The following is a 111,086-nucleotide window of genomic DNA, read 5'->3' on the forward strand; positions in this document are numbered from 1 at the left end:
GAACAGCATCCGCTGGATCGCCGACACCGGTGAGGGCGGCCTGTACGCCCCCGGCCAGCTGAACTGGTACGAGTCGTCGGCGGGCATGTTCTACCCGAACGGCTACCACCTGGTGGCCGCGCTCGTGTACTCGATCAGCGGCAACTCCGTGGTCGAGGTGCTGAACTCGCACACGATCTTCATCCCGGCGATCGTCGCCCTGTCCATGGTCGCGGTCGTCCGCCGGTTCAACGGGCGGGCGGTCGTCGCGGGCCTGTCGGCGCTGCTGATCGTCTCGACGGCCGCGTTCTACGACAACCTGTGGCGCGGCCCGCTGCTGCCGTTCGAGACGGGCCTCGCGCTGACCCCGCTCGCGGTGATCCTGGTGGCCGACCTGCTGGACACGGAGGGGTCGTGGCGCGTGAGGCTGCGCCCCGCCCTCGTGCTGGCACTCGGCATGGCCGGGCTCATCTGCGTCCACTCCTCGACCGCGTTCGGCATGGTGTTCTTCGTGCTGCCGATGCTGGTCATGCGCTGGGTGCGGGAGCCGAAGCGGATCGCCCGCGAGGTCGGGACGCTGGTCGTGGTCGGCGTGGTGGTCGGTGCGCTCGCGATCGTCGAGCTGCTCGGCATGCTCGGCAGTGGTCAGGGCGTGTCCGACGTGGACTGGCCGGCCAGCGAGACCGCGAGCCAGGCCGTCGGCGACGTGCTGATGTGGGGCCACGCGCAGCAGTTCCCGCAGTGGTGGCTCGGCGTCGCGCTGGTCATCGGGCTCGTGACCTACCGCAGGCTCGGCGACCTGCGCTGGCTCGGCGCGGTGGCGGCCATCTTCGGGCTCCTGTTCGTCGTCGCGGCCGCCTACGACACCTCGTGGTCGCTCAGCCTCACCAGGCCGTGGTGGAACGACCGGTGGCGGCTCATCGCGCTGACCGCGATCCCGCTGTGCGTGATCGCCGCCCACGGCCTCGCGGAGGCCCAGCGGGTGGTCGCGGGCTGGGCGGTGCGGTTGCCGAAGCTGCCTGCCGCCCGACTGGCGGCCGCCGGTGTCGTCGTGCTGGTCGCGGCGCTGCTGACCAGCGGTTTCTACGTGAACCGCAACGAGCAGCGGATGAGCATCAACACCAAGGGACAGGCGGTCACCGCTGCCAAGCTCGCCGGTTACGAGGAGCTGGGCAAGATCGTGCCCGCCGGCGAGCGGGTGCTCAACGACCGGGGCGACGGCTCGGTGTGGATGTACGCGGTCGCGGGTGTCCTCCCGGTCGCGGGCCACTACGACGCCACGCTGACCGGCCCGGAGGCCAACCTGCTGGCGAACCGGTTCAACAAGTACGAGACCGACCCGAAGGTGCGCGAGGCCGTGCGCAACCTGCACGTCGGGTACGTCATCCTCGGCCGGGGGTTCCTCCGACCGGGTGTCACACGTCAGCCCGGCCTGCGTGACCTGGACCGGCTCGACGTGCTCGAGAAGGTCTACCAGAACAGCGACGTGGTGATTTACAAGATCAAGACAGCGTCGGACGCCTGAGGCCCACCGAATGGCACCCCGACCCGCACCTGCGGTTACGATCGGATTTTCGGCCACCAGCTCCATGCCGCTGACCAACCATCCTCTTTGAATAGGACATCGCATGGCTTCCCTGGATTCCACCGAGGGCGAGGAGTACACCAACCGGCTCAACCGGCTGCAGACGACCTCGTGGAAGCGTGTCCTGGACGTTCAGGCGCCCTACCGCTGGAACCTGCGCCGGCTGTTCGGTGACCGCAAGGTGCTCGAGGTCGGCTGCGGCATCGGCCGCTGCCTGTCCCACCTCGCCCCGCGCGGCGTCGGTGTCGACCACAACAAGCACTCGATCGACGAGTGCCGCAGCCTCGGGCTGACCGCGTTCACCACCGACGAGTTCTTCGAGAGCGAGTACGCGAAGCCGAACCGGTTCGACGGCATGCTGGCCGCGCACCTGGTGGAGCACATGCCCCGCGAGGACGCGGTCAAGATCCTCTCGGGTTACCTGGACTTCCTGACCCCCGACGCGCGCCTGGTGCTGATCTGCCCCCAGGAGCGCGGGTACGCGAGCGACAGCACCCACATCGCGTTCTCCGACTTCGACGCGCTGACCGACGTGGCCTACCAGCTCGGCTTCGGCAAGACCAAGCGGCAGTCCTTCCCCCTTCCCCGGTTCGCCGGCAAGGCGTTCACCTACAACGAGTTCGTGCTGGTCGCCGACCGCACGGCGTAGTCCGTTTCCTGGAGGAGCAGAACCGTGGCCGAGCAGGCGACAGCCAGCACACCTGACGCCGATCGCGTGCTCTGGCGCGTGATCCTGCCGAAGGAGAGCGACCCGCTCGACGTCCGGCCGTTGTACATCGACGAGCCCGACAACGTGAACTGCCATTTCACCTCCCGCCGCCAGGTCCAGGTGCCGCCGTCGGCACGGGTCTCGTTCGCGTCGTACTTCAACGCGTTCCCGGCGAGCTATTGGAAGCGTTGGACGACGATCGAGCAGGTCACCCTGCACGTCCGCGCGCGTGGTGCGGGCCGCATCGAGATCTACCGCTCGAAGCCCAACGGCGACCTCGTCCACCTCCAGGGCACCCCGGTGCACGCGGAGGACGGCTGGCAGACCCTCGAGTTCGACGTGTCCCTGAAGCCGTTCGAGGACGGCGGCTGGCTGTGGTTCGACGTGTTCACCGAGAACGCCGAGCTGGAGATCTCGGACGCCTGCTGGCTGTCCGCCGAGCCGCTGCGCAAGCAGAAGATGGCGATCGGCACGACGACGTTCAGCCGCCTCGACGACTGTGTCGCCGCGCTGCTGACGCTCGGTGAGGACGAGGCGGTCCTCGACGTCGTCCACAAGATCTACGTCGCCGACCAGGGCCCCCGCAAGATGCGGGAGCACGAGCGGTACGACGAGCTGGTCGCGGCCCTCGGCGACCGGCTCGAGGTCATCGAGCAGGGCAACCTCGGCGGCGCGGGCGGCTTCACGCGGGCGTTCTACGAGACGCTGGAGCACACGTCTCCCGGCACGGTCGACCAGATCCTGCTGATGGACGACGACATCGCGATCGAGACCGACTCCATCCTGCGGTCCAACATGTTCGCGCGTGCCGCGGCCAAGCCGGTGATCGTCGGTTCGCAGATGTTGAACCTGCAGGCGAAGTCGCGCCTGCACACGATGGGTGAGGTCGTGGACCTCGCGTCGTGTGTCTGGCGTGCCGCGCCCGGCGCGAAGGTGGACCACGACTTCGGGGCGCACTCGCTGCGGGACAGCCCCGAGCTGCACAAGCGCATCGACGCGACCTACAACGGGTGGTGGATGTGCCTGTTCCCGCGCGAGGTCGTGGAGAAGAACGGGCTGCCGCTGCCGCTGTTCATCAAGTGTGACGACGCGGAGTACTCGCTGCGCGCGGGCAGCGTCGACATGCCGACGGTGACGCTGCCCGGTTCGGCCGTGTGGCACGAGCCGTGGACGGACAAGAACGACACCAAGGACTGGACCGTCTACTTCCACATGCGCAACCGGCTGATCATGGCCGCGCTGCACTCGCCGTACGACCTGCGCAAGACCCTGCTGCTGCAGGGTGCGCGGGTGGCCGTGCGGCGGTTGTTCTCGATGGAGTACTCGACCGCCGCGCTGGAGAACAAGGCGATCGAGGACTTCATGGCAGGCCCCGACCGGCTGTTCGACTCGCTGGTCAACGGGTTGTCGGAGGTCCAGAAGCTGCGCAAGAAGTACACCGACGCGCAGTTCGCCCCGTCCGCGCGCGAGTTCCCGCCGCCGTCGTTCGACATGGTGAAGGCGGAGCAGATGCTGCACCCGCCGGTGAACCCGGCGAAGATCGCACTTCGGGCGGGCAAGGCGCTGGTGCACAACCTCCGGTCGCCCGACCCGAACGCGGTCGCGCGACCCCAGGTCAACATCTCGGCCAACAGTGCCCTGTGGTTCCTGCTCGGCAACCTCGACAGCGCGACCGTGTCGAACGCGGACGGCTCCGGGGTGGCGTTCCGCAGGCGTGACCCGAAGGTCTTCCGTGAGCTGGCCACCCGCACCGCGGCCAACTACCGCAGGCTGATCGCCGAGTGGCCCCGGTTGGCGGAGCAGTACCGGGCCGCCGTGCCGGAGCTGACCTCGGTGGAGGCCTGGCGCAAGGTCTTCTCCAGCTGACCTCTGTCCGTCCCGTGGCGGCGCGTCCTGTTCGCAGGGCGCGCCGTCGGCGTGTTCTCGCAGGTCACAGCGTTGCCTGCGTCGAGCATGAGAAAGGCCACCGGTACGAGACCGGTGGCCTTTCTCTAGCGTTAGGCGAGATCAGAGGGCGCGGACGCCAGTGGCCTGCGGGCCCTTCTGGCCCTGGCCGATCTCGAACTCCACGCGCTGGTTCTCGTCCAGGCTGCGGAAGCCTGAGCCCGTGATCTCCGAGTAGTGGACGAAGACGTCATCGCCGCCGCCGTCCGGTGCGATGAAGCCGAAGCCCTTCTCGGAGTTGAACCACTTCACAGTTCCCTGTGCCACTACATATCTCCTGATACTGCTGTGCAAGCCGCCGCGGTTGCGACAACCCGTTGGCCGGTTCAGACGGCGACTCAACCTGGAGCTAACCCGCGCGCCCGCAATCGTTCGCGAGCGTGATCGAACACGAACTCAAAACGACCGAGGACAGTGAACCATACGGAGTTGGCTCGTCGCACCTGAGCGGACCTTGCGAATGGAACCTTGTTCGTAACAGCCGCTCGGAGCGGTCCGAAGGGGTTGCGGGCGATCACATGCTGGGAGACGCTCGTAACGTGAGTGAGCTCGCTAGCGACCAGCCCCAATCCTCCATCGCTCTCAACCTCGATGAGGCGGGGGTCTCGGTCGATCTTCCCCGTCCCGCCCACCGCGAGGACCAGGTGTACGGCGTCCCGTACCGCCCGGTCGAGTTTCGCGACGACGACCTGCCGACCGCCCTCGAGCGTTCGGCCGCATGGCTGCGGCGAACCCAGGAGTGGCTCGGCGAACCTGTCGACGTCATCGCGATCCACCTCGACTACGACGACACCGGCGACTCTCCCTACTACGACGTGAAGCTGCTCTGCAACGAAGAGGACCTCGCGGGCGCGCCGATAGCGCTGCGCGAGGCCAAGGCCAAGTAAGCGGGATCGCCGATGGTGAACGGTCAGCCACGCAGTGTCGCGTGGCTGACCAGACTCGCCCTGCGCGACCACACGTCAGGCCATCCGCCACGCCAGGTCAGCACCGCCACTGCGGCGGTCTTCAGCTCCACCGGCTCGTTCGTCAGCACCCGCACCAGGTCGGACAGCCCCGGGTTGTGCCCGATGACCGCGGTCCTCGCCACGTCGTCCGGCACCTCGTCCAGCACCGACATCAGGTCCTGGTAGGCGGCGGCGTACACCCGCTCGTCGAACCGCGTCGTGGCCGCGGCAAGGCCCGACAGCGCCAGCGTCTCCCTGGTGCGCACGGCGGTGGAGCAGACCACCAGATCGAGGTCGCCCACGTTGGCGGCCACCCACGGGCCGATCAGCGGCGCCTCCCGACGGCCCCGGGGCGCCAGCGGGCGTTCCTCGTCGACCAGGTCGTGTTGCCAGTCCGACTTCGCATGTCGCACGACGACGAGGATCCGGTCCATCTCGTCAGGATGGCACGACTGTCAGGAGAACCAGCGTTCCAGCACCTGCGCCACGCCGTCCTCCGAGTTCGGCGCCGTCACCTCGTCGGCGACGGCCAGCAGGTCGGCGTGTGCGTTGGCCATGGCGACGCCGTGGCCCGCCCAGGCCAGCATCGGCAGGTCGTTGGGCATGTCCCCGAACGCGACGACCTTCTCGGCAGGCACGTCCAGCTTCTCGCACACCCACGCGAGCCCGGACGCCTTGGTCACACCGGCCGGCGAGATCTCGATCAGGCCGCTGTTCGACGAGTACGTGATCTCCAGATCCGTGCCCACCAGCACGTCCCGCACGGCCTCGGCCATCGTCCTGCTGTCCATGCCGCCGTGGCGCAGCAGCAGCTTGGTAGCGGGCAGGCCGAGCACCTCGGCGCGTGACGCGACGTCCGGCTCACCCGTCTCGCCGCTCGGGTTGCCCCACGGGTTGTGGAACCCCGCCTCGATCGCGAAGGGGTGCCGCTGCTCACGCCCGAGCGCCGTCCGCTCCGACGCCACCCGCACCTCGGGTAGCACGGCGGTGACCGCGTTGACGACGTCGTTCAGCACCAGTGCGGGCAGCTCGCGCACCATCAGCACCTCGTCGGCGCCGATGTCGTACACGGACCCGCCGTTCGCGCACACCGCGTAACCGGACAGACCGGCCGAGGCGGCCACCCTCGGGATCCACCGGGGTGGGCGGCCACTGGCGAGGACGAACGGCACACCCTCCGCGAGCACGCGGGCGATCACCCTGGCAGTGCGTTCGGTGATCCGCTCGAGCGGATCCAGCAGGGTGCCGTCGACGTCGGAGGCAACGAGCTCGGGTCTCTCCACAACCCCATCTTCCCTGGCGTCGATCGGCTACGGTGCGTTTCGTGAGCTACCCACCACAGGGTCATGGTCCGGCGGGTCACCAGCCGTACGGGCCGCCTCCACCCGGCTACCCACCGTACGGTTACGGGCGGCCGAGCACAGCTCTCGCCTACGTCACCGCGATCCTCTTCGTCGTGTGCGGTGCACTCGCGCTCACGCTCGCGATCGTCGGCTGGGACGGCACCTCCGACAGCCCGACGATGCTCCTGGGCCTGGTCGGCGCGGCCTTCACCGACGACCTCACCGGCAACGTCGACTTCGCCATCTCCGCGACGATGACGGCCGCGTGCACGACGATCACGTTCGCGCTGGTCCTCCTCGCCAGGCTCGAGTTCGTCCGCTGGATCCTGGCGGTCGTCGGTGCCCTGGTCACGGCCTACTACGTCTACGCGGTCATCTGGGTGCTTTCCCACGACGGCGGCGAGTACATCGCCATGGTGGCGGTGTCGTTGCTCCTGTGGCTGGTGGCGACCGTTCTCGCGGTCCTGCCCGCGACCGGCCGCGCCATGCGCCGCAAGCAGTCCCACGGGCCGCCGCCGTCCATGGGCCCACCCGGCTATCCGCCGCGGTACTAGCTACGGTCGTGTCGTGCGTTTCGGCATCGTGATACTTCCCGAGTACCGCTGGCCACTGGCCGAGCAGAGGTGGCGTGCGGCCGAGTCCTACGGCTTCGACCACGCCTGGACCTACGACCACGTCGGCTGGCGTTCACTGGTGGACGGCCCGTGGTTCGACGCCGTGCCGACGCTGACCGCGGCGGCGATGGTGACCAGGCGGATCCGGCTCGGCACGCTGGTCGCGTCGCCGAACTTCCGCCACCCCGTGCCCTTCGCCCGCAGCCTGCTCGCCCTGGACGACATCTCCGGCGGGCGGCTGACCTTCGGGGTCGGCGCGGGCGGTACCGGCGGGTACGACAACGTCGTCCTGGGCGGCGAGCCGCTCACGCCGAGGTCACGGGTCGACCGGTTCGGCGAGTTCGTCGAGCAGCTCGACTCGCTGCTGACCAACGAGCGCACGAGCATCGCGGGCGACTACTACACGTCCGTCGACGCCCGCTCCGCGCCCGGCTGCGCACAGCGCCCGCGTGTGCCGTTCGTCGTGGCCGCCAACGGGCCGAGGTCGATGCGGGTGGCCGTGCGGTTCGGCCAGGGCTGGGTCACGACGGGCAGGGGCGGCGACACGCTCGACGAGTGGTGGGCGGCCGTCGGGGATCTCGCCAAGAGGTTCGCCGAGACTCCCGGCAGTGACGGCCTCGACCGCTACCTGAGCCTCGACGCGGCACCCGTGTACTCACTGTCCAGCGTGGAGGCCTTCCACGACTTCGCGGGCCGCGCCGAGGAGCTGGGGTTCACCGACGTGGTGACCCACTGGCCGAGGGACGAGGGCGTCTACGCGGGACGGATGAGCACCCTGGAGAGCGTGGTGACCGACGTTCTGCCACGGTTTCGGGCCGGATGACCGGTTTCCCCGGTGAACAGGCGAAGAACTTTCGAGAAGTGACCCAGCACACGGGAACGAGCGCGGGTGTCCAGGCGTCAGTAAGGGCGAGGCGAAAGCCGGAGGGAAATGCAGGGGGAGCGCCAGGGGATGAGGGCCCTCGTACCAAGGGGGAAAGGTACGAGGGTCTTCGGCGTTTCAGGGGCCTGCTCGGGGTAACTCAGCCCGCATGGACACCGTGCGCGCACTTCTCGACAAGGCGGGCCGCACGTACGCGGAGGAGGCCGGCATCCGGCTCGCCGACAAACCGGCCCCGCTCTACCAGCTCCTCGTGCTGAGCACGCTCCTGTCGACCCGGATCAAGGCGGACCTCGCCGTCGCGGCCGCCCGCGAGCTGAAGAAGCGGTACCCGACCCCGCGCAGGATGCTCGACGCGAGCTGGCAGGACCGGGTCGACGCGCTCGGCCGCGGCCACTACGTCCGCTACGACGAGAGCACCGCGACCGCGCTCGGTGACGGTGCCCGGCTGCTGCTCGACGACTACAGGGGCGACCTGCGCCGCGCCCGTGGTGACGACCTCGCCACGCACCTGCGCCGGTTCCCCCGGCTGGGCCCGGTCGGCGTCGAGATCTTCTGTCGCGAGGCGCAGGCTGTCTGGCCGGAACTGCGTCCCCACCTGGACAGGAAGACCCTCGACGGTGCGAGGACCGTCGGCCTGCCCGCCGACGGGAAGAAGCTCGCGAAGCTGGCAGGCAACGACGTGCACCGGCTCGCCGCCGCGCTCGTCCGGGTCAGCCTCGACCGGGAGCTGGCGAAGGCCGTGCGCACAGCGTGACGAGGCGGGACCGGAGCCCGACCACCGGCGCCACGCCGGTAGCCTGATTTCCCGTGAGCGCCCCAGCAAACCACTCTGACAACTACTCCGGCTACGACCTTGTCATCGTCGGCTCGGGCTTCTTCGGCCTCACGGTCGCCGAGCGGGTCGCGACCCAGCTGAACAAGCGGGTCCTCGTGCTGGAGCGCCGGTCGCACCTCGGCGGCAACGCGTACTCCGAGCCCGAGCCGGAGACCGGGATCGAGGTGCACAAGTACGGTGCGCACCTCTTCCACACCTCCAACAAGCGTGTCTGGGACTACGTCAACCAGTTCACCGAGTTCACGAACTACCAGCACCGGGTGTTCGCCAAGTACCAGGGGCAGGTCTACTCCTTCCCGATGAACCTGGGCCTGATCAACCAGTTCTTCGGCAAGTCCCACACCCCGGACGAGGCGCGTGAGCTGATCGCCAAGCAGTCCGCGGAGTTCCGGACCGAGGACGCGCAGAACCTCGAGGAGAAGGCGATCTCGCTGATCGGCCGGCCCCTCTACGAGGCGTTCGTCCGCGGGTACACGGCCAAGCAGTGGGAGAACGACCCGAAGGACCTCGGCGCCAACATCATCACGCGCCTGCCGGTCCGCTACACGTTCGACAACCGGTACTTCAACGACACCTACGAGGGCCTGCCCGTCGACGGCTACACGGCGTGGCTCTCGAAGATGGCCTCGCACCACAACATCGAGGTGCGGCTGAACATCGACTACTTCGATGTCCGCGACCAGATCCCGGCAGGCACGCCGACCGTGTACACGGGCCCGCTCGACCGGTACTTCGACTACGAGGCGGGCAAGTTCACCTGGCGGACGGTCGACTTCGAGTCCGAGGTCCTGAACACCGGTGACTACCAGGGCGCCTCGGTCGTCAACGCCAACGACGAGGACGTGCCCTACACCCGGATCATCGAGTTCCGGCACTTCCACCCGGAGCGCAAGCACTACCCGACGGACAAGACCGTCATCTTCCGGGAGTTCTCCCGCTTCGCCAAGGACGACGACGAGCCGTACTACCCGATCAACACCCCGGAGAACCGCGAGAAGCTCGAGCGCTACCGCGAGCTGGCCACCAAGGAGGCCAAGGAGCGGAACGTGATCTTCGGCGGCAGGCTCGGCACGTACAAGTACCTCGACATGCACATGGCCATCGGGTCGGCGCTGTCGGTGTTCGACAACAAGGTGGCACCCCACCTGACCGACGGCGCGCCGCTCGACGGCTCCCTGGAAGCCTGATGACGACGGCTGCTCCGGCCCGGCCCCGGGTCGAGGAACCGCCGGCGCCGGGGCAGCCGTCGGTCGAGGTCAGGATGCTGGCGCAGATACAGCGCCGGATCGGCCGCCCGCCGGTGGTGCGGGCGGCGCGGGGCATGTCCCACTTCGGCGAGCACGCCATCGGCTGGCTCGCCATCGGTCTCGTCGGTGCCGCGGTGGACCGCATGCGCCGCCGCGACTGGCTGACCGGGGCGGCAGGTGTCGCGGCCGCCCACGGTGCGTCCATCGCGGTGAAGCGGGTCGTCCGGCGAAGGCGCCCGATGGACGAGTCGGTCGAGGTGCTGGTCAAGACCCCGAGCAGGCTGTCGTTCCCCTCCTCGCACGCCACCTCGACGACCGCCGCCGCGGTCGTCTACTCCGGCCTGACCGGGCGTAACCTGGTGCCGGCGCTGGTGCCGCCGATGCTCGTGTCGCGGCTGGTGCTGGGGGTCCACTACCCGAGCGACGTGATGGCCGGTGCCGCACTGGGTGCCGTCGTCGGTGGTGTCGTCCGGCGCGTGTTGAAAAGGAAGCGGACGAGTTGAGCAGTACGGCGGAGAGCGACGCCGCAGGGGACACCGCGGTGCCTCCCGCCGGTGACGCCGCCAGGGGCGGCTTCGTCAGCGGGCTGATCCGCACGGCGCGGCCGAGGCAGTGGGTCAAGAACGTCCTGGTGCTGGCGGCGCCCTTCGCCGCGTACGCCGCCGACCCGGTCTTCCGCATGGACGTGGTCACCGACGCCGCGGTGGCGTTCGTGGCGTTCTGCCTGGTCGCGTCGGCCGTGTACCTGATCAACGACGCGATCGACGTCGAGGCCGACCGGGCCCACCCGACCAAGCGCAACCGGCCCATCGCGGCCGGGATCGTGCCGGTGCGGGTGGCCTACGGCATGTCGATCGCGTTGTTCGCGGCGTCGTTCGCGGTGTCGCTGGTGTCGAGCTGGCGCCTGCTGATCGTGATCGGCGTGTACGCGGCCGTCCAGATCGGCTACTGCCTCGGGCTCAAGCACCAGCCGGTGATCGACCTGTGCATCGTCGCGTCGGGCTTCCTGTTGCGGGCGATCGCGGGCGGTGCGGCGGCCGGGCTGCCCCTGTCGCAGTGGTTCCTGCTGGTCACGGCGTTCGGCTCGCTGTTCATGGTGGCGGGCAAGCGGTACGCGGAGATCGTCCTGTTCGAACGGACGGGCGCGAAGATCCGGGCGTCGCTGTCGAAGTACTCGGCCAGCTACCTGCGCTTCGTCTGGGCCACGTCCGCGGCCATCATGATCATGGCCTACTCGCTCTGGGCGTTCGAGATCCGCCAGCGCACCGGGACGAACTCGGTGTGGGCGGCCATCTCCATCGTGCCGATGGTGGTGGCGGTCCTGCGGTACGCGGTCGACGTGGACGGCGGCAACGCGGGGGAGCCGGAGGACATCGCCCTGCGGGACCGCGTCCTCCAGGTGCTGGGTGCGTCCTGGGTTGTGTGCGTGGCCCTTTCCGCGTTCCTGTAATCACCGAATTGGTCGATTCGTTCGGGAACGATCTCCGTCCCGGGTCCGTCTGATGGCCGTCACGTGTGGACGCGAACCGTCGGAGGCGTAATGACGGCTGAGTTCGACCAGCTGGTGGCCGAGTTCGAGCAGTTCCAGGCCCAGATCCAGAACATGGACGACAGGTTCGAGCATCTGGCGGGAATGCAGTCCGAACTGGCCACCCTCGAGGTCACTGCCAGTACGCCCGACCACTCGATCACGGTCGTCGCCGGGCCGGGCGGCTCGGTGCGCGACATCCGCATCACCGAGGACGCGTTCCGGCTCGGGCCGGAGCAGCTCAGCAGCGAGCTGATGGCGACGCTGCGGGAGGCGGTGGCCGACGCGGCACGGCAGCAGGCCGGGATCGTCGAGGAGTTCGCAGGCGGCCCCGTGCTCGACCAGGTGCTGGAGACCCAGTCCGAGCTCACCGGCGTCCCGGTCGCGGAGCTTCGGGAGAAGGTCCACCGGCCCGGCGACTCCTACCTGCGTGACTTCTCCGAGGAGGAGGATTGACATGGGCGACTTCAACGTCGACCTCGGCGGGCTCGACGGCTACTCCGGCACCCTCAACGACGACAAGGACCTCGTCAGCGAGGTCAGCGGTCTCGTGGCACAGTCGGACGTCGGTGACCAGTCCTGGGGCATCGTGGGCCTGTTCGTGAAGTCCAGGTACACCGAGATGCTCGGGGACCTCAACGACCTGCTGGGCGACATGTCCGACGGTCTGCAGGCGGGCGCCGACAAGGTGGCCGAGTGCGCCGCGGCCTACCGCGAGATCGAGACCGCCATCGCGAAGATCTTCGACGACGGGACCGCCGCGCTGAAAGGAAACCCCTGATGGCCGAGACACACACCGGAGAGCTGTCCGGCATCACCATCAGCGAGGAGATGGGTTACGGCGAGAAGGTCGCCCGCGGCCTGCCGGTCGTCGGCGGCGCGGTCAGCGCGGGCCTCGCCATGAGCGCGGGCGACTGGCGTGGCGCGACCGTCGGTGCCGCCGCCTTCGTCCAGTCCTGCAAGGACACCGTCACCGGCATCGCCACCGACCCGCTCGGCTGGCTCATCGGGCAGGGCCTCAACTTCCTCATCACCGTGGTCCAGCCGCTGCAGGACCTGATCCACTTCGTCAGCGGCGACGGCCCCGCGCTGGCGAACGCGGCGGGAAACTTCAACAAGATCGGTCAGGGCCTCGCCGAGTACGGCGAGAAGTTCGTGCAGACCATGCAGGAGCAGCTCAAGGACTGGTCCGGCGACGCAAAGGCCGCCGCCCAGGCCCGCCTCGAGCGCTTCGCCACCGGCATCGGGGGCACGGCGGGCCAGTCCGGCGACATCGCGCAGCTGCTGCAGGTCTCCAGCATGGTCATGACGGTCATCGAGGAGTTCATCAAGGCGCTGCTGACCGAGTTCGTCGAGTGGCTGGTCCTCATCTGGATCCCGGCCATCGCGGCGGCAGCGCCGACGTTCGGCGGGTCGATCGCGACGGCGTGGACCGGCACCTTCGCCAAGGGCGCCACCACGACCGCGAAGGCCACCAAGCAGGTCAGCAAGCTGCAGAAGGTCCTCAACATGCTGAAGGACCTCCTGGCGAAGCTGCAGACCCTGATGGGCAAGACGAAGGACTTCTTCAAGCAGGCGGGCACGGCGAGCAGGACGCTCGGCGAGACCGTGCGCATGCAGTCGAAGCTCGGCGCCCGCGAGCGCGGCGGCAAGCTGCTCGACGACTTCGACGCCGTGAGGACCTTCCCGGGGCGGCTCGGCGAGGTGGGCAGCGGCAGCCTCAAGAGCCAGTACGCCGACCCGAGCAAGGTCGCCCGCAACGGCAACAACGCCTGGAAGGTCGGCGAGTACGGCAGCACCGGCGACGACGAGTCGGTCGAGGACTCCTCGGAGGACCTGACGATCTAGTGGACATCGTCGAGACCTGGGACTGGCGGGCGTGGAGCCTGGCGGTCCTGGTCGTCGTGGTGGCCGGGGTGTTCGCCTACCGCAGGCTCGCCGCGCTCGCGTTCCGGTACCTGCTCCTCGGACGCGTCGCCCGTGCGCACGGCTGGCAGGTCGAACTGGCCGGCGCCGACGGCCGCGCGGCGTTCGACGAGCAGGAGCGGCGGCGGCGCAGGCAGGCGTGGGCGCTGCTGCGCCGCGGGAGGATCCGCGAGGGCTACCGGAGCGGCGTGTTCGGCAGCACCCAGTCCGGCGCGTGGCACCCGGAGCTGACCATCACCGGCACGTGGCGCGGCAGGCGCTTCACCGCGTCGCAGCTCCGCCGCTACGAGCTGACCAGCGGTGAGCACACCCGCCGCAGGGTCCGCAGGCGGGCGTCGCTCACGCTGGAGGGCCGGCACGTGGAGCTGGGCCCGCGCCTGCGCCGCGGCCGCCTCATCGCCGCGCTGGACCATGCGAGTGACGAGGCAGACCGGCTCGGCGGCTAGACGCTCTGGTCGCTCTCGTCGCGCAGCGTGTAGTAGGTCGTCCGGAACGGCTGCAGCAGTGCACGCATGTACAGCGGGCCCTCGGACGGCAACACCATCCGCCGCTCCTTCGGCAGGTCCACGCCACGCTCGTAGTACTGCTTCGCGACCTTCGACCACTCCGGGTCGAGCAGCTCCATCGTCACGCCGGACGACTCGGTGAAGCGGTAGACGGCCACGCGGCGCGGCGGGTCCGTCGCGTTGGTGTACAGCGCGACCTGCGTCGGCGTGTGTTCCGAGGTCCTCGGGTCGGTCACGGCAGCGGTCCTCTCACGGGGTTCCACCAGGCGTCGATGATCGGTCCTGGCCAGGACTCACCGGTGATCATGCCGCGTCGCTGGATCTCCTCCAACCGCGCCACCGACAGGTCGACGGCGGTGTCACTCAGACCGCTCTGCTGGAGCATCTGCCGCATGTCGTTGGGGTCGACCCGGCGCACGGCGTCGACCACGTCCGGGTCGAGCGGCTGGTTCAGGTGGTCACGCACGAAGTCCGAGCGGATGCCGTCGCGGGTGCCGTCCGGGAACGAGTAGCCGTGGTCGATGGCGACCACGCTGCCGTCCGGGCCGGTCAGGTAGTTGCCGCCGTGCCGGTCGGTGTTGCCCGTGACGTAGTCCAGCACCGCCATCTGCTGTTGCTGCTGGCGCGGGTACTGGTCGGCGTCGAGCCCTTGCGACGAGCCCTCGGCGAACCGTTGCAGCGAGCCGGGGCCGTGCGGGCCGTCGACCATGGCGGTCGTCGGCACCCGGTCGAAGCCGAGCATCTGGTCGACGCGCGACGCGGCGACCTCACGTTTGCCCAGGTCACCGGTGATGTCCTGGCGGATGCCGTTGGTGTCCTCGCCGGACACGGGCTTGTAGACGGCGTGGCTGCCGTCGTCCAGTTCGGCCTTGAAGGCCTCGTTCACGTTGCCCCCGGGGCCGATGTTGGACAGGTTCGTGATCTGCCTGTTCTGCAGATCCTGCTCGCTTCGGCTCGGCTGCCAGCCACCAGGGGTGTTCGCGTCCGGCCGTGTCCCGTCCGGCGGGTTGAGGCGGTCGGCGATGCTCGGCGGGTTGTTCGGGACGGTCGGGTCCGTGCGGGTCGCGGGCGTGTCCGGCCGCGTCGTCCCCGCGGGCACGGTCGATCCGGCGGGCACGGTCGAACCCGCCGGTACCGTCGTGCCGGCCGGTGTGGTGGACGACGGGGTGGTCGTCGCGGACCCGCGGTTGGTGTTCGGGACCGTCGTGGCGTCGTAGGCCTTGTCGAGGTTGACCTTGTTGGTCTCCTCGCCCTGGCGGTAGGTGGCCGCGGTCGCGTCGGTGCCCGCCTTGGCGTTGTCGACCGCCTTCCTGGTCGTCTGTACGTGCTGCTGGGCGGTCTTCAGGTGGCTCTGGGCGGCACCGGTGAACGAGCTGCCGACGATGCCCATGCTCTGCGGGCCGACGTTGATGTTCCCGACCGTCGTGCCGACCGCGTCGACCTTGCTCCCGGTCGAGTCGAGCCGCGTCTTCATGGTGTCGAGCGAGTCGAGGTTGACCGTCGTGCCGTCCCCGCCGCCGAGTGGCCGGGTCGTCCCGTCCGGCCTGGTCGTCGTCGCGTCGGGACGGGTGGTGGACGTGTCCGGTCTGGTCGTGTTCGGCCGGGTGCTGCCGCTGGAGCTGCTGCCCGAATGCCTGGGTCGTGGTGTCATGTCGGCTCCGCTACGCCAGGTACGGCAGGTCGGGCGGACGGCGGTGGTCCGGAGGCGACTGGTCGGGCGTGCTGTAGGGCTTCGCGGCCTGGTAACCGCCGAAGGCCAGGTCACCGGCCGTCGAGAAGCGGTCGAGGCCCTCGGCGAGCTTGGACATCGAGTGGGCGAGCTTGCTCAGCCTGCCCGCCTGGCGGCCGAGCCCGCTGATCAGCTTGCTGATCTTGCCGCTGATCCGCGCCGCGGTCGCCGCCGCCCGCGCGCCCGCCACGCCGCAGAACGCGGCGATCGAGCCGCCGAACGTGAACGCGGCCGAGGCTGCCGCGATCAGGGCGTAGCGGACCAGCTCGGTGATCAGCGACGCGATGATGTCGAACACGATGCCGCGCAGCGTCGTGACGAGCATGCCGGAGATGCCGACGACCGCCGCGGTGCCGTCCAGCGTCATGCCGAGGGACTGCAGCTCCCCGGCCATCTGGTCCAGGCTCTGGGTGTACGCGTCGCCGGACTTGCCCTGCCACTCCGCCACCGTCGACAGGTCCTGGCGGTGCTCCTCGGCGATGGTCTTCATCTCCGCCGCCGCCTGCTTCAGCGCGTCGACGTTCGCGTTGATCTCGTCCGGGTTGCCGAGCAGGGCGTCCAGCGGCTCGCGCAGGAACGACACGTGCTCCAGCAGCCACCCGACCCCCGCACTGACGATGAAGCCGAACGGGTCGACCGCCGCGCCGATGGTGTCGATCACGGCCCCGGTCGCGCTCAGCGCGACGTCGACGACCTTCTCACCCTCGGACTCCGAGTCGCTCGTGATCGAGTCGACCAGCCCCGCGTACGTGTCGACGATGCCGGCACCGGACGTCGCCGTGGTCATGCGCCCCTCCTACCCCCGACCGTCAGCGGCTGAAGAGATCATCGTCGCCGAAGTCGTCGTCCTCGTCCTGGGATGGACGGCCCGGGCGGCGCGGCGGTTCCACCCGACCGGGAGTCGATCCGAGCTGCGGTGGCGCAGGCGTGGGTGAGCCGGGCTGGGGAGTCGGCTCGTCGAACGAGTAGCCCGGGCGCTCCGGCTCCTCGTCCACCTCCTCTTCCTCCGGGAGGTAGCCCGTGATCATGTGGAGTGCCTCGGAGTCCGGGCTCCCGAGCGGCGCGAACGCCTCGGCGACGTTGACCGCCGCCGCGCGCTGGGCCCTGCGGGCGAGCGCCATGATCTTGCCGGCCAGCTCGGCGCCGGAGCCGCGCCAGGCGGACTCGTCGATGCGCAGGTTCGTCAGCGAGCCGTTGGGTGCGACAGTCACGCTCAGGGAGCCGTCCGGGGACTCCTCCGTCGCGCCGGAGTGCTCGAGGTCGCGCTGGAACGCCTCGGTCTTGGCCTTCACTTCCGCGATGGTGGCGTTGAAGTTGGCAAGCCACTCGTCGGGAGTCGGGATCGCCGTCACAGCCCGAGCATAGAGAACCGGGGGCTTCCGATCACCGTAATCGTGCGAGTACTGTCCGTGTTGGCTTGCGGTTCTGCAAGTTGCAGGAAAGCGCCGGCGTGGCCCACGTGACGCCGGCTCGGCGGGCCGTCCACCGGAGCGCGGCGACTGACGGTGGACGGCCCCCACCCTCGGCTCAGATCGGCAGCCACCGGAAGATGGCGCGCGGGATGTGCCGCAGCACCGACAGCATCAGCCGCAGCGGCGCCGGTGCCCACACCAGCTCCTTGCGCTTGGCCACACCGGCGATGGCCAGGTCGGCGACGACCTCGGGCGTCGTGGACAGCGGCGCGGGCTTCATGCCCTCGGTCATCCGCGTGTGCACGAACCCCGGCCGCACGACCGTGACCGAGATGCCCTCGCCACGCAGTGCCTCACCCAGGCCGAGGTAGAAGCCGTCCATGCCGGCCTTCGTCGACCCGTACATGAAGTTCGACCGCCGGACCCGCTCGCCCGCGACCGACGACAGTGCCACGACCCTGCCGTGTCCCTGCCGCCGCAGCCGCTCCGCGAGCGCGACGCCGACCGACACCGCGGCGGTGTAGTTGACCTGTGCCAGCTCGACGGCCTTCGCGTGGTCCTGCCAGACCGCCTCGGCGTCGCCGAGCAGGCCGAACGCCACGACCGTCACGTCGAGGTCGCCGTCACCGAAGGCCTTGTCCAGGACGGCCGGGTGCGACGCGGTGTCGAGTGCGTCGAACTCGACCGTGGACACGGTCGCGCCGAGGGCCCGCAGGTCCTCGACCGCCTTGTCCAACCGTGCCGACTGCCGTGCCGCGAGGACGACCCGCAGCGGCCTGCGCGCGGCGTACTTCCCGGCGATCGCGAGCCCGATCTCGGACGTGCCGCCGAGCAGCAGCAGCGACTGGGGGTTTCCGACTGCATCGATCACAACGACAACCTTCTCGACATGTCTGAGGCGAAGACGCCTTGGGGGTCAACCGACGCGCGGACCTTGCGCCACTCGTCGACACGCGGGTAGCCACGCTTGATCACCTCGGGCGTCGCGCGGGACTCCTTCGCGAGGTAGTGCCGCCCGCCCGCGCCGAGGACCAGCTCGTCCAGCTCCTCGCACAGCTCGTGCACACCCCTGCCGATCGGCAGGTCGACGCACAGCGTCCAGCCGGGCATCGGGAACGACAGCGGCGCCCGGTTGCCGGGACCGAACCGCTTGAGCACGTTCAGCGCGCTGACCTGGCCCGTCTCGGTCATCCGGCGGACGGTGTGCCGGATGACGTCCTCGGCGCCGAACGGCACCACGTACTGGTACTGCAGGAACCCGTGCGGCCCGTACCCCCGGTTCCACTCGCCCACGATGTCCAGCGGGTGCAGGAACTGGGTGATGTTCTGGACGGCACCCTTCCTGGTGGGCGACTTGCGGTACCAGAGCTCGCTGAAGATGCGGCCGGTCAGCTTGTTGAGCATGCCGGGCGGGAAGACGTCTGGGACGGTCAGGAGCTGCGGCGCGTCGAACCGGAGGGGGTGTCGGCGCTTCTTCTCCGGCAGGTCGTCGACGTGGGCGTGGTTGGCGCGGGTGAGGATGCCCCGGCCGAGGTGCGGGCCGGTGGTCACCGCGTCGAACCAGGAGACGGACTCGACGTAGGCGTCGTCGTCCACGCTCTGGCGGGCCATCAGCTCGTCGAGCGTGCCGAGCTGCTCGGTGTCCACCAGGAAGTAGGCCGTCTCGACGTGGTTCACGTGCAGCGTGGCCCGCAGGACGATGCCGGTGAGACCCATGCCGCCGACCGTGGCCCAGAACAGCTCGGCGTCCGGCCCGTCCGGCGTGAGCGTCGCGACCTCGCCGTCGGCGGTGAGCAGGTCGATGGCGAGCACGTGGTTGCCGAAGCTGCCCTCGACGTGGTGTGCCTTGCCGTGGATGTCGCTGCCGATGGCGCCGCCGACCGTGACCTGGCGCGTGCCGGGCAGGACGGGCAGCCACAGCCCGAACGGCAGGAGCGCACGCATGAGCGTGTCGAGCGAGACCCCCGCGTCGACCTCGACGACCCCGGCCTCGGCGTCCACGGTGTGGATGCGGTCCAGAGCGGTCATGTCGACGACCACGCCGCCCGCGTTCTGCGCCGGGTCCCCGTAGCTGCGGCCCAGCCCCCGGGCGATGACCCCGCGAGGGCCCGCGGTCCGGACGGCCTCGGCGATGGCGCGGACGTCGGCCGTGCGCACCACCCGCGCCGACGTGGGCGCGGTCCGCCCCCAGCCGGTGAGCTTCTCTGGCTTCACCGCACCGAGGGTATCCGGGCCGTCGCGGGCTCCTACACTGGCTCCGTGACCTCGGCCGCCTCCGTCGAACCGAAGCTCGGACTGGTACAGCAGCTGGCCAGGTTCGTGCTCATCGGCGGCTTCTGCGCGCTGGTCGACTTCGGCGTGTACCAGGGTTTGCTCGCGCTGGGCCTGTGGATCCACCTCGCCAAGGCGCTGAGCTTCGTCGCGGGCACCACGACGGCGTTCTTCCTCAACCGCCGCTTCACCTTCGCCGCGGGCAACACCGGCGGCGCGCGGCAGCTCGGCGGCTTCGTCCTCCTCTACACGGTGACGTTCTTCGTCAACGTGGGCACGAACGCGCTGATGCTGGCGCTGAGCCTGCCCATCATCGTGGCGTGGGTGGTTGCCCAGGGCGTCGCGACGGCCATCAACTTCGTCATGCTGCGGACGGTCGTCTTCAGGGCCGGTTGAGGGCCTTCTCGAACCAGTGGTGGGCGTAGTACTCGTCGTTGAACGGCTCGACCTCCCGGTAGCCCGAAACAGGCGGCCAGGCAGTGCCGGGCGTGCGGGTGGTCGGGGTCGGTGGGCGCCACGGCAACCAGACCGGCCGTGAGCAGGCGGTCGACCTCGCCCATGGCCTCGACCAGCCTCGTCCGCTGCTTCGCGTTCAGCGGCGCCAGGAACGACCCCGCGATGTCGTCCGACCGCTCGTCGAGAACCGCCCGCTCGGCCCGTCCCCGGTCGGTGAGACGGGCGATCCGCACCCGCCTGTCCCGCTCGCTGGGTTCGACCGTCACGAGGCCGGCCGCCTCGAGGGTGCGCAGGAGGCGGCTCAGACAGCCGGAGTCGAGGTCGAGCCGGGCGCGGAGTGGCTAGGTCGCGAAGCCGTGCCTCCGGGGCTGGGCGTTGCCGTAGATCCGGGCGTTCGGGGGCAGCTCGTCGAGGTGGGCCGTCGCGACGTGGGCGAAGTTCACCGCGACCGTCGACCCGTCGGCGAGGGCCACGGCCTCGACCGTGGCCGACTGCATGAGCCCGGCCAGCTTCTCGCCGAGCTGGCCGGCGGCGTCGTCCGACAGCGCGAACACCGCCGGCTCGCCGCTGCCGGTCAGGTGGAGCACCAGAGCGCGTTTGGAATCAGCCATGCGTACAGACCAGCACCACCGGTGGGAGCCGGCAACCCAGGTTCGCCTCCAGCGGATCCGCTAGAAGCGGAAGAAGCGCTCCCGCTGACCCTGCCGCACCAGCTTCAGCCACTGCAGGAACGCCTTCGGGTCCTTCTTGGTGCCGATGAAGTACAGGCCGAAGCGCACGATCTCCAGCATGCCGATCTTGCGCAGCCCGGGCTGGGAGAGCAGGTACCCGCGGTTGCGGTACGTGTAGTACCGCTTGACCTCGTTCTCCGGGTCCTGTGCGTGCAGCCGCCCGCCCAGCATCGGCTTGAACTCGTCCGAGCCGTCCGGGTGCAGGTACGCGACCTTCAGCGAGGTGCCGAACGGCAGGCCGGAACGCACGAGGCGCCGGTGGATCTCGACCTCGTCGCCCCGGAAGAACAGGCGGTAGTCCGGCACGCCGATGACGTCGAGCGTCGCCGCCCGGAACAGCGCGCCGTTGAACAGCGACGCGATGCCGGGCAGGAAGTCCGTGCCCAGCTCCGAGGCGTTGCGCTTCCACGTCAGCCCCCGGCGCAGCGGGAACGCCAGCTTCGCCGGGGTGTCGATGTTCGTCACGACCGGCGAGATCTCCGCCAGGTTGCGCGACTCCGCCTCACCGAGCAGGACCTCGAGCACGTTCTCGTCCGCGGGCCTGCCGTCGTCGTCCGCACACCAGATCCACTCGGCGCCCATCGACAGCGCGGTCAGCATGCCGAGCGCGAAGCCGCCCGCGCCGCCCAGGTTCCGGCGCGAGGCCAGGTACGTGGACGGGACGGGGCAGCTCTCGACGATGTCGGCGACCGGCTCGTCCGGGCCGTTGTCCACGACCACGAGGTGGTCCGGCAGCCTGGTCTGCGCGCCGATCATCTTCAGTGAGTCGGCGAGCAGCTCCCTGCGGTGGCGCGTGACCACCACGGCGACGACCGCGCCGGACGGCAACTGCCCATCGACCTTCATCAGACCTCGCCGCCGTTGGTGGTCAGTGCCGGCTCGGCACCCAGACGCGCGAGGGTCTCGGCGTCCATGCCCGCGAACGGGTCCTTGCCCTTGTAGGCGGTGATGACCTCGCGCAGCGAACCGTGCATCTTCACGTGACCCTCGTCCATCCAGATGGCCGTGTTACACAGCTCGAACAATAGGTCGTCCTGGTGCGAGGCGAACACCAACATGCCGGAGCGCTTCACGAGATCCACGAGTCGGGTCCTGGCCTTCGCCAGGAACGCCGCGTCGACCGCGCCGATGCCCTCGTCCAGCAGCAGGATCTCCGGGTCGATCGACGTCACGACACCGAGCGCGAGGCGCACCCGCATGCCGGTCGAATAGGTGCGCAGCGGCATCTGCAGGTAGTCGCCGAGCTCGGTGAACTCCGCGATGTCGTCGACCCGCTTCTCCATCTGCTTGCGGGTCATGCCGAGGAACAGGCCGCGGATCATGATGTTCTCGAGACCGGAGATCTCCGGGTCCATGCCGACGCCGAGGTCGAACACGGGCGCGACCTTGCCGAGGGTCCGTGCCGCACCGCGGGTCGGCTCGTAGATGCCCGCCAGCAGACGCAGCAGTGTCGACTTGCCCGCGCCGTTGTGGCCGACCAGGCCCACGCGGTCGCCTTCCTTCAGGGACAGCGTGATGTCGCGCAGCCCCTCGATGATCGGCACCTTCTGGTCGGTGCCGATCTTGCCGCCGACCTTGCCGAGTACGAGCTTCTTGAGGGAACGGGACTTCGCGTCGAAGATCGGGAAGTCGACGGAGGCGTTCCAGACGTCAATGCTCACCATGTCGTTTCTCGCCTCACTCAGACCCAGTAGGAGACTCGGGCACGGTAGTTACGCATAGCCACGAAGGCCAGCGCCCACCCCACAACGGTAAACCCGCCGACGACCACCCAGTGATGCCAGCTCTGGGTGTTGCCGATCAGCGGCGCACGAAGGATCTGCAGGTAGTGGAACAGCGGGTTCAGCTCGGCGATCAGGATCTTCCAGTCGCTGCCGCCCCCACCGGAGATCCTGGTGGTCAGGATGTCGGGGGTCCACACGATCGGCGTCATGAAGAACACCAGTGACACCAGGCTGTTGATGACCGGTGGGACGTCCCGGTACCGCGTCGAGATGATGCCGAAGAGGATCGCCACCCAGCCGCCGTTGATCGCGAGCAACGCGAACGCGGGGATGGCGAGCAGGATGCTCCAGCCGATGCCCGGCTGCGGGTCGCCGCCGGAGGTGATCAGGTAGCCGGACTTGGTCAGGTCGCTCCAGAAGATGACGACGATGACCACGTACACAAGAAGGTTGTGCGCGAACATGAGTGTGAGGCGCCACACCAGCCGCAGCGCGTAGACCGTCAGCGGCGCGGGCAGGTGCTTGATCAGGCCCTCGTTGCCGATGAACGTGTCCGTGCCCTCGATGAGGCAGCCGGACATGAAGTTCCAGACGATGAACCCGACCGTGACGTACGGGAGGAACGTCGGGATGTTCGCCGTGAACAGCTGCGAGTACAGCAGGCCGAGACCGATCGCGGTGATGGCCATCGACAGCGTGATCCACAGTGGTCCGATGACCGACCTGCGGTAGCGCTGTTTGATGTCCTGCCAGCCGAGATGGCCCCACAGCTCCCGCTGTCTCGCGCCCTCGACGATGTCCGTCCACGCACGCGACCAGCTACGGCTGGACGAGGGTGGGGGTGCCTGCTCCTGCTCGGCAGTGCTCGTTACTGACACGGCTGTCGAGCGTACCGGCGGCTACCGCGACCCCCGCAGGGGCCGTGTTCGCACAAGCATCCTGTTCCGTGAGGACCATTCGTTTCTGTTTGTCCGCCTGGTAGCTTCTCCGCTCATGGTCGACGTCGCCCCTGTGCAGAGTGTCATGCGCTCTCTCGTTGACGTCTATGCCGAACACCCGGAACCACGCTCGGTAGCCGTGGTCGGCAACATGCCGATGGCGCCGGACGAGGAGCGCGCCAAGGCAGTCGATGCCTGTGACCTGGTCTTCAGGGTGAACGGGTTCGTCACGGACGATCCTGGTGCGCCACCGACGGTCGGCACGCGCTGTCACGTGGTGGTGTTCAACCGGGCACTGCGTGCCACCAAGTACGTCTTCGAGAACTACCGACGGCGCCTGTACCTCATGGTCGAGCCGGGTCGCCTGCACTGGGAGCCGGACATCCTGCCCGCGTGGTGGCCGGAGGACCTCGGTCTGGTGCCGGTCAACAACGCCGAGGTGACACTGCCGCTGTCGGACGCTCTCGGGCTCCCGACGCGTCAGGACTCGACGTGGGCGACCACCGGCACGATGGCGGCGTGGATCGCGCGGACCTGCTACCCGGACGCCGAACTGCTGCTCACCGGGTACTCGTTCATCGACGACCCCAACCAGACCTCGTGGATGCATGCCGCCGGCGACTCGTGCATCGTCGGCCCAGAGCACCAGATCGCCGCCGAGGGGCGACTGCTCGACTCGTGGACCAAGACCGGCCGGACCAGGCTGCTCCGCTGACTTCGCCGAGGGAATGACATTGGGTAACAACGGACTTCGCAACCTCTGGGGTGCGCGTCAGCTCGCGTCCGACCGGATCAAGCGTCTGATCGACTACCGCATCAACGAGCGGATTCCCCTCGAGCGGCTCGAGCACTACTACGGGAAGATCGACCGCCTCGCTGACGAGCACCACGAGTCGGTCGGGGACCTGCGCGGTCGCCTCGACGACCTGCAGCGGCGTTTCGACGAGGTGGAGCGCCTGCAGCGCTGGACGGCCAACGAGCTCGAGCGGATCGTGCCGCAGGTGGCCGCGCAGGAGTCGCAGCTCGAGTCGCTGCGGGAGAAGATCAGTGCCGCACCGGGTGGCGACGAGGCCCAGGCCGCCGAGTCGCGGACGCTGATCGACGAGATCCGCCGCGAGCACGCGCAGGTGCGTGTGCGCCTGACGGCGGTGGCTCAGTACGAAGACCGGCTCAGGAAGCTCGAAGATCGCTCTGAGTAGCCGTTAGGGTTCCGAAGTCACCTTCCGTTGCCATTCTTCACAGTTTAACGTTCAAGTGGCAAATGTTGAGCTGTGTAGTTATGGGATCAACTCTGTCGCTGGTTACTCCATTCGAGGACCCTGAATCCTGTATGCAGGCGCGATTGGGGTCGGGACATGGTCGATGTGCAGTGGTGGCGATCCACCTATGACAACCGGGTACACGCCTTCGGCAACGAGGAGGCGGGGCGTGACTTCGGAGAGGCGCTCTGCGAGCACAGCGTGCCCAACAGCAGGATCGAGTGCACGGACGACGGCGAGCGTTGCCTGGCGTGCATGCTGATCTTCGGTGACCTGCTGGCCGACACGTACGGTGACTCCGTCTGGCGGGCTTCCTGACCTTCCGCGTCCGGGCGCGGGGGGTACGTTGCCCGTATGCGTGAAGTTCGTATCGGTAAGCACACAGTGGGCGCCGGTCACCGGCCCTTCGTCATCGCGGAGATGTCCGGGAACCACAACGGGTCCCTCGACCGCGCGTTGGCGATCGTCGACGCAGTGGCCGCCTCCGGGGCGCAGGCGCTGAAGCTGCAGACCTACCGTGCGGACACGATCACCATCGACGTGGACGCGCCGGCGTTCCGCATCTCGTCCGACCACTCGCTGTGGGGCGGCGAGAACCTCTACTCCCTGTATGAGAAGGCACACACGCCCTGGGAGTGGCACGCGCCGATCTTCGAGCGAGCCGCCTCCGCCGGTCTGACCGTCTTCTCCAGCCCGTTCGACAGCACCGCGATCGACCTGCTCGAGAGCCTCGACGCGCCTGCCTACAAGATCGCCTCCGCGGAGATCGTGGACCTCCCGCTGATCGAACTCGCCGCGCGGACGGGGAAGCCGCTGGTGATCTCGACCGGGATGGCCGACGTCGCCGAGATCCACGCGGCGGTCGCGACGGCCAGGGCGACGGGCAACGACCAGCTCGTGGTGCTCGGGTGCACGGCGTCCTACCCGGCCTCGCCCGAGGACAGCAACCTGCGGGGGATTCCGTTGATCGCCGACGCCTTCGACGTCGTACCCGGGCTTTCCGACCACACCATGGGTATCGGTGTTCCGGTGGCCGCCGTTGCACTCGGCGCCTGTGTGATCGAGAAACACGTCACCCTGTCCCGAGGTGACGGCGGGGTGGACAGCGAGTTCTCGCTGGAGCCCGCCGAGCTGACCGCCCTCGTCACCGAGACCGAGCGGGCGTGGCGGGCGCTCGGGTCGCCGAGGATCGGGCCGAAGGACAGCGAACGGGAGGTCCTCCGGCTGCGGCGGTCCCTCTACGTCGTGGCGGACGTCGCCGAGGGCGACGAGGTGACCGTCGAGAACGTCCGGTCCATCCGGCCGTCGGGTGGTCTGCCGCCGGTGGCGCTGTCGACGGTGCTCGGGCGGCGGTTCCGGGCGGACGCCGTCAAGGGGACCCCGCTGACCTGGGATCTCGTGTAACCGCACCCGATCGTGGGGTAGTTGTCCACAGGTTTAGCAGTGGCAAACGCTTGGCAACACACAGGTTGTCCACAAGGCGGTCAGTTATCCACAGGCTTGTCCACAGGTACTCCCGCGAGCCGGCCGCGCGCATATGTTGGCTCCATGAACCACGCATTCGCCGCCTCCCACGCATCGACCGCCGCCCTCGCCTCCCGGGGAGGGTCGAGGCACGGGAGGTCGGCCAGATCCAGCCACGGGTGGTCGACCCGCGCGTCGTCCCAGTCGAGGAGGCCGACCGTGCCGTCCTCCTGTATCCGGATGTTCGCCGCGCACGGGTCGCCGTGGACGACCGTCTTCGGGCCGTCGAGGGCCGCCCACGCGGCGCGGCACGCGGCCACGGCCTCCCGTGGCATCGAGGTCAGGTCCACGTCGCCACCGCGGTCGGTGGTCAGCAGGTCGCAGGTGCCCGGGCCGTCCGGGCGGGGTGGCCAGGTGGCCATGAGCGAGTGAAGGCGCCGTAGCTCCGCGGCCACCGACGGCCAGTCGGCCTCCTCGGGTTCGCGGCCCGGGAGCCACTCCTGCACGACGATCCCGTGCACGTGGCGGCGTCCGTCGTGGGTTCTGACGACTTCGGGCACGAGAAAACCGTTGAGAGAGAGGTGGTCCAGCAGCTCGAGTTCCCACTCGAGGGAGGGCGCAGAGCGACGCGAGCGTCTGACGACCCGGTCACCCGCGCGGTAGACCTCGTTGCGGTGGCCGCCGCCGAGGCGTTCCGTGACCGGCGGGGCACCCCACGGCCGGAGGTCCACCTAGAACGCGCGGACGAGGTCGATCACGCGGTCGACGTCGTCGTCGGACAGGTCCGGGAACAGGGGGAGCGACAGCTCCTCGGCGTAGAACTGTTCCGCGTTCGGGCACATGCCGCGCCGGTAGCCGAGGTCCTCGAACACCGGGTGCCAGTAGACGGGGACGTAGTTCACCTGCACGCCGATTCCGTTGGCACGCAAGTGTTCGTACAGGTCGCGGCGGCGGTTGTCCAGTACTCGCAACGGGTACAGGTGCCACATCGGGTCGGCGCCCGGCAGGGTCACCGGCGTGCGCACACCGTCCACATCGGACAGTGCGGTGGTGTAGCGCGCGTGGATCTCGGCGCGGCGCGCCCTGAACGCGTCGAGGCGGCGGAGCTGGCTGGAACCCAGGGCGCACAACACGTCCGGCAGCCGGTAGTTCAGGCCGAACTCGTGGACCTCCTGGTGCCAGCCGCCCTCGTCCGGGTGGCGTTGGCGTGCCTTGTCGCGGACCAGGCCGTGGTTGCGGAACTCCGCCGCGCGCCGCGCCAGGTCCGGGACGGGGGAGGCGACCGCGCCGCCCTCGGCCGTCGTCAGGTTCTTGGTGGGGAAGAAGGAGAAGGTGGTGATGTCGGCCAGCGAGCCGACCGGACGGCCCTGCCAGGTGCCGCCGATGGAGTGGGCCGCGTCGTCGAGCAGCAGCGCGCCGCCGTCGTGGGCGATCTTGACCAGCTCGTCGTGCGGTGCGGGGTGACCCGCGTAGTCCACGGCCGACACCACGCGGGTGCGCGACGTCATGGCGGCCGCCGCGGCGTCGGGCAGGAGGTTGCCGGTCTCGGGCGACACGTCCGCGAAGACGACCTTCGCGCCGCGCAGTGCGGCGGTCGCGGCGGTGGCCACGAAGGTCATGGGTGCGCAGACGACCTCGTCGCCGCTGCCGATGCCCGTCGCGGCGTAGGCGACGTGGAGTGCCGCGGTGCCCGACGTGACGGCGACCGTGGGAGTGCCGCCGGCCAGTGCCGACAGGTCCTCCTCGAACCGGCGCACGGCAGGGCCCGTGGTGAGCCAGTCGCCGCGCAGGACGGCCGCGACGGCCTCGACGTCCTCGTCGGTCACCGACTGGCGGCCGTAGGGCAGCGTCGGACGGGTCGGTTCGTTCCGCAGCTCCCGAACGTCACCCATACTGGGCCACCAGGCTGCTCAGCTCCTCGTCGGAGAGCCACAGGTCGTTGGTGTCCGACCGGTAGGCGAAGCCCTCCGGCACCGGCTTGCCGCCTGCGGGCGGCTCGTAGCCCCAGCCCGCGATGTGCGGCATGACGACGTACCGGTCGTCGAGGAGGAGCGTCCTGCGCGCGTCGTCCGGGGCGATCATCTCCTCGTGGAGCTTCTCGCCCGGGCGGACGCCGACCTCCTTCATGGGGCTGTTCGGCGCGATCACCCTGGCCAGGTCGACGAGCCGCATGCTCGGGATGCGCGGCACGTACAGCTCGCCGCCGTGCATCCGGTCGAAGGAGTTGACCACGAACTCGACGGCCTGCGGGAGCGTGATCCAGAAGCGGGTCATGCGCAGGTCGGTGATCGGCAGGGCCTCGCCGCGTTCGGCGAGTGACCGGAAGAACGGGATGACGCTGCCGCGTGAGCCCATGACGTTGCCGTAGCGCACCACGGAGAACCTGGTGGGATGGCCCGCCGCGTAGTGGTTGCCGGAGATGAACAGCCGGTCGGCGCACAGCTTCGTCGCGCCGTACAGGTTGATCGGGCTGGAGGCCTTGTCCGTCGAGAGGGCAACGACCTTCTTGACCTGGCAGTCGATGGCCGCCTCGATCACGTTCTGTGAGCCCGTGACGTTCGTCTGCACGAACTCGAAGGGGTTGTACTCGGCCGTGTCCACCTGCTTGAGCGCCGCCGCGTGCACCACGTAGTCGACGTCGTGCATCGCGCGCTCGAGCCGCCTGCGGTCCCGCACGTCACCGATGAACCAGCGCAGCCGGGGGTCGTCGCCGAACAGTTGGCGTGCCTCGTACTGCTTCAGCTCGTCGCGGGAGAGCACCACGAGTCTGCGCGGGTCGAGGTGTTCCAGGGCGTAGGCGATGAAGGCCTTGCCGAAGGATCCCGTGCCGCCCGTGAGCAGGATGCTGGCCCCTTCGAGCAGCGCCATGGTGTTACCTCCGCGGTCCGGTGCGTCGCCAGTGCGCCATCATGGCACCCGTGCGAGTCAACGCGGTCATCCAGGCACGGTTGTCCTCCACCCGGCTGCAGGGCAAGGTGCTGCGGCCCCTGGGTGACAGGTCGGTGCTGAGCTGGGTGATCCGTGCGGCCGCTGCCACTCACAACGTCGACAGGGTGATCCTCGCGACGTCCACGTCCGACGACGACGACCTGGTGGCCGAGGAGGCGGCGCGCTGCGGTGCCGAGGTGGTGCGCGGGCCGCTCGACGACGTACTGGCCCGCTACCTGATGGCCGTGGACGCCCACCCGTGCGACGCGGTGGTCCGCCTCACCGCCGACTGCCCGCTGCACGACCCGGCCCTGATCGCGCAGGTGGTGGGCATGTGGCGGGCGGACCCGACCATCGACTACGCGTCGAACATCCTGGTCCGGCACTACCCCAGGGGTCTGGACACGGAGCTGGTCCGCACCTCGGTACTGGCGGAGCAGGGCGGGATCCCCACCGGACCGCACCGCGAACACGTGACGCCCAACATCTACACGAACCCGGACACCTACCGCTGCGCGGGCGTGGTGTCGGCAGTGGACAACTCGGACCTGCGCATCACGCTGGACACGGCGGAGGACGCGTCCCTCCTGGACGCGGTGGTGGCCGAGCTGGGCACCGAGATCCCGACGTGGGAGACGGTGGTCGCGCTGCTGCGTGCACGCCCGGACATCGCGGCGTTGAACAAGTCGGTGTCGCAGAAGCCCCTGCCGTGACCTCGCTGCTGCTGAGAGCCGACGCCGCCCCGACGACGGGCGTCGGACACCTGTCGCGCTGCGTGGCGCTGGCGACGGCGGCCCGGGAGCGGGGCTGGGACGTCGCACTGTGCGGCAGCTTCACCGCGGGCGAGTGGCTGATCGGCGACCTTGAGGTGGTCCCGGCACTGGAACCGGCGGACGTCGTCCTCATCGACCACTACGGCCTGGGGCAGCTGACGCTCCCGTCGCTGGTGGTGTCCATGGAGGACGGCACCTACGGCCGCCGCAGGGCGGACATCGTCGTGGACGCGAACATCTACACCAGCCCGCGCCCCGACGACGGCTCGCCGGTGGTCCTGAGAGGACCGGCCTACGCCCCGCTCCGGCGGGAGATCCGCGCCGCCCGCGCCGCGCGCCGAGGCAGCTCGACCCCGCCGAGGGTCGTCGTGGTGATGGGTGGCGGCGCGGCCCCGTCGTCGGTGGCCGCGGCGGTCACGGCCATCCGGGAGACAGGCGTCCCGGCGGACGTGGTGGCGATCTCCTCGGTCCCGGTCTCCGGTGTCGACGTCGTCCCACCCACCCCGGACCTGCCGACCCTGTTCGCCGAGGCGGACCTGGTGGTGAGCGCGGCGGGTGTGACGCTGCTCGAGCTGTGTTGCGTCGGTGTCCCGGCCGCACTGGTCCAGATCGCGGACAACCAGGCAGCGGGCTACGAGGCGGCGACGACACAGGGCCTCGCCGCCGGACTGGGCACGGACCCCCGCGAACACGTGGCGACCCTGAAAACGCTGCTGCTGCGCGAGGACCGACGAAAGGCGCTGGCGGACAGGGCAACGGCCACTGTGGATGGCCAGGGCGCGGACCGGGTGATCACCGCGATCGAAACCCGCCTGCACGAAAGTCCCACTCGTGCACCAGGGGGCCCCTCGATTTCCAGTCTATCGGTGGGGGCCGACATCTCTGTTCGGTCCGCGACCGTCGGTGACTCGGCCGATCTCCTCGTCTGGCGCAACGATCCCGAGACCCGCGCATGGTCCCGAACCACCGACCTCGTCGCCACCGAGGACCACGAGGCGTGGCTCGCGCGGGTACTCGACGACCCCGACCGCCACCTGCTGATCGCCGTGCACGGCACGGATCCCGTTGGCACGGTCAGGTTCGACCGTGACGGTGAGCACTGGGAGGTGAGCATCACAGTCGCACCCCGGGCGCGTGGCAGGAAGCTCGCCGTCCCGATGCTGCTCGCCGCGGAGCGCACCGTCCACGGTGGTCTCCGCGCCTGTGTCCACCGGGACAACAGGGCCTCGACGGCGCTGTTCGAGCGGGCGGGGTACCGGCACGACCGCACCGACGGCCAGTGGGTCTGGTTCGCCAAGTCGGTGTGATGCTCGCCGTACGGTGGCGGTCCCGCTCACGTGCGACGATTCGGGCATGCCAGCGCGGTTCACAGACCTCTGCCTCGACGCGAACGACCACCAGGCACTCGCGGACTGGTGGTGCGGGGCCATGGGCTACGTGCGACGCGACGTGCACGAGCCGTCGGAGGACGGCTGGACCCGCCCGCACGACTGGCCGGTGCCGATCGTCGACCCGGCAGGCCGGGGCCCGTTGATCTGGGTCAATCCCGTGCCGGAGAAGAAAACCGTCGAGAACCGGATGCACGTCGACGTCGTCGGGGACCTCGACGAGCTGCTCGGGCTCGGCGCCACCGTCGTGCGGCGCAAGGATGACGAGATCGACCGGGACCAGCTCGCCGACCCAGAGGGCAACGAGTTCTGCGTCTTCGTCCCGCTGTGACCGGGCTCGAGATCGGGATCGTCGTCGTCGCCGGGTTCCTCGCCGGGGGCATCAACACCGTCGTCGGGTCGGGGACGCTCATCACGTTCCCCGTCCTGCTCGCCATCGGGTACCCGCCGGTGGTCGCGAACGTGTCCAACAGCCTGGGTCTCGTCCTCGGCTCGGTCAGCGGGGCCATCGGCTACCGGCGCGAGCTGAAGGGCCAGGGCGGCAGGCTCGTCCGGTTCGGGGCCGTCGCCGTGCTCGGCGGTGTGACAGGAGCGCTGCTACTACTCGTTCTGCCCGCGGACGCGTTCGAGGCGGTCGTGCCCGTGCTGATCGTCGTCGCGCTCGTGCTCGTCATCCTGCAACCGCGCATCTCACGCAGGCTCGCCGAGCGCGGTGCGGACCGGCACCCGCACGGCGGCGTACCGCTGCTGGTCGGCGTGTTCGGGACCGCCGTCTACGGCGGCTACTTCGGTGCCGCGCAGGGTGTGATCCTCGTCGCGCTCATGGGGATCCTCATGGACGAGCCCCTGCAACGGCTCAACGCGGTCAAGAACGTCTTCGTCGCGATCGCGAACCTCGTGTCCGGAGTGGTCTTCGTGTTCGTCGCCGACGTGGACTGGCTGGTCGTGGGCCTGCTCGCGGGCGGGTCCGTCCTCGGTGGCGTCGTCGGTGCCCGGATCGGACGACGACTGCGGCCGATCTGGCTCCGGGCGACCATCGTGGTGGTCGGATGCGTGGCGATCGTCCAGCTGTTGGTCACGTGATTACTCCGATCGGCTGGGAACCGTTGACTGGCGTTCACCTCGACGTGATTGGGTAGTGAGATGTCTGCAGCCACCCGTACCGAGCCTGTCCAGCTGGCCGACGGTCGTGCGCTCCGCATGACCCTCGCCGAGCCACACGGCGTGATCAGAGGCGGGATCGTGGTCCTCCACGAGGAACGCGGCATCACCGAGACCATGCGGGCGCTGGTCTCCGGGCTCGCGGACGAGGGCTGGCTGACCGTCGCCCCGCACATCTACGACGGCGACTCCACCGAGACCGACGCCGACACGGCGCGCGACCGCGCGAGCACGCTGTCCGGCGACTCGGTGCTCGCACACACCGACATCGCGTTCGGCTGGTTGGCACAGCACGGGATCGAGGCCGACCGCATCGGCGTCGTCGGCTTCGAGCTGGGTGGCGCGGTGTCGCTCGTGGTGGCCGCGAGCCGCGACATCGGCGCGGCCGTCTCCGTGGCGGGCGGCGGGATCCTGCAACCCGCGTCACCGGGGCTACCGGCCCTTGTGGACGTCGCCTCGGAGCTGCGGTGCCCGTGGCTCGGCCTGTTCGGCGACAAGGTGGCGGACGAGGTCGCGTTGCTGCGCGAAGCCGCGCGGCGCTCCGAGACGGCCAACGACGTGCTGCTCTACCCGGCCGCCGACCACCGCTTCGACATCTACCCCGACTCGGCCATGGAGGCGTGGCAGCGGGTGCTGAACTGGTTCGACGCGCACCTGCGCTGACCGGCACCGTACACGCCCGGACACGCAGCGTTGTGACCAACGTGGACGCGCCTGACGGTCGCTATGCTCCGCACCGCAACGAGGACTGGCTCACGATCGCGCCCGCCGACAACCCGCGCCGCACGTCGATGGCGGATGGAATGCCGACGGCCGTGGACTAGGGGTTGTCGTGGAGAACGAGGCTCGGGTCGGCATGGTGGTCGGCTCGCTGGTGGGTGTGGGCTTCGGGTTGGTGTTCATCGAGGTCAACAGCGGTGGGCTGGGTGGCAGCTGGCCGCTCGTGCTGCGGGTGGCCGGCGCGGTGGTCGCAGCCGTCCTGCTGGCGGGCGTGGTGTGGGTGGCGCGCAGGGGCACCATCGAGGGCGAGGCCCCGTCGGGCGGCTTCACCGGGAGGCGCTACTGGAACATCGTCGGCCTGGAGGGCGTGGCGCTGTTCCTCGGACTCGTGCTGATCAACGGCGTCTTCAAGCACACCGAGTACGCGGTCCCGTGGATCGCGCTGGTGGTCGGTGTCCACTTCGTCCTGCTGGCCCAGGCCTGGCGGATCGACCTGTACCGGTGGCTCGGCTACGCGCAGACACTGCTCGGTTTGGTCGGCTTCGTCCTCGCGGCCTTCGGTGCCGCCGTGGCGACGGTGAACCTCGTCTCGGGCGTGCTGTCCGGCGTCGCGTTGTTCGTGACGGTCGCGGTCGGCATCCTCCGCTCGCGCCCCGTCACCGCATGAAGCCGAGCACCCGGTCCAGGAACAGGTCGGGTGCCGAGTCCATGGCCACGTGGGCCTGACCCGGCAGGTCGAGCACCTCGACGTCCCGCAGCTGCGTGGCCAGCGCCTCCGCCGCCGGCCGGAAGTAGGCGGGGCTCTCGGTGCCGACCAACAGCCGCACCGGCGCCCTGATGCCCGCGAACCGCGACGCCGCGATGTCGAAGTCCTCGACCGTGGCGAACTCGCGTGGCACGGTCGGCGCCGCGGCCAGCCTGGCCAGCCAGACCGGTGTGCCGCGCAGCGCGCTGAGCTGCTCGTCGCTCATCGAGAGCGCGTCGCGGAAGAGGACCGTGACGATCTCCTCGGGGGAGCCCGCCTCGCGCAGCGCGGCCAGGAGGGCAGGCGAGCTGACCTGGTGGCCCGGTGTCGCGGCAGGCGGCTCGTACAGCAGGATCCGGTTGACCGCGTTGGTCAGCAGGGCCGCCTCGAGTGAGCAGAGCGCGCCGTAGGAGTGGCCGACGACGTACACGTCCTTGCCCGCCGCCCCGATGACCGCGGCCAGGTCCTCGCCCTCGCGGCGGATGTCGTAGTCGGGACCGTCACCGGACAGGCCGCGCCCGCGCCGGTCGACCGCGTGGACCGTGTACTGCTCGGCGAGCTGGTCGAGCACGGGCAGCCATCGGGTGTGGTCGGCCGCCGTGCCGTGCACGAGCACCAGCGGCGGCCCCTGGCCGACGGTGTGGAACCCGATGACCGTGCCGTCCCGCGAGGTGACCGTGCCCATGGCCGGCGATGTTAGCCGCCTCCCGGGTGGGAGGCGGCTGGTAGCGCGTACGGGGATCGAACCCGTGTCTCTGGCTTGAGAGGCCAGTGTCCATGCCGCTGGACCGACGCGCCGCGGTCGGATGCCCGCGAGTCGAACGCGGTGTCTCCTGAATCCAAATCAGGTGGGTTGCCGTCTCCCTCGCATCCGTTCGGCCTGCTCACGCCAGTGAGCCTGCCCAGTCCCGCACCTGTGCCAGGTGCGCGGGCCCGAGCCCCTGCCTCGGGTCGACGTGGCACAGGAGTGTCGGGGCCCCGGCCCGCCGCCGCGTGAACTCCTCGGCGCCGGTCCGGTCGTGCTCGTCGTCGAGCCAGGCCAGTGGCCGACCGGCCGCGTAGTCCGCGACCGCGGGCCATTTCCACTCCTCGTCCCAGCCTGAGGTGGTGAGACCGGGGAACTCGACCACCGGCAGCCTCGGCAGCCCGACCGCCGGACCGATGCGGTCGTTCGCCTCGTGCTGCCAGGTCGTGGCCCACACCAGGGTCAGCCCCGTCTCCTCGGCCAGTGCCAGGAGTTGGGCGCCGTGGCAGGGGTTCAGCCACACCCGCATGCCGCGGAACCTGCGGGCGTCGCGGCCCGTGTGCCAGCCGGTCGCCGTGCGCCGGTACGTCGTGTAGCCGGGCGGGCGGCGGGTTTTGTTCGCCGCGTACGGGTTCAGCGGGCCGTCCACGTCGAGCAACAGCAGTCCGCGGGCCATCACCACCACCTCCTTTCCACCGACGCACCCCTGGCAGGACTCGAACCTGCGACCTCGCCGTTCGTAGCGGCGCGCTCTCTCCACCTGCGCTACAGGGGCATGCGTACCCCCAGCCGGATTCGAACCGGCGACACACGGCCTCGGAAACCGTTGCTCTCTCCGCTGAGCTACAGGGGTGAAACAATTCGGAAAACGGTACGGAAAACAGAAGAGCCGTCCACCGGTCTCCCCGGTCGGACGGCTCCCTCGCGACACCCGCGATCACGGGTCACGGTGGGGAGCCAGGTCGCCGTTCCCGCAGCTCACACGGGCGCGGCTCGGGCAGCACGCGGGCACGGGGGCCCTGCGCCGGTCGCCGCTCGATGCCCGTCATGACCGCTCCTCGTGTATTCGAAACCCGACACCAACAATGGTGGCCTCATCACCCCGTCGAGTCAATGGTATTTAATCCACCCGACAATGCGGTCGGTTGACACAACCGTTACTCTGACCCCGACCAACCGCGACCGACAACAGGGGACGGATGATCATGCCGCGGCTAACGTTCGAGGAGCCCAGGGGCGGCCCCAGGGCGAAGGCCGCACAGTCCGGTCAGCCCGCTGACCAGGCAAAGGATCCCGGGCAGCAGCCCGACCCCCGGTCACCAGGAGCGCAGGCGCCCGAGCCGGCCGCCCAACCCGCGCCGGCCGACCGTCACGCCGAGCCCGACTTCGCGTGGCTCCGGCCCAGGACCCAGCCCCCTGCCGACTCTCCTGCGACACCGCCCACCCGCCCCGAGCCGTCCGACACGCGGGCCGAGGAGCCCGCACCGGCGGAACAGGCGGACGGATGGCCGGTCGAGGCATCCCGGCTGACCGACGCGCCGGTGGGTCCAGCCGCCGAGGAGCGCCCACGCCCCGTCGAGCTGTCGTTCCGGCGAGCGGGCGCCCCGGTCCGGTGGGTGGAGTCGGACGAGCCGGAAGGTCCGGAGGAGAGCCACTCGTCGACCCTGCTGCCACTCGCGCAGCTCGTCGGGCAGGCGAGACCGCAGACCGCGGCGCCGGTCGACCCGCCGGTCGCGGAGGCCGAACCCGAGGCGAACGAGACAGAGAAGTTCGCGGAGCTGTTCGTCGCCCCGTCCGACGACGAGGACCAGTCCTCCGGCCGCCACCGCCGCTCCGCCACCCGTGACACCGTGCTCGTGGTCCTCAAGGTCGCCACGGTCGCCGTGGCCATCGCGCTCGTCGGTGCCGTCGTGCTGCTCGCCACCTCGGGCGAGGACGACGGTCGGACCAAGGCGCCGTCCGTCCCCCAGATCGCGACCAGTGACGACCGCTCCGCCGCGCCGACCACCACCGACGTCGGCGCGATCGTCGCGCCGGAGGTGCGGTCGCAGACCACCCAGATCGTGCCCCCGCCCGTCACCACGACGACGACCCAGCCGTCGGTGCCGAGCGGACAGCCGAGCAGCCCGCAGAACCAGTTCGTCCGCGTCGGTGACCCGTGTGACACGCAGGGTGCCTATGCGTTCACCGAGCGTTTCGAACCGGTCGTGTGTGACCGCGGTCGCGGCGGGGGCCAGCTCACCTGGCGCCGCGTGTTCAGATAGGTCCAGACCAATCCGCTCGGTGACGAACCCGGTGCGCAAAGCGACGAAATAACCCATTCGGGTGATGGGATTTTGGTCGTTACGGACAATCCAGAGGTCAGGCAAGTTACCAGTTTACGTAAAGCCCCTTGCATACTGGTACCAACCACCGTGATCGCTATTTGACTCACCGTCCGCCGGTGTTTACCGTTCCCGGCGGGTCCGGGACGGCAAGTGCGGTGCCCTTACAACAACCAGTGGGAACGCCGGAAGGAAAGCGGACCGCGGTGAAGATCTCGTCCATCCGGCGGAGCCGGGTCCTGTCTATTCGTACGCGCGTGCTGACGCTGGCACTCGTGCCGAGCATCGTATTCCTGATCGCCGGGGTGTTCGGCGCGGGATATCTGATCTTCGACGCGGCCAAGACCAAGGATTACTACCAGCTCGCGAGCACCGCGCAGGACCAGGCGCTGCCGTTGATCGTCTCGCTGCAGGAGGAGCGCCGCCTCACGCTGCGGCGCCTCGCCAGCTTCGGCACGTTCCAGTCCGACCTCATCCAGCAGCGCGAGACGTCGGACGCCCTGACCAAGCCCGCCGACCAGGCGCTCAGCGAGCTGTCCGACGTCGCCCCGGACCAGGTCAACAAGGCCATCCGCCAGTTCACGAGCCTCATGGGCCAGCTGCCGGAGCTCCGCGCCCGCGTCGACGGCGGCCAGGTGTCGGTCTCCGAGGCGTTCGGCCTCTACAACGACATCATCGACCAGTTCATCCTCGGCGCGAAGGGCCTCGCCCAGTTCACGCCGAACGCCGAGACCGCCTACCTGCAGGGTGTCGTCGCGCCGCTCCTGGCCAGCACGGACCTCATGCAGCGCTCGGACGCCCTCGCCGCGGCCGACCTGGTCGGCGGCGGCCTCACCCAGGCGGACTTCGGCGTCTACCAGAGCCAGGTCGGCTCCTACCACCTGCAGCTCGACCAGACGATCCCGCTGGCGACGCCGGAGGTGCAGGCCCAGTACCGCAAGCTCACCGGCAGCCCGGCGTGGCTGCGCCTGATGTCGGTCGAGGAGTCCCTGCTCCGGGGCGACACCAACATCCCGATCAGCGAGGACCTCTGGCGCGGCGCCGCCTCCGACGTCGGCAAGGCGCTGACCGTGATGCTGCAGGCGCAGAGCCAGCACACGAACGACCTGGCACTGTCCGAGGTCAACGGCACCCTGACCCAGGCGATCCTCGCCGCGGCGATCGTGCTCGCCCTGGTGCTCACGGTGTTCGTGTTCGCACTGCGCCTGTCCAGCCAGCTCATCGAGCGGCTCGTCCGGCTGCGCACCGAGACCCTCGACCTCGCCGAGAACCGCCTGCCCGCGCTGGTGGAGCGGGTCCGCTCGGGTGCGGACGTCCAGGTCGACCAGGCGATCCGGCTGCGCACGTACGGCGGCGACGAGATCGGCGAGGTCGCGAACGCGTTCAACAAGGCACAGCAGACCGCCGTCGCGGCTGCCATCCAGGAGGCCAAGACCCGTGAGGGCACCAACAAGGTGTTCCTCAACATCGCCCACCGCAGCCAGGTCATCGTGCACCGCCAGCTCAAGACGCTGGACGAGGCCGAGCGCAAGCAGGAGGACCCGGAGCAGCTGGAACTGCTGTTCCAGCTCGACCACCTCTCGACCCGCCAGCGGCGCAACGCCGAGAACCTGATCATTCTCGGTGGCGGCCAGCCGGGCAGGCGCTGGCGCAACCCGGTGAGCCTCGCCGAGGTCGTGCGCGGTGCCGCTGCGGAGACCGAGGACTTCGCACGGGTCAAGGCCGCGAAGCTGCCCGCCCGCAAGGTCATCGGCCCGGTCGTCGGCGACCTCGTGCACCTGCTCGCCGAGCTGATCGACAACGCGACCACGTTCTCCCCGCCCGGGTCTCGGGTGGAGGTCCGGGGCAACATCGTCGGTCGCGGCGTGGTCCTGGAAATCGAGGACCAGGGACTCGGTATCGAAGCGGACCGTGTCGACGATCTCAACAACATGCTGGCAAACCCGCCGGACTTCGGGATCATGGCGCTGTCGACCGAACCGCGCCTGGGTCTGTTCGTGGTCGCGCGACTCGCCGCCCGCCACGGCATCGCGGTCACGCTGCGCGAGTCCGCCTACGGCGGCACCAGGGCGATCATCCTCGTCCGCAACGAGCTGCTCGGCCCGGACACCGAGGCGCCGACCGCGCCGGAGGAGCTGAACGGCAACCAGGTGCCGCCGGAGACCCCGGCGGAGCGGACCGACAACCACCTCCCGGTCGTGACGTCCGTCGAGACGCCCGCGCCGGGCACCACGATCAAGCTGTCGATCCCCGGCGCGGTGAACCTGCCGGACCTGCCGCCGCTACCCATGGTCGAGTCGCGGCCCGGCGAGGACCTGTTCCGCCCGCAGAAGCCGGTCGGCGCCGAGCACGAGCCGAGCCAGCCGGTGCGCAGGCCGTCGCCGTCACCGAAGCCGAAGCCCGCGCCGGAGGCCGAGCCGCAGGCGGAACCGGAGCCGCAGGTCGCCGAGACCGAGTCGGACTCGACGCCCCCGCCGCTGCCGAAGCGCCGCCGCGAGACGCCCTCGGCGGAGAAGGCGCTGCCCGCATCGGAGCTGAGCCCCGCCGTCGCCGAGGAACTGGCCCGTCCGGCGCCGCTCGACGCCGACACGCGCCAGTTCCCGCCCGCGCAGCCACTGGTGGCGCAGCAGTCGACACAGACATCGACCCGACCGCCGCTACCGCAGCGCCGCCGCCAGCAGAACCTGGCGCCGCAGCTGCGGGACGACCCGGCACACGCGTGGCCGTCGCCACAGGAGACCTCGGAGCACAATCGAGAGGAGAGCCCGGACCAGGCACGCAGCCGGTTGGCGTCGTTCCAGGCCGGGACTCGCCGCGGTCGGCACGAGCAGGTGTCCGAGGACACGTTGAACGGGAGGAACACTGGCAATGGCCAACACCGCAGTGAATGAGCTCGACTGGTTGCTCGACGAGCTCGTCAAGCGCGTTGCCGGGGTGGACCGTGCCGTCGTGCTCTCCGCGGACGGCCTCCTCATCGGCAGGTCGAGCAACCTCTCGGCCGGCGACGGGGAACACCTGTCCGCGGTCGCGTCCGCCTTCCAGAGCCTCGCGCGGGGCACCGGTCGCCACTTCGGTGGCGGGCAGGTCCGGCAGACACTGGTCGAGATGGACCACGCCTTCCTCTTCGTGACGGCGGCCGGGCACGGCGCGTGCCTCGCGCTGCTCGCCGACGAGCAGGCCGACGTGGGCATGATCGCCTACGAGATGAACATGATGGTCAAGCGCGTCGGTGCCGTGCTCACCGCCAAGCCGAGAGACTTCATGGAGCGTCCGGTGCCATGACCGCCGAAGACGAGGAGTGGTTCGACGACGCCGACGGGTCCCTGGTCCGGCCCTATGCGATGACCGGGGGACGTACCCGGTCGGACACCCTCGGTCTCGACCTGATCACGCTCGTCGTCGCGATGCACTCGGTCACCGAGAGGGACGTCGAACCGGAGTACGAGCGGATCATGAGCGCCTGCCAGTTCCCCATCTCGGTGGTCGAGGTCGCGGCCAAGGTCGACCTGCCGCTACAGGTCGTCAAGGTCCTGCTGTCCGACCTCATCAACCAACGACTCATCATCTTCCGCTCGCCCGTCGCGCCGACGAACGAGCCACCAAGCCAGCATGTCCTACAGGCGGTACTCGATGGCATACGAAAGCTCTGACCAGCCCACGAGAGCGACCAAGATCGTGATCGCCGGCGGCTTCGGAGTCGGCAAGACGACCCTGGTCGGCTCGGTGAGCGAGATCCCGCCGCTGCGCACCGAGGAGCTGATCACGGAGGCGTCCGCGGGCGTCGACGACCTGTCCGGCGTCGAGAGGAAGACCACCACCACGGTCGCGCTGGACTTCGGCCGCATCACCATCAACCCGCAGCTGATCCTCTACCTGTTCGGCACGCCGGGCCAGAACCGCTTCTGGTTCATGTGGGACGAGCTGGCCAGAGGTGCCATCGGCGCGGTCGTGCTGGCCGACACCAGGCGCCTCGACACGTGCTTCGCCGCCGTCGACTTCTTCGAGCGTCGCCAGCTGCCGTTCGTGGTCGCCGTCAACTGCTTCGACACCGCGTACCGCTACGGCACCGAGGAGGTCCGCGGCGCGCTCGACCTCGACGACCACACCCCGGTCCTGCTGTGCGACGCCCGGGAACGCGAGTCGACCAAGCAGGTTCTGATCACCCTGCTCCAGCACGCCATGGCGGAAGCCCGCCTGACCGGCGCACCCAGCTGACCGTCGCTCTCCCCGCTGTTTGACAGCGGCACGCCCACTTCCAGATGATGTCATCATATGGTGTCAACATCTGGAGGGCTCGTGCACGAGATCGACCTGACCGACCCCGCGGTGCTCCGCGACCCGTTCACGGCGTACCAGGGCAGCGGCCGGGTGGTGCGCCTGCACGTGCCCGGCATGCCCATGTGGGCCCTGACCAGTCACGAGGACGCCCGCGCGATGCTGACCGACCCCCGGTTCGCGATCACCTCACGCAGCTTCGCAGGCATTCCGGGGGTGCCGCCCGAGCACGACGAGTACCTCCGCACGATGTCCGAGCTGGACGGCCCGAACCACCTGCGCCTGCGCCGCCTCGCGGCACCGGCCTTCACGGCCCGCCGGGCGCGGGACTTCGGGCCGAGCATCGAGCCGATCGTGGCGCGGCTGCTGTCGGCACCCGTGACGGACCTGGTGGCGGACTTCGCCAGGCCCCTGCCCATGCACGTCATCTGCGAGCTGGTGGGCATCCCCGACGCCGACCGCCCCGACTGGGTGGCGTGGGGCGCGACCGTGGCCGCGATGGACGTCGAGGGTCTGGGGCGGGCGATCCCCGGCATCATCGAGTCGGCGAAGTCGGTGCTGGCGTCGCGGCCGGAACACGGCCTGCTCGCGGACCTGACCACCGAGGACGAGCGCCTGAGCGCCACCGAGCTGGTCACGCTCGTGTGGCAGATCGTCCTGGCAGGCCAGACCCCGGCCAACCTGATCGCGAACGCCGTTGCCGAGCTGTGGACGCGTCCTGACGTCCTCGAGACCCTCCGCGCGATCCCGAGCCTGCTGCCCGGCGCGGTCGACGAGCTGATCCGCTGGTGCGGCCCCCAGTTGCTGACCGTGCCCCGCTACGCCACGACCGACGTGGACCTGTTCGGCACGCCGGTGCCCGCTGGCGAGCCGGTGACCGTCGCGATCGCCGCGGTCAACCGCGATCCCGCCGCCTTCCGCGACCCGAACCGCTTCGACGTCACCCGCCAGGCCGCGACGCATCTCGGGTTCGGCCACGGCCCCCACTTCTGCCTCGGTGCCGCACACGCCCGGGTCCAGACGGAGGTGGCGCTGGCCGGGCTCCTGTCCCGGGGGCTGACTCTGACGTCGAACCCGGACGAACACCGCGCCCCGGACCCGGGAACGTGGCGACTGACCGCGCTACCGGTCACACTGGACCGTTAGTGGAATCACATTCACGTTTGGACAGTTGACCAGACCCGCTGTTGTCCTTGTCGGGCAAGGAAATCCGGCGAGGGCGACGGCCGCGTGCAACTTGCTGATTTCGGCCGGGCTCGTCACTCTAACGGAGCAGTGCGACGGCCGAACACAGAGGAATTTTCCACCCCGACGCCCTGAGTTCGCGTTCATGTCTTGACATACAAGGTCGCTTCCGATTGTCTCCTGATCCGGCGCCCAGGTCGGGATGCACACTCGCGACGCCGGTGTTGACGAAACCTTTCGTGCCTTCAGCAAGCTCGAGTTAGGCGGAATGTCAGATGGGCAGCGGAGCCCCGGAGCCGGAGAGTCGGGTTTCCACCAGATGGCGCATCGACAATTGGAGCCTGCGTACGAAGGTCGCGGCGGTGCTCCTGCTGCCGGCCATCATCGCGCTCGTGCTCGGTGCGGTTCGGGTCCAGACGCGACTGGACGATGCCAACCGGCTGAGCACCATTCGCGACCAGATGGTCGTGCTCAGTGAGTCACTGAAACTCGCCGATCTCGTGGTCGACGAGATGATCACCGCGGTGATCAACGACCGCACCCAGCGGCCCAGGCTGCGTGCCCAGCGCGCGGCCGTCGACCAGCAGGTCGTCAAGGTGCGCGGCGCGGTGGACTTCGCCGAGCTGCCCTCGGAGGTCGACCGGACGCTGAGCGACTCGCTCGGCCGCCTGTCGGCGGTCCGCGTGCAGACCAGCAACGACGTCGGCGACCCGGTCACCGACCTCGCCGCGTACCAGGAGGTCGTCAACGGCCTCACCGAGCTGGTGCCCGGCGTCGTCCAGGCGGCCCAGAGCGGCGACCTCGACGACGTGTCGACGTCCGTGCGCTCCCTGCTGCTGTTACGCAGCTCGCTCGCCGCCGAGGAGGCGCTGATCCGGTTCGCGGGCCTGCCCACGCCGGACCCGCGTTCGATCGCCTCGGCCGCACAGCAGTCCGCCGCGGAGGAGCGTGTGCTCGGCGAGCAGCTGCAGGTCTCGCTGCCCGCCACGATCGGACCCGCGTTCGCCACCGCCACCGAGACGTCCTCGGCCCGCCGCGCCACGCTGCAGGACGCCGTTGTCGACCCGGCGACCATCGACCTGCGCAGCCTCCTGCCGAACGTGCAGACCGAGTCGGCACGCGTGCGCGACCTGTCGACCCAGCTCGTGACCTACCTGTCGGACACGGTCACCGAGCGCACCAACGAGGCCCGCTCCGCCGCGCTGCGCGACACCTCCCTGGTGATCGCCGCGCTGCTGACCGCACTCGCGGCGGCCCTGGTCGTGGCGAGGTCGCTGCTCCAGCCCGTCCGCAGGCTGCGCCAGGCCGCGCTCTTCGCCGCACACGAGCAGCTGCCGAGGACGGTCGAGCGCGTGCGTGCCGGCGAGCCGATCTCGTGGACCTCCGCGCAGTCGGTCCCGGTGCGCTCCACCGAGGAGATCGGCCAGCTGGCCCGCGCGTTCGACGACATGCACGAGCAGGCCATCCGCCTCGCCGCCGAGCAGGCCGACCTGCGCAGGCAGGTCAGCGAGATGTTCATGACGCTGTCCCGCCGCAGCCAGACGCTCGTCGAGTCGCAGCTGGAGGTCATCGAGGGCCTCGAGTCCGAGGAGCAGGACCCGCGCAGGCTCGCCAACCTGTTCCGCCTCGACCACCTCGCGACCCGCCTCCGCCGCAACGGCGAGAACCTCCAGGTCCTCGCGGGCGGCTCCCCGGCCCGCCGCGACAGCGCGCCGGTCTCGGTCGTCGAGCTGCTCCGCGCGGCGACGTCCGAGATCGACGACTACCGCAGGATCACCCTCGCGCACGCGCCGAGCGGGTCGGTCCGCGCGGTCGCCGCGGCCGACGTCGTGCACATCCTCTCCGAGCTGCTGGAGAACGCGACCCGCTACTCGGCGCCGGACCAGAAGGTGGTCCTGTCCGCCGACCGGGGCGCCGACGGCGGCCTGCTGTTCGAGGTGGTCGACGCGGGCCTCGGCATGGCCTCCGACGACATCGCGGCGGCCAACCAGCGGCTCGCGCTCGCCGACTCCGTCGGCCCGGAGACCACCCGCCGCATGGGCCTGTTCGTGGTCGGCCGCCTCGCGGCCCGCCACGGCGTCACGGTGCGGCTGCGCCCCACCTTCGAGCGGGCCTCGCGGGCGGGCATCACCGCCAGCATCCACCTGCCCGGAGCGCTGGTGATCGCGGGGACGACCCCGGAGAACATGATCACCGCGACGGCGAGCAGGCGTGAGCTGGTGGCCGCGGCCAGCCAGGCAGCCCCTGCCGACCCGTCGCCGCAGTGGCCGACCGCCCACCTCGAGGCGCCGCAGGCGGAGCCGTCGTCACAGACGTCCAGCTGGTTCGTCGAGGAGGCCTACGCCGAGGTCGCCCCCGCCCCCAAGAACGGCAACGGCGGGAACGGCACCGACAAGTGGCTCACGCCCGTCGGGACATCGTCGGCACGGTCGCTGCCGAAGCCGAAGGGGGCGCCGCCGAAGGCACCGGCGACGCGCCCAGCAGCCACTACCGCGGCAGGCCTGCCGGTGCGTACACCCGGTGCTGGCCCGCTGCCGGCGGAACGGCCACAGGCCGCCGCCCCTGATACCGGTTTCCGTGATCCGGAGTCGATCCGGAACAACCTGTCGAGGCACTACGACGGCGTCCTCGCCGCACGTCGTGCCCGGGAGGAGCCCGGGCCGGGGACAGATCGAGGGAGTGACTGATTGATGACTGAGGGCACGACGGCTACCGAGCCGTCGTTGGGCTGGCTGGTTTCCGCGTTCACCAAGGAAGTTCCCGGGGTGGCGCACGCGGTACTGGTGTCGGCGGACGGATTGCTGGTCGCGGCCAGCGACGCGTTGCCACGCGACCGCGCCGACCAGATGTCCGCGCTGACCGCCGGGCTGACCAGCCTCACGGTCGGTGCCGCCGAGTTGTTCACGGCGGGCCGGGTCGTCCAGTCGGTGATCGAGATGGAGCACGGGTTCCTGCTGCTCATGAGCGTCGGGGACGGGTCGCACCTCGCGGTGATCGCCGCGGCGGGATGCGACATCGGGCTCGTCGGCTACGAGATGACGCTGCTCGTGGACCGGGTCGGCCGCATGGTCGACACGCCCGCCAGAGGCGCGACAGAGCAGGGTTGAGGATCGACGACGTGAGTGACGTCCACGACAACGGGGCGCCGCCGCCTGCGCTGGCCCGCCCGTACTCGTGGACGGACGGCCGCACACAGCCCAGCGTCGACATCGCGATCGAGGCCCGCGTGGTCACCACGCGGGCGGGCCGGGACATGACGCCCCGGCTGACGAGCGCGTTGTGGACGGTCACACAACTGTGCTTCCAACCGAGGTCCGTCGCCGAGATAGGCGCGTACCTCGCCGTACCACTCGGCGTGGCAAAGGTGCTCGTCGCGGACCTCGTCGCTGAAGGACTGGTGAACGTCGAGGCCACCCTCGCCCACGACGCGGACGACGCGGAGCGGCGCGAGCTTATCGAGAGGGTCCTCAGTGGACTACGGGCAGCCAAGTAGGCGAAAGCGGATCACGTCGGCGAAGATCGTGATCGCCGGTGGTTTCGGGGTGGGCAAGACGACCTTCGTCGGCTCGATGTCCGAGATCACGCCGCTGCGCACCGAGGCGCTGATGACCAGCGCCAGCGTGGGGATCGACGAGCTGGCGCGGATACCGGACAAGCTGGCGACGACCGTGGCCATGGACTTCGGCAGGCTCACCCTGGCCGACGACCTGGTGCTCTACGTGTTCGGCACGCCAGGCCAGCACCGCTTCTGGTTCATGTGGGACGACATCGTGCAGGGCGCCATCGCCGCGGTCGTGCTCGTGGACCCGGAGCGCCTCGCCGACGGCTTCTCGGCGGTCGACTACTTCGAGTCGCGGCGCATGCCGTTCCTGGTCGCCATCAACGAGTTCGAGGGTGCCCGCCGGTTCACCCCGGAGCAGGTCCGCGAGGCGCTCGTGCTCGACGAGCACGTACACATCATCACGTGCGACGCCCGTTCCGCCGAGTCGACGAAACGTGTGCTCATCGCCGCCAGTGAGCATTCACTGTCCACTCTGGATGCCCGCGCGGGCTGAGAGGTTCGGTCATGGTCCACCAATTCGAGATGGGCGTCTGGCTGCTGTTCCTGGCGTACGTCACGTCGGCGGTCGGAGCCACCATCGGCCTCGCGTGCGCCAACCAGGCCCGCGCGGCCACGGGCGGCAGGCGCTTCGGCTGGCTGGCGCTCGCGGCCGTGTCGGTCGGCGGCGTCGCCGTCTGGCTGACGCACTTCATCGGCATGCTCGGCTTCGCGACGCCCGGCCAGCCGATCCGCTACGACGTCCCACGCATCCTGCTGTCGGCGCTGCTCGCGATAGCCGTCGTCTTCGCGGGCCTGCTGGTGTTCGCCGTGGAGCGGCGCTCCGCCCTGTGGCGCCTACTGGCGGCGGGGACCGTCATCGGTCTCGCGATCAACGTCATGCACTACACGGGAATGTGGGCGGTGAACATCAAGGGCGACATCAGCTACAACCCGTTCGTGGTCGTGCTGTCGATCCTCGTCGCGGTGGGTGGCGCGATCGCCGCGCTGTGGTTCACGGTGTCCGCGGAGGGGCTCCCGCAACGCCTGCTGGGCGGCCTGGTCCTGGCGGTGGCGTCGACGGCCATGTACTACCTCGGCATGGCCGCGATCGACGTCCGGCTGGACGAGAACGCGCCGGACCCGGCAGGCGTGGAGGTGTTCAGCTTCCTGTTCCCGGTCTTCATCCTGGCGGCGGCCGCCCTGGCGGTGCCCATCGTGGCGCTCCTGACGACGCCGAGGGAGGACGACCTCGCCGAGGACGGCAGTGCCCTGGTGGCGTCGGTCCAGTAGGCGGTGTGTGGGTCGCCACCATGGCAGACGGTGGCGATATGGGATAGGAACGGGCTCATGACCGACACACCGCTGTGGAGTCCGGACCCGGCAAGGGCAGACGCGAGCAGGATGGCGGCGTTCCGTGGCTGGCTGGCCACGGAGCGGGGCGTCGAGGTGGCCGACTACCAGGAACTGTGGGAGTGGTCCACACGGGAGCTGGAGGCGTTCTGGGGCGCGCTGGCGGAGTTCCTGGGTGTGCGTTTCCACGCGGACTACGAGCGTGTCCTGGGCTCGACGGCCATGCCGGGCGCGGAGTGGTTCCCGGGCAGCACCCTGAACTACGCGGAACACGCCCTGTCGGTGGGCAGGGACGACGACGTGGCGGTGATCTTCGAACGCGAGGACGGCCTGTCGACGACCCGGACCTACGCCGAGCTGCGTGCGGAGGTCGCCTCGGTGCGCGCGGCACTGGTGGAGGTGGGCGTCCAGCGGGGTGACCGGGTCGTGGCGCTCGCTCCGAACATGCCGAGGACGCTGGTGGCCTTCCTGGCGGCGGCGAGCCTCGGCGCGACGTGGTCGTCGTGCTCCCCGGACTTCGGCGTGCGGGCGGTGGCCGACCGCTTCACCCAGATCGAGCCGGTCGTGCTGTTCGCGGTGGACGGCTACGTGTACAACGGCCGAGAGTTCGACGTCAGGCCCACGATAGCGGCACTCCAGAGTGAGATCCCGTCACTGAGGGCAACGGTCCTGATCGACTACCTGACCGATGCGACGGCCCCGGACACGATCCCGTGGTCGGAGTTCCAGCGCGAGGGCGAACTGGCCTTCGACCCGGTGCCGTTCGACCACCCACTGTGGGTGCTGTACTCGTCCGGGACGACGGGCCTGCCGAAGGGGATAGTCCAGGGCCACGGCGGGATCGTCGTAGAGCACCTGAAGATGCTGGCGCTGCATTCGGACTTCGGCCCGGGTGACCGTTTCTTCTGGTTCACCACCACGGGCTGGATGATGTGGAACTACCTGGTCTCGGCGCTGCTGGTGGGCGCGACGGCGGTGATGTACGACGGCAGCCCGGCACACCCCGACATGGGCGCGCTGTGGCGCCTGGCCGCCCAGCACAAGGTGACGTACTTCGGCACGTCGGCCCCGTACATCCAGTCGTGCCTGAAAGCGCACCTGACACCCGCGAGGGACCACGACCTCTCGTCGCTGCGAGCACTCGGCTCGACAGGCGCCCCCCTGAGCGAGGAGGGCTTCCAGTGGATAGCGGACGAGATTGGCTCGGACGTGCAGATCTGCTCGGTGTCGGGTGGCACGGACCTGTGCACGGCCTTCGTGGGCTCGGCCCCGGACGTGCCCGTCTGGCGGGGCGAGCTGTCCTGCAGGACGCTGGGAGCGGCCGTCGAGTCCTGGTCCCCGGAGGGAAAACCCCTGGTGGACGAGGTGGGCGAGCTGGTCATCACGAAGCCGATGCCGTCGATGCCCCTGTACCTGTGGGCGGACGAGGACGGCTCGAAGATGCGGGAGTCCTACTTCGAGCCCTACCCGGGGGTGTGGCGCCACGGCGACTGGATCCGCATCACCCCCAGGGGCTCGGCAGTGATCTACGGCCGCTCCGACTCGACCCTGAACCGAGGCGGTGTGCGCATGGGCACGAGCGAGTTCTACCGGGTGGTGGAGGCGTTCGACGAGGTGGCGGACTCGCTGGTCATAGACACGTCAGCGGATCGTGAGGGCGAACTGGTGTGCTTCCTGGTGCTGGCGGACGGGGTGGCGCTGGAGGAGGTGGAGCCGGCGCTGAGGAAGGCGCTGAGGTCGGCGCTGTCCCCGAGGCACGTCCCGGACAGGTTCGTGGTGATAGCCGAGGTACCGAGGACGCTGAACGGCAAGAAGTGCGAGGTCCCGGTGAAGAAGATCCTCGCGGGCGTGCCCCCGGAGCAGGCCGTGAGCAGGGACGCCCTGGCCAACCCGGCAGCGCTGGAGGCCTTCCTCCCGAGCTAGAGCCCCCCAGTGTGGTCCCCGGAGAACCGCGTGTGTAGTCTCTTCGACGAGCGGTCTCCGGGGAGGCTTCGCCTAGTCTGGTCTATGGCGCCGCACTGCTAATGCGGTTGGGGGCAACCCCTCCCGGGTTCAAATCCCGGAGCCTCCGCCACAACTGAACATGCGCCCGTAGCTCAACGGATAGAGCATCTGACTACGGATCAGAAGGTTAGGGGTTCGAATCCCTTCGGGCGCGCTCGTTGCTATGGTTGAGGCAACCGTGGGGCCGGACTTTCGAGTCCGGCCCCTCATTTTACTCACCCAGAATCACGCTGTTCGGCGATCGATCCTCCATTGCCGATAGTGATCACACTCCCAGTGCTGCGAACACGACCGAGGCCACAACAGCGAATACCACCAGCACGAGCGCGATCCACACACGTTCGACGGAGTGGCGCCGCCTGCCGGCGACCAGCGCGCCTATCGCGAACCCGCCGGCAGCCATCAACGGCACCCCGACCACGACTCCCTCCAGCGTGGAACTGTTAGTGATCACGTAGGCCGCGAACAGCGGTCCACCCCCCGCGGTGATCACGGCCACGCGGTTCCGGAGCGGCCCCCACACGTCATCGTTCACCGCATCCTCCAATGGGGCGACAAAGCCGCACAACCAAGTCGATTCCTCCCGCCGTGCCCCACGCGTTGTGCGAACCTAACACCGCGACACGACTGAACAGGGGGAACCGTGGGCTTCTTCGTCCGGCCGGAGGCGCTTGACAGCTACGCCAAACTCGTCGAACGCAACGGGATCAACCTGTCGCTGACCAACGTCCACCTCGGTGGCGAATCACGGTTGGAGAACACCGACGGGGTGTGGATCCAGCACCTGCTCGACGCGCATACAGAGACCGTCGACCGGATACTGACCAGTTTGGCCCAGGGCTTCAATCAGATGGGCGCGAGCGCCGACGAACTCGCTCGCACAGCCTCGTACTACCGCTCGGTTGACCAGACCCAGGCGGCACGTCTGGATGCCACCTTCGTCGCATCGCCCCGCCCGCCGCTTGGCGCGCCAGGGCCGGTGTCGACGCAGCGGCCCGGTGAACAGGGGCCGACCGAGGCGATCGCCGGCGACGACATTCGTAACCCGCTGACTCACCTGACCGAACCGGGCGACCCATCCGACTTCAGTGATCCGTTGGCCCTGTTCAACACCTTGGGTGACTACCCCAGCCCTACGTGGTGGATCAACCAGGTGCTCGACGACACCATCGGTGTGAACCCCATGGAGTACGTCAACCAGCTCGTCATCGGTGACTGGAAGGGCTTCGCGCGGTGCGGGACCATGTGGGCCCAACTCGCCGGCGCGGCTGATGACATCGGTGACAACCTGGACAACGGGCTGCGCTGGCTGGCCGCCGACTGGCAGGGCAAAGCCGGCGATGCGGCGACCTACTATTTCGACTATGCCGGCAAGGCGTTGCACAGCCATGCCGATGTGTTTCGTGTGCTGCACAACAAGTACGTGGACATTGCTCGACACGTGTGGCTGTGTTCGAAGACGCTTGCCGACATCATCAAGGCCATCATGGACACGGCTTTCGTGGCCGGGCTCGCCGTGCTGGCCGGTACGTCTCTCTCCTGGACCGGAGTCGGTGCCGGTATCTCTTGGAGTGTCGCGGCTTGGGAGTGTTCGCAGATCCTGAAGCTGTGGGGCGAGGCAACCGCCGCGATCTCCGAGATCCAAATGGCGATCACCGGCTTCGTCGGAATGGCCACCTCGCCCGACGGAGTCACTCTGCGGGAGATCACCCCGCTGCCGATGCCCGTCGTGGACTACGACCACCCGGGGGTCGCGCCCGAACCGGCCCGGCCCCGACAGAAGGGAGAGCTGTGAGCACACGCCCGTTCGACCCGATGGCCGACCTTTCCCTCTCTCCCGTACACAAGGCCGCCGCGCGCAGGCAACTGGACCTTCTCGCCGAGCAAACCCGCCACCCCGAGTTGCGTGACTTGGCGCGCGACGTGTTGTCCGGCCGGCTGAGCCTGCGTGGCGCGCTGGTCGACCCGCGGGCCACCGCGGTACTCGACCAGCAGGTCGGCCAGTTCACCGCCTGGTACCACGAACTGTCGGCCGGCGAGCAGGCCGAGCACGAGCGCCAAGCCGAGCAGTTCGCCGAGGATGCCAGACAGGAGGCCGCCGCCCCCGACCCTCGGCCGTTGCGCTCCCGGCCACGTCCGGACAGCGAGGGCGACTGGGAGGAGCCGCGTCCTATCCTCAGAAAGAGGCGGCGATGAGCCGACTGGTACTCGGGGTGGTAGTCCTGCTCGTCGCGGCGGGCTGCGCGCGCACGCCGGCAGACACACCAACGCCACCTACTACCGCCGAGGTCCGGCCGTCGCCCGGCGCGACGGAATGGATGGCGAACCTCTGCGCCGCCGCTACCGATCTACGTACCGGCTTGTGGACCAGCGCCAAGGACACCGAGCCGCTACGTCAACGGCTGCGCGACCAACTCGGCACCGCCGCTGACGAGGTAGACGCAACGCTCTCCGAACTGGCGGCCATCGCAGCCGCACCGGTCGACGGAGGGGACATGGCCGTCACTCAATTCGGCAACGAACTGACTGACCTCCGGGACGCGCTGGTCCGCGGCCGCGACGAACTGGACGCACTGCCTACGGACGCCAGCGACGAGCGGCTCGGGCAGGTAGTCGGCAAGGTGTGGCCGGATGCCGCTGCCCGGGCGGCAGACCCCTTCGCAGGAGTCAAGGTGTCCGACGCGATGCGGGACGCCGCCACCGGATTCGACTGCGCTCCGTTCTCCTTCTGACGCCGTTCACGAACCAATCGCTTCGACCGTGAACCGGGCCGATGGCCTCAAAAAACCGCTCGCCGCCGGACCGGCCCACCCGCGACGGTGACAGCGCCATTCGGCACCGGAGCGTGTCATTGTTTGATGGCATCCCACCGATAGGGTGGCAGGTCGTGCGGAAAGGTCAGTGGGGTCTGTTGGGAATTCCGATGAGGACTTCCTTGCCCAGGTACTCCTTGATCAGGTAGGTCAGCTTCTCGCCGTCGATCAGTTCCATGCGGCCGTGTTCTCGGGCTTTCTGGAGACAGCCGGAGGCGAACCAGGACGTGGTGATGAGGATGCCCCAGCCGGCCTTCTTCTCCTCCATCGCGCCGGCCAGTTCCCGGACGTGGTTGACACCGACCACCCCGCTGTAGCGTTTCGCCTGCACGATGCTCAGCCCGCCCATCAGTGCCTTTCGCTGGACGATGACCGCGTCCACGCCGTCGTCCTTGCTCTGTTGGGTTGTCCAGCCCTCCGCGCCCTGGGCCTCGAAGATCTGGCGTACCAGGTGCTCGAAGTTCGTCGGGGACATCTCCATCAGGTCCGGCCGGGAATCCAGCGTCGCCACCGCGTCGAAGCCTTCGACGAACTTGTACTTGCTCAGGTCGAAATCCAGGATCGGCTCGATCGGTTCGAGCGCGTAGGGGTGGTTCGACACGATCGCCTTCAGGTGTTTCACGCAGGCTTCGGGTGTGACCTTGCTGAGGTTGTCGTCCTTCGGAAAGGTGTCGCGCTCGACGTTCATACTGATGAGGCAGGGGTATTCCTGTTCACCGGTGGCGGGGTTGATGGCATGGGTGTGTCCGTTCAGCCCGACCGACTGGAGCTTGGGGTCACTGTCGAACAGGTCCCGTGCACACAGCAGCGCCACCTGGCTGATGACCTTCCGGTACAGCGACTCGACCTCCGTACGCGGCCGTGCCGCCGACCGCTCCTCGTCCTTGGTGGTCAGGTACTTGTAGGAGGACACAGTGGGCACCGTGTCGTGGGGCGGCAGCTCGATCTGGACGACAGCCTGCTCCGCTCGCGGATTGAAGATGACGTCCACTTTCCTGGGGAAGTCCGCAGGCAGCGAAACCCGCGTGAGCACCTGCTTGAGGTAGGTCTCGATGGCTGCCTTGTCGCGGTCGGCGATGGCTCGGACGTACGCGTTGGCGCTCGCCACGCGGTCTCGCCACTTCTGCTCGTCCGCATTGATCCGGTCGGTGTGTTCACTGCACAGAGCCCTCACGCGGCGCTGGCGTTCGGCTTCCTGCCGGACCGCCTCCTGGACTGCTTCGTCGTACTGGACGCGGGCTGCGGCCTCGGTTCGCTCGTAGCGGGTCGTGCCGCCCAGCATCCTCGCGATCGTGCCAGGGAGCCGGGGTGCGAACCTGTCCCACGTCGGCGTCGGCACGGGATTCGCCAGCGGTCCGAGGCGCAGCGGCTCGGCCTTGGGGCGCGGCACCTGCGCGAGAATGTCTATGCGTGCCGTTCTGTGCAGTCCGCTCACCAGAATTGCGGAAAGCTGGGCCACCCGTTGTTCCAGCTGGGCGTTCTTGTTGTCGACCTCGGCTTGGCGGGAGTCGCGGTACTGCTGTTTCCGTTCCTTCTCCGCAGCCGCCTTTGCTCGTTCGGCCTCTCTGCGGCGCCGTTCGGCTTCCCGGGCCTGTGCTTGCTGCTGCCGTTCCCATTCCTGCCGCCCACCTCGACTCGTGGCCATGTCCGGTCCTTTCGCGTTTCCATCAGGTGACGATGTCGACGTTGGTAGCTCGGTTACCGATGGTATTCAGATAGCCCCGGACGGACGACGCGTTACGCGTACTCCGTCCGTGTGAAGCTTGAAGGCCTGCCCCGTGGGGGCCTCTCGTGACCACGACAGAAGCAGTAGGACACGGCATGGCATCGATCGGCGCGAAGGTGCAACACGGCCCGACGGATCAGCGACTGCGGCGAAGTACTGCTGACTTCTGTGGGGATGGTGGATTGTGTCTGTTGGTTACGCGGTCGTCGATGTCGAGACCACGGGGTTGTTCGCCGGGCGGTGGCACAACCGGATCGCCGAGGTCGCGGTCGTGCATGTCGGCCGGGACGGGAATGTCACCGGGGAATGGAGCACGCTGGTCAACCCGGAACGGGATCTCGGACCACAGCACATTCACGGGATTCGCGCCGGAGACGTCCTGACGGCGCCCAGGTTCGCCGATATCGCCGGGGATTTGGCGCCGCTTCTCGCCGGCCGCGTGGTCGTGGCCCACAACCTCGGGTTCGACCTGCGATTTCTCCGTTACGAGTTCGAGCGGCTCGGGTTCTCGGTCCCGCTGGACGTCGAGTTCGGACTGTGCACAATGGCGATGTCCGAGCGCTATCTCGCGGGTTCGTCGCGGTCGCTGTCCGCGTGTTGTGCCGCGGCCGGAGTCCGTCAGGGGACCGCGCACTCCGCACTGCACGACGCCCGGGCCGCCGCCGGGCTCCTCGGGTGCTTCGTCCGGGTCGCCGGGCAGCCGGAGCCCTGGGACGCACTGTTCGGCGGCGGCCTGCTCTGGCCGGGGATCCCGCCCGGCTGTGGGCGTACGCGGCGGCGGGGCACCATCGACGCCCAGCCCACCTCCTTCCTCTCCCGGCTCGTCGACCGGCTTCCCCGCATCCCTGACATGCCGCACGCCGACGAGTACCTCGCCGTGCTCGACCAGGCGCTTCTCGACCGGCACCTCTCGATCAGCGAGCAGGACGCCCTTCTGGAACTGGCCGAGTCGCTCAAGCTCTCGTTCGACGCGGCCATGGCCCTGCACCGGCGGTACCTGGTGGCGTTGGCCCAGGTCGCCTGGGCCGACGGCCTGGTGACCGACGGCGAGCGGCTGGACCTGGTGCGGGTGGCGGAGCTGCTGGGGCTCTCGGCCGACGACGTCACGGTCGCGCTCGATGCTGGTCGGAACCACCAGGAGGCACCTCGGCTGGGCCAGTTCCGGCTGCGGCGCGGCGACACCGTCGCGTTCACCGGGCAGCTGAGCGGGTCGCGTGAGGAGTGGGAACGCCAGGCGCTCGCGATCGGACTGGTCGTCACGCCGGGTGGGGTGACCAGGCGGACCCGGCTGCTCGTCGCCGCGGATCCCGACTCGCTGTCCGGCAAGGCCGACAAGGCGCGGCGGTACGGGATTCCCATCGTCACCGAGGAGGCCTTCGCGGGGCTTCTCGAGCGGATGGACGACTGAACCGGGCGGTACTTGTCAGGTCCTGGACGAACTGGTCCCGGCGTCCTGCCAGGCGTCCTTTGGCGGGGGGAGACGGCTGCCGCGCGTGGTTCACTTGCGGCTGTGTGTGATGAGTGGACCGGGCGTGGGTGGACTGCCCTCGCGTCCGAGGAACTGTTCGCTTCCAAGTGGTTCGAGGTGCGGCGGGACGACGCCCTGCGGCCGGACGGGTCGCGGGGCGTCTACGACCACGTGGTGGCCCCGCCCGCGGTGACCGTGCTCGCCGTCGACGAGCGGCGGCTCGCCGCCGTCACGCGGCAGTGGATCTACACCCACCGGGAGCCCCAGTGGCGGCTGCCCGCCGGGCGGGTGGACGACGGCGACGGGGCGCCCGAGGCCGCCGCGCGTCGTGAGCTGGCCGAGGAGACCGGGTTCGCCGCCGCCGACTGGGCCGGGCTCGGCGCCATCAACTGCGCCGACTCCCTGAGCAACCACCGGGACCACGCCTTCTTCGCCACCGGGCTCACCGACGAGGGTATCCGGCAGCTCGAACCCGGCGAGGCCGATCTCCAGGTGCACTGGGTGCCGGTCGGCCAGGTCCTCGAGATGGTGCTCGACGGGAAGCTGCCGCATGCGGGGAGCACTTTCGCGGTGCTCACCGCCAGGGTGCGGGGGCTCATCTAACCGGGGTGTTTCCCGTTTCCCTTTCTATTGGGAAACGGTCACTATATTGTCCGCGGATATCCTCGCGATGAATTCTCTTGGTAGGCGCGACACGGCGCCGGAACCAATACCAGGAGGAAATCATGTCGAGGTCTCGTGCTGCCGTTTTCACGGCGCGTGCCGCGGCGTTCGCCGGTGCGGCCGCCGTCGTGATCGCCATCCCGCTGCTCGGCACCAGCACCACCTCGGGCGCGGACCCCAACCAGCCGCCGCCCACGACCACCACGACCTACACGACCAACGGGCACGAGTGGATCGGCTGAGGGGATTCTCGGCGCCGGGGCGAATGGCCCCGGCGCCGAGAACGCCATCCGAGACATTGCCAAACGGATTGCGGCAATGGTGTACTCCCGGGGAGAGCTCGACTGGGGAGGCGCCGATGGAGCCGACGTTCGGCGAATTGTTACGCAGATATCGCCTCGACGCTGGAATCTCACTCGGGGAGCTGGCCCGCCGCATCAACTACAGCAAGGCGCACGTCAGCAAGATCGAGAACGGTCACAAGCGGGCGAACGCCATGTTCGCCAAGCAGTGCGACCGCGCGCTCGGCACGGACGGCAGGCTCGCCGCCGTGGTCCCGCCGAGGACCCGCGCCGCCTCGGCACCCGAGCCTCCCGACGACGTGTGGGTCATCGAGCTGGACCAGGGTTCCCTGCGGTTCACCGAGCTGCCGCGCCGCCAGGTACTCGCGGGTGCGGGCGCCCTGCTCGGCTTCGCGGGCACCCGCAACACCCGCCCGGTCATCGACCCCGTGACCTTCTCCGCCCTGCGGACCTCCTTCGACCAGTTCCGCACCCTCGGCACGATGACCAGCCCGTCGGTCGTCCTCGCCCAGGTCATCGCGCACGTCCACACCCTGCGCACGCTCGCCGCCGAGAACCCGGAGCCGATGCGGACCGACCTCATGCTGCTCGCCTCGCGGGTCGCGGAGTACGCGGGCTGGATGAGCCAGGAGGCCGGCGACGACAGCGGCGCCACGCGCTGGACCGACTGGTCTGCCCGGCTCGCGGGCGACCTCGACCCGCACCTCGCCAGCTTCGCGCTGTTCCGGCACGCCGAGATCGCGCTCTACCGCAACGACGCCCACCAGACCGTCGAGCTCGCCCGCCGTGCGCAGGAGGACACCACCGCCGACCCACGCATCCTCGGCCTGGCCGCCCGGTGTGAGGCACAGGGGCACGCGCTGGCCGGCGACGTCCGCGGCTTCGAGGAGGCCCTCGACCGCGCGGCCACCCTCCTCGCCCTGCCGCAGCACACCAGTGGGCCGGTGCTCGGCTCGGCCAGCGTGGCGAACCAGATCGCGCTGGCACGGGCCTGGGCACTCTACGAGCTCGGCCGTCCCGGCGACGCCGCCGCGCTGCTCGACCAGCAGATGGCCGGCATCCCGGAGACCGCGCGCCGCGCCCGTGCCAGGTTCGGCGTGCGCCGCGCACTCGCCCACGCCCAGCACGGTGACGTCGACCAGGCCTGTGTGGCCACCCGTGAGGTCATGTCCGACATCGCCCAGGTCGACTCGGCGACCGTCCGGATCGACCTGCGCGAGCTGTCCCGCACCCTCGGCCGCTGGCACAGCCACCGGCCGGCAGGCGAGCTGCGTCAGGAACTGGTCTCGATGCTGCGCTGACAGTCGCAGGTGAACCCGGCCAGCGTGGTCGCGATCGTGTCCGCCTCCGGCAGCCCGAGGTCGGTGAACTCGGTGAGCGCGTCCCGCCAGTGGACCGGCGTGTGCTGGCCGGTCGCGTGGAGCACCGTCGCGATGCGGTGGTTCGCGCGTGCCCGCTGTACCCGCTCGCCCATGCCCGCCGACATGTCGAGGGCGGCGCGGTAGGCGTGCAGGGCGGCGCGGTCGTCGCCCGCGGCCCACGCGGTCTCGCCTCGGTCGAGGTAGAGCTGGGTGCGGAGGTTGGGGTCGACGACCGTGTCCGCGACCGTGCGTGCCCGCTGCTGGTAGGTGGCGGCCTGGTCGAGGTCGCCCACGAGGCGGTGGGTGTTGCCGATGTTGTTGAGCGCGTAGGCCTCGCAGGCGCGGTCACCGGTCTCGATGGCGATGGCGCGGGCCTCGGCGTGGTTGGCGAACGCCTCGTCGAGCCTGCCGAGCCGCTGCCGGACGGTGCCGAGGTTGTCCAGCGCGTGTGCGAGGCCGGCCTTGTTGCCGACCCTGCGCAACAGGTCGACGGCGGCCAGGTGGTTGCGTTCCGCGGTGTCCGGGTCCCCGCGGAACTCGTTCAGGACGCCGAGCAGGTCGAGCGTGTTGGCCTGGCCGCGCTCGTCGTCGATGCGTCGGTACCGGTCCAGTGCGGTCTCGTAGTGCTCGGCCGCGCCCGCGAGGTCGCCGAGGCCGCGTGCGGTCATCGCGATGGCGGACAGCGTGTTCGCCTCGCCCCGGACGTCGCCCAGTTCGACCCACAGCTCGAGTGCCTGCCTGGCGAGGCCGAGCGCCTCGGTCAACGCCCCCGAACGCCAGCGCGCGCCGGACAGGCGAAGCCACACGTGGGCGAGGCCGCTGATGTTGGCCGAGCCTTCGAGGACGGTCGCCGCGGTCTGCAACGTCTCGGTCCAGTCGCGCAGATGTCCACGCATGTACAGGTATCGCCACAACAGCACGGCCAGCTGCCAGGTGTGTTCCGGGCGGTCGTGCCTGGCGGCGTAGTGCACCGCGGCGACGAGGTTGCCGCGTTCGGTGTCCAGCCACGCCTTCGCGGCCGGTTCGCCCGCGAACGTCGGCGCCACGGGACTGGTCGCGGACACCTTGGGCTGCCCGTCGAGGTCGAACGGGAACATCGCGGCGACCGCCGACGCCGTGCCCGCCAGGTAGAAGTCGAGCAGCCGGTCGACGGCCTCGACCGGGTCGTCGGGTGGGTGTGCGGCGAGGACGTAGTCGCGCAACGGGTCGAGCATCTGGAACCGCTCGGGGGCGGCCTCCTCCAGCAGGCTCATCCGGTGCAGGTCGTCGAGCAGCCCCCGGGCCCGTGGCACGCCCATGAGCGCGGCGGCGCCCGGCGCGGACAGGTCAGGACCGGGGGTCAGGGCGAAGAAACGGAACAGGGTGCGTTGGGCGTCGGTCAGCTGGTCGTAGGAGACCGTGCAGGCCATGTAGGCCGCCTCGCTGAACGGGGTGTCCGGGCCGACCGGCGACGCCTCGCGCAGCAGCTCGACCAGGTGCGCGAGCGGCCACTTCAGATGGCGGCGGAACTGGGCGGCGGCCAGGTGGATCAGCAGCGGCACGTAACCGCACAGCCGCACGACCTCCCGGACCTTGTCGGGGTGGCCGTGCACGCGCTCCTGGCGGACGAGCTGGCGGAACAGATCGACGGCCTCGTGCGGGGGCAGCGGTTCGAGGCGGATGTGGTCGGTCGGCACCAGCGCGCCCTGCTCACGGCTGGTGACCAGCGTGAACATGGCGCCGAGCAGCGGTTCGACCTGTTCCTCGGACGCCGCGTTGTCCAGCACCACCAGCGTCCTGGACTCCGCCACGGTGTTGCGGAACAGCTCCGCGCGGGCCGAGGTGCTCTGCGGGATGGCCTCCGGCGGGACACCGAGGTCGGTGAGCAGCCGCTCCAGCGCCGCGTCGGGCGTGGCGGGTGCGACGTTCGGCGTGAAGCCCGTGAGGTCGACGAACAACCGTCCGTCGGGGAACACGTCGGCCATGCGGTGCGCGGCGCTCACCGCCAGCGCGGTCTTGCCGACGCCGGGCATGCCGCTGATCCACAGCACTGCGGGCCCGTCCTCGACCGCCGTGCGCGCCACCGAGTCGAGCAGTGCCAACTCGTCCGCGCGGCCGGTGAACCGCACGGGCCGCAGCGGCAGCGAGCTGAGCCGGTCGCCGTACTGGGCGAGCCGCATCATCTCCCGCAGGTCGCGGGAGACCTCCATGCCCTGCTCGTCCAACGTCTCCCGCGTCTGGTGGTACACCTCGACCGCACGCACGTGGTCGCCTGCCGCCACCAGCGCACGCATCAACGGCACGGCGAGTCGTTGCTGTGAACGGTCCTCCTGCCACACCAGACGAAGGCGGTCACGGATCTCCCGGTGCCGCCCCGCCGCCAGCTCGAGGTGGGCCAGGTCCACGAGCGCGTCCACCCGCAGATCCTCCGACGGCGCCATCGACGGGCCGCCGACCCGGTCGATGTCGATATCGGACAGAAACGGACCTCGCCAAAGATTCAGCGCTGTATAAAAAAGCTTTGGGTCGTTGGATAACCGCGCCTGTTCGGACAAACGGGTGAACCTCGTGCGGTCGATCAGGTTCTCGTCGACGCGAAGCACGTAGCCCGTCGGGACTTTGTCGATCTCGACTTCCGGCGCGTCGGCGAAAACCTTCTTCAACCTGGCGATGTAGCTCGTGACCAGGTCGGATCTCGGCGACTTCTGGCCACGCCACACGTTGTCCTGCAGGTACTCCTTGGTGACGGCGTGGTTGGCGTGCAGCAGCAGGATCACCAGCACCAGCCGCTGTTGGTGGTCACCCGGTTCGAGCTGTTCGCCCTGGTGCCAGACCTCGAACGGGCCGAACATCCTGAAGTCCATGTCTGATCCAGATCTGGTGCGTGCCGGCACGTCATCCTCCCGGTGGGAGGAGACAAAGAATGCCAGAACAAATCTTGCCGTTCTACGTCGTGTGTGACCAGTCGTATTCAATGGCCGATCACCTCGACGCACTGAACGACGGCTTGGCGCAGCTGCACGCGGCGGTCGGAACCGATCCAGTGGTAGCCGACATTACCCGCCTGTGTCTCATCGGGTTCTCCGGAACCGCGACGGTGCTCCAGCCGTTGTGCAGGCCGAGTGACGTCGTCGGGCTGAGCGGCCTGGCCACGGAGGCGGCCACCAGCTTCGGCGAGGCGTTCCGTGTGTTGCGTGACACCATCGAACGCGACGTCGACACGCTGAAGGCCGCCTCGCACAAGGTGTTCCGGCCCGCCGTGTTCTTCCTGTCCGACGGGCACCCGACCGACCCGGCGACCTGGCCCGCGGAGTACGAGCGGCTGGTCGACCCGGACTGGCCCGCCCGGCCGAACATCATCGCGTTCGGCATCGGCGACGCGGACGCGCCGACCATCGGCCGGATCGGGACCTTCCAGGCGTTCATGAGCCACGGCGGCGTCAGCCCGGCCTCGGCACTCCACGGCTTCGCGCGGGCGCTGACCACCTCGGTGGTGCGGTCCAACGACGACGGCGAGATGGCACTGCGCCTGCCGTCCCGCATCGAGGGCTTCACCACGTTGCGGATCGATGCGCTGTGATGACCGTGGACCAGACGTGGGGAGACGGCGGCGTCTTCAGGCCGAGGGAGCTGGGACCGCCGTCGCGTGCCGCCGGGCAGCCGTGGCGGCTCGACGCCGTCGCGGACGTGCCGGACACGGTGATCGAGGCGGGCAGGGTCGGCGCGCTGGAGATCAGGGCCGCGTCCACCAGGGGTGCCGCCCACCGCGCGAGGGGCGAGGTGCGGCAGGACGCCGTCGGGGTCACCGATCTCGGCGGGCGCTACGTGCTCGCGGCGGTCGCGGACGGGGTGGGCGACGCGTCGCACGCACACCGGGGCGCGCAGCTGGCCGTCCGGCACGCGCTCGGCTACCTGACGTGGGCGCTGCCCGGCTCGGACCTCGACGTGGTCGACATGGTCGGTGCCGTGCGTGCCGCCGAACGGGCGGTGCGGGAGGCGGGGCCGGCACCGGAGTGCCGGGCGACCACGCTCACGGTCGCGGCCATCGAGCTGGGCTGGGCCGGGCAGGGCCACCGGTACCGGGCGGTCCGCGTCGGGGACAGCCCGGCACTGGTGCTGAGCGGCGGTGTGTTCCTGCCGCTGTTCACCAGGCGGGCGCAGGTGGACGACCGCCTCCCGTCGCCGAAGGGGCCGCCGGACGGTGTGCGGGGCGTGCTGCGGACGGGGGAGGCGCTGGTGCTCGCGACGAGCGGGCTCGGCGCGCCCGTGCGGGACATGGCCGTCGGCGCCTACCTCGCGCAGGCGTGGGCGGAGCCGCCGGGCCCGGTCGCCTACCTGCACCACCTGCAGTTCGACCTGCGCAGCTTCGACGACGACCGGACAGCGGCGGTGATCTGGGCATGACGATCCGGGAAGGGCGGGCCTGCCGTGACTGATGTGGCACTCGCCGACCTGCCCGCCGCCGCCAAGATCGCCCACGGCGGTCAGGGCACGGTGTTCCGGCTGGTGGACGGCACGCTGCTGAAGCTCTACCACCCGGGCGTGGCGGTGCTGTCCGACGAGTTGCGGCGCCTGATCGACCTGCCGGGCGGGCGGGGGGACCTGTCCGGCGCGCCGGTCGCGTGGCCGAGCGGACGGGTCTTCGACGGGGGCCGGTGCGTGGGGACGCTCATGCCGGAGGTGCCCGACCGGTTCGCGACGTCGCTCGCGGGGCGGCGGCGCCTGCTGGAGCTGCAGTTCCTGCTGTACCCGAGGCGCGCCATGTGGGCGGACCTGCGGCTGCCGACCGGAAGGGAACGGCGGCGGATCGCGGCCGCGTACGTGGAGCTGTTCAGGGTGCTGCACCGCAACGGCGTGGTGATCGGCGACGTGTCCATGCGCAACCTGCTGTGGACGGTCGCAGGGGGGCCGTCGGTGTTCGCCATCGACTGCGACGGGTTCCGGCTGAAGGGGCGGCCACCCGCGGTGCGGACGGTGGACACGGCCGGCTGGTCGGACCCGGCGCGGCCGGCGGAGGTCTCGGTGGACACCGACCGGTACAAGCTCGCGCTCGTCACGTTGCGGGTGCTGCTCGGCGACCACGAGGTGACACCGGAGGACGTGTACCGCGAGGAGTCCCACCGGCGGGTGCTCGGCCAGGACCTCACGGCGCTGGCCAGGTACGCGGTGCGCCCCGGCCGAAGGCCCGCGGCGGAATGCTGGCTCGGCGCGCTGGGCGCGGAATCATGACGCGCGACGCGGTCCGGGGGGCCGGCCACGTCACGCGTTTCCCGTTTCCGACTGTCGGTGGCGAGGGGCAACCGATATCGCGCCACGATTTCCCGAGTCATGCTGTATTCACTCGGAAAATCTGTGGAGGCTCTGATGAGAATCCTGGTCTCAGCCGCCGGAATATTGAGGCTCGTGGTGACCTGTTTCGTGCTCGGGATCGTGCTGGGCATCTACTTCGGCGTAGCAGGGTCGCCGGAGGCGGTAACACCGTCGGACAGCCACCCGGTCGAAGCCGTCCTGCCGGTCATCGCGACCGCGCACTGAGGAAGATGGAACGTTTTGCCACCGCCGCGCGACGGTTGGACTGATTTCGTTGGTGAGGAGTGCACGATGGCCGCACAAGCCGAGCTGGTCAGTGACCTGAAGGCGTTGCGCAAGGGGCGGGGCCTGTACGTCAACAATGTCGGCGAGCGGGTCGGTCCCAAGCTGCGCGATCTCTGTGGAGTGACCGAACAGGACGGGCCGGGGGAAATTCGTCTGCGGGTCGCGCAGCGGCTCGAACATCTCGCCGTGGAGCTGCCGGACGACCTCCGGATGGCCGCGCTGGCGGCGTTCGGCATGATTCCCGCTGCCCGCAGGCCGCTTTACCAGGAAAGGGTGAGCTGGTTCGCGGAAAGGATCGGCAGGGATCCCCGCACTGCCCGCCGCAGAATCGATGACGCGATTCACCAGTTGGCGCAGTTGGCGTTCACCCCGTTGCGGTTGCGCAGCGGTGCGGAGCAGGCGGTCGGCTGGCACACGTTGGAGAGCCGGGTGATCCTGTTGCTCGACGGTCCGATGCCGGAGGCTCTGGAGACGCACCGGATCATGGCCGCGCAGGACAACCTGCGGGAGCTGGAGGTGGCGCCTCCGTTCGCGCAGGCGTCGGTGATGTACGGGGGGACTCTGCGGAACGGCGTGCTCGTGCTGGCGAGTCCGCTGATGGCGGGTCAGTCGTGCGAGTTCGCGATCCGGTCGAGGAACCCGGTGCGGCCGAGGCAGTTCCTGCACATGCCGCGCCGCAGGTGCGACCTGCTCGACTTGCGGGTCCGCTTCGACACCGAACGGCTCCCGCGCGTGGTGTCCCGCCTCCAGGGCCGCCCGGTCCGCGAACGAGCCCGCGTCCCGATCGACAACGCGGGCGAGATCCACGTCATCTTCCGAGACCTGACCAAGGGCATGCCGTACGGCGCCCGCTGGGACTAGTTGTTCCCAGCTCGGCCGCTGAGGGCCGCCCGGGTGCCAGTCTGGTGGTACCTGACCGCGAGCGAACTGATCGAGCGCGGCATGCGGTTCGGAATCGGGCCAGTCCGTGATCGCGCGGCTCTCGAAGCTTGCATGGTCTCTCCCGGTCAGACCTTCGACGGGAACGATCTGTATCCCGAGGTCGCTGACAAAGCTGAACGGCTTCGTCCCGGAAGAACTCGCCGGGTTCCTTCGCGATCGGCTGGCCTGACGCCTCACTGTGGGGTCAGCGGAGCGGTGCTGTTGCGGACGATCAGGTCCGTGGCCAGCTCCACCCGGGGGCTCTCCGTCTCCTCACCGCGCGAAAGCCGCAGCAGCATGCGGGCCGCCAGCGTGCCCATCTCCGCGAGGGGCTGGCGGACGGTCGTGAGGGGCGGCGACGCCCACCGGGCCTCCGGGAGGTCGTCGAAGCCCACCACGCTCACGTCGTCCGGCACGCGGAGGCCCTGCTGGCGGAGGCCCTCGTACACGCCGAACGCCATCTGGTCGCTCGACGCGAAGATCGCGGTCGGCGGGTCGTCGAGGGCCATCAGCGCGGCGGCACCCCGGAAGCCCGACTCGTGGTAGAAGTCGCCCGGCTGGATCAGCTCGTCGGACACCGGCAGGCCCGCCGCGTCCAGCGCCGCGCGGTAGCCGTCCATGCGGGCCCTGCTGCACAGCAGTGACGGCGGCCCGGCGATGAAGCCGATCCGGCGGTGCCCCAGCGACGTCAGGTGCTCGGTCGCCGCCCGGCCGCCCGCCCAGTTGGTCGCGCCGATCGTCGGCACCTCCAGCGCCGGACCACCCGCCGGGTCGATCACCACCGCAGGCACGTTCAGCCTGCGTAGTTCGGCCTGGTGGCCGGGCTGCAGCGTCGACGCCACCAGGATCACGCCGTCCGACTTGCGGGCACGCAGGTTGTCCAGCCACTGCCTGGTCGCGGCCGAGTGGCGGTGGATGCCGCTCACGACCGTGCCGACCGCCGCCGCGTGTGCCACGTCCTCGACGCCGCGGATGATCTCCACTGCCCACGGGCTGTCCAGGTCGTTGAACACGAGGTCGATCAGGCCCGCGTGCTCGCCGCGCCTCGACCCGCGCCGCTGGTACCCGTGCTGGGTGAGCAGCGCCTCGATCCGGGCGCGTGTCGTCGGTGACACGTCCGACCGGCCGTTCAGCACGCGGGACACGGTCGGCACCGACACGCCCGCCTCGGCCGCGATGACGTTGATCGTCACCTTGCGTTCTCTGGCCACGGTAGCTCCCCGGATCGCCGAAACTTTCGGAAATTCTACTTGCTGCCAACTCCGGCGAGGCCGGCGATCAGCCAACGGCGCGCCACGAGGTAGAGCACGAACACCGGCAGCGCGGTCAGCATGACCGCCATCATCATTCCAGGCACGTTGATCTGGAACTCCTGCTTGAAGTTGGTCAGCGACAGCGTCAGCACCCGAGTGGACGGGTCCTGCGTCAGGATCAGCGGGAACAGGAACTGGTTCCACGCACCCAGCGCCGTGTACGTGCCGACCGCCGCGATGGCGCCCCTGGACATCGGGATCACCAGCTGCCACATGATCCGGAACGGCCCGGCGCCGTCGACGGTCATCGCGTCGTACAGCTCGTTCGACACGTCCCGCAGCGACCCGACCAGCACGAGCACCACCAGCGGCAGCCCGAACGCGACCGTCGGCAGGACGATCGCGGTGAGCGAGTCGTACAGCTGCATCCGGTTGATGATCAGGTACAGCGGGATGATCGTCGCCTGCGCGGGGATCGCCAGGCCCGCCAGGAAGATCCGGAACGTGGCCCCGGACGCCCAGCTCATGGACCGCACGATCGCGTACGCCGCAGGCACCGCGACGACCAGCGTCAGCACCACGCACGCGGCCGTCACGATGACGGTGTTCAGCAGGTACCGCATGAACCCGCTGTCCATCACCTCGGCGAAGTTGCCGAAGGTGATCGAGCCGGGGATCGCGAGCGGCCCCCGGTCGAGGAAGCTGTCCCGCGTCTGCAGGCTCCAGGACACCATCACGTAGATGGGGACCCCGACGATCACCAGCCACACCACGGACAGCCCGCCCGCGATGTAGTTGGGGCGAGTTTTCACGACACCCCCTCGACCGCTCCGTGGCGCCGGAACGCTCCGCAGGCTCCGCTACACCGGCGCCCTCCGCAGTCGAGGTGGCGTCGTGAGTGTTGATGGTTCGCTCCGCAAGCTCCGCTCACAGGCCCTCCAGCGTCGAACGCATCTTCCCGAAGCCCGAGAACCGCACGATCAGCAGCGAGATCGCGGTCGCGACGATCACCAGCACCGAGCCGATCGCCGACGCGAAGCCGAACTCGTACTGCTTGAAGCCACGGAAGTACATCTCCAGCGGCAGCGTGCGGGTGGACGACGCCGGTCCGCCGTTGGTCAGCAGGAAGATGGTCTCGAAGTACGTCAGCGAGCCGACGATCATGATGGTCGACGACGTGACGACCGTGTTCCGCAGCTGCGGCAGCGTGACGTACCAGAACATGTGCCACCGGCCGGCGCCGTCGACCGTCGCCGCGTCGTACAGGACCTTCGGAATGTTTCGGGCCGCCGCCTGGTACAGCAGCGTGTGGAACGGGATGAACTGCCACCCGACCACGATCACGATGGCCGTGATGGCGCCGGACGTCGTGCCGAGGATGTTCCGCAACGGCTCGAACCCGCGCCCGATGCCGAGGTACGGGTCGAACAACCGGTTGTACAGCAACGCGATCGCGGCGGTCGACAGCAGCAGCGGCAGGAAGAACAACGCAGACAGCACCGCGCGGTTGCGTTGCTCACCGGCCGCCCACACGCCGATCAGGATCGCCATCGGCGTCTGCGTCGCCCAGCAGAGCGCGGTCAGCAGCAGCGTCGTCCAGGTGACGTCCCAGATCGCCTGGTTCTGGAACAGCCGGATCCAGTTGTCCAGGCCGATGAGGCCGGGCGTGCCCACGCCGGTCCAGTCGGTGAACGACAGGTACAGCACCAGCACGAGCGGCAGCGCCGCGAAGATCCCGAAGAACACCAGCGCCGGCAGCAGGTACAGGGCACTCGGCCGGCTCACCCGCTTCGACCGCCGCCGCACGGGCGCCGGTGCGGACCGCACCGGCGTCTGCGTGTCGGTCATGACGGCCATCTACGCGGCGTCCTCGTTCGCCTTCACGAACCCGGCCGCGTCGAGCCGGCCGAGGAACACCTTCGACAGCGCGTCGAGCATCGGCTGCGCCTGCGCCTTCTCGATGGCCTGGTCCCACGACAGCTGGAACGTCGGCGCGTCGTTGACCATGTCGTAGACCACCTTGGCGAACGCCGGGTCCGCCGCCTTGCTCATCCGGTCCTCGAGGCCCGTCGTCGCGGGCACGTCGCCCGCCTTGAGCCACGCGTCGACGTAGGCCGTCGAGGCCATCTCCTGCTTCAGGAACTTGACGGCCGCGTCGACGTGCTTCGAGTCCTTGCTGACCGAGAAGTAGTTGGTGGGGTTGCCGACGATCGCCTTCGGGTCCCCGACCCCGCCCTCGACGGTCGGGAAGTCGATGAAGCCCTGGTTCGTCTTGGCGTACTCCGGCTGGTCGGTCACCTGGTTCGTGTACTCCCACGAACCCATCAGGTGCATGGCAGCCTTGCCCTCCGCGATCAGCGTCGACGCGCCTGCGCCGTCCCAGCGGACCGACGCGTAGCTGTCGCCGAAGCCGCCGCGCTGGACCAGGTCGCGGATCATGTCGATGGCCTTGCTGACGGCGGGGTCCTTCCACGCGTCCTTCTTGCCGGCGGCGATGTCGTTGAACACGTCCGGGCCGCCGATGCGGTCGACGAGGTACTCCGGCCAGACCAGCTCGGTCCACGCGTCGCCGCCCGCCAGCGCGAACGGGATGATGCCGTTGCCCTTGGCCCTGTCCACGACCGTGAGCAGGTCGTTCCACGTCCTCGGCGGCTGCACGTTCAGGTCGGCGAAGACCTTCTTGTTGTAGAACAGGATGATCGGCTGCATGCCCCGGGCGGGCACGCCGTAGAACTTCCCGTCGATCGTGCCTGCCTCGAGGACCGAGGGGAGGAACTTGTCCTTCCAGGCGGGGTCCTTGTCGAACTCCGGCGTGAGATCGACGAGCAGGCCGTCCCGCGCGTACGTGCGGATGCTGCCGCCGCCCCAGTTGTAGAACACGTCCGGCTTGTTCGAGCTGCCCATCGAGACGTGCAGCTTGTCGGTGTAGCCGTCGTTGGGCGACGGGACGAGCCGCGCCTTGACGTCGGAGTTCTTGTTGAACCGGTCCACCGCGCCCTGGTGGGCGACGTTCTGGCTCTCCTCCTGCAGGACCCAGACCTGGAACGTCTCGTCGCCGCCGTTCGACGTCGCGTCGGTGCCGCAGCCGACGAGGCCTGCGCCGACACCGGCGCCGAGTAAGCCGAGGAATGACCTTCTGGGGAGCGGCTGAGGAACCATGACGCGCCTTTCACGAAGTGGTGGCCCGCGCGCGGAGGCTGACAGCGAATCGCCTCGGCGCGATCGACATGCCGTAAGTTTCGGAATTCATCCGGTAGTTGACGAGAGGTTACGACGGGCATGTTCGCGAGGTCAATCCCTTGCTACCGGTAGTTTCCGCCATTAGCTTGAGAAACGGTCCTTTTGTACTCGTCGAAACTTTCGGGATTGGAGCGCGGGATGCGCGAGGAGCCGTGGCGCGATCCGGCGCGCCCCGCCGCAGAGCGGGTCGCCGACCTGGTCAACAGGATGACGTTGCGGGAGAAACTGGGGCAGCTCTACGGCGTGTGGCTTGGACAGTCCTCTTCGGACGGAGAGGACGATGTCGCGCCGTTCCAGCACGACCTGGTGGACAACGACCTCAACTGGCCGGAACTCATCAAGAACGGACTCGGTCAGCTGACCCGGCCGTTCGGCAGCGCACCCGTCGAGCCCGCCGCGGGCGCGGCCCGTCTCGCGGCGCTGCAGGGGGAGATCGTCTCGGCGGGCCGTTTCGGCATCCCGGCCATCGCACACGAGGAATGCCTGACCGGGTTCATGACCCACAAGGCGACCGTCTATCCGATCCCGCTCGCGTGGGGGGCCACCTGGTCGCCGTCGCTTGCCGAGGAGATGGCCGCGACCATCGGCGCCGGCATGCGCGAGGTCGGCGTCCACCAGGGGCTCGCGCCGGTGCTGGACGTGACCCGTGACGTGCGCTGGGGTCGTAGCGAGGAGACGATCGGCGAGGACCCCCACCTGGTCGCGACCATCGGCGCCGCGTATGTCCGCGGCCTGCGGTCGGCCGGGATCCTGGCCACGCTCAAGCACTTCATCGGGTACTCGGCGTCGCGGGGCGCCCGCAACTTCGGCCCGGTCGCGATCGGACCGCGTGAGCTGGCGGACGTGCTGCTGCCGCCGTTCCTCGCGGGCCTGCGGGCCGGCGGCGAGTCGGTCATGCCCTCGTACGCGGACGTCGACGGCGTGCCGCCCGCCGCGAACCACGCGCTGCTCACCGGGCTGCTGCGAGACCGGCTCGGCTTCGAGGGCACCGTGGTGTCCGACTACTTCTCCCTCGCCTTCATCGAGCTGCAGCATGGGCTCGCCGCGAACCCGGGCGAGGCCGCGGGGCTGGCGCTCGCGGCCGGTGTGGATGTCGAGCTGCCGAACGTGCGTTGTTTCGGCACTCCACTGCTGGACGCGGTCCTGGCGGGCGACGTGCCGGAGTCGCTCGTGGACGCCGCGCTGACTCGGGTGCTGCGGCAGAAGTGCGACCTCGGGCTGCTCGACCCGGGCTGGGTGTCACCGCAGCCGTCCACTGTGGACTTCGACCCGCCGGAGTCGCGGGCGCTGGCCCGCCGGGTCGCCGAGGAGTCGGTGGTGCTGCTGGCGAACGACGGTGTGCTCCCGCTGCGGTCCGGCACGAAGGTCGCGCTGGTCGGGGCCCAGGCGGACACCCCGTCCGCGATGCTCGGCTGCTACACGTTCCCCCAGCACGTCCCCTCCGCTGGACAGGGCGTCGCGATTCCCACGCTGCGCGAGGCGTTCGAGGGCGAGATGACCTACGCGGAGGGCGGCGAGGAGGCGGTCGCGGCGGCCCGCGAGGCCGACGTCTGCGTGGTCACCCTCGGCGACACGGCCGGGTTGTTCGGCCGGGGCACCTCCGGTGAGGGCACCGACGCCACGAACCTGGTGATACCGGGAGTCGAACTGCTCGACGCCGTGCTCGCCACGGGCACGCCGGTCGTGCTGGTACTGCTGACCGGCAAGCCGTACGCACTCGGGGCCTACGTCGGCCGGTGTGCCGCGATCGTGCAGGCGTTCTTCCCCGGCGAGGAGGGCGGCGCCGCGGTCGCGGGCGTGCTGAGCGGGCGGGTGAACCCGTCCGGGCGACTGCCGGTCAGCGTGCCGACCGACCCGTACGCGTCGCCGTCGCCGTACCTGGCGCCGCCGCTCGGGCGGGTGAACGGCGCCAGCTCGGTGGACCCGACGCCTGCCTTCCCGTTCGGGTACGGCCTTTCCTACACGTCCTTCGAGTGGTCGGACTTCACCGGCGACGGGCTGTCCGCGTCGGTGACCGTCACGAACACCGGACCGGTCGCCGGTTCGGAGGTCGTACAGCTGTACCTGCACGACCCGGTCGCGCAGGTCGTTCGGCCGGTCGTGAAGCTCCTCGGGTACGCCAAGGTGCGGCTCGAACCGGGCGAGTCCAGGACGGTGACCTTCGACGTGCCGGAGGAGGCGACCGCGTTCACCGGGTTGTCCGGACGGCGGATCGTGGAGCCGGGTGACGTGGAGCTACGCATCGCCGCGTCCGCCGTGGAGGTGAGGCAAACGTTTGCCGCAACGGTTTCCGGTCCAGAACGTGAGATCGGACCGAGCGAGGAACGCGATGTCTCCGTTACGGTGAGGTGATGGTCGAGGTCGCGATCGTCGGTACGGGTGGGATCGCCGGTTTCCACGCGGAGGCGTTGGCCGCACAGGACGGCCGGGCGAGAATCGTGGCCGCGACGGACGTCGACGCCGACGCGCTGGCCGCGTTCGGGTCGAAGTGGTCGGTGCCCGCCGTGTACCCGACCCTGGCGGAGCTGCTGGCCCACGAGAAACCCGACCTCGTGGCGCTGTGCACGCCACCCGGCCTGCACGCGCCGCAGGCCGTCGCCTGCCTGTCGCGTGGGATCTCGGTGCTGTGCGAGAAACCACCCGTACTGAGCCTCGCCGAGCTGGACACCATCTCGGCGGCGGCCGCCGGCTCCGGGGCGTGCTTCGCGACGGTGTTCCAGCACCGCTTCGGCAGCGGCGCGGTGCGGCTGCGTGGCCTGGTCGGCGACGACCGGCTCGGGCGGCCGCTCGCGGCGGTGTGCCACACGCTCTGGTACCGGGCCGACGAGTACTTCGCCGTGCCGTGGCGGGGCAGCTGGGACGTCGAGGGCGGCGGGCCCACGATGGGCCACGGCATCCACCAGTTCGACCTGCTGCTCTCGATCCTGGGCGAGTGGCGGGAGGTGGTGGCGGTCGCGGCACGCCAGGCCAAGCCGACGGCCACCGAGGACCTGTCCACCGCGATCGTGACGTTCGCGAACGGCGCGGTGGCCACGGTCGTCAACAGCGTGCTGTCGGCCCGCGAACAGAGCTACCTGCGGTTCGACTTCGAGCACGCCTCCGTCGAGCTGGACCACGTCTACAGCTACTCCGACAAGAACTGGCACGTGACCGCCGCGCCGGGGCAGGAGTCGTCCGTCGCCTCGGCGTGGGCGGACGGGCTGTGCGACCGGCCGAGCGGGCACAAGACCCAGTACGCGGCCGTGCTGTCGGCGATCGAGTCGGGTGTCGAGCCGCCGGTGTCGCTCGCGGACACCCGGCCGACGGTCGAGCTGGTCGCGGCGATCTACGCGTCGGCGTTCACCGGCACACGGGTCCGGCGCGGTGAGCTGGGGCCGGACTCGCCGTTCTACCACCGGATGGCGGGATCGGGGGCGCCGTGGAGCTGACCGACTCGGGTTCGGCCGTCACGGCGGTGCACGACGGCGTCGAGCTGTTCCGGTACGTGTACCTGCCGCCGGAGCCCGCGGTCGAGTCGCCCCGGCCGTACTTCCACCCCGTGCGGACCCTGTCCGGCGACGAGGTGACGATCTACCGGCCGCACGACCACGTGTGGCACAAGGGAATCGCGTGGTCGCTGCCGAACGTGGGGCCGCAGAACTTCTGGGGCGGCCCGACCTTCGTGCGAGACACGGGTTACCGGCAGCTGGACAACAACGGCGCGATGGTCAACCGCTCGCTGGCGCTCTCGGCCGACACGATCACCCAGGAGCTGGACTGGCTCACGTCCGACGGTTCCCTGTGGTTCCGCGAGCGCCGCACCGTTCGGCTGTCCATAGTGGACAAAGCGTGGTCGCTGGTGTTCCGCACGGCCATGGCGAACGTCTCCGGTGACGAGATCCGCATCGGCAGCCCCACCACGGAAGGGCGCCCGAACGCGGGTTACGGCGGCCTCATGTGGCGCGGCCCGCGCTCGTTCACCGACGGCCAGGTGCTCACGCCGACGGCCACGGGTGGTGACGAGCTGATGGGCACCCGCGCGACGTGGCTAGGCTTCCGCGGCAGGCACGACGGCAGCGGCCACACGTCGACGCTGGTGTTCGTCGACGCCCCGACGAACACAGGTCACCCGGTCGAGTGGTTCGTGCGGTCGACGCCGTTCGCGTGCGTGTGCCCGGCGCCGTTCTTCGGTGCGGAGGTCCCGGTGGCGGCGGGGGAGACCCTGACACTGACCTACGGCGTGGTCGTCGCGGACGGCGAGCAGGACCCGGAGACGCTGGCCTCACTCGTCGTCTTCGAGTAGCACCACGTCGCCAAGCTCCTCGTCGTAGACCCAGCAGCGAGGGGACCGCGCCCTCGCCCACGCGACGGCCTCGTCCCGCGTGCCGTCGAACTCGGCGAGCAGCCGGTACGCGCCCTGCCAGACCGCGTGCCACCTACCGTCGCGCAGCTTCGTCACGACAGTCGTGTCCTCTGCCGGCACGGCCCCGGGGGCGGGGGTCACGCCGCCCGTCCCCGCCAGGTAGTCCTGCTAGTGCGGTGGCTGCTCGGGCTCCTCCGCGAGTGTGTCCCTGGCGATGGCGAAGGCCGCGTTCCCGGCCGGGGCGCCCGTGTAGACGGCCGTGTGCAGCAGGACCTCCGCGATCTCCGCCTCCGACAACCCGTTGCGGCGGGCCGCGCGGACGTGCATCGGGATCTCGTCGTGGGCCCGCAGCGCGGTGAGGGCGGCGAGTGTGACCGCACTGCGGGTCCTGCGGTCCAAGCCCGGCCGCGACCAGACCGTGCCCCATGCGCCCTCGGTGATGAACTCCTGGAACGGACGGGTGAAGTCGGTGGTCGCCGCCACCGTGCGGTCCACGTGCGCGTCGCCGAGCACCGACCGGCGCACCGACATGCCCAGCGCCCGGCGGTCCGGCCGGAGGTGGTCGATGATCAGCCCCGTGAACGCCGCCGGCTGCTGGACGTTGCCCAGGTGCGCCGCGTCCGGCACGACCGCCAGCCGCGCGCCGGGCACCGCGTCGGCGATGCGCCGCCCGTGCTCGGGTGGGGTCGCCGGGTCGTCGGCACCCACGACCACCAGCGTCGGCGCGGCAATCGTCGACAGGTCGCCCACGATGGACATGGTCTCGATGGCCGTGCAGCACGACGCGTAACCCTCGGGGGAGTGGCTCGCCGCCATCTCCAGGAGCCACGCGACGGTCTCCGGGTTGGCCTGCGCGAACGCCGGTGTCACCCAGCGGTCCACGGCAGGCCCGGCGAGCACGCCCATCCCGGCCGTGCGTGCCGTGTTCGCCCGCTCCTGCCACATCGACGCGGGCCCGAGCGACGCCGACGTACAGCACAGCACGAGCCTGTCCACACGGGACGGTGCGTGCTCCGCCAGCCACATGCCGACCATACCGCCGAGCGACAACCCGACCCACGAGACCCGCGCCAGCCCCAGCCGGTCGAGCAGCGCGAGAGCGTCGCCAGCCAGCTCCTCGAGCGTGTACGGCCCGGCGGGCGCCGGCGACCGGCCGTGGCCGCGGTGGTCGTAGCGCACCACCCGGAAGCCGACCGCCGCGAGGGCCTCCGCCTGGGCGTCCCACATGCGGACGTCACTGCCCAGCGAACCGGACAACACGACCGGCGCGCCGCCCGCCGGGCCACTGACCTCGTGGAACAGGTCGACGGTCACAGCTCCAGCTCCGTCTCGGTGATGCCGGGGCCCTCACCCTCACGGATGAACCACTCGGTCCCGAACGCGAACCGGAACGCGTCGTCCGGCATGGCGAGGAAGAACGACTCCTCGCTGATCTGGCTCGCGTGCGCGCGCATGGCCGCCCGCTTGTACGTGGTGAACCTCGTGACGTCGACCGCGCAGGTGATCTCCGACTCCGGGGTGCCGAAGTCGTCGGCCAGCTCCGGCCCGTTGCCTGCGGCCCGGCCGGCGAGCGCGCGGTCGCGGTTGATGGTCGCCTGGTAGACGCGCGGCGTGCCGGCCAGCTCGGCGGCCCGCATGCCGACGCGGTGGACCTGGATGTGGTCGGGGTGGCCGTAGCCGCCGTGGTCGTCGTACACCGTCAGGACGTCGGCGTTCTCCTCCTTGAGGATCTCCGCGAGCCTGGCGGCGGCCTCGTCGACGTCCGCGGTCCAGAACGTGCCCGGCCGGTCGTTGGTCGGCTCGCCCATCATCCCGGAGTCGGTGTAGCCGAGGAACTCCACGCGGTCGACGCCCAGGATGTCCGCGGCGGCCTGGGTCTCGACGATCCGGCGCTGCCACAGCTCCTCGCCGGTGCCGAGGAAGCCGTCGGGCACCTCGCCAAGCTCCCCTCGGGTGGCGACGACGAGGACGACCCGGTGACCGTCCTCGTGCGCCTTGCGGATCACCCCGCCGCACGCGATGCACTCGTCATCCGGATGGGCGTGGAAGGAAACCAGAGTCGCCATGCCGACGAACCTACGCGAAGTCGGTGGTGCAGGATCGTGTGGTGACCAATGAAATGACCGCCGCCGACGTCGTCTACTGCGAGGGCTGGGACCCGGACTCGGGCTCGGTAGTGCGCCCCCTGCCGGAGGCCGTCGCGCGGGAGCGGGACGCGGCAGGCGAGCAGTACGCCGCCGTGCTGTTCGCGCAGGACGCGCCGCTGGCGCTCATCGAGGTGTGCTGGCAGGCGCACCACGCGGCCGCGTGGCTGTTCGACGACCACGGCAGGCGCGACCGGATGGTGGAGCTGCGCCGCTTCCCGACCGCCGACGGCACCGACATGCTGGTGCTGCGCCTGATCGAGCAGTGGGCGTACGACTCGCCCGACCAGCTGGAGTTCGACGCGGGCGTGCCCTCCCGCGCCGCCGAGTACGCCCTCGACGGCGACCGGCACGAGTGGAGCACCGAGTGGCCGGACGAGACCGAGCTGCTGGAGCTTGCCAAGACTTCCCGTCCCATGCCCCGTTTTGGTGACTGGGCAACGTTCGCGTACCTGGACGAGCTGCTCCCGACCCCCGTTCGGGTGACGGTCCGCCAGGTCGACGAGGCAGGCGAGGCCCCGGAGGAGCTGCCGTGGCACCCGCCCGCCCCCATGCGCCAGGTCGGCCTCGACGACACCTTTGTGGACGGTGCGGTCTTCCGGCTCGACGACGACGGCCGCGAGGTGACGGTCGAGGTGTCCGAGGGCGGCAGGCTGTGGCTGCCGAGCGGCCAGCTCATCGCCGCGGACCCCGACCCGTGGATGCACGAGCAGGAGCCCTACACCGAGACGGTGGAGCCCGGCGAGTACCCGCTGGAGCTCGCGGTGATCCGCTTCGCGGAGGACGAGTCCCACACCAGGGTGGCCGCGGCGAAGCTGGTCATCTCCGACGAGCCGACGGCGACCTGGGAGGCGGCACTGCGCGAGGGTGAGGACACCCGGATGCTGGCCGACGACAGCTACTACTCGGTCGGCGTCGACGGCGGTCACCTCGCCCTGGTGGACGCGGACGTGGCGGAGGCCTACGAGGACACGATCGAGGACGCGTACGAGTCCATGACCGAGCACGTGACGAACCTCCCCGAACCGGACTCCGGCGCCAACCTCCTCGCGGTGGAGACCGGCTGGGGCGACGGCGGCTACCCGGTCTGGCTGGGGCGCACCGAGTCCGGCCAGGTCACGAGCTTCGTGTTCGACTTCATGATCCTGCGTCACGCGACCCGTCTGAGCTGATCGTCGACGGCCGGGCAGACCCACTGCCCGGCCCGCTCGTCGGTCCCGGGGGCCTCCACGGGCACGGCGTCCTCCGCCCCGGACTCGACGCACCTCGGGACGAGGTCACCGTCGAACGTGCAGGTCACGCTTGCGGGCAGGAAGCCGGCGAGGGCGGCGACGAAGACGACGACCAGCCCCGAGACAACACCGCTCAGCACGGGACCCCGGCGTCGCATCGGCCACGTCGCGTACAGGACGACACCGAACGGGGGTGCGATCAGCACCCCTTGCTCCAACAGCCATTCGGCGAAAAGCACTGGTCACCTCCAAGGAGGTGACGCTAAGTCGATCAGTCAGCCGCGATTTGCCAACCTGTCGAATACGCGCGGCTTCACCCGGTCGGGGCTATTCCCATGCGCCACGCCAGGAAGCGGAGCTCCCGGCCGCGGGCCGCGCGGACCCCGGTGCCGAGCAGACCGGTGACCGCCTCACGTGCCCACACGTTGGTGCGGACCTGCTGTGGCGCGAGCTGCTCGGCGCGGAGCAACGCGGCCATGCCCTCGTCGCGGGTCCTGCGCTCGGTGAGCATGCCGCGGCCGTAGTCGACCCAGAACGCCGCCTGCCTGCCGCGTGAGATGGTGTCGGTCCTGACCGACGAGGCGTACTCGGCGACCCGTGCGCCGTGCCCCAGCTCCACGCTGATCGCCACGCGGTGGATCGCCGTGTTCGTCCTGCCGAACTGCATGATCCCCGACGGCCACGGCGAGGTGTCGCTGTCGAGCCGCTCCGCGACGGCGGCGGCCTCGGCGAGGTGTGTCTCCGCGAGGTCGCCGTCGCCACGCGCGGCGGCGGCGAGTGCCGCGGTGAGGTTGGCCATCCCGCGTGTCTCCGCGCGGTCCGCGGGTGCCTGGTCGGCGACGGCCACCGCGAGGTCGTACTGACGCGCGCGGTTGGTGCCGGACAGGAACAGGGCGCGGCCCCACTGGCTGACGGCGTGCCACACCGGGTCGTCCAGCTCGGCGGCCACCTGCCACATGCGGTCGGCGGCCAGCGACGGCATGCCCGGGATGCGCAGCCGGGCCGAGATGCTGCCTGCCACGTGGTAGGCGGTGAGCAGTGGCGGCAACGCCTCGCGCCGCAGCTGGGGGTCGGCCGCCGCCACGAGCAGGTCCCGGATCAGCGGGGCGAGGGTGGCCACCTGCGTCGCGTAGTCACCCGCCGCCTGGGCGCCACCCGAGTTGCGGGCGGCGTGGAAGCGGGCCAGCTCGTCGAGCACCTGGGGGAGCGGTCGGCCTGGCGCGTCGGGGACCTCCCCGACCCACCAGCCGCCAAGCAGGTCACCGAGAGTAGCCATCGCGCTGTGGGTCTCCGTGCCCGCGTCGTCGGTGACCAGGTCGATCTCGGGGGTCAGCTCGGCAGGGGAGACGCGCAGGGCGGCGGCGATGCGTTCGAGGACGAGGCGCTTGGTGACGGGACGCTCCCCGCGTTCGATCCTGGACAGGTATGACGTGGAGATCCCAGCCAGGCCCGCAACTGCCTGCTGGTCCATTCTGCGCCATTTCCGCAGCTCACGGATCCGGCGTCCGATATGGGCGCGCTCGATGTCCACTGGGCACCTCTTCGGGGATCGACCCTCTTCGCACGCCGCCGGCCCGGCGACCGGGGGTGTTCCTCCGCGAAGAGGTGTCAGGTTCGAGGCTACCTTCTGACCTGTTCAGACTCTCCAGGCGTCATGCGGGGTCCGTCGCGCGGCGGTCGTCGTCGGCGACGCGGTCGTCGCAGCCGGGTAGCTCCGCGCCCAGCGCCTCGTTCGGGAGGGGGTGCTGCCGGTCCTCGGCAGGCTCGTCGCGGGGCAGGGTCTCCGGGGCGGTCAGCCAGCCGAGCGCCGCAACCACGCAGAGTGAGCCCGTCACGGCGAAGGCCGCCGAGTACGACCAGTTGTCCGCCAGCAGGCCCGCCGCGATCGGGCCGAGCACCGCGCCGAGGTCGGCCGCCATCTGGAACGTCGCCAGTGCGGGCCCGCCTCGGCCACGCGACCCGATCACGTCCGCGACCGTCGCCTGCAGCGGCGGCGAGAGACATCCCGCCCCCAACCCCGCGACCACGGTCGCCGTCAGGAACCACGGGACCGAGTCCGTGAACCCGACCCAGACGGTCCCGCCGCCCGACACCAGCAGGCCCGCCAGCACCAGCGGCCTGCGGCCCCACGAGTCGGCCAACCTGCCCGACACCATCAGCATCGCGACGTTCCCCGCCGCGAACACCGCGAGCGCCGTGCCGGCGAAGGCACCGTCGCGCCGCAGGACCTCCTCGACGAACAGCGGCACGAGCGACACCCGCACCCCGAACACCGCCCAGCCGTTGGCGAACGACGAACCGAGGGCCGCGACGTAGGACCGGTGCCGCAACGCCGAGCGCAGGGTGAAGTCCGACGCCGACTCGGTCACCGAGGCCGCGAGGGTCGAGTGCCGCAGGAACCACCACACGAACACCACCACGACCAGCAGCAACGCCGCGTACACCAGGAACGGCGCCCGCAGCGAGATGGTCAGCAGGCCGCCGCCGAGCAGTGGTCCGGTCACGTTGCCCGCGAGGAACCCTGTGCCCCACAACCCGGAGGCCCGTCCCCGCAGTGGCGCGGGCGTCAGCCGGATGAGCAGCGCGATGGCCGACACCGTGAACATCGTCGACCCGATGCCGCCTGCACCGCGGAACAGCAGCAGCTGCCAGTAGTTCCCCGCGAACGCGCACGCCCCGGTGGACACCGCGACGATCGTGATCCCCGCCAGGTACACGCGCCGCTCGCCGAGCAGGGTGACCAGCCGCCCGCTGGCGGGCGCGAACAGCAGCCGGGCGACGGCGAAGGCGCTGACGACGACGGAGGCGGCCGTCACGCTGACGTTGAACGCACGGGCGAACGTCGGCAGCGCCGGCGCCACGAGCCCGAACCCCACGGCGATGATGAAGTTCGCCACGACCAGGACCCAGACCTCACGAGGCAGGCGCGACGTCGACACGTCACCACACTCGCATGTCCGGTGACAGCTCGGGTGGTGACGGCCCTCACCAAGGCCCGGGACGACACCGCCGCCCCGGGTCCTTGGTGTGGGTCAGCCGATGTCGCGGCGGCGGAAGGTCGCCAGCCCGGCCGCGACCAGCGCGACCGCCACCAGCGTCAGCCACGCGAGCGGCACCACGGAGAACTCGCCGCCCGGCAGCTTGGGCGTGTGCGTGAACGGCGAGATGTCCATCGCCCACTGCGGCAGCCCGAAGACCGGCCCGAACTGGCCGAGCAGCAGGAACACCACCAGCGCACCCCAGCCGGCCATGGCCATGCCGGGCACGAGGCCGAACGCGAGCACCGTGATGCCGGTCAGCACCCACACCGCGGGCAGGTGCACCAGCGCCGCGCCGAGCACGCGGCCGAACGCCGACATGTCCCCGCCCGCCGCACCGTGCGCGAACCCGGCGAACACGCCGAGCGTCACCAGCAGCAGTGCCGAGCCGGCCAGTGCGACCGTCACGTGGCTCGCCGCGAAGCGCACCCTGCCGATCCGCGTCGCGAGGATCGGCTCCGCCCGCAGCGCGGTCTCCTCCTGGCGCAGCCGCATGGCCGCCGAGATCCCGTACGCGGACACGATCACCGCGATGATGCCCATCTCCGCGGACAGGAACGCGTCGACGATGCCGCGCTCGCCGCCCAGCTTCATGATCATGTCCCGGGCCGACGGGGTGTCGAGCAGCTCGCCGACCTGCGAGGCGATGCTGCCCACCACGAGACCGCCGATGGCCATGCCGATCAGCCAGCCGACCAGGCCACCCCGCTGCAACCGGACCGCCAGCGCGAGCGGGGACCGCAGTGCCGCGCTCGCCCTCGGACGGCCCGGCCGCTGGGACAGCAGACCAGCGCCGTGGTCGCGCCGGGCGACCAGCAGGTACGCGCCGACCGACACCAGCCCCGCGAAGAACAGCAGGTAGAGCAGCACCCACCAGCGGTCGCCCGCGAACGGCCGGACCTGCTGTGCCCAGCCGATCGGCGACAGCCACGACAGCCAGGTCGAGGTCTCCGTGCCTGCCGCGTCCCCGGCCGCGCGCAGCAGGTACGCCGCGGCCAGTACGGCGGCGGCGAGCCCGCGTGCGGCGCGGGCACCGTCGGTGACCTGCGCGGCCAGGGCGCCGACGGCGGCGAACGCGATGCCGGCACCCGCCCAGGACAGGCCGAACGCGAACGCGCCGGAAGCTGGTAAGCCCGTGCCTGCCAGGCTCGCCGCGGTCAGCACCGCGAGCACGACCGAGATGCCCGCCGACAGCAGCAAAGCCGCGGTCAGCGGCGCGTACCGGCCGACGACCGCCGCGCCGAGCAGTTCGGCGCGGCCGGACTCCTCTTCCGCGCGGGTGTGCCGCACGACCGTGAAGATCGCGACCAGCGCGACGAGCGCCGCCCCCATGGCGCCGAGCTTGATCAGCGAGACGGCCCCCAGCGAGGTCGGGTCGAAGACCCGGCCGTAGAGCGCGAGTGTCGCCGGGGTGTCGTTGACCGCGTTCGCGGCCCGCACCCGGGACTCGAGCGTGTCGTAGAGGTCCTGCGAGGCCGACGACGAGCTGGCGGCCATGATCACGAACAGCAGGATCCAGACCGAGGCGATGATCCGGTCCCGCCGCAGGGCCAGGCGCAGGAGCGCGCCGGTGCCGGCGAAGCCGTCCCGCTGCCCGGTTGTGGCGGCGGCCGGCCTCTCGGTCAGGGTCGCGGTCACCTCGCCACCGCCGCGTGCGCGCCGTTCTCCTTGGCCATGTCCGCCTCGTAGTGGCGCAGGAACAGCTCCTCCAGCGTCGGCGGCTGGCTGGTCAGGCTGCGCACGCCGGTCCGGGTGAGCCTGCGCAGCGCGCCGTCGAGCTCCTTGGTGTCCACGTCGAACCTGACGTGTGAGCCGTCGACCACGAGGTCGTGCACCCCGGGCAGGTCGGCGAGGCCCTCCGGGGGCCCGGCGAGGTCGGCCGAGATCGACGTGCGGGTCAGGTGCCGCAGCTCGGCGAGGGTGCCGGTCTCGACGGTGCGTCCCAGCCGGATGATGCTCACCCGATCGCACAGGGACTCGACCTCGGCGAGGATGTGGCTCGACAGCAGTACCGTGCGGCCGCGCCCCCGCTCCTCGGTGATGCAGTCCTGGAAGACGGCCTCCATCAGCGGGTCGAGGCCCGAGGTCGGCTCGTCGAGGATCAGCAGCTCGACGTTCGAGGCCAGCGCGGCGACCAGCGCGACCTTCTGCCGGTTGCCCTTGGAGTAGGTCCGGCCCTTCTTGGTCGGGTCGAGGTCGAACCGCTCGAGCAGCTCGGCGCGCCGGTTCTCGTCCAGCCCGCCACGCAGCCTGCCGAGCAGGTCGATGACCTCGCCGCCGGACAGGTTCGGCCACAGCGAGACGTCGCCCGGGACGTAGGCGAGGCGGCGGTGCAGCGAGGTGGCGTCGGCCCACGGGTCGCCGCCGAGCAGGCGGGTCTCGCCCTCGTCGGCGCGGAGCAGACCGAGCAGCACCCGGATCGTCGTCGACTTGCCTGCCCCGTTCGGTCCGAGGAAGCCGTGCACCTCCCCGGTGCGCACGGTCAGATCGAGTCCGTCCAGCGCACGTGTCCGGCCGAAGGTCTTGACCAGGCCCGACACGGAGATTGCGGTTGTCATGGTTCGGAACGTAGTGTCATTTCACAACTTTGTGAAGTTAAGAAAACGTATAAACTGATGGTGACCACACGGTCGGAGGAGATGATGCGAACCGTGACGAACACACCCGAGGGGCGAGAAGCGACCGACGTCGACCGGTTCGTCGAGAGGTTCGCGCTGCTCCTGACGGACGCCGGGTTGGCGAGGATGCCCTCGCGGGTGTTCGGCGCCCTCCTCGTGACCGACGACGGAAAGCTCACCGCGGGTGACATAGCCGACACCCTCCAGGTGAGCCCCGCGGCCGTGTCGGGTGCGGTGCGTTACCTCGTGCAGGTCGGCCTGATCGTCCGACGCCGGGACCCCGGCGAGCGCCGCGACCACTACGAGGTCACCGACGACATGTGGTACGAGGCGTACGCCAACCGGGACCAGCAGTTCACCGCGTGGGCCGAGCTGATGAAGGAGGGCGTGGCCGCCGTCGGTCCCGAGACCAAGGCGGGCTGGCGACTCGAGACGAGCCGTCAGTTCTTCGAGTTCCTCCGGAGCGAGATCCCGGAGCTGCTGGCGAAGTGGCGGGAGTACCAGGCGGAACGACGGTAGCGTGGCGGCCGTGACCAACTCCGTTACGGCCCTCGCCGACGAGCTCGTCCAGCTGTACTTCCAGTCCGACCCGGTGTTCAGCACGGTCGTCGGCGTGCCGGGGTACGGCCGCGTGCTGGCCGACCGGTCGCCTGCCGCCGAGGCCGACCTCCTGGCACGCGTCCAGGACGTCGCGGCACGCGCGTCGGCCGTCGACCCGGCCGGCCTCACCCCGGACGACGTCGTGACGCGGGCGATCGTCATCCACCAGGCGGGCGCCATGGCCGACTGGACGGCATCGCGCCAGATCGAGTTCACGATCAGCGACCTGTTCGTCGCGCCGGCCAGCGAGCTGATCATGACGCTGCCGATGCTGCCGCTCACCACGGACGAGAGCCGCGACGACTACCTCGCGAGGCTCCGGGCCGTCCCCGCCTACCTGGCCACGGTCACCGAACGCCACCGCGCCGGGGCCGTCGAGGGCCGCGTCCCCGTCGCGAGCCTGGTCGAGAAGGCCGTCGCGCACCTGGACCGCTACCTCGCCGAAGCCGAGAACGACCCGCTGGCCAGGCAGGAGGCGCCCGCGGAGTTCGCCGAGGCGCGCGAGGAGGTGCTCGCCTCGGTCGTGCGACCGGCCATCGCCGAGTACCGCCGCTTCCTCGCCGACGAGATGGTCGCCCTCGGCAGGCCGGACGACAGGGTCGGCGTCTGCCGGCTCCCCGACGGCGAGGAGATCTACCGCCGCCTGTCGCGCTTCCACACGACCACCGACCGCACCCCGGACGAGCTGCACCAGACCGGTCTGGACATCATCGCCGCGCTCACCGAGGAGTACGCGGCGCTCGGCGACAAGCTCTTCGGCGTCTCCGACCGCGCCGAGATCTTCCGCAGGATGACGTCCGACCCCGCCATGCGTTGGCGCGACGAGGAGGAGCTGCTCTCCTCCGCCCGTGAGGCCGTGACCAGGGCCGAGGCCGCGGTGCCCGACTGGTTCGGCGTGCTGGCTTCCACGCGGTGCAAGGTCGAGCCGGTGCCGCCCGCCGACGCACCCGGCGCGCCGATGGCGTTCTACCTGTGGCCGTCGATGGACGGCGCCCGCCCCGGCATCTACTTCGCGAACACCCACAAGCCGCGGGAGCGCGACCGGTTCGTGTCCGAGGTGACCGCGTTCCACGAGGCCGTGCCGGGACACCACTTCCAGATCACCATCGCGCAGGAGCTCACCCACCTGCCGATGCTGCGCAGGGTCGTGGCCCCGAACGCGTACGCGGAGGGCTGGGGTCTCTACACCGAGCGCCTCGCCGAGGAGATGGGCCTGTACACGAGCGACGTGGACCGCCTGGGCATGCTCGCGATGGACTCGATGCGTGCCGGGCGGCTCGTCGTGGACACCGGCATGCACGCGAAGGGCTGGTCCCGCGAACAGGCCATCGCCTACCTGCGGGAGAACACCCCGATGGCCGACATCGACATCCGCAACGAGGTCGACCGCTACATCGCCTACCCGGGGCAGGCGCTGGGCTACATGGTCGGGCGGCTGGAGATCCAGCGCAACCGCCAGGTCGCGGAGCGGACCCTCGGTGCCGCGTTCGACATCCGCGAGTTCCACGACCAGGTCCTGACCAACGGCGCGCTGCCGCTGTCGGTCCTCGGCGAGGTCGTCGACCGGTGGCTCAGCCGGCCTTGACCGTGGCCAGGATCTCCTGGGTGAGCGACGGGTCGAGCGCCTTCGGGTCGGCAGGCCCGCCGTTCAGGTCGTTGACCACGACCATCATCGCGACGCCCTTGGGCTGGCCGTCGGTCTCCAGCAGGACACCGACCAGCGAGACCTCGCCGTCGGACGCCTGGCAGTTGGGTGCCGTGACGTTCTGCTTGACCTTGGCCGTCACCGTCATGGCCGTCTTGCCGTCGACCTTGGTGTCCGTCGGCGTCGGGACGTCCACCTGGGCGTCCTCGCCGTAGTACGTGGTGGCGAACGACTTCGCGAAGTCCTCGACCGTGGTGGCCAGGTCGAGGTCCTTGCCGTCCTTGCCCTGCACGTCGCCGCTCGCCGCGAACGTGCGGACGTAGCCCGCGCCCTCGCAGTCGTAGTTGCCGTAGTCGGCGGCGCCGGTGAAGTCGACGCCGAGGCCGCTCTTGACCGGGTTGTTCGACTGCTTCCAGTCCGACGGCACCTGGTAGCTCAGCCCGGAGTCCGCGGTGTTGTCGATGGAGAGCCAGTCGCCGTGTTCCCCGCCCTTGGTCGAGGGGCTCGACGACTTCGAGTTCGGGGTGGACTTACCAGTGGTGTCCTTCGGCGCGGTGCTCGACTTGTTGTCGTCCTGCGCCACCGGCTGGTTGTCCTTGCGATTCACCAGAAGGATGGCGACGACCGCGCCGATGATGATCACTATCGCGACGAGGCTGAGGATCATCGGCAGCTTCGAGCGCTTCGGCGGCGGTGGTGGTGGTGCGCCATAACCGGCGGCGGGAAATCCACCCGTTGGGGGGAATTGTTGGTACTGCCCGTACTGGTCATACCCGTACGGCTGCTGTTGTTGCTCGCCGCCGTACGGGGCCGCGCCGCCGTAGGGGTTCGCGCCGTACTGCTGCTGGTAGGGGTCCGGCTGCTGTTGCGCGTACGGGTCCGCGCCGTACCTGTTGGTCCCAGCCTCGGGCCCGAAGGACTGGTTGGGGTTCCAGCCGCCCTGGTCGCCGCCACCGCCCGACTGCCATCCGGTCACAGCCAGGACGATAGCCCGAACTCGTGGCCGCCGTGCACTTTCTCGGCACAACGGCGGCGGAGTATTCCGGTGATCAGGTATTTCAGAACTGGATACGCACCCCCCGTAGCGAAAGCATTACTCCTCTGAGTAGAGTGCCGTCCGCCTGATCGACTTAGCCACTCACCCTGCCCCGGGGTGGGTAGTGCAAGCCGGATTGTCCTTCAGACCACCTTGGAGAGTTCATGGCAAGACGGTTGAAGCTCGCCCGTGCCGGAGCGGCTGTCGCGGGTGTCTCCGTGGCGTTGATGATGAGCGCGGGTGTCCCCGCAGGCGCCGACCCCGTCAGGGGGACCGTCGACTCGAACGGCGACATCGAGGGCTACCACGTCAACCTCGGCGCGAACTACGACGACATGAGCACCGCTCTGATCGGGTTCAAGCTCGACGACGGCACGAGCCTCCAGGTGTACTGCGTGGAGATCGACACCCCGATCGACAGCAAGCACGCCATGGTCGAGCAGCCGTGGGACAACTACCCGAACGCCGGGTCGCCCTTCCACCAGAACCGCACCAAGATCAACTGGATCCTGCACAACGGGTTCCCCGTGGTCGGCACCGAGGCGCTCGCCAGGACGCTCACCGACAAGGGCGAGACCCTGACCGACGGGATCGACAGCAAGGAAGCCATCACCGCGACGCAGGCGGCGATCTGGCACTTCAGCGACAACAAGAACCTCGACCTGAACGAGCCGTTCGCCCCGAGCAAGGGCCCGAAGAGCTCGAAAGCCGACGTCGTCGCGCTCTACAAGTACCTCATCGGCGACGCCAACGTGGGCATCGGCGACCAGCCGACCCCGGGCCTCGCGATCTCCCCGACCGACGCGTCCGGTGACGCGGGCACCCGCATCGGCCCGTTCACCGTCTCCACGACGGGTGACATCGAGAAGCTGACCACCAAGCTGCCCGACGGCGTGAAGATCACCGACGCGAACGGCAAGGAGCTGTCCGCCGAGCAGATCGAGGACGGCACCGAGCTGTTCCTGGACGTCCCGGCCGACGAGGCCGACGGCGAGGGCACCTTCGAGCTGACCGCTACCGCAGGCGTCGACACGGGCCGCCTGTTCGTCGGCGAGAACTACGCCAAGAAGGCGACCCAGTCGCTGATCGTCGCCAAGTCCGAGCAGAGCGAGATCGTCGCGTCGGCAGGCGGCAAGTGGACCGCGGGCGGCGTCGCGCCGACCAGCGGCACCTCGACGCCGGAGCAGACCGAGAGCTCCCCGGCCCCGAGCACGGCGCCGACGACGTCGGACACCCCCGCCCCGCAGGCGAAGAACACCTCCGGTGACCTCGCGAGCACCGGCGCCTCCATCTTCGCGCCGATCGTGATCGGCGTGGTCCTGCTGGCCTCCGGTGTCGGTGCGCTGTTGTTCCTGCGCCACCGCAGGCGCGCCTGACCGACCAGCCGTATCGTCCACGAGTGGTGGTCTGCCCGATCAGCCGGGGAGACCACCACTCGGCCGTAGTAGGTTGGACGGAGTGCGTGGAAGGAGTTCTGTCGTGGGCATCAACTTCGATGACCTGAAGAACAAGGCGGCGGACCTCGTCGAGAAGCACGGGGACAAGATCGAGGACGGCGTCGAGAAGGCCGGCGACTTCGCGAAGAAGCGGTTCGGCCACGAAGAGCAGATCGACGGCGTAGTCAACAAGATCCAGGACGCGATCCCGGACAAACCAAGCGACAGGTGACAATGACGCCGCCCGGCTCGCGCAAACCGATCATCGTAACGTGGCAGGGGACTGCACGGACGAGCCTCGAGTCCGTCCGCCTGTTCGTCTCCGATGGTCGGTTGCGCGCGTCCGGACGGCTGGTCGTCGCATCGGAGAGCCCGTTCAGCGCCTCGTTCGAGTTCACCGTCGCCCGATCGGGTGACGTCGGCAAGGGCCTGTTACGCACCACGGCGGCGGACACCGAACGCCAGATCTCGGTCGGGCGTACGCAGGACGGCATGTGGCTGATCGACCGGGGCGAGGGCACCACCCAGCGCAACGAGTTCGAGGGCGCCGTGGACGTGGACGTCGCGGGCTGCGTCACCTTCACCGCGCTGCCGATCCGCCGCCTGGGCCTACACAGGAAGATGGGCGAGGCGGACCTCCCCGTCCTGTACATCTCCACGCCCGACCTGACGGTGACACTGGTCCGCCAGACCTACCGCACGCTCGAGATCACCAAGGATGGTGCCCTGATCAACTACAGGGACGCCCACCGGGACGCCAACATCAAGGTGGACCCGGACGGCCTTCCCCTCAGCTACGAGGACGTGGCCACCCGCCTGTAGTCGTCAATCCGCTGCGCGACAACGCTTCCGAGTCACCGATCGGGCCGGTGCGCGGCGAAGAACTCGTCGAGCAACGCCGCGCACTCGTCCTCCAGCACGCCCCCGACCACCTCGGGCCGGTGCGTCAGCCGACGGTCCCGCACCACGTCCCACAGCGAACCGACCGCGCCGGTCCTCGGCTCCCACGCCCCGAACACGACCCGTGCCACGCGCGCCAGCACCAACGCCCCGGCGCACATCGTGCACGGCTCGACCGTCACCACCAGCGTGCAGCCACCCAGCCGCCACCCGTCGCCGAACACCGCGGCCGCCGCACGCAACGCGAGGATCTCCGCGTGTGCGGTCGGATCGCCCAACGCCTCGCGTGCGTTGCAGGCGGAAGCCAGCACGGCACCGGACGGGGAGACCACGAGAGCCCCGACGGGCACGTCGGCGCCTGCCGACGCGGCCACCTCGAGTGCCGTCCGCATCAGCGAGACGTCACTGGGCAATGGGGTCCAGACTGTCGAGCAGTCTGCCGAACTCGTCGGCGAACCCACACCGCTGTGCGACGATCTGCAGCTGCTCGTCCGGGTAGAGGTCGACCTCGCCCGCGATCACGGCCAGCTCGGCAGCGGGCAGCCCGAGATCGGCGAGGATGTCCATCGCGCCCTCCGGCCACACCTCGTCATCGTCGTCGTCCTCGGCAGGCGGTTCGACACGCAGCTGGTCGAGCGCGTCCGCGGCGATGTCGTAGTCGAGTGCGGCTGCCGCGTCCGACAGGAACAGCTGCACACCCCCGGGACCAGGCCGTACGACGAGGAAGAACTGGTCGTCGACGTCCAGCAGGCCGAACACCGCCCCGGTGGACCTCATCTTGCGCAGCTCTGTGACGACCGCGTCCAGCTCGCGGAGGGCGTCGCTCGGCATGGCGGTGCACCGCCATTTGCCTTCCTCGCGAACGACGGCGATCGCGAAGCCCGTTACCGGGTCCTGCTCGGACATGGGGCACACCGTATTCCTCCCGCACCCGGGCAGGAAGACGCGGTACCGGAGTGTTGCACAGGGGCATTACGCCCCGTGAGAAACCCTCACGGAGGGTCCGGTGATGCGATCATCAGTGGATGACCCCCGCATCGCTGCTCGACGATCCCCGGTTCACCGGCCTTATCGACGCCGCCCGCGCGCTCCAGCCGCGCACGGTGGCGCTGCGTCGGCAGCTGCACAAGCACCCGGAGCTGGGACTCGACCTCCCGAAGTCCCAGGCGGCAGTGCGGCACTCGCTCGAGGGCCTCGGACTGCGGGTGAGCACGGGTGAGTCCTGCACGTCGGTCGTCGCGGTGCTCGATGGCGAGAACCCGGGCCCGACCGTGCTGCTGCGCGGTGACATGGACGCACTCCCACTCCAGGAGGACTCCGGGCTCGCGTTCTCCTCGGAGGTCGACGGCCGGATGCACGCCTGCGGCCACGACACCCACACCGCCATGCTCGTGTCGGCCGCCCGCCTGCTGCAGAGCCGCAAGGGCGCGCTCGCGGGCAAGGTCGTCTTCATGTTCCAGCCCGGCGAGGAGGGCGAGCACGGTGCCCGCTTCATGCTCGACGAGGGCGTGCTCGACGCGGCAGGCCGACCGGTGGAGCAGGCGTTCGCCCTGCACATCACGTCGACCGCGCCGTCGGGCGTGGTGATGTGCAGGCCGGGTCCGATGATGGCCAGTGCCGACGCGTGGACCGTGACCGTCACCGGCAAGGGCGGTCACGGCGCGATGCCCGACCGCGCGGTCGACCCCGTGCCCGCCGCCGCGGCGATGGTCGGTGCCCTGCAGACGATGGTGACGCGGCGGTTCAGCGTGTTCGACCCCGCCGTGCTGACCGTCGGCCGGATCACCGCGGGCACGACGTCCAACATCATCCCGGAGACCGCGGAGCTGCAGGGCACCGTGCGCACGCTGTCGGACGCCGCGCGTGCGCTCGTGCAGGCCGAGATTCCCAAGGTGTGCGAGCACCTGGCGGCGGCCTACGGCTGCACGAGCGAGTTCCGCATCGACACCGGCTACCCGACCACGACCAACGACGCGGCCGTCGCGCCCCGCGTGCTGGAGCTCGCGACCAGGGTCCTCGGGCAGAAGAACAGCGCGCTGATGCCGGAACCGCTGATGGCGGCCGAGGACTTCTCGTACGTGCTGCAGCAGGTGCCGGGGGCGATCGCGTTCCTCGGCGCGTGCCCGCCGGGCGTCACGCCGGAGGAGGCCGCGCCGAACCACTCGAACCGCGTGCACTTCGACGAGTCCGCGTTCGCCCACGGCGTCGCGCTGTATGCCGCGTTCGCGCTCGATGCCCTGAGGTGAAAGATGGTCCGTGTGCGACCAGTGTGTGTTGTCGGGCTCGGGTTGATCGGTGGATCTGTGCTGCGTGCCGCGGCGCGGGCGGGCCGGGACGTCTTCGGCGCGTCGGACGTGGCGGTGGCCGACCCGCGCGTCGAGGAGACGGTGGCCGCCGCCCTCGAGCGGGCCGCGCGTGAGGACGCGCTGGTCGTGATCGCGGTGCCGCTGCCCGCGGTCGACGAGGTGCTGCGGCTGGTCGCTACCCACGCGCCCTCGTGCCTGCTCACGGATGTCGTGAGCGTCAAGGAACCGGTCGCCGAGGCGGTGGCGCGGCGGTTGCCCGACGCCAGGTACGCGGGTGGCCACCCGATGGCGGGCAGGTCGGCCTCCGGGTGGGACGCGGGCTCGGCGGACCTGTTCGACGGCGCGGCCTGGGTGGTGGCGACCGAGGAGGACACCTCGCCCGAGGCGTGGCGCGAGGCGGTGTCGCTGGCGCTGGACTGCGGCGCGCAGGTGGTCCCGACGACGATGCGGGAGCACGACGCGGCGGTCGCACGGATCTCGCACCTGCCGCACGTGCTGTCCGCCGTGCTGGCGGCAACTGGCGCCGAGGGTGGGTCGCTGGCGTTGTCGCTTGCCGCCGGGTCGTTCACGGACGGCACGCGGGTGATGGGCACGCGGCCGGAGCTGGTGCTCGCGATGTGCGAGGGCAACCGGGCCGCACTGCTCGACGCGGTGGACGAGGCGTTGGGCAGGCTGGGCGCCGCCCGCGGCTCGCTGGCGTCCACCGGCGGTCTGGCCGCGACGATCCGCGCCGGCCACGAGGGCAGGCAGGCGCTGGAGGACCTGCGGACCGCGGGCAGTGAGGAGATCCCGATCGACCTGACCGACCCCGAGGCGTTCGAAACGCTGCGTGACCTCGGGACGGCCGGCGGTCGGGTACTTCGGTTGGACGGCGACACCGCAGTAGGCGCGCTACCCGCCTGATTGTCTTTCGTCGTGTCAGACCTGCCATTCGGCGCGGCATTTACTCTATCGAGTGACGGCGCTTGCTCAGGTGATCTTCGGTTCAATAACTTCTCTCGCGACCGCCGCGAAGGGAATGCGGCCAAATATAGGAGATCCTGAATGCGTCACATTGGTGGTAGTGAAGGCGACGACTGAGTCGCGCCTGGCTGGTGTAGTTCGTTTCTTCGCGGGCTACACCAATTCCAGGCGCATTCCGACCGATTGGCGGTGTGGTAGGCGGGATGCCCGGCACACGACCACTCTGCGGCCCTCGATGTCGGTGTAGGCGTCGATGCTGGTGTGGTCGTCGGGTTCGCTGAAGCCTATTGGCCGATGCACGACGTCGAAGCCGAGCGGGAGGATGACCTGGTACTCGACCCGTTGAATCTGCATGAGATCGGTGGTGCGAAAGAAGAAATCCTCAGCGGTGCGTTCCCGCATGAGCGGACGGCATTTGGCCGGCCAGAAACGCACCATTTCCAGCCTGATCTCCTCGCCCCTGCGCACCGGTGACCGGAAGTGGACTATGGAGTTGAGCTTGGCGTCGGACAACCACGTGTTCGTGACGTTCCACTGTGGACCGAGCATGCCGTCGAGGTTGACACCACGGGCCCGTACGGTGACGTTGCGCCGCTGCTCCTCGGGCTGCGGCCACTCGCTGCCCAGATGGAACCGGATGAAGTGCACCTCGTCCCGCAGGGCGACGGCCTTGATCATGGCGACCTCGCGGACGTCCCCGTTGGGCTGAACGTATACCTTGTGATGCCAGTTGGAGATCGAGACGAGCGGCTTGAGCTTGTTGTCGATCACGAAGTCGCAGTACCTGGCGAGAAGTTCCCGCTGCGTGTCCTGCCTGCGCTGCAGCCGGTGCCGGTCCGCGAGCAGGATGATCAAACAGGAAACTCCGAGCGTGATCACACCGACAATTGCCAGAACCCTAATGGGGGGATTGTCGAAAACTGCCCCGACAACTCCGACAACTGCCATGAGAACGACAAGCACCCGAAGCGCGGCGCCGGGACCTTTCCGTGAGATGTAGGAGTCGAGCCGGGCGATGAAGTCCCTGAGCATAAATCCTGCTCCTCGCATCGGATAGCGTGCGACCGCCTGCCGGTTTCGCCGGCACGGCAGGCGGCCACGTACAGAATAAATGCAAGCAAGCCAGATTGAACTAGGTCATTCAGGTGCATCGAGAGAGCAATTTGCGCTAAACAACAAGATCATCGCACCACCATCGGGTCAGCCGACCCCGAATAGACGAAGGCGGCGTGGTCACACCAGTGAGGTGATCGCACGCCGCCGTTCGCGGTGCACGGGCGGTGGGATTCGAACCCACGGAGGGCCCGTTGGTGGTCCACCGCCTGTTCGTTACTGGTCGCTGAAAGCGTCCTCGCTGGTCAACACCCATCTCCAGCAGGCTGCCCGCAGGACCTCAGGCGAGCTCGACGTCGGCGTCGGAGCGCTGCCCTTCTCGGGCGGTCGGGAGTATGACGTGCAGCTCCACGGCCATGGTGTTCTGCGCGGTGGACGGATCGGCGGCATGGGCTGCCGTTGCCCAGGTGCCGAGGGAGAGTTCCGCGGTGATGCCGGGACCGAAGCCCGCGATGAGGCCGCGGGCCTCGTGGACGGCGCCGCCGTCCTGGAAGAACCTCTCCAGAGCGTCGAAGACGACAACGCTGGCGATGTTGCCGCGCTCGGTCAGCGTCGCCCTGCTGTAGCGGAAGGTGTCCGGTGGTAGGTGGAGGTACTTGCCCAGGTCGTCCAGGATCCTCGGGCCGCCTGCGTGCACGATGTAGAAGTCGAGATCGGCGATGTCCCAACCGTGCGGTTCGGCCATGTCCCGCATGGCGGGTGCCAGCACGGCCATCGTGCCGGGCACTCGCTTGTCCAACAGGAAGTGGAAACCGGTGTCCTTGACCGCGTAGGAGATCCACTCCTCGGTGTCGGGGATGAGCCGCGAGCTGTTCTGCGCGAGCCGCACCCCTTCGCCACCGTCACCTCGCACGACCGCCGCGGCCAGCGCGTCCCCGAACAGGCCGTTGGACAGGAGGTTGCCGACCCCGAGATCCGTCGGCTGGTACAGCAGTGAACAGAACTCACACGCCGCGATCAACACGTTCGCCTGCGGGTAGGCGGTGCAGAAGTCGTGGGCGCGGTTGATGGCAGCACTGCCACCGGCGCAGCCGAGCTGCGCGATCGGGAGTTGCCGGGTCTCGGAGCGGAACCCCATGGTGTTGATGAGCCAGGCTGTCATCGACGGCATCATGAAGCCGGTGCACGAGACATAGACGATCATGTCGATGTCCGCGGCCGTCAGGTCCGCGTGGTCGAGCGCCTGCTGGATGACGTCCGGCATCCTGGCCTTGGCCTCCATCTCGTAACGCGCGTTGCGCACGGTGAGGCCGGGGTGTTTGAGGGTGTCCTCGATCGGCTGAACCAGGTGGCGGGTCTGTACGCCGGTGTTACCGATCAGCCTGAGCGCGAGGTCGAGCTGCGGGTGTTCGCCGTGGATGCTCCTGGCGAGGTCGAGGGTGTCTTCCATGGTGATGATGTGTTCCGGGACCGCGACAGCCGGCCGGCACAGAGTTGCCATGACATGCCCCTTTACCACGCGACCGGGTGGGTGAGCGGATACCGCCAACTGGAGACCTCTTGCCACCGCACGTCCGGTGGAGCGGCCAACCGCGGGTCGGAACCGAGACTGGGAGTGAAGGCCGGGTGCGGAGCCGGTGACTCGAGGTCGAACCGCAGTTCGCTGACGGCCGTCGGCACAAGCTCCGGCCGCCGCCGGTACAGGTGCTCGGGGTGGGTCAGCAGCGCGTCGTCGTGGCGAAAGGGACGGCTTGCCGTCGATTCCGCGTCCACCTCGCTTTCCGCGTTCGGGCCGGGTCTGGAATGTTCACAGGTCAGAGTGTTCACGAAAAGGGTTCCTCTCGCCGGATATTCTGATGAGAGCCATGAGCTTCATCATGCCGATGCGTTCCGGGTAATACCGGACGAACCATCAGGTTTCGCGCAGCTCTACCTGGTCGAGGGTTGCTATCGGCCGCTATTCACTCTCCGCCACCAAATTGTCCTTCATTCAGGGAGGAGTAAAACGCGCACCAGGCACGAACCGGTGTCCTTCGGCGGCGTCCGGTAACGGAACGAGTTCCCGCGCCTCGGCTGGCCTGTCCAGCGACAACCCGCCCGATGGCGAACGCGTGTTCGACTGACGAGGTGCGGGCCGGTCCCGACACGGCTCTCGAGGATGAACCGCGCCGCCGGTCGCGTCCCGGATCGACGCGCCCCCGAAATCGCGGTCGGCTTGCCCCATTGTCGGCGCGAAATGATCAGGTGACCTGCCGATTGCGCAAACGAATCCTGCGGCGAGAGCCGGAGCGGATTCACGTTTGTCGAAAGCGTCGGTCAGCGGGCGCAACGCAAAACGTCGGGCGAGTCAAGGACTCACCCGACGTTCGGTCTGTTCAGAGCGGTAGCGGTGGGATTTGAACCCACGGAGGGTGTGAACCCTCACGCGCTTTCGAGGCGCGCTCCTTCGGCCGCTCGGACACGCTACCGGGAGGAACGATACCGGACGTCCCGGCGAGGGGAGCAGGGAGGCGATCGAGCGGCCGTGTTGCTGCGGCCGGTGTCAGTGGGATGCGCGATACTTCCTGGAGCCTGACGAGGGAGAAACGAGGAGGGCGTCATGTCTGACCAGGAAGAACAGCAGCCGAAGCAGGGTCGTCACGCCGCTCCGGATGGTGCGGAGCCCCATCCGCTGATCGATCTGAAGCGCGACCCGAACCCCGGCAAGGCGGACCACGCCGCCCCTGAACAGGAGTGATCCAGGCGGGTTGTGCCGGCCGGTCCGGCGCAACCCGCCACGGCGTGACGAAGATCGCCCCCAGCACGTCGGCGGCCGCGACGAATGCCGCCGCGACGACGCGCCAGATTGTTGACAAACGGCTCGGAACAACGTGCCGCTATCGGTCCGTATCGATAGGATGTCCGAACTGGGAGGGACCTGGGCTGGAGGCTCGGTGGTTTCGGACGGCTTCGAGGTCGACCTCGACGCACTGGATGCGGCACGTGAACAGGTCGGTCGGCTGGTCGAGGAACTGAACGGACCGCCCCGCGACGTCCCGAGCGCCGAGACGTTCGGGCACGACCGGCTTGCCGAGGCGGTCACCGAGTTCGCAGACCGGGAGAAACCGGGCATCGCAACACTGACCGACGAGACGATGGCACTCCACCGCGGCCTCACCGAGGTGGTCAGGGCCTATCGCGACGAGGACGAGGACGGCGCCGGCCGGTTCGAGGACATCGCCCGATGAGCGCGAAGACCGTCCGGGACCTGGTGTCAGGCAACCCGAGGGAGATCTGGCTGCTCGCCGACTCCTACAGCCGCATGGCGCGCAACTGCGAGGACGTCGGCCAAGGCTTCCGCGCGATAGACGACGGAGGCTGGCGAGGCAGGGCCGCCGAAGCGTTCCACGCCAGGTTCGAACAGCAGCCCAGGCGCCTGCTGGCCATGGCCGACGCCTACGGCCACGCCGCCGTGGCGCTGGACACCTACGCCGCCGCCCTGGCCTGGGCGCAGAGGCAGGCAGGCGAGCTGATCGCGTCGGAAGGCGAGGAAAAGCCGCAAGCCCCGGCGCCGGTCGAGTTGACGGTGACCCAGCAGGCGCACCTCACCGGCGTCATCTCCGAGCCGAACGCCCCAGAACCGGCCCCCGTCCACGTCGACCAGCGGGCACAGGCCCTCAGCACCTACCGCCGCGCCCTGGCCATGCTCGACACGGTCGGCAACGAGTCGGCGGCCGCGATCACGAGCGCCGCGAAGTCGATGCCCACCCCACTCCCGGCACTGCCCGCAAGGGCCGCCGAACCAGCGCCGAAGCTGGTAGTGCACGCCGTGCTACCCCAGCCGCCGCGGAGGACGTGGTTCGACCCGGCGGCACTGCGCGACGACCCGGGGGACTGGACCGCCGCCATCAAGGAGATCCGGAAACGGCTGCGCTGGGATGGTCTGGACCGGGTGTCGCCGCACCTGGCCCAGCACATCTTCGAGGGCCACTACCGCCCGAGCAGGGACGGGAACACCGGCTACCACCACAGGGAGGGCGGCGTAGACCACGGCGTGCTGCGCGTGACGGACGTCATCTCCGGCCCCGACGCGGACGGCGTGTACAAAGCAAACGTTTGCGGCCCCCAGGGGACGTCGACCAGGACCAAGGTGAGCACGTTCTTCCCGGACTCGTGGTCCCGTGGTGAGGTCCTCTACGCGGTGCGCCAGGCGTTCGTGACGGCTATGGCGGACAAGGACGGGAGCTACGACCCGACGAAACGCCGCTTCGCAGGGGTATACAGAGGTGTGGAGATCGTGGGCCACCTCAGACGGGGCACGGCCGACCCGCGGCTGTGCGACATAGTGACGGCCTATCCACGCAGGGTCCGAAACGGCGGCAACGCTCATGAACAGAGCGACAACGCAGGTCAGGTTCGTCATCGTCGACGACGAGCTTGAGGTGTCCGCACCCCCCGCACTGGCCCCCCTGGACGACTTCCTCGAGACCGAGATAGGCACCGACGAGACCATGCTCGACCTGATCGAGCACCACGTCCGCCACAACAGCACCTGGCACTTCACCGGCGACGCCTGCCAACTGGACCTGGACGGCGGGACCGTCACCGTGAAGCACGGCTACACGGGCGCCAGCACCACCCTCCCTCGCGCCGACCTCCGAGCCCTCCTCGCCGACCTCCGCACCCTCCTGACCGGCGCCCTCGGCTAGCCATCCCATAACGACCACCCGTTTTGGGTGGTCAGGCCCACATCCGGTACTCTCCTCGGCGGAGGATTCGCATAGTGGCCTAGTGCGCACGATTGGAAATCGTGTTGGGTGTTAAAACCCTCGCGGGTTCAAATCCCGCATCCTCCGCACTTTGAGCAGGTATAGCGCCCGGCATCCGTTGGTCTTGGATGCCGGGCGTTCGTTGTACCAGGGCCGTCGTCCGTTTCGGAGGTGTGCTGGATGACCTCAGAACACGCTGTTCGCATGAGCAAATAGCTCCGTGTCGTTTCGGCAGGGCCGGGCTTAGCTTCGGGCGGTGGCGAACGAACTGACCATTCCGCTTCTGCCCTGTCCATCCATCGACGAGATCGCGTCGTTCTACGAGATGCTCGGCTTCGAGATCACCTATCGGCAGACGCGGCCGAACCCGCACGTCGCGGTGCGAAGGGAAGACATCAATCTGCACTTCTTCGGGATGGACGACTACGACCCCACGCAGTCGTACAGCACGTGTCTGGTCATCGTGGCGGACACCAGTGAGCTGTTCGAGGCGTTCGCGGCCGGGATGCGGGCCGTGCACGGGAAACTGCTCGTCTCCGGCATTCCGCGTATGACGCGGCCGCGGCTGCGCAACGACCGGTACACCGGGTTCACCGTCGTCGATCCCGGCGGCAACTGGATCCGGATCCACAAGGCCGCCAAGGCACCCGAGGCGCGGACCAAGCTCGCCAAAGCCATGGAGGACGCCGCGAGGCAGGCGGACGCACGCGGCGACGAACGCCAGGGGCTGAAGATCCTGGAAGGCGCCCTGAAGCGGGCTACCGGCGACGAACCGGAGCTTCAGGCGGCGCGGGAGTACCGCGACGAACTCCTTGAACGGATCAAGGGAGTCTGAGCAGCGACCACGCTTTCCTCCGCGCCTGAGCAGGTACAACGCCCGGCATCCGTCGTCCTGGATGCCGGGCGTTGTCGCGTTCCATCTCAACTGGTGGGAACGCTTCGGGGCGCGCGATTCCTTTCGCGAGTGTCGCCGGTCTGTATGTGGGAGGGAAGGTTCAGGATCGCGGCGACAGGTGATCGTGAGGATGTGGTGATGACGGACAGGTCAGCGGAGTTCGAGCAGCTCACCGAGCCGTTCAGACGCGAGCTGCTCACGCACTGCTACCGCATGCTCGGCTCGCTGGACGAGGCCGAGGACCTGGTCCAGGAGACCTACCTCCGAGCCTGGCGTTCCTACGACGAGTTCGAAGGCCGCGCCTCGCTCCGCACCTGGCTGCACCGCATCGCGACCAACGCCTGCCTGTCCGCTCTTGAACAGCGTGGCCGGCGAGTGCTGCCCTCCGGGCTGGGCAGCCCGACCGAAGATCCCGACGCCCCGCCGCTACCGGCCGAACCCGAGGTGACCTGGCTGGGACCGGTTCCGGACACCCACGACCCGGCCACGATCCTCACAGCGCGTGACAGCATGCGTCTGGCACTCGTCGCCGCCCTGCAGTACCTGCCGCCAAGGCAGCGAGCCGTGCTTCTGCTCCGGGAGGTCCTCGGCTTCAGCGCGGCCGAGGTCGCGGTCATGGTCGGCATGTCCGCGGCGGCGGTCAAGAGCGCGCTGCAGCGAGCCCGCGCCCGGCTCGACGAGGTCGCGCCCTCGCCCGAGACCGTCGCCGAGCCGGACGAGCCGCGTGCCCAGGACCTGCTGCGCCAGTACATCGCCGGTTTCGAGAACGCCGACCTGACCGCCCTGGAGCAGGCGCTGCGCACCGACGCCGCCATCGAACTGGTGGGCACGCGCACCTGGTTCTCCGGCAGGGCGACCTGCCTGCGTTACCTCGCGCACGTGGTCGGCTCGCCCGGCGACTGGCTGATGACCCGGACCAGCGCCAACGGCCAGCCCACCGCGGCCACCTACTACCGAGCCGACGACCGAACCCATCAGGCGCTCGGGGTCGCCGTCCTCACCGCTACCCCGACCGGGCTCTCCCGCATCACCGTCTTTCCCGGCGGCCCAGGACTCGTGACCAGGTTCGGCCTTCCCGCCGTCCTCCCGAGCCGTCGGTCCTAGACCAACCCAAGAAAGGCCCACCGTGCCGACCGACCAGGAATTCCTCACCTACAACGAAGGCGTCATCAGCGAGTTCCGCGCCAACCACGGCAAGGTCACCCAACCGCCGTTCCCGATCCTCCTGCTGACCACCAGCGGTGCGCGGACAGGACGGCAGACGACCGTGCCACTCGGCTTCGGCGTCGACGACACCGGACGCGTGTTCGTCGTCGCCTCCAAGGCGGGCGCACCGAAGCATCCTTCCTGGTTCCACAACCTGCGCGCCGACCCGACCGTGACGGTCGAGCTTGGCGACAACTCCTACGAGGCCAGGGCCGTCGTCACGGCAGGCGAGGAACGCGATCGCCTGTACCGCCTCGTCTCCGACGGCACCTCCGCCTATGAGCAGAACACCGACCGGGTGTTCCCGGTCGTCGTCCTCGAAGGCGTGCCCGCGCCGGGCTGACCGATCCACTATCGTCGCCGCGACGAGGGGAGGCGTGGGGTGGACGACGACGTGATGGCTCGGGTGACCGCGGCTGTGCAGCGTGGTCAGGCCGGTGAGCGGGGGGCGGCCCGCCAGGAGCTGGAGGCGATGTGGGCCGAGGTCGAGAACGACGACTTCCACCGTTGCGTGATCGCGCACTTCATGGCCGACCTCCAGGACGACCAGCGCGACGAGCTGTTGTGGGACGAGCGTGCCCTGGCCGCGGTCGACGGTGTCAGTGACGAGCGTGCCCAGGAGTACGACAAGTCCCTGCAGGTTCGGGGGTTCATGCCCTCCCTGTACCTGAGCCTCGCCGATGATCACCGGCGGCTCGGTGACTCGGACCGCGCTCACGAGTTCCTCGACAAGGCACGCGCCACGACCGACGCGCTGGGCGACGACCCTTACGGCGCGCTGGTCAAGGGCATCCTGGACAAGGTGGTCCGAGCACTGGCCGACGGCTCGACCGACCCACTACCGACCGACTGACGTTATCTGTCAACGGAAGCCGCCGACCGTAGCCATCGGACAGCGAACTGGCTCCAATGGGTTGTATGAACACGACCCAGTCACAGCGCGTGTTGTACGTCATCACCTGCGGTACTCGTGCCGCCCGTGACATCGGCAAGCTGGTCGGCCTGGCGCAGGACGACGGGTGGACGGTGTGCGTCATCGCGACGCCCATGGCCACGCGGTTCATCGACCGGCCCGCGCTCGAGGCCCAGACGGGTTACCCCGTGCGCAGCGAGTACAAGCAGCCGGGAACACCCGACCTGTTGCCGCCCGCCACCGCCATGATCGTCGGCGGTGCGAGCGCCAACACGGTCAACAAGCTCGCCGCCGGGATCTCGGACAACCTCGCGACAGGCCTGCTCAACGAGGCCATCGGCCTGCGGGTGCCGCTGGCGATCCTGCCCTTCGTGAACACGGCCCTCGCCGCGCATCCCGCCTTCGGGCGCAGTGTCCGGGTGCTGCGTGAAGCCGGGCTCGACGTGCTGCTCGGCGGCGACGGGTTCGCCCCCAACCCCCCGAACGCGGGGGAGAACACACTGCCGGACTACCCGTGGGCGTTGGCGCTTCGGGCAGTGGACAAGTAGACGTCACAACTCGACTGCGCTGGACCCACCCCATGGGCGAGGAAACCGTGCCACTGGGTCAGGGGCAACCGCTCCCGGTCAGTACGCGGGCCGCCGAGGTACCGAGTCCCGTCAACGCTCCAATTCGGGCCGGGGCGGACTTCACCCCTGCCGCCAGGTCCGAGTTGCCGTAACGGTGGCATTCCCGGTGCCAGTTCTCCACGCCCGCGATCCAGTCGCGCAGTTCCTGGACATACGACGCCAGCGCCCTCTGCGCCTTCCTGTCCAGTTTCGCCTCGACGACCAGCGTGGGCAGCTCACTGTCTATTACATGCTCGAACTGGCGCATTCTCGCGGTCAGCAGGTCGTTGACCACTTCGAATGCCTTCTCCTGGGGGCAGTTCAGGAAGTTCCGCACCACCAGCACCGCATTGTGGACCTCGCCCTCGAACTCTATCTCCTTGCGGTACGAGTAGAGATCGTTGATCAGCCAGCCGCAGTCCATGATGGAACTCTCCAGGGACCGCATCGGCCTGGTTCGGTAGATCGACTCCGGCAGTGCGTCCAGGTGGGCGATCCGGGACAGGCTCGTCGTGAGATCGGAACCGAATGTGTGGCGGCGCATCTCCACGTAGTCGATCGGGTCGGGAATGCGGTTCAGGCGGTGGTTGTCCTGCTCCCACAGCCAGCTGTCCAGCATGTTCTCGACCGCCAGCCGGAATTTCCTGCGTTCGGCCGTCGCGAGTGGCCCCGCCGTCCTGATCCACAGGTCGGCCAGGCCCCTTTCCAGGCCGTTCGCCGGAAGTACCGACGGGACGCACAGCTCCACCGGCATCAAAGCCTTCAGACGCGCGTTGCTCGTCCGCGCCGCCACGTAGTCCTTTCCGAACACCCTCGGGTAGTAGTCGTCGCCGTAGGTGCCCCATGCCAGCCAGTACGAGCCGATGTCCAACTCCTCGACGGACCCGGCAGGGTGCAGGCCCGCCGCACACAGGGAGAGGTCGTAGTCGCGCAGCGCCTTCTCGTCCCACACGCCCTCGGAGAGGATGCCCATCTCCTGACACCACGTCACCACGTTCTCCCGGGCCTTCTCCAGGTGCGGTGACAGGCTCAGCTCGAACGGTACGTACAGGTCCGGCACCGTCGTCGGGCCGACCTTCTCGAACGGCACGTGGGTGAACGCACGCATCCGTTGGGGTGCGGTGCCGAGCAGCGACTCGACGATGTGCATCGCCGACGTGCCGAGTCCGCCAGGACGGTCCAGGCGCAGCGCCCTCTCGTTCATGTAGCGGGACGACCGCAGGTGCCACTCGTGGCCGCCGGACTGCCAGTCCTGCAGCCCCTTCACGTACCCGGCCACGCCGAGCTGTGACGTCGGGTCGATGCCGTGCGCGGCGAGCAGCGGCGGGACCTCGGTGAGCGCCGTGTGCTCGAACTGGTGCAGACGCGACGTCAGCAGGTTGTTGACGGCCTCCGCCGCCTGCTGCGTCGGCAGGTCGAGGAACTTCTCGAACACCAGGACGCCGTTGGACAGCTCACCTTCGTCGAGGACCTCGCGTTCGTACGAGAACAGGTCGTTGCGCAGGTGGACGGCGTCCGCGAACGTGTCGCGCAGGACGGTCATCGGGCGGGTGGCCGCGATCTCCTCGGGGACCTCGACACCGACCGCGTGCTCGATCAGGTTCGCCGACCACGGGGCGCCGCCGACCTTGCGGCGCATCTCGACGTACTCGATCGGGTTGGCCACGCGGCCCTCGCTGATGTTCGCCAGCTCCCACAGCGACTCGTCGAGCAGGTTCTTCGTGCTCTCGACGAAGCGGCGGCGGAAGTCGGCCGAGTGCGACGGGACCGTGCGGTTCCACAGGTCGACCAGGCCGCGCTCGACGGGGTTCTCGGGCGTCTCGGTGATCTTTCCGGTCACCGGCATGAACGCGGCCAGCCGGTCGAGGTACGCGCGCGCGGCGGGGATGTCGCGGGTGCGTTTGAACAGTTCGAGGAAGTGGTCGTCGAAGTAGAAGACCCAGACGTACCAGTCGGTGACCAGGTCCAGGACCGGCCCGGAGGCGTCGGGATGGGTGTACGCGCACAGCAGTGCGTAGTCGTGCGTGTCGAAGTCGTGCTCGTCCCAGATCTTCGTGCCGTGCTGCGGCACGTCGATCATGTCCATCTCGTACGCCCACCCCTTGCTGTGCGCACGGGCCTGTTCGAGGTTCGGGTTCAGACGCGCTGGGTACGGCAGGTAGAACTCGGGCAGTTCGAACGGCTGCATGTACGCGAAACCCTTCCAGCGACAGGGGGACGTAGGCAGGCAACCAAAGCCGGGGGGAACCGGCCAAGCCATGTCGGGAGGGAACACTCGAACGAGTCAGCCCTTGACCCGACCGGGTTACGGAGGCCGGGCACAAAAAAGGGATCCCACGCACCCGTCAGAGCTCGCTTATCCTTGCTGCCTTCCGGCCCTGGGGAGGTTCACGAGATGGACGCCGCATGGGATCCGACATCAGTGTAGCGACTCCCGCCGGAGCGGGTGCGTGGGTGCCCGGGGTGTCGGTGGCGGCGGGTATGGTCCTGGCGTGGCGCTCGCCCTTTACCGCAAGTACCGTCCGGCAACCTTCGCCGAGGTCGTCGGGCAGGAACACGTCACCGAACCGCTCCGGACGGCGCTGTCCGCGAAGCGGGTCAACCACGCGTACCTGTTCTCCGGCCCGCGCGGGTGCGGCAAGACGTCCTCCGCGCGCATCCTCGCGCGCTCGCTGAACTGCGAGCAGGGACCGACGCCCGACCCGTGCGGCGTGTGCGACTCCTGTATCTCGCTGGCGCCCGAGGGCCCCGGCAACGTCGACGTGGTCGAGCTCGACGCGGCCAGCCACGGTGGCGTCGACGACGCACGCGAGCTGCGGGACCGCGCGTTCTACGCACCCGCGTCGTCGCGCTACCGGGTGTTCATCATCGACGAGGCGCACATGGTCACCACGCAGGGCTTCAACGCCCTGCTGAAGATCGTGGAGGAGCCGCCGGAGCACCTCATCTTCATCTTCGCGACCACCGAGCCGGACAAGGTGCTCACGACCATCCGGTCGCGCACGCACCACTACCCGTTCCGGCTGATCCCGCCGAGCGCGATGCGTGAGCTGCTCGAGCGGAACGTCGCCGACGAGGGTGCCACGGTCGAGCCGATGGTGTTCCCGCTGGTCATCAGGGCGGGCGGTGGGTCGGCGCGGGACACCCAGTCGGTGCTGGACCAGCTGCTCGCGGGCGCGGGGCCCGAAGGAGTGACCTACGAGCGAGCGGTGGCGTTGCTGGGTGTCACCGACGTCGCCCTGATCGACGACATGGTCGACGGGCTGGCTGCCGGGGACGCGAGCACCGTGTACGACACGGTCGACCGGCTCGTCGAGGCCGGGCACGACCCGAGGCGGTTCGCCGCCGACCTGCTCGACCGGCTGCGGGACCTGGTGCTGCTGCGGGCCGTGCCGGACGCGGGGACGCGTGGGCTGGTGAACGCGCCGGCCGACGAGCTGGAGCGGATGCTGGGCCAGGCCGAGCGGCTCGGGCCGGGGACGCTGACCAGGTTCGCCGAGATCGTCCACACCGGACTGATCGACATGCGTGGCGCGACCGCGCCCCGCCTGCTGCTCGAGCTGCTGTGCGCACGGATGCTGCTGCCCGGCGCGGTGCCGACCGACGCGGTCGCGGACTCCGCGGTGCTGCAGCGGTTGGAGCAGATGGAACGGCGGGTGACGGCGGGACAGGGCGCACCCACCGCCGCACCGACTGCCGCGGCACCCGCCGCTGTGCCGACGGCCGCGCCCGCCGAGCAGCCGGTGAGTCGACCCGTCGCGACGCCGCCGAGGCCCGCCACGCCGCAGGTCGACAGGCCCGCGCCGCCGCAGGTCCCCGCGCCCGTCCCTGCCGCTGCGGCTCCCGCCGTCGCCGAGGTGCCCGCGCCCGCGGCCGAGCCGCCCGCGGCCTGGCCGGCCACCCGCTCCGCCGCCTCGGTCGTCGACGACGCCGAGCCGACGCCAGGCCAGGCGGCACCTGCCGCGGCCGGGGCGATCGACGCGGCGGCCGTGCGGCGGCTGTGGTCGGACCTGCTCGCCGCGGTGCGCAGGAACAGCCGTAGCACCGAGGCGATGCTGACGAACGCGACCGTGCAGTCGATCGAGGGTGACACGGTCGTCATCGCCCACACCGCGGCACCGCTGGCAAGGCGGTTGGGCGAGCCACGCAACGTGGACGCCATCGCCAAGGCGCTGAGCGAGGTGCTCGGCGGGCAGTGGCACGTGAAGTGCGTCCACGCGACGCAGAACGCGGCGGCCACGCAGTCCGTCGCGCAGAAGGCGCGTTCGGAGCCGCCGACGTTCAAGCGGCCGAACCAGGCCGCCGCCGCACCAGCGCCCGAGCCCCCGCGTGCCGCCCCCGCGCCGACACCCGCTCCGGTCGCGCGGCCGGTGGCCGACGAGCCGCCGCCTCCCGAGCCCCCGGACGACGACTTCTACGAGGACGAGGTCGTCGGCAACGGCGCCGCGCCCGTGGCGGAGCCGAGGGACGAGGAGGCGGACATGGTCAAGCTGCTGACCGACAGGCTGGGTGCCCGCCAGATCGACCGTCAGCCCAGGTAGGCCAGGATGCCCGAGGCGATGGCCGCCGCGTAGGACTGGCGGCCGTCCGCGCTCGTGAAGGCCGCCGCCTCGTCGGCGTTGCGCATGTTGCCGCACTCGACCAGCACCACCGGCCGTTGGGACAGGTTCAGCCCGCCTAGGTCGTCGCGCGGGGACAGCCCCTGCGCGCCGATGTACGTGGACGTCACGAAGCCTCCCGACACCATGGCGTCGCGCATCGTGGTGGCCAGCCGCATCGACGGCTCACCCTGCGCCTCGTTCAGCGGCGGGGCGGAGTACGCCACGTGGAAGCCGTGGGCCGACGGGTTCGTCGAGCCGTCGGCGTGGATCGACACCACCGCCGCCGCTCCGGACTGGTTGCCGGTCGCGGCCCGCTGGTCCACACACGGGCCGACGCCGTTGTCGTCGGGGCGCGTCATGACCACCTCGACGCCCTCGGCCGTCAGGAGGTCACGGACGCGGACCGACACGTCCCACGTGAAGGCGTGCTCCGGGTAGCCGGCGTTGGTGGCGGTGCCCGTCGTGTTGCACGGCTTCGTCTTCCCCCGCCCTGCGGGCACGAGCCGGTTGATCGCCGCCGGGTTGGCCGCGTTGGCGCCGTTGTGGCCGGGGTCGAGGACGACCACCCGCCCGAGTTTCGCGGGCGGGGGCGTCGTGGTGGTGGTCATCGTGGTGGTCGTCGTGGTGGTCGTCGGCGTGCTCGGGGTCGTCGCCCGGGTCGTCGACGACGTGGGGGACGGGCTCGACGACGTCGCGGGAGCCCCGCAGCCGGCCAGCAGCAACACGGCCATCACCGCGAGTACATGTCTCCGCACGGCGTTCACCCTGTCACACGCCATCACGACTACGCTGGACACACAACCGACGAGAGGAGCCGGTGGTGCAACCCGGTGGTGGCATGCCAGACATGCAGCAGATCCTGCAGCAGGCGCAGAAGATGCAGGAACAGCTCATGTCCGCGCAGGAGGAGCTGGCCAACGCGGAGACTTCCGGCTCGGCGGGCGGTGGGCTGGTCACGGCCGTCGTCTCCGGGACGGGTGAGCTCAAGTCGCTCGCGATCGACCCCAAGGTCGTCGACCCGGAGGACGTGGAGACACTGGCCGATCTGGTGATCGCGGCCGTGCGCGACGCGAGCAGCAAGGCGAACAAGCTCGCCAGTGAGGCGATGGGCCCGCTCGCGGGCGGGATGGGCGGCCTCGGCCTGCCCGGCATGTGACCGGAGAGCAATGTACGAGGGGCCCGTCCAGGACCTGATCGACGAGCTGGGGCGACTTCCCGGCGTCGGTCCGAAGAGCGCGCAGCGCATCGCCTTCCACCTGCTCGGCGCCGACCCCGCCGACATCGCCCGGCTGCAGCTGGCGCTGCAGAAGGTGAAGGAGGGCGTGGTCTTCTGCGACATCTGCGGCAACGTCTCCGAACAGCCGACGTGCCGCATCTGCCGTGACGCGCGCCGCGACCCCAGCGCGGTCTGCGTGGTCGAGGAGCCCAAGGACGTCGTGGCGATCGAGAAGACACGCGAGTTCAAGGGCCGCTACCACGTGCTCGGCGGTGCACTCGACCCGTTGTCCGGCATCGGCCCGGACCAGCTCCGGGTCCGGGAGCTGCTGGCGCGCATCGGGGCGCAGGAGGTCACCGAGGTCATCCTCGCGACCGACCCCAACACCGAGGGCGAGGCGACCGCCACCTACCTGGTGCGGATGCTGCGTGACTTCCCCGGGCTCACGGTCACGCGCCTCGCGTCCGGCCTGCCCATGGGCGGTGACCTGGAGTTCGCCGACGAGCTGACCCTGGGCCGGGCACTGACCGGCCGCCGCTCGGTGTGAGCGTCGCGGCCCGGATCCTGGCCGCGCCGCCACGCCTGGGTGACATCCGGTTGGTGGCCGTGGACGGGCCGTCCGGATCGGGCAAGTCCACCTTCGCCGACCGGCTGCTGGCGGAGCTGCCGGACGCCGTGCTCGTCCGCACCGATGACTTCGCCACCTGGGACGACCCGGTCTCCTGGTGGCCTCGGCTGGTCGACGGCGTGTTGACGCCGCTGTCGCTCGGCCGCCCCGGCGGGTACCGGCGCACCGAGTGGCCCGAGGGCCGTCCCCGTCCCGGCGAGTGGGTGTCGGTAGGAGTGCCGCGCGTCCTTCTGGTCGAAGGTGTGTCGGCCGGTCGGCGCTCGGTCCGTGCCCGTTTGTCCTGCCTTGTCTGGTGTGAGGTCACTGATCCGGTTGAACGGCTGGCGCGGGCGGTCGCGCGGGACGGTGACGGGTGCCGTCAACCGCTGCTGACCTGGCAGAAGTTCGAGTCCGGGTGGTTCACCGTGGACGGTACGCGAGAGGCCGCCAACTACGCAGTGTGACGATATGTACCTTCCCGGTCGCCAAAAGGCAACCGTGTGTTCCCGGATCGTAACCTCACCCAGTTCGTCCGACGGATGCCTAGGGATTAGTGTCTGCGACCAAATAATGAGATTCGATTCGACCTCGGAGGATGCCGACATGCCCTACCCGTCGTTGGTGTGCCCCCGACAGGTCGTGGCATGACCCCACCGCTCGAGACCACCGACTCGACCGCGGAGGTGCCGCCGGAGGTCACGCTCACCGGCGCTAGCCAGAAGGCCATCGAGGGTCGCTCGCTCAGCCAGATCGCCTGGTCGCGCCTCAAGCGCGACAAGGTGGCGATCGCGGGCGGTGTCGTGGTGATCCTCCTGATCCTGGTCGCGATCTGCGCTCCGCTGATCGTCAAGGTGATCGGCCACCCGCCGAACGACTTCAACTACGAGCAGGTCGATCCCGACACCTCGCTGCCCTACGGCAGCGTCGGCGGCATCAGCTGGGACTTCCCCTTCGGCGTCGAGCCGATCAACGGGCGCGACCTGTTCAGCAGGACCGTCTACGGCGCCCAGGTCTCCCTGCTGATCGCGTTCCTCGCCACCTTGCTGTCGGTCGCCATCGGCGTGGTCATGGGCACGATCGCCGGCTTCTTCGGCGGCTGGGTGGACGCGGTCATCAGCAGGCTGATGGACATCTTCCTGGCGTTCCCGCTGCTGCTGTTCGCCCTCGCGCTGGTCGGCGCCATGCCGGACGAGCTCATCGGGTTGCGCGGCTACTGGCTGCGGGTGGCGATCATCGTGTTCGTCATCGGCTTCTTCAACTGGCCGTACATCGGACGAATAGTCCGCGGGCAGGCCATGGTCCTGCGCGAGCGGGAGTTCGTCGACGCGGCACGCAGCCTCGGCGCCCGCTCGGGGTACATCCTGGCCAAGGAGCTGCTGCCCAACCTCCTGGCGCCGATCCTGGTCTACTCGACGTTGCTGATCCCCACCAACATCCTGTTCGAGGCCGCGCTGTCGTTCCTGGGCGTCGGTGTGCCGCCGCCGACGGCCACCTGGGGCGGCATGCTCAACCAGGCCACCAAGTGGTACACGGTTGACCCCGAGTTCATGTTCCCACCGGGCTTGGCGATCTTCGTCACCGTGCTGGCCTTCAACCTGTTCGGCGACGGTCTTCGCGACGCGCTCGATCCCCGGGGGCGGCGTTAGGCCACCTACAGCTTGTCGACCGTCGGGGAGTCAACGGGCTCCGACCAACAAAAAAGGTGCATCAGGATATGAGGAAAACAAGAGTTACCGCGGTCGCCGCAGGCGCGGCGCTCGCACTGGCTCTGTCCGCCTGCGGAAGCGGGAGCGGCGACGACGACAACGGCGACGGCGGGGGCAGCACCAGCACGCCCGCGTACAACGCCGGTGTGGGCAAGGTCTTCAACCCGTCCGACAAAAAGGGCGGCACGTTGAAGATGGCCAACGACGCCGACTGGGACTCCCTCGACGGTGGCGACATGTACTACGGCTACGGCTGGAACTTCAGCCGGCTGTACCTGCGGTCGCTGGTGACGTTCAAGTCGGCGCCGGGCGCCGAGGCCAACACGATCGTCCCCGACCTCGCGGAGAGCCTCGGCAAGGCGAGCTCGGACGCCAAGACGTGGACCTACAAGCTCCGCAAGGGTCTCAAGTACGAGGACGGCACGCCGATCACGTCCACGGACGTCAAGTACGCGGTCGCGCGCTCCCTCGACAAGGACGTGCTGGTCAACGGCCCGACCTACTACGGCGACTTCCTCGACCTGCAGGGCTACGCCGGTCCTTACAAGGACAAGGACCTCACGATGGCCAACTTCAAGGCCGTCGAGACGCCGGACGACCAGACGATCATCTTCCACCTGAAGAAGCCGTTCGCCTCGTTCGACTACATGATGATGCTGCCGGCCACCGCGCCCGTGCCGCCCGCCAAGGACACCGGCACGAAGTACAAGGAACACGTCATCTCGTCGGGTCCGTACATGTTCAAGACCAACGAGCTCGACAAGGGCTTCTCGCTGGTCCGGAACCCGAACTACGACCCGAAGACCGACCCGGACACGGGCCGCAAGAACCTGCCGGACGAGATCGACGTCGACCTGAACGTCAACCAGGCCGACATCGACAAGCGGCTGCTCAACGGTGACCTCGACGTGGCCGTCTCCGGCCTCGGCGTCACCGCCGAGACCCGGGCACAGCTCGTGAACGACCCCGAGCAGAAGAAGTTCTCGGACACCTCCGCGCAGGCCCGCACCTGGTTCACCGCGATGAACGCCGACGTGGCGCCGTTCGACAACGAGCACTGCCGCAAGGCCGTCATGTACGCCGCGGACAAGGACGGCTACCTCCGCGCCTACGGTGGCAAGAACGGCGGCGAGGTCGCGACGAACATGATGCCGCGCATGATCCCTGGCTTCCGGCAGATCGACCTCTACGACGTGAAGTCCAAGCCGAACGGCGACATCGACAAGGCCAAGGCGGAGCTCAAGGAGTGCGGCAAGCCGGACGGCTTCTCGACCAACATCTCCTACCGCGCCGAGCGTGACGCGGAGAAGGCCACCGCCGAGGCACTGCAGCAGTCCCTGGGCAAGATCGGCATCAAGACCGAGCTGAAGCCGTACCCGCAGGCCGACTACGGCAAGCTGTACGCGGGCAACGTCGACTACTCCAAGAACAACGGTCTCGGCCTCAAGGTCTACGGCTGGGGTGCCGACTGGAACGACGGCTTCGGCTTCATGTCCCAGATCGTCGACAGCCGGGTCATCCGTGCCGCCGGTAACACCAACTTCGGCGTCAAGGACCCCAAGATCGACTCCATGCTCGACGACGCGCTGTCCGAGCTCGACGAGGGCAAGCGCAACGCCATCTACGGCAACATGGACGAGCAGCTGATGAAGGACGCGTACTACCTGCCGGGTGTGTGGGCCTCGACCCTCTTCTACCGGCCGGAGCGGCTGACGAACGTGTTCATCAGCGACGCCTACAACATGTACGACTACACGACCCTCGGCGTGGAGAAGTAGCCCGAAAGTAGGTGAAGGCGCCGGTTGACCGGTGGGCCGCGGGTGGAAACCCGCGGCCCACCGTCCGCCACAGCCCCCGACGTGCTTGTTTACATCGTTCGACGGCTGGTGGCAGCCGTCCTGCTGCTCTTCGTGGTCACCGCGATCACGTTCCTGATCTTCTTCGGTGTGCCGAAGCTCGGTGGCGCGACGCCCGAGGACCTCGCGTCCCGGTACGTCGGCAAGACGGCCAGTGAGCAGCAGATCCACGTCACGGCCGAGCGGCTCGGGTTCACCGACCCGCTCTACGTGCAGTACGGCCGGTTCATCAAGGGGATCTTCGTCGGCGCCGACTACGACACCGGTGTCAACAAGGACCACTGTCCCGCGCCGTGCCTGGGGTACTCGTTCATCAAGAGGAACCCGGTGCTGCCGGACCTGCTCGACCGACTGCCCGTGACGCTGTCGCTGGCCTCCGGGGCCGCGGTGCTGTGGTTGCTCGGCGGTGTCGCCACCGGCGTGGTCTCGGCGTTGAAACGCGGCAGTTTCTTCGACCGAACCGCTATGGGCGTGGCGCTGGCCGGCGTGTCACTGCCCATCTTCTTCACCGGCCTGCTGTCGTTGTCGATCTTCAGCTACGCGTTGGGTTGGACGCCACCCGGCGGTACCAACCCGGTCGAACAGGACAACCCGCTCGACTGGGCCTCCGCGCTGATCCTCCCGTGGATCACACTCGCCCTGCTCTACGCGGCGCAGTACGCCCGCCTCACGAGAGCGGGGATGCTGGAGACCATGGAGGAGGACTTCATCCGCACCGCACGGGCCAAGGGGCTGCGGGAACGCACGGTGGTCGTCAAGCACGGCCTGCGGTCCGCGCTGACCCCCATCCTCACGATCTTCGGCCTCGACCTCGGCCTGCTGCTCGGCGGTGCGATCCTCACCGAGACCACCTACTCGCTGCCGGGCATCGGGCAGTACGCGGTCCTCGCGATCACCAACCAGGACCTGCCGAAGGTGCTCGGGGTG

117 protein-coding genes, 7 tRNA genes, 1 other RNA gene and 1 pseudogene (2 of these 126 only partly in view) are annotated in these 111,086 nt (G+C 69.5%); 79 read left to right on the forward strand and 47 right to left on the reverse strand.

Annotated elements, in window-relative coordinates; genetic code table 11:
* The 3 genes from CLV71_RS19405 to CLV71_RS19415 form a co-directional block, all read left to right on the forward strand.
* Positions 1 to 1,504, forward strand: partial view of a DUF6541 family protein gene (locus CLV71_RS19405; protein ID WP_133904195.1) — the 3' portion only. 401 nt of this gene lie to the left of the window's left edge; only the last 1,504 of its 1,905 coding nucleotides appear in the window; its start codon lies beyond the left edge, outside the window; it ends in the stop codon at positions 1,502 to 1,504.
* Positions 1,505 to 1,607: 103 nt separating this feature from the next.
* Entirely contained in the window at positions 1,608 to 2,213 is a 606-nt protein-coding gene (locus CLV71_RS19410; protein ID WP_133904196.1) for a class I SAM-dependent methyltransferase, read from the forward strand.
* 24 nt (positions 2,214 to 2,237) lie between these two features.
* Positions 2,238 to 4,139, forward strand: coding sequence for a glycosyltransferase (locus CLV71_RS19415; protein ID WP_133904197.1), 1,902 nt, complete (start codon positions 2,238 to 2,240; stop codon positions 4,137 to 4,139).
* A gap of 141 nt (positions 4,140 to 4,280) precedes the next feature.
* Here CLV71_RS19415 and CLV71_RS19420 read toward each other — a convergent pair whose 3' ends face one another.
* Positions 4,281 to 4,484: a cold-shock protein gene (locus tag CLV71_RS19420; RefSeq protein WP_133904198.1), complete on the reverse strand. Its 204-nt coding sequence runs from the start codon at positions 4,482 to 4,484 to the stop codon at positions 4,281 to 4,283.
* A 272-nt stretch (positions 4,485 to 4,756) separates the two neighbouring features.
* Between CLV71_RS19420 and CLV71_RS19425 the strand changes: the two genes are divergently transcribed.
* Positions 4,757 to 5,104, forward strand: a complete 348-nt coding sequence (locus CLV71_RS19425; RefSeq protein ID WP_243866576.1) for a hypothetical protein — start codon at positions 4,757 to 4,759, stop codon at positions 5,102 to 5,104.
* A 23-nt stretch (positions 5,105 to 5,127) separates the two neighbouring features.
* Here CLV71_RS19425 and CLV71_RS19430 read toward each other — a convergent pair whose 3' ends face one another.
* Both CLV71_RS19430 and CLV71_RS19435 read right to left on the reverse strand, forming a co-directional pair.
* Positions 5,128 to 5,598, reverse strand: coding sequence for a SixA phosphatase family protein (locus CLV71_RS19430; RefSeq protein WP_133904199.1), 471 nt, complete (start codon positions 5,596 to 5,598; stop codon positions 5,128 to 5,130).
* A 21-nt stretch (positions 5,599 to 5,619) separates the two neighbouring features.
* Entirely contained in the window at positions 5,620 to 6,447 is an 828-nt protein-coding gene (locus tag CLV71_RS19435) for an HAD family hydrolase (protein WP_133904200.1), read from the reverse strand.
* A gap of 41 nt (positions 6,448 to 6,488) precedes the next feature.
* Here CLV71_RS19435 and CLV71_RS19440 point away from each other — a divergent pair, with 41 nt between their 5' ends.
* From CLV71_RS19440 to CLV71_RS19485, 10 genes are all read left to right on the forward strand, one after another.
* On the forward strand, positions 6,489 to 7,061 hold the full coding sequence (locus CLV71_RS19440) for a hypothetical protein (protein ID WP_133904201.1): 573 nt from the start codon (positions 6,489 to 6,491) through the stop codon (positions 7,059 to 7,061).
* A gap of 13 nt (positions 7,062 to 7,074) precedes the next feature.
* The gene (locus tag CLV71_RS19445; RefSeq protein WP_133904202.1) at positions 7,075 to 7,944 is read left to right on the forward strand and encodes an LLM class flavin-dependent oxidoreductase; all 870 of its coding nucleotides are present in this window, start codon (positions 7,075 to 7,077) and stop codon (positions 7,942 to 7,944) included.
* A gap of 208 nt (positions 7,945 to 8,152) precedes the next feature.
* On the forward strand, positions 8,153 to 8,758 hold the full coding sequence (locus CLV71_RS19450) for an endonuclease (protein ID WP_133904203.1): 606 nt from the start codon (positions 8,153 to 8,155) through the stop codon (positions 8,756 to 8,758).
* A 53-nt stretch (positions 8,759 to 8,811) separates the two neighbouring features.
* On the forward strand, positions 8,812 to 10,026 hold the full coding sequence (gene glf / locus CLV71_RS19455; RefSeq protein ID WP_133904204.1) for a UDP-galactopyranose mutase: 1,215 nt from the start codon (positions 8,812 to 8,814) through the stop codon (positions 10,024 to 10,026).
* On the forward strand, positions 10,026 to 10,589 hold the full coding sequence (locus tag CLV71_RS19460; protein WP_133904205.1) for a phosphatase PAP2 family protein: 564 nt from the start codon (positions 10,026 to 10,028) through the stop codon (positions 10,587 to 10,589). The genes glf and CLV71_RS19460 overlap by 1 nt, the downstream gene beginning before the upstream one ends.
* Positions 10,586 to 11,536, forward strand: a complete 951-nt coding sequence (locus tag CLV71_RS19465; protein ID WP_208297621.1) for a decaprenyl-phosphate phosphoribosyltransferase — start codon at positions 10,586 to 10,588, stop codon at positions 11,534 to 11,536. Before CLV71_RS19460 ends, CLV71_RS19465 begins: the two co-directional genes overlap by 4 nt.
* A gap of 90 nt (positions 11,537 to 11,626) precedes the next feature.
* Positions 11,627 to 12,070, forward strand: a complete 444-nt coding sequence (locus tag CLV71_RS19470) for a YbaB/EbfC family nucleoid-associated protein (RefSeq protein WP_133904206.1) — start codon at positions 11,627 to 11,629, stop codon at positions 12,068 to 12,070.
* A 1-nt stretch (position 12,071) separates the two neighbouring features.
* On the forward strand, positions 12,072 to 12,395 hold the full coding sequence (locus CLV71_RS19475) for an ESX-1 secretion-associated protein (protein ID WP_133904207.1): 324 nt from the start codon (positions 12,072 to 12,074) through the stop codon (positions 12,393 to 12,395).
* On the forward strand, positions 12,395 to 13,462 hold the full coding sequence (locus tag CLV71_RS19480; RefSeq protein WP_133904208.1) for a hypothetical protein: 1,068 nt from the start codon (positions 12,395 to 12,397) through the stop codon (positions 13,460 to 13,462). The genes CLV71_RS19475 and CLV71_RS19480 overlap by 1 nt, the downstream gene beginning before the upstream one ends.
* A complete protein-coding gene (locus CLV71_RS19485) occupies positions 13,462 to 13,986 on the forward strand; it encodes a hypothetical protein (RefSeq protein ID WP_133904209.1) in 525 nt (174 codons plus the stop codon). Before CLV71_RS19480 ends, CLV71_RS19485 begins: the two co-directional genes overlap by 1 nt.
* Here the strand turns inward: CLV71_RS19485 and CLV71_RS19490 are convergent.
* The 6 genes from CLV71_RS19490 to dprE1 all read right to left on the reverse strand — a co-directional run bounded on the left by CLV71_RS19490 (position 13,983) and on the right by dprE1 (position 19,401).
* Positions 13,983 to 14,282 carry a hypothetical protein gene (locus tag CLV71_RS19490; RefSeq protein ID WP_133904210.1) on the reverse strand — a complete coding sequence of 100 codons (300 nt, stop codon included), beginning with the start codon at positions 14,280 to 14,282 and terminating at the stop codon, positions 13,983 to 13,985. The genes CLV71_RS19485 and CLV71_RS19490 overlap by 4 nt on opposite strands.
* Entirely contained in the window at positions 14,279 to 15,697 is a 1,419-nt protein-coding gene (locus CLV71_RS47750) for a protein kinase family protein (protein WP_166664162.1), read from the reverse strand. The genes CLV71_RS19490 and CLV71_RS47750 overlap by 4 nt, the downstream gene beginning before the upstream one ends.
* Before the next feature lie 10 nt (positions 15,698 to 15,707).
* Positions 15,708 to 16,562 (reverse strand): WXG100 family type VII secretion target, encoded by an 855-nt coding sequence (locus tag CLV71_RS19500; protein WP_133904212.1) that lies wholly within the window; start codon positions 16,560 to 16,562, stop codon positions 15,708 to 15,710.
* Positions 16,563 to 16,584: 22 nt separating this feature from the next.
* Positions 16,585 to 17,127 (reverse strand): YbaB/EbfC family nucleoid-associated protein, encoded by a 543-nt coding sequence (locus CLV71_RS19505; RefSeq protein WP_166664163.1) that lies wholly within the window; start codon positions 17,125 to 17,127, stop codon positions 16,585 to 16,587.
* 175 nt (positions 17,128 to 17,302) lie between these two features.
* Positions 17,303 to 18,058: a decaprenylphospho-beta-D-erythro-pentofuranosid-2-ulose 2-reductase gene (gene dprE2, locus CLV71_RS19510; RefSeq protein WP_133904214.1), complete on the reverse strand. Its 756-nt coding sequence runs from the start codon at positions 18,056 to 18,058 to the stop codon at positions 17,303 to 17,305.
* Entirely contained in the window at positions 18,055 to 19,401 is a 1,347-nt protein-coding gene (gene dprE1, locus CLV71_RS19515; RefSeq protein ID WP_208297622.1) for a decaprenylphosphoryl-beta-D-ribose oxidase, read from the reverse strand. The genes dprE2 and dprE1 overlap by 4 nt, the downstream gene beginning before the upstream one ends.
* 45 nt (positions 19,402 to 19,446) lie before the next feature.
* Between dprE1 and CLV71_RS19520 the strand changes: the two genes are divergently transcribed.
* On the forward strand, positions 19,447 to 19,854 hold the full coding sequence (locus CLV71_RS19520) for a GtrA family protein (RefSeq protein ID WP_133904215.1): 408 nt from the start codon (positions 19,447 to 19,449) through the stop codon (positions 19,852 to 19,854).
* A gap of 275 nt (positions 19,855 to 20,129) precedes the next feature.
* Here CLV71_RS19520 and CLV71_RS50150 read toward each other — a convergent pair.
* The 5 genes and pseudogenes from CLV71_RS50150 to wzm all read right to left on the reverse strand — a co-directional run.
* Positions 20,130 to 20,240 (reverse strand): annotated as a pseudogene (locus CLV71_RS50150) (MarR family transcriptional regulator); the annotation flags it as partial.
* Positions 20,241 to 20,255: 15 nt separating this feature from the next.
* Complete coding sequence (locus CLV71_RS19530) at positions 20,256 to 20,525, reverse strand: hypothetical protein (protein ID WP_133904216.1); 270 nt, start codon at positions 20,523 to 20,525, stop codon at positions 20,256 to 20,258.
* Positions 20,526 to 20,585: 60 nt separating this feature from the next.
* Positions 20,586 to 21,491, reverse strand: a complete 906-nt coding sequence (gene glfT1 / locus CLV71_RS19535) for a galactofuranosyltransferase GlfT1 (protein ID WP_133904217.1) — start codon at positions 21,489 to 21,491, stop codon at positions 20,586 to 20,588.
* Complete coding sequence (wzt, locus tag CLV71_RS19540) at positions 21,491 to 22,309, reverse strand: galactan export ABC transporter ATP-binding subunit Wzt/RfbE (RefSeq protein ID WP_133904218.1); 819 nt, start codon at positions 22,307 to 22,309, stop codon at positions 21,491 to 21,493. The genes glfT1 and wzt overlap by 1 nt, the downstream gene beginning before the upstream one ends.
* 17 nt (positions 22,310 to 22,326) lie before the next feature.
* The gene (wzm, locus tag CLV71_RS19545; RefSeq protein WP_133904219.1) at positions 22,327 to 23,247 is read right to left on the reverse strand and encodes a galactan export ABC transporter permease subunit Wzm/RfbD; all 921 of its coding nucleotides are present in this window, start codon (positions 23,245 to 23,247) and stop codon (positions 22,327 to 22,329) included.
* A gap of 145 nt (positions 23,248 to 23,392) precedes the next feature.
* Between wzm and CLV71_RS19550 the strand changes: the two genes are divergently transcribed.
* The 4 genes from CLV71_RS19550 to pseI all read left to right on the forward strand — a co-directional run bounded on the left by CLV71_RS19550 (position 23,393) and on the right by pseI (position 25,970).
* Positions 23,393 to 24,022: a glycosyltransferase family 29 protein gene (locus tag CLV71_RS19550; protein WP_133904220.1), complete on the forward strand. Its 630-nt coding sequence runs from the start codon at positions 23,393 to 23,395 to the stop codon at positions 24,020 to 24,022.
* Positions 24,023 to 24,041: 19 nt separating this feature from the next.
* On the forward strand, positions 24,042 to 24,506 hold the full coding sequence (locus CLV71_RS19555; RefSeq protein ID WP_424923890.1) for a hypothetical protein: 465 nt from the start codon (positions 24,042 to 24,044) through the stop codon (positions 24,504 to 24,506).
* 156 nt (positions 24,507 to 24,662) lie between these two features.
* Entirely contained in the window at positions 24,663 to 24,884 is a 222-nt protein-coding gene (locus CLV71_RS19560; RefSeq protein ID WP_133904222.1) for a hypothetical protein, read from the forward strand.
* A gap of 36 nt (positions 24,885 to 24,920) precedes the next feature.
* Positions 24,921 to 25,970, forward strand: a complete 1,050-nt coding sequence (gene pseI, locus CLV71_RS19565; RefSeq protein ID WP_133904223.1) for a pseudaminic acid synthase — start codon at positions 24,921 to 24,923, stop codon at positions 25,968 to 25,970.
* 80 nt (positions 25,971 to 26,050) lie between these two features.
* On the opposite strand, the gene CLV71_RS19570 is transcribed toward pseI, so the two are convergent.
* The 3 genes from CLV71_RS19570 to pseB are packed head-to-tail and all read right to left on the reverse strand — an operon-like array spanning position 26,051 to position 28,898.
* Positions 26,051 to 26,761: a phosphotransferase enzyme family protein gene (locus tag CLV71_RS19570; protein WP_133904224.1), complete on the reverse strand. Its 711-nt coding sequence runs from the start codon at positions 26,759 to 26,761 to the stop codon at positions 26,051 to 26,053.
* Positions 26,762 to 27,922 carry a DegT/DnrJ/EryC1/StrS family aminotransferase gene (locus CLV71_RS19575; protein ID WP_133904225.1) on the reverse strand — a complete coding sequence of 387 codons (1,161 nt, stop codon included), beginning with the start codon at positions 27,920 to 27,922 and terminating at the stop codon, positions 26,762 to 26,764. It abuts the gene before it with no gap.
* Entirely contained in the window at positions 27,915 to 28,898 is a 984-nt protein-coding gene (gene pseB / locus CLV71_RS19580) for a UDP-N-acetylglucosamine 4,6-dehydratase (inverting) (protein WP_133904226.1), read from the reverse strand. The genes CLV71_RS19575 and pseB overlap by 8 nt, the downstream gene beginning before the upstream one ends.
* A 50-nt stretch (positions 28,899 to 28,948) precedes the next feature.
* Between pseB and CLV71_RS19585 the strand changes: the two genes are divergently transcribed.
* From CLV71_RS19585 to CLV71_RS19615, 6 genes are all read left to right on the forward strand, one after another.
* Positions 28,949 to 29,671, forward strand: coding sequence for a cytidylyltransferase domain-containing protein (locus tag CLV71_RS19585; protein WP_424923891.1), 723 nt, complete (start codon positions 28,949 to 28,951; stop codon positions 29,669 to 29,671).
* Positions 29,668 to 31,038, forward strand: coding sequence for a bifunctional UDP-2,4-diacetamido-2,4,6-trideoxy-beta-L-altropyranose hydrolase/GNAT family N-acetyltransferase (locus tag CLV71_RS50440; protein ID WP_341771617.1), 1,371 nt, complete (start codon positions 29,668 to 29,670; stop codon positions 31,036 to 31,038). Before CLV71_RS19585 ends, CLV71_RS50440 begins: the two co-directional genes overlap by 4 nt.
* A 46-nt stretch (positions 31,039 to 31,084) precedes the next feature.
* Complete coding sequence (locus CLV71_RS19600; protein ID WP_133904228.1) at positions 31,085 to 31,450, forward strand: VOC family protein; 366 nt, start codon at positions 31,085 to 31,087, stop codon at positions 31,448 to 31,450.
* Positions 31,447 to 32,202, forward strand: coding sequence for a sulfite exporter TauE/SafE family protein (locus CLV71_RS19605; protein ID WP_133904229.1), 756 nt, complete (start codon positions 31,447 to 31,449; stop codon positions 32,200 to 32,202). Before CLV71_RS19600 ends, CLV71_RS19605 begins: the two co-directional genes overlap by 4 nt.
* A gap of 60 nt (positions 32,203 to 32,262) precedes the next feature.
* Entirely contained in the window at positions 32,263 to 32,943 is a 681-nt protein-coding gene (locus CLV71_RS19610) for a dienelactone hydrolase family protein (protein ID WP_133904230.1), read from the forward strand.
* 169 nt (positions 32,944 to 33,112) lie between these two features.
* Positions 33,113 to 33,667 (forward strand): hypothetical protein, encoded by a 555-nt coding sequence (locus tag CLV71_RS19615; protein ID WP_243866577.1) that lies wholly within the window; start codon positions 33,113 to 33,115, stop codon positions 33,665 to 33,667.
* Here the strand turns inward: CLV71_RS19615 and CLV71_RS19620 are convergent.
* The 5 genes from CLV71_RS19620 to CLV71_RS19640 form a co-directional block, all read right to left on the reverse strand.
* A complete protein-coding gene (locus CLV71_RS19620; RefSeq protein ID WP_133904231.1) occupies positions 33,657 to 34,430 on the reverse strand; it encodes an alpha/beta fold hydrolase in 774 nt (257 codons plus the stop codon). The genes CLV71_RS19615 and CLV71_RS19620 overlap by 11 nt on opposite strands.
* Before the next feature lie 38 nt (positions 34,431 to 34,468).
* Positions 34,469 to 34,543 (reverse strand) — tRNA-Glu (locus tag CLV71_RS19625).
* An 86-nt stretch (positions 34,544 to 34,629) separates the two neighbouring features.
* Positions 34,630 to 35,166: an HAD domain-containing protein gene (locus tag CLV71_RS19630; protein ID WP_133904232.1), complete on the reverse strand. Its 537-nt coding sequence runs from the start codon at positions 35,164 to 35,166 to the stop codon at positions 34,630 to 34,632.
* Positions 35,167 to 35,191: 25 nt separating this feature from the next.
* A tRNA-Arg gene (locus CLV71_RS19635) sits at positions 35,192 to 35,265 on the reverse strand.
* Between the two features lie 5 nt (positions 35,266 to 35,270).
* A tRNA-Arg gene (locus CLV71_RS19640) sits at positions 35,271 to 35,343 on the reverse strand.
* A 352-nt stretch (positions 35,344 to 35,695) separates the two neighbouring features.
* Here CLV71_RS19640 and CLV71_RS19645 point away from each other — a divergent pair.
* The 14 genes from CLV71_RS19645 (at position 35,696) to CLV71_RS19710 (ending at position 49,323) form a co-directional block, all read left to right on the forward strand.
* Positions 35,696 to 36,754, forward strand: coding sequence for a hypothetical protein (locus tag CLV71_RS19645; protein WP_133904233.1), 1,059 nt, complete (start codon positions 35,696 to 35,698; stop codon positions 36,752 to 36,754).
* Positions 36,755 to 37,089: 335 nt separating this feature from the next.
* The gene (locus CLV71_RS19650) at positions 37,090 to 39,705 is read left to right on the forward strand and encodes a sensor histidine kinase (RefSeq protein ID WP_243866578.1); all 2,616 of its coding nucleotides are present in this window, start codon (positions 37,090 to 37,092) and stop codon (positions 39,703 to 39,705) included.
* On the forward strand, positions 39,683 to 40,096 hold the full coding sequence (locus CLV71_RS19655; protein ID WP_133904234.1) for a roadblock/LC7 domain-containing protein: 414 nt from the start codon (positions 39,683 to 39,685) through the stop codon (positions 40,094 to 40,096). Before CLV71_RS19650 ends, CLV71_RS19655 begins: the two co-directional genes overlap by 23 nt.
* Positions 40,093 to 40,464, forward strand: a complete 372-nt coding sequence (locus CLV71_RS19660; protein WP_133904235.1) for a DUF742 domain-containing protein — start codon at positions 40,093 to 40,095, stop codon at positions 40,462 to 40,464. Before CLV71_RS19655 ends, CLV71_RS19660 begins: the two co-directional genes overlap by 4 nt.
* Positions 40,445 to 41,029 (forward strand): GTP-binding protein, encoded by a 585-nt coding sequence (locus tag CLV71_RS19665; RefSeq protein ID WP_133904236.1) that lies wholly within the window; start codon positions 40,445 to 40,447, stop codon positions 41,027 to 41,029. The genes CLV71_RS19660 and CLV71_RS19665 overlap by 20 nt, the downstream gene beginning before the upstream one ends.
* A 57-nt stretch (positions 41,030 to 41,086) precedes the next feature.
* Positions 41,087 to 42,235 carry a cytochrome P450 gene (locus CLV71_RS19670; RefSeq protein ID WP_133904237.1) on the forward strand — a complete coding sequence of 383 codons (1,149 nt, stop codon included), beginning with the start codon at positions 41,087 to 41,089 and terminating at the stop codon, positions 42,233 to 42,235.
* A 401-nt stretch (positions 42,236 to 42,636) separates the two neighbouring features.
* Positions 42,637 to 44,961: a sensor histidine kinase gene (locus CLV71_RS19675; protein ID WP_166664164.1), complete on the forward strand. Its 2,325-nt coding sequence runs from the start codon at positions 42,637 to 42,639 to the stop codon at positions 44,959 to 44,961.
* A gap of 3 nt (positions 44,962 to 44,964) precedes the next feature.
* Positions 44,965 to 45,381 (forward strand): roadblock/LC7 domain-containing protein, encoded by a 417-nt coding sequence (locus tag CLV71_RS19680; RefSeq protein ID WP_133904238.1) that lies wholly within the window; start codon positions 44,965 to 44,967, stop codon positions 45,379 to 45,381.
* Positions 45,382 to 45,392: 11 nt separating this feature from the next.
* A complete protein-coding gene (locus tag CLV71_RS19685) occupies positions 45,393 to 45,767 on the forward strand; it encodes a DUF742 domain-containing protein (protein WP_243866579.1) in 375 nt (124 codons plus the stop codon).
* Positions 45,745 to 46,329, forward strand: a complete 585-nt coding sequence (locus CLV71_RS19690) for a GTP-binding protein (protein ID WP_166664165.1) — start codon at positions 45,745 to 45,747, stop codon at positions 46,327 to 46,329. The genes CLV71_RS19685 and CLV71_RS19690 overlap by 23 nt, the downstream gene beginning before the upstream one ends.
* A gap of 11 nt (positions 46,330 to 46,340) precedes the next feature.
* Positions 46,341 to 47,105, forward strand: a complete 765-nt coding sequence (locus CLV71_RS19695) for an MHYT domain-containing protein (protein WP_133904240.1) — start codon at positions 46,341 to 46,343, stop codon at positions 47,103 to 47,105.
* Positions 47,106 to 47,162: 57 nt separating this feature from the next.
* Entirely contained in the window at positions 47,163 to 49,088 is a 1,926-nt protein-coding gene (locus CLV71_RS19700; RefSeq protein WP_133904241.1) for an acetoacetate--CoA ligase, read from the forward strand.
* A gap of 61 nt (positions 49,089 to 49,149) precedes the next feature.
* Positions 49,150 to 49,239: transfer RNA gene (locus CLV71_RS19705), tRNA-Ser, on the forward strand.
* 11 nt (positions 49,240 to 49,250) lie between these two features.
* Positions 49,251 to 49,323: transfer RNA gene (locus CLV71_RS19710), tRNA-Arg, on the forward strand.
* A 111-nt stretch (positions 49,324 to 49,434) separates the two neighbouring features.
* Here CLV71_RS19710 and CLV71_RS19715 read toward each other — a convergent pair.
* Entirely contained in the window at positions 49,435 to 49,704 is a 270-nt protein-coding gene (locus CLV71_RS19715) for a hypothetical protein (RefSeq protein WP_133904242.1), read from the reverse strand.
* A 108-nt stretch (positions 49,705 to 49,812) separates the two neighbouring features.
* Between CLV71_RS19715 and CLV71_RS19720 the strand changes: the two genes are divergently transcribed.
* The 3 genes from CLV71_RS19720 to CLV71_RS19730 are packed head-to-tail and all read left to right on the forward strand — an operon-like array spanning position 49,813 to position 51,901.
* The gene (locus tag CLV71_RS19720) at positions 49,813 to 50,964 is read left to right on the forward strand and encodes a hypothetical protein (RefSeq protein ID WP_133904243.1); all 1,152 of its coding nucleotides are present in this window, start codon (positions 49,813 to 49,815) and stop codon (positions 50,962 to 50,964) included.
* Positions 50,961 to 51,365, forward strand: a complete 405-nt coding sequence (locus CLV71_RS19725; RefSeq protein ID WP_133904244.1) for a hypothetical protein — start codon at positions 50,961 to 50,963, stop codon at positions 51,363 to 51,365. Before CLV71_RS19720 ends, CLV71_RS19725 begins: the two co-directional genes overlap by 4 nt.
* Positions 51,362 to 51,901, forward strand: a complete 540-nt coding sequence (locus CLV71_RS19730) for a hypothetical protein (protein ID WP_133904245.1) — start codon at positions 51,362 to 51,364, stop codon at positions 51,899 to 51,901. Before CLV71_RS19725 ends, CLV71_RS19730 begins: the two co-directional genes overlap by 4 nt.
* 166 nt (positions 51,902 to 52,067) lie before the next feature.
* Here the strand turns inward: CLV71_RS19730 and CLV71_RS19735 are convergent, their stop codons facing one another.
* Positions 52,068 to 53,627, reverse strand: a complete 1,560-nt coding sequence (locus tag CLV71_RS19735; RefSeq protein WP_133904246.1) for a restriction endonuclease — start codon at positions 53,625 to 53,627, stop codon at positions 52,068 to 52,070.
* A gap of 265 nt (positions 53,628 to 53,892) precedes the next feature.
* On the opposite strand from CLV71_RS19735, the gene CLV71_RS19740 reads away from it, so the two are divergent.
* The 4 genes from CLV71_RS19740 (at position 53,893) to CLV71_RS19755 (ending at position 57,442) form a co-directional block, all read left to right on the forward strand.
* A complete protein-coding gene (locus CLV71_RS19740; RefSeq protein ID WP_243866580.1) occupies positions 53,893 to 55,116 on the forward strand; it encodes an exonuclease domain-containing protein in 1,224 nt (407 codons plus the stop codon).
* Positions 55,117 to 55,293: 177 nt separating this feature from the next.
* Positions 55,294 to 55,779: an NUDIX domain-containing protein gene (locus CLV71_RS19745; protein ID WP_243866581.1), complete on the forward strand. Its 486-nt coding sequence runs from the start codon at positions 55,294 to 55,296 to the stop codon at positions 55,777 to 55,779.
* Positions 55,780 to 55,901: 122 nt separating this feature from the next.
* Complete coding sequence (locus tag CLV71_RS19750; RefSeq protein WP_133904249.1) at positions 55,902 to 56,081, forward strand: hypothetical protein; 180 nt, start codon at positions 55,902 to 55,904, stop codon at positions 56,079 to 56,081.
* A gap of 116 nt (positions 56,082 to 56,197) precedes the next feature.
* Positions 56,198 to 57,442 (forward strand): helix-turn-helix domain-containing protein, encoded by a 1,245-nt coding sequence (locus CLV71_RS19755; RefSeq protein ID WP_133904250.1) that lies wholly within the window; start codon positions 56,198 to 56,200, stop codon positions 57,440 to 57,442.
* On the opposite strand, the gene CLV71_RS19760 is transcribed toward CLV71_RS19755, so the two are convergent.
* Positions 57,415 to 60,345: an AfsR/SARP family transcriptional regulator gene (locus CLV71_RS19760; protein ID WP_133904251.1), complete on the reverse strand. Its 2,931-nt coding sequence runs from the start codon at positions 60,343 to 60,345 to the stop codon at positions 57,415 to 57,417. The two genes, CLV71_RS19755 and CLV71_RS19760, sit on opposite strands and share 28 nt — an antisense overlap.
* A 59-nt stretch (positions 60,346 to 60,404) precedes the next feature.
* Here CLV71_RS19760 and CLV71_RS19765 point away from each other — a divergent pair, with 59 nt between their 5' ends.
* From CLV71_RS19765 to CLV71_RS19780, 5 genes are all read left to right on the forward strand, one after another.
* Positions 60,405 to 61,061 carry a vWA domain-containing protein gene (locus CLV71_RS19765; RefSeq protein WP_133904252.1) on the forward strand — a complete coding sequence of 219 codons (657 nt, stop codon included), beginning with the start codon at positions 60,405 to 60,407 and terminating at the stop codon, positions 61,059 to 61,061.
* Positions 61,061 to 61,885, forward strand: coding sequence for a protein phosphatase 2C domain-containing protein (locus CLV71_RS19770; protein ID WP_133904253.1), 825 nt, complete (start codon positions 61,061 to 61,063; stop codon positions 61,883 to 61,885). The genes CLV71_RS19765 and CLV71_RS19770 overlap by 1 nt, the downstream gene beginning before the upstream one ends.
* A gap of 24 nt (positions 61,886 to 61,909) precedes the next feature.
* Positions 61,910 to 62,710 carry a hypothetical protein gene (locus CLV71_RS19775; RefSeq protein ID WP_133904254.1) on the forward strand — a complete coding sequence of 267 codons (801 nt, stop codon included), beginning with the start codon at positions 61,910 to 61,912 and terminating at the stop codon, positions 62,708 to 62,710.
* A gap of 135 nt (positions 62,711 to 62,845) precedes the next feature.
* Entirely contained in the window at positions 62,846 to 63,016 is a 171-nt protein-coding gene (locus tag CLV71_RS47755; RefSeq protein ID WP_166664166.1) for a hypothetical protein, read from the forward strand.
* Positions 63,017 to 63,082: 66 nt separating this feature from the next.
* Positions 63,083 to 63,937, forward strand: a complete 855-nt coding sequence (locus tag CLV71_RS19780; protein ID WP_133904255.1) for a hypothetical protein — start codon at positions 63,083 to 63,085, stop codon at positions 63,935 to 63,937.
* Between the two features lie 254 nt (positions 63,938 to 64,191).
* Here the strand turns inward: CLV71_RS19780 and CLV71_RS19785 are convergent, their stop codons facing one another.
* From CLV71_RS19785 to CLV71_RS19800, 4 genes are all read right to left on the reverse strand, one after another.
* On the reverse strand, positions 64,192 to 65,208 hold the full coding sequence (locus tag CLV71_RS19785) for a LacI family DNA-binding transcriptional regulator (RefSeq protein WP_133904256.1): 1,017 nt from the start codon (positions 65,206 to 65,208) through the stop codon (positions 64,192 to 64,194).
* A gap of 35 nt (positions 65,209 to 65,243) precedes the next feature.
* Positions 65,244 to 66,062 carry a carbohydrate ABC transporter permease gene (locus CLV71_RS19790; RefSeq protein WP_133904257.1) on the reverse strand — a complete coding sequence of 273 codons (819 nt, stop codon included), beginning with the start codon at positions 66,060 to 66,062 and terminating at the stop codon, positions 65,244 to 65,246.
* A gap of 115 nt (positions 66,063 to 66,177) precedes the next feature.
* Positions 66,178 to 67,098, reverse strand: coding sequence for a carbohydrate ABC transporter permease (locus CLV71_RS19795; RefSeq protein ID WP_133904258.1), 921 nt, complete (start codon positions 67,096 to 67,098; stop codon positions 66,178 to 66,180).
* A 9-nt stretch (positions 67,099 to 67,107) separates the two neighbouring features.
* The gene (locus tag CLV71_RS19800) at positions 67,108 to 68,409 is read right to left on the reverse strand and encodes an extracellular solute-binding protein (RefSeq protein WP_133904259.1); all 1,302 of its coding nucleotides are present in this window, start codon (positions 68,407 to 68,409) and stop codon (positions 67,108 to 67,110) included.
* A gap of 219 nt (positions 68,410 to 68,628) precedes the next feature.
* Here CLV71_RS19800 and CLV71_RS19805 point away from each other — a divergent pair, with 219 nt between their 5' ends.
* The 3 genes from CLV71_RS19805 to CLV71_RS19815 are packed head-to-tail and all read left to right on the forward strand — an operon-like array spanning position 68,629 to position 72,772.
* The gene (locus CLV71_RS19805) at positions 68,629 to 70,842 is read left to right on the forward strand and encodes a glycoside hydrolase family 3 N-terminal domain-containing protein (RefSeq protein ID WP_133904260.1); all 2,214 of its coding nucleotides are present in this window, start codon (positions 68,629 to 68,631) and stop codon (positions 70,840 to 70,842) included.
* Positions 70,842 to 71,918 (forward strand): Gfo/Idh/MocA family protein, encoded by a 1,077-nt coding sequence (locus CLV71_RS19810; RefSeq protein WP_133904261.1) that lies wholly within the window; start codon positions 70,842 to 70,844, stop codon positions 71,916 to 71,918. Before CLV71_RS19805 ends, CLV71_RS19810 begins: the two co-directional genes overlap by 1 nt.
* On the forward strand, positions 71,909 to 72,772 hold the full coding sequence (locus CLV71_RS19815) for a DUF6807 domain-containing protein (protein ID WP_243866582.1): 864 nt from the start codon (positions 71,909 to 71,911) through the stop codon (positions 72,770 to 72,772). Before CLV71_RS19810 ends, CLV71_RS19815 begins: the two co-directional genes overlap by 10 nt.
* Here CLV71_RS19815 and CLV71_RS47760 read toward each other — a convergent pair.
* Genes CLV71_RS47760 through CLV71_RS19825 form a run of 3 tightly spaced genes read right to left on the reverse strand, consistent with a single transcriptional unit; the run spans position 72,752 to position 74,898 of the window.
* Entirely contained in the window at positions 72,752 to 72,973 is a 222-nt protein-coding gene (locus CLV71_RS47760; RefSeq protein ID WP_166664167.1) for a hypothetical protein, read from the reverse strand. The genes CLV71_RS19815 and CLV71_RS47760 overlap by 21 nt on opposite strands.
* Positions 72,974 to 73,000: 27 nt before the next feature.
* The gene (gene pcaDC / locus CLV71_RS19820; RefSeq protein WP_133904263.1) at positions 73,001 to 74,146 is read right to left on the reverse strand and encodes a bifunctional 3-oxoadipate enol-lactonase/4-carboxymuconolactone decarboxylase PcaDC; all 1,146 of its coding nucleotides are present in this window, start codon (positions 74,144 to 74,146) and stop codon (positions 73,001 to 73,003) included.
* Complete coding sequence (locus tag CLV71_RS19825; protein ID WP_133904264.1) at positions 74,143 to 74,898, reverse strand: PIG-L family deacetylase; 756 nt, start codon at positions 74,896 to 74,898, stop codon at positions 74,143 to 74,145. The genes pcaDC and CLV71_RS19825 overlap by 4 nt, the downstream gene beginning before the upstream one ends.
* Positions 74,899 to 74,939: 41 nt before the next feature.
* Between CLV71_RS19825 and CLV71_RS19830 the strand changes: the two genes are divergently transcribed.
* Positions 74,940 to 76,148, forward strand: a complete 1,209-nt coding sequence (locus tag CLV71_RS19830) for a DUF4241 domain-containing protein (protein ID WP_133904265.1) — start codon at positions 74,940 to 74,942, stop codon at positions 76,146 to 76,148.
* Here CLV71_RS19830 and CLV71_RS19835 read toward each other — a convergent pair.
* The 5 genes from CLV71_RS19835 to CLV71_RS19855 all read right to left on the reverse strand — a co-directional run bounded on the left by CLV71_RS19835 (position 76,127) and on the right by CLV71_RS19855 (position 81,804).
* The gene (locus CLV71_RS19835) at positions 76,127 to 76,414 is read right to left on the reverse strand and encodes a hypothetical protein (protein WP_133904266.1); all 288 of its coding nucleotides are present in this window, start codon (positions 76,412 to 76,414) and stop codon (positions 76,127 to 76,129) included. The genes CLV71_RS19830 and CLV71_RS19835 overlap by 22 nt on opposite strands.
* A 107-nt stretch (positions 76,415 to 76,521) precedes the next feature.
* Complete coding sequence (locus CLV71_RS19840; RefSeq protein ID WP_243866583.1) at positions 76,522 to 77,739, reverse strand: helix-turn-helix domain-containing protein; 1,218 nt, start codon at positions 77,737 to 77,739, stop codon at positions 76,522 to 76,524.
* Positions 77,740 to 77,860: 121 nt separating this feature from the next.
* Positions 77,861 to 79,147 carry an MFS transporter gene (locus CLV71_RS19845; protein ID WP_133904267.1) on the reverse strand — a complete coding sequence of 429 codons (1,287 nt, stop codon included), beginning with the start codon at positions 79,145 to 79,147 and terminating at the stop codon, positions 77,861 to 77,863.
* A gap of 93 nt (positions 79,148 to 79,240) precedes the next feature.
* Complete coding sequence (locus CLV71_RS19850; RefSeq protein WP_243866584.1) at positions 79,241 to 80,884, reverse strand: ABC transporter permease; 1,644 nt, start codon at positions 80,882 to 80,884, stop codon at positions 79,241 to 79,243.
* Positions 80,881 to 81,804 (reverse strand): ABC transporter ATP-binding protein, encoded by a 924-nt coding sequence (locus CLV71_RS19855; protein WP_133904268.1) that lies wholly within the window; start codon positions 81,802 to 81,804, stop codon positions 80,881 to 80,883. The genes CLV71_RS19850 and CLV71_RS19855 overlap by 4 nt, the downstream gene beginning before the upstream one ends.
* Before the next feature lie 93 nt (positions 81,805 to 81,897).
* On the opposite strand from CLV71_RS19855, the gene CLV71_RS19860 reads away from it, so the two are divergent.
* Complete coding sequence (locus tag CLV71_RS19860; protein ID WP_424923892.1) at positions 81,898 to 82,383, forward strand: GbsR/MarR family transcriptional regulator; 486 nt, start codon at positions 81,898 to 81,900, stop codon at positions 82,381 to 82,383.
* 10 nt (positions 82,384 to 82,393) lie between these two features.
* A complete protein-coding gene (locus CLV71_RS19865) occupies positions 82,394 to 84,049 on the forward strand; it encodes a DUF885 domain-containing protein (RefSeq protein ID WP_243866585.1) in 1,656 nt (551 codons plus the stop codon).
* Here CLV71_RS19865 and CLV71_RS19870 read toward each other — a convergent pair.
* The gene (locus tag CLV71_RS19870) at positions 84,036 to 85,085 is read right to left on the reverse strand and encodes a DUF8017 domain-containing protein (RefSeq protein ID WP_133904270.1); all 1,050 of its coding nucleotides are present in this window, start codon (positions 85,083 to 85,085) and stop codon (positions 84,036 to 84,038) included. The two genes, CLV71_RS19865 and CLV71_RS19870, sit on opposite strands and share 14 nt — an antisense overlap.
* Before the next feature lie 224 nt (positions 85,086 to 85,309).
* Here CLV71_RS19870 and CLV71_RS19875 point away from each other — a divergent pair, with 224 nt between their 5' ends.
* The 3 genes from CLV71_RS19875 (at position 85,310) to CLV71_RS19885 (ending at position 87,403) form a co-directional block, all read left to right on the forward strand.
* Positions 85,310 to 86,521: a thioester domain-containing protein gene (locus CLV71_RS19875; RefSeq protein ID WP_133904271.1), complete on the forward strand. Its 1,212-nt coding sequence runs from the start codon at positions 85,310 to 85,312 to the stop codon at positions 86,519 to 86,521.
* Positions 86,522 to 86,624: 103 nt separating this feature from the next.
* On the forward strand, positions 86,625 to 86,813 hold the full coding sequence (locus CLV71_RS19880; RefSeq protein WP_133904272.1) for an antitoxin: 189 nt from the start codon (positions 86,625 to 86,627) through the stop codon (positions 86,811 to 86,813).
* A 2-nt stretch (positions 86,814 to 86,815) separates the two neighbouring features.
* A complete protein-coding gene (locus tag CLV71_RS19885; protein ID WP_243866599.1) occupies positions 86,816 to 87,403 on the forward strand; it encodes a putative glycolipid-binding domain-containing protein in 588 nt (195 codons plus the stop codon).
* Between the two features lie 32 nt (positions 87,404 to 87,435).
* Here CLV71_RS19885 and CLV71_RS19890 read toward each other — a convergent pair whose 3' ends face one another.
* Together CLV71_RS19890 and CLV71_RS19895 are read right to left on the reverse strand one after the other, a co-directional pair.
* A complete protein-coding gene (locus tag CLV71_RS19890) occupies positions 87,436 to 87,873 on the reverse strand; it encodes a nucleoside deaminase (protein WP_133904367.1) in 438 nt (145 codons plus the stop codon).
* Between the two features lie 10 nt (positions 87,874 to 87,883).
* A complete protein-coding gene (locus CLV71_RS19895; RefSeq protein WP_133904274.1) occupies positions 87,884 to 88,387 on the reverse strand; it encodes a tRNA adenosine deaminase-associated protein in 504 nt (167 codons plus the stop codon).
* Positions 88,388 to 88,506: 119 nt separating this feature from the next.
* Between CLV71_RS19895 and CLV71_RS19900 the strand changes: the two genes are divergently transcribed.
* Both CLV71_RS19900 and CLV71_RS19905 read left to right on the forward strand, forming a co-directional pair.
* Positions 88,507 to 89,727: a M20 metallopeptidase family protein gene (locus CLV71_RS19900; RefSeq protein WP_133904275.1), complete on the forward strand. Its 1,221-nt coding sequence runs from the start codon at positions 88,507 to 88,509 to the stop codon at positions 89,725 to 89,727.
* A gap of 3 nt (positions 89,728 to 89,730) precedes the next feature.
* Positions 89,731 to 90,690 carry a prephenate dehydrogenase gene (locus tag CLV71_RS19905; protein ID WP_208297624.1) on the forward strand — a complete coding sequence of 320 codons (960 nt, stop codon included), beginning with the start codon at positions 89,731 to 89,733 and terminating at the stop codon, positions 90,688 to 90,690.
* Between the two features lie 213 nt (positions 90,691 to 90,903).
* Here the strand turns inward: CLV71_RS19905 and CLV71_RS19910 are convergent, their stop codons facing one another.
* The 4 genes from CLV71_RS19910 to CLV71_RS47765 all read right to left on the reverse strand — a co-directional run bounded on the left by CLV71_RS19910 (position 90,904) and on the right by CLV71_RS47765 (position 94,271).
* Positions 90,904 to 91,782 carry a hypothetical protein gene (locus CLV71_RS19910; RefSeq protein WP_133904276.1) on the reverse strand — a complete coding sequence of 293 codons (879 nt, stop codon included), beginning with the start codon at positions 91,780 to 91,782 and terminating at the stop codon, positions 90,904 to 90,906.
* Positions 91,783 to 92,143: 361 nt separating this feature from the next.
* Positions 92,144 to 93,304, reverse strand: coding sequence for a type III polyketide synthase (locus CLV71_RS19915; protein WP_133904277.1), 1,161 nt, complete (start codon positions 93,302 to 93,304; stop codon positions 92,144 to 92,146).
* An 11-nt stretch (positions 93,305 to 93,315) separates the two neighbouring features.
* On the reverse strand, positions 93,316 to 93,576 hold the full coding sequence (locus tag CLV71_RS19920) for a hypothetical protein (protein WP_133904278.1): 261 nt from the start codon (positions 93,574 to 93,576) through the stop codon (positions 93,316 to 93,318).
* Positions 93,577 to 94,184: 608 nt separating this feature from the next.
* Positions 94,185 to 94,271 (reverse strand) — tRNA-Ser (locus CLV71_RS47765).
* A 131-nt stretch (positions 94,272 to 94,402) separates the two neighbouring features.
* Between CLV71_RS47765 and CLV71_RS47770 the strand changes: the two genes are divergently transcribed.
* The 10 genes from CLV71_RS47770 to CLV71_RS19965 all read left to right on the forward strand — a co-directional run bounded on the left by CLV71_RS47770 (position 94,403) and on the right by CLV71_RS19965 (position 100,113).
* Positions 94,403 to 94,540: a hypothetical protein gene (locus CLV71_RS47770; RefSeq protein ID WP_166664168.1), complete on the forward strand. Its 138-nt coding sequence runs from the start codon at positions 94,403 to 94,405 to the stop codon at positions 94,538 to 94,540.
* 196 nt (positions 94,541 to 94,736) lie between these two features.
* Entirely contained in the window at positions 94,737 to 95,030 is a 294-nt protein-coding gene (locus tag CLV71_RS19925; protein WP_133904279.1) for a hypothetical protein, read from the forward strand.
* Positions 95,027 to 96,223: an EndoU domain-containing protein gene (locus CLV71_RS19930; protein WP_133904280.1), complete on the forward strand. Its 1,197-nt coding sequence runs from the start codon at positions 95,027 to 95,029 to the stop codon at positions 96,221 to 96,223. The genes CLV71_RS19925 and CLV71_RS19930 overlap by 4 nt, the downstream gene beginning before the upstream one ends.
* Before the next feature lies 1 nt (position 96,224).
* Positions 96,225 to 96,491 (forward strand): hypothetical protein, encoded by a 267-nt coding sequence (locus CLV71_RS19935; protein ID WP_133904281.1) that lies wholly within the window; start codon positions 96,225 to 96,227, stop codon positions 96,489 to 96,491.
* A 60-nt stretch (positions 96,492 to 96,551) separates the two neighbouring features.
* Positions 96,552 to 96,638, forward strand: a tRNA-Ser gene (locus CLV71_RS19940).
* A gap of 169 nt (positions 96,639 to 96,807) precedes the next feature.
* Positions 96,808 to 97,386 (forward strand): VOC family protein, encoded by a 579-nt coding sequence (locus CLV71_RS19945; RefSeq protein ID WP_133904282.1) that lies wholly within the window; start codon positions 96,808 to 96,810, stop codon positions 97,384 to 97,386.
* Between the two features lie 198 nt (positions 97,387 to 97,584).
* The gene (locus tag CLV71_RS19950; RefSeq protein WP_133904283.1) at positions 97,585 to 98,550 is read left to right on the forward strand and encodes an RNA polymerase subunit sigma-70; all 966 of its coding nucleotides are present in this window, start codon (positions 97,585 to 97,587) and stop codon (positions 98,548 to 98,550) included.
* Positions 98,551 to 98,572: 22 nt separating this feature from the next.
* Entirely contained in the window at positions 98,573 to 98,995 is a 423-nt protein-coding gene (locus tag CLV71_RS19955; protein ID WP_133904284.1) for a nitroreductase/quinone reductase family protein, read from the forward strand.
* 39 nt (positions 98,996 to 99,034) lie between these two features.
* On the forward strand, positions 99,035 to 99,505 hold the full coding sequence (locus tag CLV71_RS19960; RefSeq protein ID WP_208297625.1) for a hypothetical protein: 471 nt from the start codon (positions 99,035 to 99,037) through the stop codon (positions 99,503 to 99,505).
* 65 nt (positions 99,506 to 99,570) lie between these two features.
* Positions 99,571 to 100,113, forward strand: a complete 543-nt coding sequence (locus CLV71_RS19965) for a flavoprotein (RefSeq protein WP_208297626.1) — start codon at positions 99,571 to 99,573, stop codon at positions 100,111 to 100,113.
* 58 nt (positions 100,114 to 100,171) lie between these two features.
* On the opposite strand, the gene CLV71_RS19970 is transcribed toward CLV71_RS19965, so the two are convergent.
* On the reverse strand, positions 100,172 to 102,361 hold the full coding sequence (locus CLV71_RS19970; RefSeq protein ID WP_133904286.1) for a terpene synthase family protein: 2,190 nt from the start codon (positions 102,359 to 102,361) through the stop codon (positions 100,172 to 100,174).
* Positions 102,362 to 102,495: 134 nt separating this feature from the next.
* Positions 102,496 to 102,592, reverse strand: an RNA gene (gene ffs / locus CLV71_RS19975) — signal recognition particle sRNA small type.
* Between the two features lie 73 nt (positions 102,593 to 102,665).
* Between ffs and CLV71_RS19980 the strand changes: the two genes are divergently transcribed.
* Positions 102,666 to 104,714, forward strand: coding sequence for a DNA polymerase III subunit gamma and tau (locus CLV71_RS19980; protein ID WP_133904287.1), 2,049 nt, complete (start codon positions 102,666 to 102,668; stop codon positions 104,712 to 104,714).
* On the opposite strand, the gene CLV71_RS19985 is transcribed toward CLV71_RS19980, so the two are convergent.
* Positions 104,702 to 105,553 carry an N-acetylmuramoyl-L-alanine amidase gene (locus tag CLV71_RS19985; protein ID WP_424923893.1) on the reverse strand — a complete coding sequence of 284 codons (852 nt, stop codon included), beginning with the start codon at positions 105,551 to 105,553 and terminating at the stop codon, positions 104,702 to 104,704. The genes CLV71_RS19980 and CLV71_RS19985 overlap by 13 nt on opposite strands.
* 38 nt (positions 105,554 to 105,591) lie before the next feature.
* Here CLV71_RS19985 and CLV71_RS19990 point away from each other — a divergent pair, with 38 nt between their 5' ends.
* The 6 genes from CLV71_RS19990 to CLV71_RS20015 all read left to right on the forward strand — a co-directional run.
* Positions 105,592 to 105,930 carry a YbaB/EbfC family nucleoid-associated protein gene (locus tag CLV71_RS19990; protein WP_133904288.1) on the forward strand — a complete coding sequence of 113 codons (339 nt, stop codon included), beginning with the start codon at positions 105,592 to 105,594 and terminating at the stop codon, positions 105,928 to 105,930.
* Positions 105,931 to 105,940: 10 nt separating this feature from the next.
* Positions 105,941 to 106,537 carry a recombination mediator RecR gene (gene recR, locus CLV71_RS19995; RefSeq protein WP_133904289.1) on the forward strand — a complete coding sequence of 199 codons (597 nt, stop codon included), beginning with the start codon at positions 105,941 to 105,943 and terminating at the stop codon, positions 106,535 to 106,537.
* Positions 106,534 to 107,061: a uridine kinase family protein gene (locus tag CLV71_RS20000; RefSeq protein WP_243866586.1), complete on the forward strand. Its 528-nt coding sequence runs from the start codon at positions 106,534 to 106,536 to the stop codon at positions 107,059 to 107,061. The genes recR and CLV71_RS20000 overlap by 4 nt, the downstream gene beginning before the upstream one ends.
* A 180-nt stretch (positions 107,062 to 107,241) precedes the next feature.
* Positions 107,242 to 108,243, forward strand: coding sequence for an ABC transporter permease (locus CLV71_RS20005; RefSeq protein ID WP_133904290.1), 1,002 nt, complete (start codon positions 107,242 to 107,244; stop codon positions 108,241 to 108,243).
* A gap of 68 nt (positions 108,244 to 108,311) precedes the next feature.
* Positions 108,312 to 110,081, forward strand: a complete 1,770-nt coding sequence (locus CLV71_RS20010) for an ABC transporter substrate-binding protein (protein WP_133904291.1) — start codon at positions 108,312 to 108,314, stop codon at positions 110,079 to 110,081.
* An 81-nt stretch (positions 110,082 to 110,162) separates the two neighbouring features.
* Positions 110,163 to 111,086, forward strand: the 5' portion of a protein-coding gene (locus tag CLV71_RS20015; RefSeq protein WP_133904292.1) for an ABC transporter permease. The gene runs 90 nt beyond the window's last position; 924 of the gene's 1,014 nt are visible here — the first part of the coding sequence; the start codon lies at positions 110,163 to 110,165; the stop codon falls past the right edge of the window.

The organism is Actinophytocola oryzae (genome assembly GCF_004364325.1).
GTDB lineage: Bacteria > Actinomycetota > Actinomycetes > Mycobacteriales > Pseudonocardiaceae > Actinophytocola > Actinophytocola oryzae.

What these genes read in the sequence shown, in the direction of transcription:
- CLV71_RS19500 (WP_133904212.1), bottom strand. Translation starts at nt 16,562, where the DNA reads ATGACCACGGCGACGTCCGGTGCCGGCATCGTCGACACGTACGCGGGG.
- CLV71_RS47750 (WP_166664162.1), bottom strand. Translation starts at nt 15,697, where the DNA reads ATGACACCACGACCCAGGCATTCGGGCAGCAGCTCCAGCGGCAGCACC.
- CLV71_RS19805 (WP_133904260.1), top strand. Translation starts at nt 68,629, where the DNA reads ATGCGCGAGGAGCCGTGGCGCGATCCGGCGCGCCCCGCCGCAGAGCGG.
- CLV71_RS19780 (WP_133904255.1), top strand. Translation starts at nt 63,083, where the DNA reads ATGGCCGCACAAGCCGAGCTGGTCAGTGACCTGAAGGCGTTGCGCAAG.
- CLV71_RS19770 (WP_133904253.1), top strand. Translation starts at nt 61,061, where the DNA reads ATGACCGTGGACCAGACGTGGGGAGACGGCGGCGTCTTCAGGCCGAGG.
- CLV71_RS19480 (WP_133904208.1), top strand. Translation starts at nt 12,395, where the DNA reads ATGGCCGAGACACACACCGGAGAGCTGTCCGGCATCACCATCAGCGAG.
- CLV71_RS19970 (WP_133904286.1), bottom strand. Translation starts at nt 102,361, where the DNA reads ATGCAGCCGTTCGAACTGCCCGAGTTCTACCTGCCGTACCCAGCGCGT.
- CLV71_RS19915 (WP_133904277.1), bottom strand. Translation starts at nt 93,304, where the DNA reads ATGGCAACTCTGTGCCGGCCGGCTGTCGCGGTCCCGGAACACATCATC.
- CLV71_RS19800 (WP_133904259.1), bottom strand. Translation starts at nt 68,409, where the DNA reads ATGGTTCCTCAGCCGCTCCCCAGAAGGTCATTCCTCGGCTTACTCGGC.
- CLV71_RS19885 (WP_243866599.1), top strand. Translation starts at nt 86,816, where the DNA reads ATGACGCCGCCCGGCTCGCGCAAACCGATCATCGTAACGTGGCAGGGG.
- CLV71_RS19665 (WP_133904236.1), top strand. Translation starts at nt 40,445, where the DNA reads ATGGCATACGAAAGCTCTGACCAGCCCACGAGAGCGACCAAGATCGTG.
- CLV71_RS19620 (WP_133904231.1), bottom strand. Translation starts at nt 34,430, where the DNA reads ATGGGCACGGTCACCTCGCGGGACGGCACGGTCATCGGGTTCCACACC.
- CLV71_RS19450 (WP_133904203.1), top strand. Translation starts at nt 8,153, where the DNA reads ATGGACACCGTGCGCGCACTTCTCGACAAGGCGGGCCGCACGTACGCG.
- CLV71_RS19530 (WP_133904216.1), bottom strand. Translation starts at nt 20,525, where the DNA reads ATGGCTGATTCCAAACGCGCTCTGGTGCTCCACCTGACCGGCAGCGGC.
- CLV71_RS19900 (WP_133904275.1), top strand. Translation starts at nt 88,507, where the DNA reads ATGACCCCCGCATCGCTGCTCGACGATCCCCGGTTCACCGGCCTTATC.
- CLV71_RS19695 (WP_133904240.1), top strand. Translation starts at nt 46,341, where the DNA reads ATGGTCCACCAATTCGAGATGGGCGTCTGGCTGCTGTTCCTGGCGTAC.
- CLV71_RS19660 (WP_133904235.1), top strand. Translation starts at nt 40,093, where the DNA reads ATGACCGCCGAAGACGAGGAGTGGTTCGACGACGCCGACGGGTCCCTG.
- CLV71_RS19600 (WP_133904228.1), top strand. Translation starts at nt 31,085, where the DNA reads ATGCCAGCGCGGTTCACAGACCTCTGCCTCGACGCGAACGACCACCAG.
- CLV71_RS19875 (WP_133904271.1), top strand. Translation starts at nt 85,310, where the DNA reads ATGGCAAGACGGTTGAAGCTCGCCCGTGCCGGAGCGGCTGTCGCGGGT.
- CLV71_RS19470 (WP_133904206.1), top strand. Translation starts at nt 11,627, where the DNA reads ATGACGGCTGAGTTCGACCAGCTGGTGGCCGAGTTCGAGCAGTTCCAG.
- CLV71_RS47770 (WP_166664168.1), top strand. Translation starts at nt 94,403, where the DNA reads ATGTCTGACCAGGAAGAACAGCAGCCGAAGCAGGGTCGTCACGCCGCT.
- CLV71_RS19670 (WP_133904237.1), top strand. Translation starts at nt 41,087, where the DNA reads ATGGTGTCAACATCTGGAGGGCTCGTGCACGAGATCGACCTGACCGAC.
- CLV71_RS19460 (WP_133904205.1), top strand. Translation starts at nt 10,026, where the DNA reads ATGACGACGGCTGCTCCGGCCCGGCCCCGGGTCGAGGAACCGCCGGCG.
- CLV71_RS19430 (WP_133904199.1), bottom strand. Translation starts at nt 5,598, where the DNA reads ATGGACCGGATCCTCGTCGTCGTGCGACATGCGAAGTCGGACTGGCAA.
- CLV71_RS19755 (WP_133904250.1), top strand. Translation starts at nt 56,198, where the DNA reads ATGGAGCCGACGTTCGGCGAATTGTTACGCAGATATCGCCTCGACGCT.
- CLV71_RS19985 (WP_424923893.1), bottom strand. Translation starts at nt 105,553, where the DNA reads ATGGCGTGTGACAGGGTGAACGCCGTGCGGAGACATGTACTCGCGGTG.
- CLV71_RS19575 (WP_133904225.1), bottom strand. Translation starts at nt 27,922, where the DNA reads ATGGGTGACGTTCGGGAGCTGCGGAACGAACCGACCCGTCCGACGCTG.
- CLV71_RS19550 (WP_133904220.1), top strand. Translation starts at nt 23,393, where the DNA reads ATGCGCTCTCTCGTTGACGTCTATGCCGAACACCCGGAACCACGCTCG.
- CLV71_RS19765 (WP_133904252.1), top strand. Translation starts at nt 60,405, where the DNA reads ATGCCAGAACAAATCTTGCCGTTCTACGTCGTGTGTGACCAGTCGTAT.
- CLV71_RS19750 (WP_133904249.1), top strand. Translation starts at nt 55,902, where the DNA reads ATGTCGAGGTCTCGTGCTGCCGTTTTCACGGCGCGTGCCGCGGCGTTC.
- CLV71_RS19475 (WP_133904207.1), top strand. Translation starts at nt 12,072, where the DNA reads ATGGGCGACTTCAACGTCGACCTCGGCGGGCTCGACGGCTACTCCGGC.
- CLV71_RS47755 (WP_166664166.1), top strand. Translation starts at nt 62,846, where the DNA reads ATGAGAATCCTGGTCTCAGCCGCCGGAATATTGAGGCTCGTGGTGACC.
- CLV71_RS20005 (WP_133904290.1), top strand. Translation starts at nt 107,242, where the DNA reads ATGACCCCACCGCTCGAGACCACCGACTCGACCGCGGAGGTGCCGCCG.
- CLV71_RS19655 (WP_133904234.1), top strand. Translation starts at nt 39,683, where the DNA reads ATGGCCAACACCGCAGTGAATGAGCTCGACTGGTTGCTCGACGAGCTC.
- CLV71_RS19735 (WP_133904246.1), bottom strand. Translation starts at nt 53,627, where the DNA reads ATGGCCACGAGTCGAGGTGGGCGGCAGGAATGGGAACGGCAGCAGCAA.
- CLV71_RS19560 (WP_133904222.1), top strand. Translation starts at nt 24,663, where the DNA reads ATGGTCGATGTGCAGTGGTGGCGATCCACCTATGACAACCGGGTACAC.
- CLV71_RS19910 (WP_133904276.1), bottom strand. Translation starts at nt 91,782, where the DNA reads ATGCTCAGGGACTTCATCGCCCGGCTCGACTCCTACATCTCACGGAAA.
- CLV71_RS19810 (WP_133904261.1), top strand. Translation starts at nt 70,842, where the DNA reads ATGGTCGAGGTCGCGATCGTCGGTACGGGTGGGATCGCCGGTTTCCAC.
- CLV71_RS19630 (WP_133904232.1), bottom strand. Translation starts at nt 35,166, where the DNA reads ATGGCCCGCGGACTGCTGTTGCTCGACGTGGACGGCCCGCTGAACCCG.
- CLV71_RS19760 (WP_133904251.1), bottom strand. Translation starts at nt 60,345, where the DNA reads ATGGACTTCAGGATGTTCGGCCCGTTCGAGGTCTGGCACCAGGGCGAA.
- CLV71_RS19795 (WP_133904258.1), bottom strand. Translation starts at nt 67,098, where the DNA reads ATGACCGACACGCAGACGCCGGTGCGGTCCGCACCGGCGCCCGTGCGG.
- CLV71_RS19950 (WP_133904283.1), top strand. Translation starts at nt 97,585, where the DNA reads ATGACGGACAGGTCAGCGGAGTTCGAGCAGCTCACCGAGCCGTTCAGA.
- CLV71_RS19610 (WP_133904230.1), top strand. Translation starts at nt 32,263, where the DNA reads ATGTCTGCAGCCACCCGTACCGAGCCTGTCCAGCTGGCCGACGGTCGT.
- glfT1 (WP_133904217.1), bottom strand. Translation starts at nt 21,491, where the DNA reads ATGAAGGTCGATGGGCAGTTGCCGTCCGGCGCGGTCGTCGCCGTGGTG.
- CLV71_RS19700 (WP_133904241.1), top strand. Translation starts at nt 47,163, where the DNA reads ATGACCGACACACCGCTGTGGAGTCCGGACCCGGCAAGGGCAGACGCG.
- recR (WP_133904289.1), top strand. Translation starts at nt 105,941, where the DNA reads ATGTACGAGGGGCCCGTCCAGGACCTGATCGACGAGCTGGGGCGACTT.
- CLV71_RS19965 (WP_208297626.1), top strand. Translation starts at nt 99,571, where the DNA reads ATGAACACGACCCAGTCACAGCGCGTGTTGTACGTCATCACCTGCGGT.
- wzt (WP_133904218.1), bottom strand. Translation starts at nt 22,309, where the DNA reads ATGGTGAGCATTGACGTCTGGAACGCCTCCGTCGACTTCCCGATCTTC.
- CLV71_RS19895 (WP_133904274.1), bottom strand. Translation starts at nt 88,387, where the DNA reads ATGTCCGAGCAGGACCCGGTAACGGGCTTCGCGATCGCCGTCGTTCGC.
- CLV71_RS19890 (WP_133904367.1), bottom strand. Translation starts at nt 87,873, where the DNA reads ATGCGGACGGCACTCGAGGTGGCCGCGTCGGCAGGCGCCGACGTGCCC.
- CLV71_RS19730 (WP_133904245.1), top strand. Translation starts at nt 51,362, where the DNA reads ATGAGCCGACTGGTACTCGGGGTGGTAGTCCTGCTCGTCGCGGCGGGC.
- CLV71_RS19930 (WP_133904280.1), top strand. Translation starts at nt 95,027, where the DNA reads ATGAGCGCGAAGACCGTCCGGGACCTGGTGTCAGGCAACCCGAGGGAG.
- CLV71_RS19855 (WP_133904268.1), bottom strand. Translation starts at nt 81,804, where the DNA reads ATGACAACCGCAATCTCCGTGTCGGGCCTGGTCAAGACCTTCGGCCGG.
- CLV71_RS19645 (WP_133904233.1), top strand. Translation starts at nt 35,696, where the DNA reads ATGCCGCGGCTAACGTTCGAGGAGCCCAGGGGCGGCCCCAGGGCGAAG.
- pseB (WP_133904226.1), bottom strand. Translation starts at nt 28,898, where the DNA reads ATGGCGCTGCTCGAAGGGGCCAGCATCCTGCTCACGGGCGGCACGGGA.
- CLV71_RS19680 (WP_133904238.1), top strand. Translation starts at nt 44,965, where the DNA reads ATGACTGAGGGCACGACGGCTACCGAGCCGTCGTTGGGCTGGCTGGTT.
- CLV71_RS19825 (WP_133904264.1), bottom strand. Translation starts at nt 74,898, where the DNA reads ATGGCGACTCTGGTTTCCTTCCACGCCCATCCGGATGACGAGTGCATC.
- CLV71_RS20010 (WP_133904291.1), top strand. Translation starts at nt 108,312, where the DNA reads ATGAGGAAAACAAGAGTTACCGCGGTCGCCGCAGGCGCGGCGCTCGCA.
- CLV71_RS19905 (WP_208297624.1), top strand. Translation starts at nt 89,731, where the DNA reads ATGGTCCGTGTGCGACCAGTGTGTGTTGTCGGGCTCGGGTTGATCGGT.
- pseI (WP_133904223.1), top strand. Translation starts at nt 24,921, where the DNA reads ATGCGTGAAGTTCGTATCGGTAAGCACACAGTGGGCGCCGGTCACCGG.
- CLV71_RS19410 (WP_133904196.1), top strand. Translation starts at nt 1,608, where the DNA reads ATGGCTTCCCTGGATTCCACCGAGGGCGAGGAGTACACCAACCGGCTC.